Raw genomic sequence first — 114147 nt, 5'->3', positions numbered from 1 at the left:
CGAACGCCTCGTAGCAGGAGAAGAGACCGTGCCGCCCGGTCAGCAGATAGCCCTCCAGCCAGCCCTGGCAGAGGTGCTCGGAGAGGATCTCCATGACCCGGCCGCTCCGGCTGAGGTGCTCATCGGTGGGCAGGACGGACTCCTGCCACGCCTTGCCGGTGGCGCGGAAGAGGCCCTCCAGCCGGTTGGAGGCGGTCTCGTCGGGGCCGACCACCCTGAAGTCGCGGCGGGCGGCGGTGTCCTCCATGACCTTCTCCAGCAGCCCGCCGAGGACCCGGGTCGGCTCGTGCAGGGTCGCACCGGGCTTGTCCACGGGGACCGCGTACCGCTCCAGGGCGGGCAGGGGCAGCGAGCGCAGCAGCAGCCCGCCGTTGGCGTGCGGATTCGCGCCCAGGCGGCGGTCGCCGTCCGGGACCTCGGCCAGGAGCGGCGGCCGGGGCCGCCCGTCGGCGTCGAAGAGCTCCTCGGGGCGGTACGAACGCAGCCAGCGCTCCAGCTGCCGCAGATGCTCCGGGTTCTCGCGGACACCCGGCAGGGGGACCTGGTGGGCGCGCCAGGTGCCCTCCACGGGGAGCCCGTCGACCACCTCGGGCCCGGTCCAGCCCTTGGGCGTACGGAGCACGATCATCGGCCAGCGCGGCCGCTCGGCGATGCCCTCCTCGCGGGCGGTGCGCTGGAGCAGGGCGATCCGGTCCAGGGCCTCGTCCAGGGCGTGCGCCATGGCCCGGTGCACGGCGAGCGGTTCGTCCCCGGCGACGTGGATCGGCTCATGGCCGTACCCGCGCAGCAGCTCGTCGAGTTCGGGCCGGGGCAGCCGGGCGAGCACCGTGGGGTTGGCGATCTTGTACCCGTTGAGGTGGAGGATCGGCAGTACGGCGCCGTCGTGGACGGGGTCCAGGAACTTGTTCGCGTGCCAGGAGCCGGCCAGCGGACCGGTCTCGGCCTCTCCGTCGCCGATGACGCAGGCGACCAGCAGGCCGGGGCTGTCCAGCGCGGCCCCGTAGGCGTGAGCCAGGGAGTAGCCGAGCTCACCGCCCTCGTGGATCGAGCCGGGGGTCTCGGGGGCGACATGGCTGGGCACCCCGCCGGGGAAGGAGAACTGCCGGAAGAGCCGAGCCATGCCCGCCGCGTCCCGGCTGACGTCCGGATAGATCTCGGAGTAGCTGCCGTCCAGCCAGGAGCCGGCGAGCACCGCGGGGCCGCCGTGGCCGGGGCCCCAGACGCAGATGGCGTCCAGGTCGCGGTCCTTGATGACGCGGTTCAGGTGGGTGTGGACGAGGTTGAGGCCGGGTGATGTGCCCCAGTGGCCCAGCAGCCGGGGCTTGATGTGGTCCGGGCGCAGCGGCTCGGTCAGCAGGGGGTTGGCCAGCAGATAGATCTGGCCCGCCGCGAGGTAGTTGGCGGCGCGCCAGTGGGCGTCCAGGGCGCGGATCCGGTCGTCGCCGAGCCCGCTGTCCGGTGAGCCCGTCGAGCTTTCCGGTGAGCCGGTCGAGCTGTCCGGCGTGCCCGTCGTGGTCGGTGCGTCTGGCATGGCCCTCTCTCCCTCGTGGTGTCCGGTGATGTGCCCTCGTGGTGTCCGGTTGCCTTGCCTGACGGTCGCGTTACCTGCCCGCCGGGCGCGCCGCCGGTCGGCCGTTCAGACCCGCTCCGGCACGATCACCACCGGGCAAGGCGCGTGGTGCAGTGCCGCGTGGGCGATGCGGCCGAGCTCCAGTCCCACAGCGTGACCGTGGCCGCGGCGGGCGCCGAGGACCAGCAGATCGGCGGTGGCCGCCGCGTGGAGGAGCGCCTTGCGGGCCGCTCCCTCGACCGCCTCGCGGTGGACGGTGACCTCGGGGTGGTCCCGTCCGGGGGTCCGCAGGGCGTGATCCAGCGTCCGCTCCGCCCGTGCCCAGTGGGCACGTACCGGGTCCCCCTCCAGCAGCAGATCATCCGTCACCTCACCGGCCGGGGCGCGCCAGGCCCGTACGGCCTCCAGCGTGCGGCCGCTCACCTCGGCCTCGTGGAAGGCGAACCGGGTCGCGGCCGAGGGGCCGGCCGTCTCGCCCACGCCGAGCACGATCCGGCCGAAGGCGCCGCGCCGGTTGGGCTCGCCGCCGCGTACGACGGTCACCGGGCACGAGGCGCGGGCGGCGACCGCGAGGCTCACCGAGCCGAGGAGCAGCGCGGCGAGCTCGCCGCGCCCGCGGGAGCCGGTGACCAGGCCCGAGGCGTCCCGGCCGGCACGCAGCAGCGCGGCGACCGGGTCCTCCGGCAGGACCTCGGCGCAGACCTTCACCTTGGGGCCGCATCGGCGGGCGCGCTCCGCCGCGGAGGCGGCGATCTCCTCGTCCCTGATCAGCTCCCAGGGGCGCGCCGGGTCGGCGGCGGGGGCGATGCCCTCGTACCGCTCCCACAGTGAGGCATGGATCAGCCGCAGCGGCACCCCGTACCGGGCCGCCGCGTCCACCGCCCAGTCCACCGCCTGAAGGCTGTGGTGGGAGCCGTCGACGCCCACGACGAGGGGGAGGTCCACCGTTTCCACCACCTTCCGCGCGGCGGCCGCACCGCGCCGACGCCTTTTCACCCTCGCGGCCGTGCGGGTCCGGCGCGAGGGGCGCTTCGGCCCCGCCGGGGGTCGTTCGGCCCAGGGCGCCCACGCGGGCCGAACGGTCCGCATCGGACCCCGGGCAGCCCAAGAGGGCGGGCTGGTCGCCGTCCGAGGCTGGGACCGGACCGGGGAGGCACGGATGAAGCACCGCAAGATCGGCAACGTGATGACCGACGACGTCGTCCGGGTGAGCTCCATGGCCTCGTTCGACGAGGTCGGTGCGCTGCTCTCGCGGCACCGCTTCAACGGGCTGCCCGTGGTGGACGACGACGACAAGGTGGTCGGCATGATCACTGGGACCGATCTCAGCGAACCCGCCCCGACGGCCGGGCAACTGATGTCGCGCCCCGCGGTCACCGTGCGCCCCCAGGACAGCATCGTGGACGCGGCCCGCGCGATGGAACACCATCGCGTCGAGCGGCTTCCCGTCGTCGACGAGGAGGACCGGCTGATCGGCATCGTCACCCGCCGGGATCTGCTGCGGGTCTTCCTCCGCCCGGACGACGAGATCCGCGCCGAGGTGATCGACGAGGTGCTGGTCCGCTCGCTGTGGCTCGGCCCGCAGTCCGTCGCGGTCACCGTGACCGACGGGATCGTACGGCTGGAGGGCCGGCTGGACCGGCACAGCGAGATCCCCATCGCCGTCCGGATGGCCGGACAGGTGGACGGCGTGGTGGCCGTGGTCGACCGGCTCACCTACCTGATCGACGACTCCGCCAGCCGGGGAGGTGCGCGGCGATGACCCACCCGGCCAAGCCGGTGCGGGACGGCCGGGTGGTGGTGGGCCTGGACGGCTCGGACAGCGCCTGGGCCGCGCTGGACGGGGCGGTCGCCGAGGCGCGGCGCCGTCACGCCACGCTGGAGATCGTGCACGCCTGGCCGTGGGCGCGGACCGACCCGCTCGCCTTCGACCCGAACAGCGAACCCCGGCGGCCCGCGGTGGAGATCGCCAGAACCGTGCTGCGGCTGGCCGTATCGCGGGCCCAGGAGCAGGATCCCGAGCTGCGGATCGTGCCCACCCTGACGGCGCAGGACGCGGTGCCCGAACTGCTGCGGATCGGCGGGGACGCCGCGCTGATCGTCATCGGCACCCGGGGGCTGGGCGGTTTCACCGGACTGCTGCTCGGCTCGGTCGGGCTCCGGCTGGCCGCCCACACCCGGCGCCCGCTGCTGGTGGTACGCGGCGGGCCGACGACGACCTATGGGGCCGAGAGCCACGGCAAGGTGCTGGTCGGGGTGGAGAGCGGCGCGGACGCTGCGGCGGCCCGGTTCGCCTTCGAGGAGGCGAAGCGACGCCGCGCCCGACTACGGGTGCTCTACGCCTGGCCGCGGCCCCGGGTCTTCGCGGGCGATCACGCCCTGCCCGCACGCGAGGTGGTGGCGCTGCGCGCCGAGCGGGAACAGACGGTGGCCCACGGCATGGTGGCCGGTCTGCGCGAGGAGTTCGGGCAGATCCGGGTCCGCGAACACACCACCCACACCGCCCCCGCCCAGGCACTGGTGGAGGCGTCACGAGCGGCCGACGTCCTGATACTCGCCGTCCACCGGCGCACCCCCCGCCTCGGCATGCAACTCGGCCCGGTCACCCACGCGGCACTCCACCATGCGCACTGCCCGGTGGTGCTGGTGCCGGTGGAGTAGCTCTGGGGCGGGAACGGAGAGGGGGCTCTCCCCTGGGGGCTCCCCAGCCGGGGGCTTCCCAGCCGGGGACTTCCCAGCCGAGTACGAGGCCGAGCGGGTGCGCGGGGTGGTGCGCCGGGCGACGGCCCCGGGGGCGGGGCCGGGTGATCGAATCGTGCGACCAGGGCGGCGGGCGTGCCGGGTGACCGAGCCGGACGACCGGGTCGGTGGACGGGCCGGGCTGCCGCGCCAGGCAGGCGCATCAGGCGACCGGCGCGGTGGACCGTGCGGGGCAACCGAGCCGAGCGGGCGCGCCAAGCGACGAGCCGACCAACGGAGCCAGGAGAGGGCGTCGAGCAGCCGGTCCAGGCAGGCAGGCCAGGCGACGAGACCGGGCAATCGCACCGGGCCACCAGGGCGGCGGACGCACCGGGCAACCGCGCCAAGCAGTGGCGCCGAGCAACCGGACCAGGCGACGAGACCGGCCGACCCCACCCGGCCACCACGTCAGCAGACGCACCGGGTAACCGCGCCAGGCAACGATGGCCAGTCGACCGCCCCGGGCGACCGTGGCGCGCGGACGCGCTGGGCCACCGTGCCGGTGGGCAGGCTGGCCGGGCCGGGTTCCGGGGCTTGTTCCGGGCGGTGGAAAGGGCCGGATGACCTGGTCCCTGGGACCTAGCCGGGACCGGTCGGCCCTGTCGGTGGGGGCCCGGTCATGGTCCGCTGGAGATGGCACCGGGGGCATTCGGCAGACGCGGAGAAGCGGACGCACGAATACCGCGCACCGCGCAATCAGGGCCCGCGAGAAGTGGGCGCCCCCGGCGCCGCGCCTCGGGCTGGGCGCCTCCCAGCGGTGGCCGCGGCTATGGACAAGGGGTGCGTCGCTGCCGATAAGGCACGCGCGCGGGCCACCGTGGCACGCGGCGCCGCGCACGAGTAGCTGGGCGCGGTCGGCTGGCGGCTGGCGGCTGGCGGCTGGCGGCTCGTACGTCCCGGAGGCGGCTGAGGTGCCGAGTGGGTCTGCCGGGAAGGAGGCAGTGATGGCGCGCCCCGTCACCGTCGGGCTGGACGGTTCCCCCGAGAGTCTGGCCGCCGCCGGCTGGGCGGCACACGAGGCCCGTTCGCGCGAAGCGCCGCTGCGGCTGGTGAACGCGTGGCCGGGGCCCGATCAGAAGGATCTGACACCGGGCCGGGAGGCCGCCTGGCACTACTGGGCCGAGCGCGCCCTGGGCTCGGCGCGCGCCGAGCTGGACGCCGACCACCCGGACATGGCGATCCTCACCGACCAGATCCCGGGCTGGCCCGCGCCCGTTCTGCTGGCCGAGGCGGAGCGGGCCCAGTTGCTGGTGGTGGGGTCCCGCTCGATCGGCGCGGTCGCCGGGTTCTTCCTCGGCTCCGTCGGCCTGGAGCTCGCCGCACGCGCCGTGACCCCCGTGGTCCTGGTGCGGGCGGACGCGCACGAGGACCGGCAAGGCGATGTGGTGGTCGGGGTGGAGCCGGGCGAGCCGGGCGAGGACATCCTGGAGTTCGCCTTCGACGCCGCGGCCCGCCGCGACGGTGTGCTGCGCGCCGTGTACGCCAGCCGGGTCCCCGCTATCCGGGGCGACGCCCCCTGGGTGGTGGACGTGGGGCTGAGCGACGCGCGCAAGGAGTCCGAGCACGCGCTGGGCGAGGTGCTGGCGCCGTGGCGGGACAAGTTCTCCGAGGTGCGGGTCTTCGAGGAGATCGCGTCGGACAGCCCGGCCCGGCAGCTCGTGGGCATGGCGGCGGGGACGGCGCTGATGGTCGTGGGCCGTGGTCCGCGCCAGGTGGGGTTCGGCCCCCGGCTGGGGCCGGTCACCCAGGCGGTGGCGCACCACGCCGCCTGCCCGGTCGCGATCGTGCCCCAGCGATGAGACCTCGGGACGCTCGGCCACCTCACCACACGACGCGCCCGACCGGATGACACACCGCGCGACGAGGCGGCCGAGAACCGTGGCGGAAGCCGAAGGCGAACACTCGGAGGAGAAGGCGAACAACCGGAGGAGAGGGAAACGGCCATGAAAGCACTCGTCTTCCACGGGCCGGAGCAGTCCTCCTGGCAGGAGGTGCCCGACCCCGAACTCGAGGCCACCACCGACGCGATCGTCCGGATCGACACCACGACCATCTGCGGCACCGATCTGCACATCCTCCGCGGCGAGCTGCCGGACATCAGCCCCGGCAGGGTGCTCGGCCACGAGGGGGTCGGCGAGATCGTCGAGACCGGTGCCGACGTCCGCGGGGTCCGTCCCGGCGACCGGGTGCTGCTCTCCTGCATCTCGGCCTGCGGCCACTGCCGCTTCTGCCGGGAGCGCAACTACGGACAGTGCCGTGACGGCGGGGGCTGGATCCTCGGGCGCATGATCGACGGCACCCAGGCCGAGTACGTCCGGGTGCCCTTCGCCGACATGTCCACGCATCCGCTGACGGGGTCGGTCGAGGGCCATGACGCCGTGCTGCTGGCGGATGTCTTCCCCACCGCCTATGAGGTGGGCGTCCTCAACGGCCGGGTGGGGCCGGGCGATACGGTCGTGGTGATGGGCGCCGGGCCCGTCGGGCTGGCCTCGATCGCGACGGCGCAGTTCTTCTCCCCCGGCCGGATCATCTCCATCGATCCGGACCCGGCCCGGCTGGACGCCGCCAAGCGGGTCGGCGCCGACGCGGTGGCGGACCCCGCCGAGGACCCGGAGCGGCTGGTCGACGATCTCACCGAGGGGCTCGGCGCCGATGTGGTGATCGAGGCCGTCGGGAGCCCGCGGAGCTTCGAGACCTGCACCCGGATGGTGCGGCCGGGCGGCCGGATCGCCAATGTCGGGGTGCATGCCCGGCCCGCGACGCTGCATCTCGAAGAGCTGTGGATCAAGAACGTGACGATCACCACCGGGCTGGTCGACACCTTCTCCACCCCCACCCTGCTCTCCCTGCTGGCCGCCGGGCGGCTGCCCGCGTCCACGTTGATCACCCATCTGTTCGAGCTGGACCAGATGGAGGAGGCGTACGACGTCTTCGCCCGCGCGGCCGACACCGGCGCGATCAAAATCGCGCTCGGCGAGGCCGCCCGTCCGCTGGTGGCCCGGGGGACGTGAGCGGGGAGGTGACACGTATGGGAGGAGCGCCGATCGTCGTCGGCGTCGACGGTTTCGCCGAGAGCCCGCCGGCCGCACACTGGGCGGCCCGCGAGGCGCTGCTGCGGGATCTGCGGCTGCGTCTGATCCACGCTTGGAACCCGCCGTCGCCCGAGGCTCCGACCCTCCCCCACGAGGACGACCTGCACTACTGGGCGCAGCGTCTGCTGACCGACCTGGTGGGCGAGTTGCGCGACGCCCATCCGGGGCTGCAGGTCTCGGCCGAGCTGGTGCCGCGCGAGACCGTGCCCGCCCTGCTGGACGCGGCCCGGGACGCCGAGATGCTGGTGCTCGGCTCGCGCGGCCGCGGCACCCCCGGCGGCTTCCTCCTCGGATCGACCGGTCGCCATGTGCTGGCGCACGGGGAACGGCCGGTGATCATGGTGCACGCCGACGACCGGCCGCTGACCGCCGATGTGACCGTCGGGGTGTGCCTGCGGGGGACGAACGAGGAGACGCTGCGGTTCGCCTTCGACGCCGCCGCCCGGCGTGGCGGTGCGCTGCGCGCCGTGCACGCGGGCGCGGGCGGGCCGGGAACCGAAGAAGTCGGGGCAGCGGGAGCGTCGGCGGCGGCGGACGCGCTGGACGCGGCGCTGCGCCCCTGGCGGGAGAAGTACCCCGGGGTGCCGGTGGCGGAGGCCCTCACCTCCGAGCGCCCGGCCCTCGGTGTGATGCACACCGCGCCGGGCTCCGGGCTGCTCGTGCTGGGCCGCGAGGAGACGGAGCCGGGCCCCGTCCCCTGCCTGGGCTCGGTGATCCACGCGGCGGTGCACCACGCGCCGTGCCCGGTGGCGGTCGTTCCGTGCGGCTGATGTCCGAAGGGAGGCGAGAGTGACATGTCGGAGGCGATGACCACCGACCTCTACGAGGCGACGATGGCCCTGTCGTATCTGCGCGAGGGCATGACCGGCCCGGCCACCTTCGACCTCTACGCCCGCGCGCTGCCGCCCGAGCGGGGCTTCCTGGTCGCCGCGGGCCTGGAGCCGGCGCTGGACTTTCTCTCCGGCTTCCGCGTGGAGCCCGAGGACGTGGCGGCGTTCGCCGCGGCGATGCACCGTCCGTACGAGGACCTCGAACCCCTGCTGGGGCTCGGCTTCGACGGCGAGGTGCGGGCGGTGCCCGAGGGGCGGATCGTCCTGGCCGGGGAGCCACTGCTGGAGCTGACCGCGCCGCTGCCGCAGGCCCAGCTGGTCGAGACGTATCTGATGGGGCAACTGAGCCATCAGACCACCATCGCCTCCAAGGCGGCCCGGTGCGTGCTGGCCGCGGAGGGGCGCCCGGTGGTGGACTTCTCGCTGCGCCGCACCCACGGCCCCTGGGCCGGGATGCAGTCGGCGCGGCTGAGCGCGATGACCGGGTTCACGGCGACCAGCAATGTCGCGGCGGCCGCCGCGTACGGGATCGAGGCGAGCGGGACGATGGCGCATGCGTACATCGAGGCGTTCCCGGACGAGGAGGCCGCGTTCCGCGCGTTCGCCCGTACCCATCCCGGACCGGTCACCTTCCTGGTGGACACCTATGACACGGCGAGCGGAGTGGCCACCGCGGCGCGGGTGCTGAGCGAGCTGGAATCCGGGCCCAGCGGCGCGATCCGGCTGGACAGCGGCGACCTGGGCGAGCAGGCGGTGCGGGCGCGGAAGATCCTCGACGCGGCGGGGCTGCCCGAGGTGCGGATCGTGGTGAGCGGCGGGCTCGACGAGTACGCCATGGAGGAGCTGATCCACTCGGGCGCGCCGATCGATGTCTTCGCCGTGGGCACCCGGATGGGGGTGTCGGCCGACGCCGCCGCCCTCGACACCGCGTACAAGCTGGTCGCCTACGACGGGACCCCGGTGATGAAACTGTCCTCGGCCAAGGCCACCGCCCCCGGGACCAAGCAGGTCTGGCGCCGCCCCGGCTACGCCGATGTGATCGGCGAATGCGACGAGCTTCCGCCCCACGGCGGCGCACCACTGCTGGAGACCGTGATGCGGGAGGGCAGGCGCACCGGAGCCCCCGACACCCTCGACCGCGCGCGGCGGCGGTTCGACACCGATCTCGCGGGGCTGCCACCGCACGCCCGGCGGATCCGCCGGCCGATCCCGCCCCGGCCGGCCACCTCCGCCGGACTGGCCCGGCTCGCGGGGCGGGTGCGCCACCGGATCGAGCACCGGCTCGCGGCCGGCGGCGAGGCGGGCGGAAGACAGGCAGCGTGACCAAGGAGGATGCCGTGCCCCGGAGTGCGCACATTGTGAGCGATGTGATGACCCATACCGTCGTCGCCGTCGGCCGCGAAGCGCCGTTCAAGGAGATCGTCAGAACGCTGGAGCAGTGGCGGGTGAGCGCCCTGCCGGTGCTGGAGGGGGAGGGCCGGGTCATCGGCGTGGTCTCCGAGGCGGATCTGCTGCCCAAGGAGGAGTTCCGCGACAGCGATCCGGCGCGGGTGGCGCAGTTGCCCGACCTCCCCGGTATCGCCAAGGCGGGCGCGGTGACGGCCGACGAGCTGATGACGTCCCCCGCCATCACCGTCCACGCGAGCGCGACGCTCGCCGATGCCGCGCGGATCATGACCCATAAGCGGGTCAAACGGCTCCCGGTGGTGGACGAGGAGGGCCGACTGGAGGGCATTGTCAGCCGCGCCGACCTGCTGAAGGTCTTTCTGCGGCCGGACGACGACATCGAGGAGGAGGTGCGCCGCGAGGTGGTGGCCCATCTCTTCCCGGCCGTGGGGGAAACCGTCCGGGTGAGCGTGAACGAGGGCGTGGTCACCCTGACCGGCCGGGTCAGGGAAGCCGTGCTCATCCCGGCGGCGGCCCGTCTCATCCGGGCAATCGAGGGCGTGGTCGACTTCGACAACCAGCTCACCGCCGCGCCTCATACGGCCCAGCGGCGGTAGGTGCGCGGTGCGCTCCGGCGGGCCCGGCCGGGCCGGGCGCGCGGGACGGCGCGCCCGGCCGCACCGGGAGGCCCCGGCGGCGTGGCTGGGACCGTCCGAGGGCGCCACGGCACGAAGACGACAACGAGGCCCCTACGCCACTACCGCGCCGCCGCGCGCCCGGGGGCCTCGGGCCTCGGGCCTCGATGCCACACACACCAGGACCCACCGGGCACGGCGGTACGTGATCGGGCGTCACCGGACGTGGCGGCCCAGCGCCACTGGGCGCTACGGCCAGGTGCCACGCGCCCAGCGGCGTCATCCGCCGATGTCACAGGCGCGCAGACCGGCCGGGCACAACGGTAAGCGGCCGGGCGTCACCGTATGCGGGCGGCTCCAGCGCCGCTGGGAAGCGCCCCGGGACCGAACGCCATCCGCCCGGCGGCCTCAGCCCGCGATGCCACACACACCAAGCCCCCCAGGGCGCCGCGATGTGTGGCCGAGCCTCACCGGATGCGGCGACTCCAGCGCCGCCGCGCGCACCGCGGCGGCGATTCGCGGGTAGGCGGTGCAGCGCCGCGCGATGCTCCCCAGCCACCGCTGGGAGGCGCACCCCGGCCCCGGACGCCGCCGGCCCGGGCAACGTCAGCCGCCGATGCCACACACGCCAAGACCGGCCGGGCACGGCGGTACGTGATCGGGCCTCACCGGATGCGGCGGCCCAGCGCCACGCGGGAAGCGCCCCGGCCCCGGACGCCACAGGCCCGGGCAACGTCAGCCGCCGATGCCACACGCGAAAAACCCGCCGGACACGACGCTACGTGATCGCACGTCACCGGATGTGGCGGCTCCAGCGGGGGCCGACCTCGGCCCAGGCGCGTCCCCATTCCTGGGTGCGGGCGCGGTCCAGGCGCCAGCGCGCCACACCGCGTCCGGCCAGCGAGATCGCGCCCACGCCCGCCGCGGCCGACGTCCCGGCGAGCACCGCGCGGGTGGCGATCTGCTCGGGGGTGGGCGGTCGCTGGACCAGTTGGCCCCGGCCGTCGGTCCACACCTCGGTGGCGGTGCCCGCCTTGCTGCCGTCGTGGACCCGGGCCGTGCCGGTGTGGACGGTGCCGTCCGGGCCGGTCCACCGGACGATCGCGCGCACCTGGCCGGTGGTGGACCCGTCGCCCGCGGGCTGTGCGACGGGCGCGTCCTCCTTCAGGACCGCGGGCACCCGGTGCCGGTCCGCCCGCTCCTGCCGCAGCGACGCGTCCACGGCGGTGCCCGCGGCCACTCCCGCCACCGGGCCGCCGACCGCCATCACCAGGCCGGTGACCAGCACGACCCACGCCTCGATCACATCCGAGCGGCGTCTGAGCGGGTTGCGCCGCCACCGCCATGTCCGCCGCCCCCGCACTTCCGTGCCCATGTCGCGACCGTCGCACGCGCGGGGAGGGCGGGACGAGGGCCGGGCAGCCCCCTTGAGGGCCCGTTCGGCCCTGGTACCACCCTGACCTGCTGCGCCACGATTCCCACCGGGGGGGCAGGGCGGACGGCGGACGAACAGTGCGAGAGCCCATGACCGAGACACGAGCGACACCGGCGACACCGGCGACACCGGCGACACCGATCAGGGTGTTCGTACTCGACGACCACGAGGTCGTCCGGCGCGGACTGCACGATCTCCTGGACGCCGAACCGGACATCGAGGTGGTCGGCGACGCGGGGACCGTCGACCACGCGCTGGCCCGGGGCCCGGCGCTGCGGCCCGACGTGGCCATCCTGGACGTCCGGCTGCCGGACGGGGACGGCATCACGGTCTGCCGCGAGCTGCGCTCCCGGATGCCGGATCTGGCCTGTCTGATGCTGACCTCGTTCGACGACGACGATGCGCTGCTGGACGCGATCATGGCCGGGGCGGCGGGCTATGTGCTCAAGCAGATCAAGGGGTCGGACCTGGTTTCGGCGGTGCGCACCGTCGCCTCCGGCCAGTCGATGCTGGACCCGGCCACCACCGCCCGGCTGATGAGCACCCTGCGGGGGGACACCGCCCCGCAGGAGCCCAGGGACGAGGTGCTGGCCGGACTGTCCCCGCGCGAGCGGGAAATCCTGGTGCTGATCGGCGACGGGCTCACCAACCGGCAGATCGGCAAGCGGCTCTTCCTGTCCGAGAAGACGGTCAAGAACCACATCTCCCGGCTGCTGGCCAAGCTGGGCGTGGAGCGCCGTATCCAGGCGGCGGTGCTGGCGACCCACTCGGCCCCGCCCCCCGCCGACGACCATCCGGGATGACCCGGGGCCGGGGCCGCACGGCTCCGTCCCTACGCCCGACGGCCCCAATCCTGACGGCCCGACCACTGACGGCCCACCACCACTGACGGCCCACCGGCGAGGAGACCCCATGCAGCCCGCAGCGCTCGACGCGGCGATCCTGGAGAAGCTCATCTCCGCGGCCGTGGCCGCCCCGTCGATGCACAACACCCAGCCGTGGCGCTATCGGCTGAACCCCGACACCGTCACGCTGGAGGTCCGGGCCGCCCCCGAGCGGGCGCTGCGGTACGCCGATCCGATGGGCCGGGCGCTGAGCGTCTCCGCCGGGGCCGCCGTGTTCAACCTGCGGGTCGCCGTGGCCCACTTCGGCTGGGACCCGGTGGTCCGGCTGCTGCCGTACCGGTCGCAGCCCGATCTGCTGGCCACGGTGCGCCTGGCCGCGACGCCCCACGACGGCGACGGACATCATGACGACGGGCACGATGCCCCGCACAGCGATCCGCATCACGATCTGTACGACGTCATCTGGCGGCGGCACAGCAGCCGCTCCCCCTTCTCCGGGCGCCGACTGCCGCCGCGGGTGCTGTACGAACTGGCGGAGGCGGCGCGCGCACACGGGGCCACGCTGTGGCTGGCGGGCCCCGAGGAGACCTCGCGGCTGCTGCGGCTGACCGCCGAGGCGGAGCGGCGCACCTCAGGGGATCCGCGCCGGCTCGCCGAGAGCCGCGACTGGGTCCGCGATACCGGGCCGTACGGCATCCCGGCGGCCGCCCTCGGGCCACGGGACGTCACCGGGCGGCTGCCGATGCGCGACTACCTCGGTCCGGGGCCGGACGGCCGCCGGGGCGGTGATTCGCCCGCGGCGGCGTTCGAGAGCCACCCGGCCATCGCCGTACTGGCCACGGACCAGGACCGGCGCACCGACTGGCTGCGGGCCGGGCAGGCGCTGGAACACGTCCTGCTGCTGGCGACTTCGTACGCGGTCCGGGCGTCCCTGCTGCATCAGGCGCTGGAGTGGTCGGATCTGCGGTGGTCGCTGAGCGACGCCCACCGGACGCCCGGCCATGTGCAGATGCTGATCCGGCTGGGTTACGGACCGGTCGGGCCGGCCACTCCGCGCAGCGAGGCGGCCGAGTCCCTGGACGGGGGCCGCTGACGCGGCATGGGCACCCGCTGACGCGGCACGGCCAACGCCGACCGCTCCGGCAGCGGCAAGCCCACCGCCCACCGCAGCCGCAGCCGCAGCCGCACCACCCCGCCCAGGCACCCTCAGCGACACGGCCACCGCCTACCGCCGCCGCAGCGGCACACACACCGCCCATCACCTCCGCAGCGGCGCCTCCTCGCCTACCGCCCCGCCGCAACAAGCCCGCCGCCACACCTACCGCTCCGGCAGCGGTACGCCCCACACCAAGCGGGTGCCACCACCCGACGGCTCGCCGAGCTCCAGCTCGCCGCCGAGCTTCTCGGCGCGCTCGGCCATGTTCCGCAGTCCGCTGCGGCGGCCGCCCTCGGGGACGCCCACTCCGTTGTCCGTGACCATGAGGGTCAGCCGCCCGGCCGCCACGACCAGCGAGATCTCGGCGGCGTCGGCCCGTGCGTGCCGGGCGATGTTCGACATCGCCTCGGCCAGGACGGCCACCATGTCGTCCGCGACGGTGCGCGGCACATCGGTGTCGACCAGGCCCTCGGTGCGCAGTGAGGGGGTGAAGCCGAGCGCGGGGACGGCCTCCTCGATGGTCTTGGCGGTACGGACCCGCAGCCCCTGAACCGCCGGGCCCGCCTCGTGCGAGCGCAGTCCGAAGATCGTCGAGCGGATGATCTTGATGGTGTCGTCCAGGTCGTCCACCACCCGCAGCAGCCGTTCGGAGCCCTCCGGGTGCTGGACGAAGCGCAGGGTGGACTGCAGCGTCATCCCGGCGGCGAAGAGCCGCTGGATGGCCAGGTCGTGCAGATCACGGGCGATCCGGTCGCGGTCCTCCAGCAGCGCGAGCTGCTCCGCGTCGCGCCGCCGCTCGGCCAGTTTCATCGCGATGGCCGCCTGGCCCGCGAAGCCCAGCAGGGTGTCGGTCTCGATCTGGGTGAAGGCGGGGCTGTCCGCCATGCGGGCCAGCGAGAGCACTCCGCCCACTCCGTCGCTCGTGCGCATCGGCACCGCGACGGCCGGGCCGAGCCCCTCCCAGCGCTGCGGGCCGACCGTGATCCGTGGGTCGTTCTGGACGTCGGTGCTGGTGACCGGCTCGGAGGCGGTGAAGGCCGCCCCGCCGAAGGTGCCCCGGCGGGGCAGCACCAGACCGCGGTGGGCCTCGGCGTCGGTTCCCGCCGCGAGCGCGACCTGCAGTTCGTCGGTGCCGGGCACCGACAGCATCAGCACGCCCAGATCGGCGGAGAGGATCCGGCGGGCGTGCTCGACGATCAGCTCCAGGACCCGGGTCTCGTCCACTCCGGACAGCAGGCTGTTGGTGACCTCGGCGTTCGCCTCCAGCCAGCGCTGGCGGTGCTGGGCCTCCTCGTACAGCCGGGCGTTCTCGATGGCCACTCCGGCGGCCACGGCGAGGGTGGACAGCATCGTCTCGTCCTCGCCGTCGAACTCCTTACCGCCGCGCTTCTCGGTGAGATAGAGGTTGCCGAAGACCTCGTCGCGCACCCGGATGGGCACCCCGAGGAAGGAGCCCATCGGCGGATGGTTCGGCGGAAAGCCGTAGGAGGCCGGATGCTCCGAGAGTTCGGCGAGCCGCAGCGGCTGGGGGTGGCGGATCAGCTCCCCCAGGAGGCCGTGGCCCGCCGGCAGATGCCCGATCGCCTCGATCCGCTCCTTGTCGATGCCCACCGGCAGGAATTCGGCCAGCCACTGGTCCTCGCCGATCACCCCCAGCGCGCCGTATTCGGCGTCCACGAGCACCACAGCGGCCTCGACGATCCTCTGCAGCACATGCGAAAGATCCAGCTCCCGGCCCACCGACAGGACGGCTTCCAGTAGGCTGCGCACCCGGTCCTGGGTGCCGCGCACCCCGTCGATGCGCTGCTGCAGCTCCTCCAGCAGCTCGTCCAGTCGCAGCTGGGGCAGGGACTCGGTACTCCTCGCGCTCTCCATACCCACGGTGCCTCCGTCGGCCTCACCACGCTCGGCGCGGCATTCCGCACGGCCCTCACTCTCTTCACCGTAGCCGCGCCCGGCCGACGGTGAGTCGGTCGGAACATCTTGGCGTGAGAGAGCACGTTGGCTAATGTGCGGGCCTGTTCGCTCTGGAGCGTTTCGACACCCACAGAAGGGTGGACCACCAGATGCCCCTACGCCTCCGCCGTCGCCTCCTCCTCCCCCGCTTCTCCCGGCCACCCCGGCCACCCCGGATCTCCCGGACCCCCCAGCCGCCCCGGACCCCCCGGCCACCCCGGATATCCCGGATCGCCGCCCTCGCCCTGGCCCTCGCGCTCGCCGCCCCCGCCTCCCCGGCGGCAGCGGCGAATCCCCCCGATCCGCCCGCGGATGTCTACAAGCTGCTGGAGGACCCCGAGGTCACCTCGGTCGGACAGGAGCCCGCCCATGCGCGGCTGACCCCGTACGCCGACACCGCCGGCGCCCTCGACGGCGGCTCCAGGAGCCGCTGGACCGCCTCGCTCGACGGCAACTGGAAGCTCCATATGTCCGACCGCCCCGAGGAGGTGCCGAAGGACTTCTTCACCGAGGGCTACGACACCTCCCGGAGCGGCTGGCGCAGTGTGAGCGTGCCGCACACCTGGCAGACGGACGGTCTCGACCATCCGGTGTTCCGGAACATCCCCACCGAGATGTATCCGGACGCTCCCCCGAAGGTCCCGCATGACGTCAACCCCACCGGCGCCTACGTCAAGACCTTCGAGCTGCCGAAGAGCTGGGAGAAGCGGCGGACGTTTCTCCGCTTCGAGGGCGTCACCAGCGGCTATCTGCTGTGGGTGAACGGCTCCTACGCCGGCTATGACCAGGGCGGCTACACCCCCGCCGAGTTCGACATCAGCGACCGGCTGCACCCGGGCCGCAACACCGTCGCGGTGCAGGTCCACCGCTGGGGTTCGGGGGCGCATCTGGAGGACTACGACCAGTGGCGGTTCTCCGGCATCTTCCGCTCGGTCGGGCTGTACTCCACCCCGGCCACCTATCTGCGGGACATCACGGTCAAGACCGATCTGGACGCCCGGTACCGCGACGCCCGGCTGACCGCCGAGGTCGAGGTGGCCGCCAAGGGCCCGCGGCGCGCCACGGATGAGCGCAAGGTCCTCGGCACGCTCTACGACCGCCGCGGACGCAAGGTGACAACGATGTCGGGAACGGTGGGCGGCGGCAGCGGATCCACCACCCTCACCGCGGACGTGGCCCATCCGGCCAAGTGGACCGATGAGACGCCCGACCTCTACACCCTCGTCGTCCGGCTCACCGACGCCGACGGCACGGTCACCCACACCACGGCCCAGCCGGTGGGCTTCCGCGAGATCGAGATCAAGGACAGACAACTCCTCGTCAACGGCAAGCGCATCCTCGTCAAGGGCGTCAACCGCTCCGAGACCGACCCCGGCACCGGCCGCCACGCCACCCGTGAGCGCACCGCCTCGGACGTCTCCCTGATGAAGCAGCTCAACCTCAACTCCGTGCGCACCTCCCACTACCCCTCGGATCCCTACCTCTACGAACTGGCCGACGCACGCGGCCTGTGGATCGACGACGAGGTGGACATCGAGACCCATCACCACGATGCCTGCCCGGACGACTGCCTGGCCGAGCGGCCCGAGTGGCAGGCCGCGTTCATGGACCGCCTCACGGCGATGTACGAACGGGACAAGAACCATCCCAGCGTGCTGATGTGGGACACCGGCAACGAGGCCGGACTGGGCAAGGCCCACTACGCGATGGCCGACTTCCTGGACCGCGAGGACCCGGCCCGGCCGGTCTACCACCAGCCCAACAGCCCGGACGGCGACGCCCCGTTCGCCGATGTGTGGGGCCCGCGCTACCCCTCCCCCTCGGGTCTGGAGGAGAAGGCGAAGGCCACCACCAAGCCCATCATCATGGGTGAGTACGCCCACGCCATGGGCAACTCGCTCGGCAACTTCCGCGAGTTCTGGGATGTCGTACGCAAGTATCCCCAGGTCCAGGGCGGCTACATCTGGGACTGGGCGGAGCAGAACATCACCCAGCCGTTGCTGACCACCCCCGACACCTCCGGCAACGACATCCTCTCCTACGTCTCCGGGAAACCCGGTCTGGTGGCGGGCCACCGGGGCAAGGCGCTGGAGCTGTCCGGGCTGGACGACTTCGTGGAGGTCTACCGCGACCCGAAACTGGACACGGTCTCGGACGCGCTCACCCTGGACGCCTGGGTGAAACCCGCCGACTGGACCGGCTCCTTCACGGTGATCGCCAAGGGCGACCACAGCTACGCGCTGAAGATGCGCGACAAGGACACCCTGGAGTTCTTCGTCTACGGGGACGGGGACTGGCACACGGTCGCGGCCGATGTCCCCGACGGCTGGTACGGCTCATGGCATCGCGTCTCGGGCACCTTCGACGGCCGGACGCTCCGGCTGCTCATCGACGGGAAGCAGACCGCGTCGGCCGACTGGACCGGCACCGTCGGCTCCTCCGCGCAGCCGGTGAACATCGGCCGCAACCCGGAGACCGACCAGGAGAACATCCGCACCCGGATGGCACACGGCACCGTCGACCAGGTCCGCGTCTACCACAAGGCGCTGAGCGCCGATCAGCTCGCCGCCGACCCCAGCACGGACGCGGTGCTCGCGCTCGACTTCGACCGGCTCGACCGGAAGGGGGAGTTCCTGTCCTATGGCGCCGGGACCGGTGGGGTCGACGGGGTGGTCTCCTCCGACCGCACCGTCCAGCCCGAGGCCCGTGCCATGGCCGCGGTCCACGCCCCGGTCCGCATCTCGGGCGACGAGGCCCGCGCGGGGCGGATCGAGGTGCGCAACGAGCGGTCCTTCACCGGCACCGACGACCTCCGGCTGCGCTGGCGCATCACCGAGGGCGCCCACACCCTGGGCCAGGGCAGCCGCACACTCGGCCTGGCCCCCGGTGAGCGGACCACCCTCCAGCTACCGAAACCGCCCGCCAACCCCCAGGACGCCGACCGGCAGTTGACCGTGGAGGCGGTGCGGGCCGCGGACACGGCCTGGGCGAAGGCGGGAGACCGGGTGGCGGTCGAGCAGTTCGACATCGGCGGCCGGCAGCTCGCGGGCACGGTACCGGCGCGGGCACCGGGGAAGGCCAAGGCCACCACGTCCGGCGACCGCCTCACCATCACCGGCGAGGGCTTCTCGTACGCCTTCGACCGGGCCAGTGGCGAGCTGGTCTCCATGAAGTCCGGCGGCCGGGAGCTGCTCGGCTCCGGCCCCGAGCTGGACGCCTGGCGCGCCCCGCTCAGCAATGAGATCGGCTCCGAGGAGGGGCCCTGGCGCGAGGCGGGCCTGGACCGGCTGCGCACCGCGCCGGGCAAGGTCACGGTGGACGAGCGGGACGGCGAGGTCGTCGTCACCGTGCCCTCCTCCGCCGCCGCGCCCGGCGTGAAGGACTCCTCGTTCGCCCAGACCCTGCGGTACACCGTCAGCGGCACCGGGGAGCTGCGCCTCGACCACCGCGTCGAGGCCCGGGGCGCGGCGCGCACGGTGCCCTATCTGCCCCGTATCGGGCTCTCGCTCCGGCTGCCCGACCGCTACGACCGGTTCACCTGGTACGGGCGCGGGCCGCAGGAGAACTACAACGACCGCGAGGACGGCGCACCGGTGGGGGTGTACTCCACGGACGTGGACGAGCAGTTCGCCGGATACACCAAGCCCCAGGACTACGGGAACCACGAGGACGTCCGCTGGGCCTCGCTGTCCGACGGCAGCGGCGGGCTTCTGGTGTCGGGGGACTTCTCGGCCGGGGTGACCCCGTACACCGGGATCGACCGCGCCGCCTATCCGTTCGCCCTCCGCAAGGACCCGGTAGGCAACACCCTGCACTTGGACCACGCGGTCAGCGGTGTGAGCGAGACGTTCCACACCGTGCTGCCCCAGTACCAGGTGCGGCCCGCCAAGGAGTACGCCTACACCCTGCGGCTGCGCCCGCTGACCGGCGCCGAGGCCCGCACCGGCACCCCGCGCGGCCCGGTGGTCTGCGCCCCCGAGGCCAAACTCACCGCCGCCGACACCACGGTGGCGGCGGGTGAGTCCACCTCGGCCGAGCTGACCGTCACCAACCCCTGCGGCGCTCCGCTGCGCGACGTCACGGCGGCCTTCGGCCTGGCCGAGGGGTGGACCGCCGAGCCCGGCACCCTCGACCTCGGCGACCTCGCGGCGGGCCGGACCGCGACCGTACGGACCGAGATCACCCGCGGTGAGGGCACCCCGGACGGCCTGCGGCCCGCCGTCGCCGACGTCCGCGCGACCTCGGCGGGTGGCGCGCGGGTGAGCGGCTCGGCGTCGGCCGACATCGACGGCACGCCTCCCCCGCCCCGCGGCGACGTGGCGGTGTCCACGCTCGACTTCCTCACCGCGGACAACGGCTGGGGCCCGGTCGAACGCGACCACAGCAACGGCGAATCCGCCCCCGGCGACGGCAAGTCCCTGACCGTCGGCGGCACGGCCTACGAGCGCGGCCTCGGCACACACGCCGATTCGACGGTCGAGGTCTTCCTGGGCGGCAACTGCTCGTCCTTCACGGCCGAGACGGGCGTGGACGACGAGGTGGGGGCCGACGGCAGCGTCGTCTTCGAGGTGTACGCCGACGGCGAGCGGGTGTACCGCGGTGAAACGGTGCGCGGCTCGGACGCGGCCGTACCGGTGAAGACCGACGTCGAGGGCGCGCAGCGGCTCCGGTTGCGGGTCACCGACGGCGGCGACGGCAACGCGCATGACCACGCCGACTGGGGAGCGGCCACGGTGCGCTGCGGAACGGGAGGAACAGGAGGAACGGGATGACCTGACGGCGGATGGCCGCGGGCCCCGGTCACGCGCTCCGGGGCCCGCGCCGTCCGTCCGGTCCTCGGGGCCCACGCCTTCCGTTCAGTCCCCGGCCCCCGCGCCTTCCGGCCCCTGGAGCAGCTCCTCGAGCCGGTCCAGGAAGACCCGCTGCTTGGTCACCATCTTCCGGCGGGCCTCGTCCGGGCCGAACCAGGCGACCCGGTCGATCTCGGGGAACTCCCGCATCCGGCCGGACCCCTTCGGCCATTCCATGGTGAACGTGCCGGGTGTGATCCGCTCCGGGTCCAGATCGCCCGCGAGCGCCCAGACGGTGACCTCCTTGCCCCCGGTCTGCGTCACGGAGCCGAGCGGAAGCGGCTCGCCGCCGGGCGGGGGCATGCCGAGCTCCTCCTCGAACTCCCGGCGCGCGGCGGCCTCCGGGGTCTCGTCCTCGTCGTACTCCCCCTTGGGCACCGTCCAGGCGCCCGCGTCCTTGGCGGCCCAGAACGGGCCTCCCATATGGGCGAGGAGCACCTCGATGGCCGGACCCGCCGGGCCCGCACCGCGGTACAGCAGGAGTCCGGCGCTGCGCTTAGGAGTCACAGCGAACAGTGTGCGCCCACTCCGCCAGGGCGGTGTGCCGGGCTCGCCGGGTCAGCCCTCGCGGGCGCCGGGTCAGCCCTTGCGTGCGTAGCCGAGGTAGGTGACCAGCGGCCGGGCGTCCGGGGCGAGGACGAAGTCGACGATCGGCGGGATCTGCTCATCGCCGATCTGCCCCTTGCGGCGCGCCATGGTGGCCTTGACCAGGCTGCGCGGGTCCTTGGGTTTGAAGTCGCAGATGTCCTCGTTGCGCAGCCCCTGCCGGTCCAGGGCGGCGGTCAGTTCGGCGGGGGTGCGCAGCCGCGCCGCCGTGTAGCGGCCGGCCGGCATGATGCGGGTCATCGGGACGCGCTGGAAGGCACCCAGGTAGATCAGCCGGGAGAGCAGGGTGCGGTTGACGGTGTCGTAGATCAGCACACCGCCGGGCCGCAGCACCCTGGCGGCCTCCGCGAGCACCCGGTCCAGCTCCGAGGTGATCTCGAAGGTGTCCGCGTAGTAGGCGAGGTCGAACGCGCCGTCGGCGAGGCCGAGTTGCTCGGCGGGCGCGGTGCGGTACTCGATCCCGGGGTGCTCGCCCCCGCCCGCCTCACGCGCCATCTCGGTCGCGGTGGCGGAGGGGTCGACGGCGACGACATCGAAGCCGAGACCGGCCAGCCCGCGGGCCAGCAGCCCGCGGCCGCTGCCCACGACCACGGCGCGGCTTCCGGACGCGGAGAGGTCCGCGCTCTTGAGGGTGGTGCGGACGTACTCCAGGCGGCTGTCCTGAAAGGTGACGGCCCGGATCTGACGGCCGTCGACGGCCTCCGGCGACCGTGAGTCCAGTTCGATGTGCGGGGCGGCGGCCATCGTCTTCTCCCTCACGGGTGCGCGGATTCGCGGATTCACCGGTGCCTGGGGTGGCCCGGACGGGCTCGCCCGGTTCCCCGAGGAAACCTAACATCCTTAAGTTCCCTCAGGGAACTCGACTAGGGTTGTGTCATGACCCGTACTCCGCTCGCCGATGTGGCCTGCTCGATCGCCCGCGCCACCGATCTGTTCGGCGACGCCTGGACGGCGCTAATCATGCGGGATGTGCTCACCGGAGTCACCCGCTTCGACGATCTCGCCCACGACCTGGGCATATCGCGGAAGGTCCTGGCCGCCCGGCTGTCCCGGCTGGTCGAGGAGGGGGTGCTGGTCCGGGAGCGATACCAGGAGCGTCCGCCGCGTGAGCACTATCGCGCCACCCCGAAGGGCGAGGAGCTCTATCCGGTGCTGCTCGCCCTGATGGAGTGGGGCGACCGCTGGTACGCGGGCCCCGCCGGACCGCCGGCCCGGATCCGCCATCTCGGCTGCGGACGGGACACCACACCGGTGTCCGCGTGCGCCCACTGCGGGAAGCCCCTGACGGTCGGCAACACCACCCAGCTCCCGGGCCCCGGCGGGCACACCGGACCCGGCACCCGGGTACTCGGCCCGCTGCTCGCCGCGCGGGAGGACACCCCGGAGACCGGGCGCCCGGCGACGGTTTGAGCGAACGGCACGGGGCACTCGGCACCACAGCCGGGCATCCGACCACGAGGAGCGCCGACCATGCGCTACGAAGAACTGACGGGCCTGGTCCAGGCCCGGGCCCAGCTCCCCGACCGGCAGTCGGCCGAGCGGGCGATAGGGGCGACGCTCGAAACCCTCGCCGAGCGCATCCCGGGCGGGCTGGCGGACCACATGGCGGCACAGCTCCCGCAGGAGGCGGGCAAGCCTCTGCGCCGGGTCGCCGCCGCACACGAGGGCACGCCCGAGGAGCGGGCACACCGGCGGGACCACGGCGAGCGGTTCGACCTCACCGGCTTCGCGGGCCGGGTCGCCTGGCGCACCGAGCACACGGAGGATGAGGCGCTGCGCGAGGCGGCCGCCTTCTTCGAGGTGCTGGACTCGGCCGTGGACCCGGAGCTGATGGAGAAGCTCTACGGCGTGCTGCCGAGCGACATCCGGGAGCTGCTGCCGGAGGCACGCGCCGAGCAGGGCTGGAGAGAGCGCCCCTAGGCCCTGTCCGGTGGATCTTCGCGGGCCCGCGACGCCTGGCACGGCGCCCCCAGCTACCGCTGGGAGGTGCCCCCTGCACCAGACGCCGCGGGCCCCGCGGCGGCAGCCGCTGATGTCACAGGCGCGAAGATTCACCGGACAGGGCCTAGGGCCCGAGGGCCGGTGCGAGCGGTTCACTCCGTCTGCCCCGGGTGGCCGGGATGTCCGTGGCGCGGCGGCGGGCTCGGCTCGGCCGCCGTCTGCGGCGTCACCGGCGATCCGCCGCGCGGCGGATAGGGCCGCTCGGGAAGCGGCTCGGCGCGCGGCTCGCCGGGCGAGGGGGTGGCGCCGCCCTCCAGTTGGCGCAGGCGCGCCGTGACCACTTCGACGACCGGAAGGCGGTCGGCGTGGGAGCACTCGTACTCCAGCAGCTTCCGCAGCCGCTCCTCGGTGAGGGCGCGGATGCGGTGCCGCAGGGCGCCGAGCGGCAGATGGTCGTAGTCGGCGAGCGGCAGGTCGTCGTGGCTGGTCATCCATCCTCCCTCCGCCCCTTCCCCGGGGCCCGTGCGGCGAGCGGGTACCCGCGCACGTACGGCGAAAACGGCATAACGGGCGGGCGCGGCGGGAGGGGCTGCCGCCCCGCCGTGCATAACGGGGGAGCACCGCGGGGCGGCAGCGGCCGAGCCGGGAGGACTCGGCCGAGCCGCGGGGGCGTGGGATGTTCCCGGCGGCTCACCGGCGTCTACGGACCCCATCGGTGCCCTGTTCATCTTTTGTCCGATGGTGAGCACCCGCCGCTTGAGCACCTGCCACGGCCCCCGGCGCGCGGGGCGGTCCGGACCCCGGCCCGGGCCCGGGTCCGCGGATCGCCGTGGCGTGATCGTCTGTCAGGCTGTCCCCATGCCGACCACCACCGTGTCCGAGCTCGTCGACGAACTGCTCTCCGGGCCCCGCCCGCTGCCGATCATCTCCGCGGGTGTCCCCGTCCTCCGGCAACCGGCCTTGCCGTACGAGGGCCAGCTGGCCGCGGACGTGCTGGACCGGCTGCTGGCGGCGATGCGGGAGACGATGCACTCCGCGCCCGGAGTGGGGCTCGCGGCCCCGCAGATCGGTGTGCCGCTGCGGCTGGCGGTGATCGAGGACCCGGCGGAGGTGGCGGCCGAGGTGCGCGAGGTGCGCGGCCGGGTGCCGCAGCCGTACCGGGTACTGGTCAATCCCGTCTACGAACCGGTCGGCGACGGCCGGGCGGTGTTCTTCGAGGGGTGCCTGAGCATCCCCGGCTGGCAGGCCGTGGTCAGCCGCCCGGACCGGATCCGGCTGCGCGGGCAGGACGAGACGGGGCGGGAGCTGGACGAGGAGTTCACCGGCTGGCCCGCGCGGATCGTCCAGCACGAGACCGACCATCTCGACGGCGTCCTCTATCTGGATCTGGCCGAAACTCGCTCCCTGTCCTCGGCCCAGGCCGTCAGCGACTACTGGTCCCAGCCCACCCCCGCCACCGCCGCCCATTCACTGGGCTTCCCGCTCCGGACCGCCACCGGCACCGGCACCGGCACCGGCACCGGCGATGACAGCGGCGGCACCCCCGCTACCGCTCCGTAACCACGGGCCGACCAGCGGCATGTGTTCGTCATCGACTGGCAGTCGCCGAATCACCACACGGACACTGTGACGTACGTCGCCACGGCAAGACTGGTGAACGCCTGCAGTGCGCGCCGCCTCAGCGCACCGCACGGCGAGTGAGGCGTTTCTTCCGCTCTTCCCCAGTCCCCACCGCTCCTGACTTCCCTTGAACGGAGAACAGGAATGTCCGTGCTCACGACGTCCTCGACGACGGCGCCCACCAGCTCGTACGTCACCTCGATCGCCCACACCCAGGAGCAGATCCACGCCGCGCAGCGGCTGCGCTACCAGGTGTTCGGCGAGGAGAGGGGCGGCCGGCTGGACGCCGCGGTCGACGGCCGCGACGTGGACGAGTTCGACGAGATCATGGACCACCTGATCGTCACGGACACGGCGACGGGCACCGTGGTCGGCACCTACCGGCTGCTTCCCCCCGGGCGCAGCGAGCGGCTCTACTCGGACACCGAGTTCGATCTGCGCGGCCTTCCGACCGAGGTCCGCTCGTCCATGGTCGAAACCGGCCGGGCCTGTGTCCACGCCGATCACCGCACGGGCGCGGTCATCAACCTCATGTGGGCCGGTCTGGCCCGCTATGTGCTGCTGTCCGGCCATCGCTATCTCGCGGGCTGTGCCTCGGTTCCGCTGGCCGAGGGCGAGGGGGCGGCCGCCAACGCCTGGCTGCTCGGCACCAGCAAGCACGCCGCCCCGCCCGAGATGCGGGTTCACCCGCTCGACCCGTGGATACCCTCGCGGCCGCTGGACGGCGAGCCCAGCTACGCCGACCTGCCGCCGCTGCTCCGCGGCTATCTGCGGGTCGGCGCCTGGATGTGCGGCTCCCCGCAGCACGACCGGGCCTTCAACGACGCCGACTTCTTCGTGCTGCTGGACACCGAGCGGATGAACGACCGCTACCGCCGCTACTTCCTGGGTGAATCCCAGTGACCGACGCGGCCGCGATGAGTCTGCCCGAGCACGCCTGGGCGGGCTGGTCCCCGTGCACTCCCGGCTGTGTCTCCCACGCCGCCGACCGCGTCCCGGCCACCCGGGGCGCCCGGCGGGCCGCGGTCTTCGGCCGGGCCGTGATGGGCGCGCTGCTGTCCGGGCGGCGGATCGCCGAGCCCGAGACGCTGCGGGCGCGTGCGGCGACGCTGCTGGACTCCCTCGGCATCCGGCTGGAGGTGACGGGCGACAGCACGCTCAGCGCGCCCGGCGGCACCGGCACGCTCGTCGTGGCGAACCACATCTCCTGGCTGGACATCCTCGCGCTGCTCGCGGTGGAGCCCGTGGTGATGCTGGCCAAGCGGGAGATCGCGGGCTGGCCGCTGATCGGCTCACTGGCCACCCGCGCGGGGACGCAGTACATCGACCGCGGCTCGTTGCGCCAACTCCCCGAAACCGTACGGGAGATGGCGGCCCGGATGCGTGACGGCCAGTCGGTGATGGCCTTTCCGCAGGGCATCACCTGGTGTTCGGGCACGGGTGGCAGCTTCCGGCGGGCCACCTTCCAGGCCGCGCTGGACGCGGGCGCGCCGGTGCGCCCGGTGACCCTGGAGTACGTCCAGCACGGCGTCCCGACCACGGTGGGCGCCTTCGTCGGCGAGGACGACTTCGGCGGCTCGCTGCGCCGGGTGCTCCGCGCCGACGGGCTCACGGTGCGGGTGGCCGTGCACCGTGCGCTGCGGCCGGTGCGGGACGTCGACGACCGGCGCACGGTCGCGGCACAGGCCCAGGCGACCGTCTGCGGGGCGCGGTTGCCCCTGCATCAGGAGTTCCCCGCCCTCGAACTGGCACGCTGAGGCCGTCCACTCCGGGCCCTCCGCTCCGGGCCCTCCGTCCCGGGCGCCGCGTCCCGTCCAAGGACGGCGCCCGGGGCGGTGCTCAGCTCTCGGTCCGCCGGTCCTTGACCCGGCGGATCTTGCCCACGGAGCGCTCCAGCGTCTCCGGGTCCACGACCGCCACCTCGACCGTGAGCCCCACCCCGTCCTTCACTCCCCGGGCGATCGCCGCCGCGGCGGCCGCTCGCTGCTCGGGGCCGATGCCGGGTCGGGCCTCGATCCGCACCACCATATGGTCCATCCGGCCGCGCCGGGTCAGCTCGAGCTGGAAGTGCGGGGCCACCGCCGGGACCCGCAGCACGATCTCCTCGATCTGGCTGGGGAAGACATTGACCCCGCGCACGATGAGCATGTCGTCACAGCGGCCGGTGATCTTCTGGATGCGCCGGAAGGCGGGGCGGGCGGTGCCGGGCAGCAGCCGGGTGAGATCGCGGGTGCGGTAGCGGATGACGGGGAGCGCCTCCTTGGTGAGGGTGGTGAAGGCCAGCTCCCCCTCCTCGCCGCCGGGCAGCACCGCGTCGGTGAACGGGTCGACGATCTCCGGGTAGAAGTGGTCCTCCCAGACGTGCAGCCCGTCCTTGGTCTCCACGCACTCCTGGGCCACCCCGGGGCCGATCACCTCCGAGAGCCCGTATATGTCCACCGCGTGGATGTCCATGCGCTCCTCGATCTCGCGGCGCATCTCCTCCGTCCAGGGTTCGGCACCGAAGATGCCGACCTGGAGGGAGGTGGAACGGGGATCGACGCCCTGCCGCTCGAACTCGTCGAGGAGCGTCAGCAGATAGGAGGGCGTGATCATGATGATCTCGGGCCTGAGGTCCTGGATGAGCCGCACCTGCCGGGCGGTCATTCCCCCGGAGGCGGGGATGACGGTGCAGCCCAGCCGCTCGGCGCCGTAGTGGGCGCCGAGGCCGCCGGTGAACAGGCCGTAGCCGTAGGAGATGTGCACCTTGTGGCCGGGCCGGCCACCGGCCGCGCGGATCGAGCGGGCGATCACCTCCGCCCATACCGCCAGGTCGTGCTCGGTGTAGCCGACGAGGGTGGGGCGGCCGGTGGTGCCGCTCGAGGCGTGGAGCCGCCGCACCTCGCTGTGCTCGACGCCGAACATCCCGAAGGGGTAGGTGTCGCGCAGATCGTCCTTGGTGGTGAAGGGGAACCGGGCCAGGTCCTCCAGGGTGCGGCAGTCCTCGGGGCCGACCCCGGCCGCGCGGAACTTCTCGCGGTACAGCTCGACATGGTCGTACGCATGGCGCAAGGTGGCGCGCAGCCGGGTGAGCTGGAGCGCCCTCAGCTCCTCGGGGCTCATCCGCTCGGCGTCGTCGAGTGGAGCCACACTCAGGGATTCCGCCATGGGCCGTCCACCACCTCCGCTTGCCGACCGAACATTCGGTTACCGTTCGGGCGCGGTCCAGTAATCCAGCATCCGACCTGGCTGTCAAGGGTCCGGACAGCCCGGCCGCGCCGGTACGCACCCGGCCGGACGCGGAACGGTTGCGAGGGCGGTGAACGATCGGCGCCACCCCTCCGTATCCGTAGATGCGGTGGACACAGCCGCGACCCGGATCCGATGCGAGAGGGCCTTTCATGTACGACGCCGCCGACGCTCCGCACCCGCTCCGGACCGCCGGCCGCCCCCCGCGCCGCCATGGCCCGCGCGCGATGGCGGTCGCGGCGGCGATGGGCGCGCTGCTGACCGTCGCCGGATGCGGCGGCGGGGACGGTAAGGCGGATGCCAAGGCGGAGACCGGGGGAAACGCCGCCCGGCCGAGCGTGAGCCCCGCGCCCAAGGCCGCGCGGGTGGAGCAGCTCGCCTCGGCCGCCGGCTGCGAGCCGCAGTTCACCACCAAGGTGGACGACTACCGCCAGGCCGTGTGCAAGACCGCCAAGGGCAAGTTCGTCTTCCTCGACTTCGTCACCGCCAAGGGCCAGCGCGACTGGCTGGAGACCGCGCAGATGTACGGCGGGGTCTATCTGGTCGGCAACCGCTGGGTGCTGTCGTCCTCGCCCAGGAAGAACATGGAGAGGCTCCGGGAGGAGTTCGGCGGCACCATCGAGGAGGAGACCTCCTACGGGGGCGCCTCCCGCGCCCCCCAGTGAGGGTCTTTCCCTTCCCCGCCCCTTCCCGCAGCATCGATATGCGGTTCCGCCGCGTGGCAGGGGCTCACCCCTGGACCCCGAGGTCCAGGGCGGAGCCCCGCCTTCCAGCCCCTCCGGCGTTTGAGGAGCGGGGTCTGGGGCGGAGCCCCAGTTGAGGGAAGGGGCGGGGAGGGGAGCAGCCCGCCGCAGGCGTCACGACCCGCCGGACACCCTTATACGTCGGCGAGCGCCCGCAGCGTGGCCGCCTCCCGCGGCAGCAGCCGCTCGTCGTCCTCCGGCACGAACTCCAGCAGGACATCCAGCGGCGGACCGCCGGACACCGCGGCGCGGTGCGTGCGCAGCCGCTCGAAGGCGCTGCGCCACAGCGGGGCGCGGGCGGTCAGCGGCAGCCGGGTGGTCCCGGGCCACCAGGAGAAGGCGTGCACCGCGGCGATCCGGTCCCCCAGCGCCTCCAGTCCCTTCAGCGCCTCGGCGTCGGGCATGTCGACGGGCGGCTGCCAGTAGGTGCCGACCTCGGCGCGGTCCACCTCGTCCAGCAGCCGGAGGGTGTGGTCCGCGCCGTCGGTCAGGGTGTTCCGGTGGAATTCGTAGGCGAGTTCCACCCCCGCGTCCGCGGCGAGCGCGGCGGCGCGCCGGGTGTCCTCGACGACCGCGCGGCGCGCCTCGGGCGAGGTCTCCCGGGTGCCGGTGGCGCCCGCCCAGATCCGGATGCGCGGGGCGCCGAGCGCCACGGCGGAGCGGAGTACCGCGTCGAACTCCTCCGGGTCGCCGCGCCCGGCACGGTAGTAGGAGCCGTACGAGGCGACGGCGAGCCCGGCGGCCACGGTGGCGTCGCGGACCCGCCGGGCGGTGTCCTCGTCGCCGGGCGGCACATGGACGTCACCGCCCCATTCGACGCACTCCAGGCCCGCTCCGGCCACGGCGGCGATCACCTGGTCCGGGTCGAGCGGGCGCAGCGTCACCGAGCAGATGCCCAGCCGCGTCATGCGCCCGCCTCCGTGACGGTGGGCGCGTCGCCCGCGCCGAAGTCCACCACGACGCCTTGGCCGTCCGGCAGCCGTACGGTGACCGCGAGCCCGTTCACCTCGGCGGTGGCGAGATCGACGAGGGGGGCCGGGTCGCGTTCGCCGGTGAGCGAGGCGAGTGCGACGAAGAGGGTGCCTGCGGGGTCCTCGCCGACGGTGCCGGTGAGTTCGGGGACCAGGGCCCATGGACCGTACGCGGTGCCCTGCGGCGCCCTGACGGCGGTGGCGCTCTGCCAGCCGTGCAGTCCGAGGAGCTGACCGGTCACCTCTTCCCCGTCCAGCCGTATCTCGGCGCCCTGTTCGGTCTCCGCCGGGGTGCCCGGGGGCAGGGCGACGGCCCAGCCGCTGTGGTGGACCCGGGTCCCGGCGGGGACGCCCACGGCGCGGTGGACGCGCACTTCGAGCCGGCCGCGGACCAGGGTCAGGCTGTCGACGCGGATCGAGGGCACCTTGGGGCCGGCGTCGGGGAAGGCGGGGGTGTGGGAGGAGGCGAGCCAGTCGGGGCCCGCGGCCAGGGGGTGGATGCGCAGCCGGGCGCTGCGCACTCCGCGCACCTCGATGGCGATGTGGTTGTCGGGGGTGTTGTCCGCGCTGGTGGGCCCGGTGCGGGTGGAGTAGGCGAGTCGGGCGTAGAGCGGGTCGGCGGGCCCGTGCTCGGCCTCCCAGGGGCGGAGCTTGTAGCTGCCGTGGTTGTGCAGCCGCACCAGCCCGTCCCGGCCCGTGGTCTGGACGAGGAACCCGGCGGCGGGCAGCGCCAGCGCCCGGTCCGGCCCCTCGGCGGGCGCGGCCTCCTCGGTGGCGGTCCACACCGGGTGGTCGGGCGGGAGCAGCAGGGCGAGGAACCCCTTGGAGGCCCAGTAGGGCGAGCCGGGCCCCGAGTAGCGCTGCAGGGTCGCCGCATGCGGCCCGTACCAGCCCAGGCTCAGCACCCCGTCCTCGGTCAGCGCCCCGCGGTCCAGGAAGTGGCGCAGCGCTCCGCTGAGAACGCGGCGGGTGGCCCCGGGGGCGAGGGGGGTGTGGCCGGTGAGGGCGCCGAGGGCCACCGAGGCGACGGCGGCGAAGCGGTAGGTGAGGGAGCGGCCGTGGTGGATGGGGGCACCGTCGGCGTCGAAGAGCAGCGAGAAGCCCTCGATGAAGGTGCGCAGCCGGGGGCCGAGCCGGTCCAGCAGCGCTTCGTCGCCGGCGAGATGGGCGTGGAGCAGCGGGTACATGTGCAGTGCCCAGCCGTTGTAGTGGTCGAACGACCGCCCGTCGCCGTCGGAGTACCAGCCCTGGCCCTCGTACCAGCCCTCCAGGAGGCCGAGCCCCCGCTCGATGGCGCGCGCCGTCTCGGCGTCACCGCGTCCGGCGGACTCCAGAAAACCGGCGACGGTAAGGGGGAAGAGATACCAGTTGTTGGGGGCGGGCTGGTGGCGCAGCGCACCGCGCAGCCACTCCTCGGTGCGGTCCTGGGCGTCGGACGGCAGGGCGTCCCAGGTCCACGGCGCGGTCAGCCGCAGGCCCAGGGCCACGGACGCGGACTCCACCATGGGCTGGCCTTGGGCGCCGTGATGGCCGATCACCGGCCAGGACTCGGCGTCGTCGCGCCCGGGGGTGAGGGTGCCGCGGGCGATGCCCGCGGTGTAGCGCTCCAGGAAGCCGTGCTGGTCCTTGCCCGAGGCCCCGGCGGTGCGGAAGGCGGCGAGGAGGAAGGTGCGGGCGAACCCTTCGAGCCCGTCGGAGCGCACCCCGGACCTCGACGGGGGGCCGGGCAGGTCGATCAGCCCCTGGCCGGGGGTGGCGTAGCGGAGGGCGGCGTGCAGCATGCCGTCCGCGGCGGCCTCCCAGTGGGCGCGGGTGTAGCCGGTGTGGGGGCTGAGGGTGCGGTCGGCGGCGGGGAGGAGGAAGGGGAGCTCGGGCATGGCGGGGTGGGCCTCCTGGGGTCGCGGGACGTGAGAGGGCGCGCCCTCTTACGCCGAACGGTCGAGGATTTCCGGTCGTACGGGGTGGGCGAAGTCGCGGCCGGTGACGTAGTTCTCGATCTCGCCGATGGCCAGGTCGGCCAGGCGGCGCAGCTCACCGCTCTTGGATCCGGCGATATGCGGGGTGATCAGCGCGTTGTCGCAGTCGTACAGCGGTGAGGCGGCGGGCAGCACCTCCGGCACGGTGACATCGAGGACGGCGCGGATCCGCCCGGCCACCAGCTCCTCGGTGAGCGCGTCCTGGTCCACCACCGCCCCGCGCGCGGTGTTGATGAGCGTGGCGCCGTCCGGCATGGCGGCCAGCAGCTCCCGGCTGACCAGCCCCTGGGTGGCGGGCAGCAGGGGGGTGTGGACGCTGATGACATCGCTGCCGGCGAAGAGTTCCCGCAGGCCGACCTGGCGCGCGCCGAGTTCCCGCGCCTCCTGAGCCGTGACGTACGGGTCGTACAGCCGCAGGTCGAGGTCGTACGGGCGGAGCAGCTCGATCACCCGGCGGCCGATGACGGAGGCGCTGAGGATGCCCACTGTCCGGCGGTAGTTGCCGGCGTCCGGATAGCGCTCGTTCCAGTCGATCGTGCGCCGCTCGGCGCGGTAGTCCCGGGCGATGTCCAGGATGCGCTTGTTGGACAGCAGGATCATGGCGACGGTGTATTCGGCGACGGGCACGGCGTTGGCCGCGGCCGCCGAGGAGACCGCGATGCCGCGCTCCCAGCAGGCGTCGGTGATGTGGTGGCGCACGGTGCCCGCGGTGTGGACGACGGCGCGCAGCCGGGGCGCGGCGTCCAGCGCGCGGCGGTCCAGGGGCGGGCAGCCCCAGCCGGTGACCAGCAGTTCGGCATCGGCGAGGGCACGGCGCGCGGCCGGGGTGGTGAAATCGTCGAGGACAAGGCCGGGATCGAGGTCGAGGAGTTCGGTGAGCCGGTCCATACTTCCGGATCCGAGCACCTGCCGGGCGGAGCGCTCGGCCATGGCCAGGGCGGCTCGGGGGCGGTGGCGGGCGGAGATGTGCGGGTCGGTCACTTGACGCTCCCTGCGGTCAGTCCGGACTTCCAGTAGCGCTGCAGCATCACGAACGCCACGATCAGCGGCACGACGGCGAGCAGTGAGCCGATGACCACGAGGGGGTAGTACTCGGGCGAGACGGTGGCGGCGCTGTTCCAGGTGTAGAGGCCGAGGCTGAGCGGATACAGGTGCTGGTCGGAGAGCATCACCATCGGAAGGAAGAAGTTGTTCCAGATGGCCGTGAGCTGAAAGAGGAAGACGGTCACGAACCCGGGCCCGAGCATCCGCAGGCTGACCCGCACATAGGTCTGCAGTTCGCCCGCGCCGTCGACCCGGGACGCCTCCAGCACCTCGTTGGGCACATAGCCGCTGCTGAGCAGGCGGGCGAGGTAGACGCCGAAGGGGTTGAAGAGCACCGGGATGAAGACCGACCAGAAGGTGTTGACCATGCCGATGTTGGAGGCCACCAGATAGAGCGGCAGGGCCAGCACGGTCGGCGGCACCATGACGCCGGTGAGCACGAGGCCGAACAGCTTCTCCTTGTGCCGGAACTCGTACTTGTCGAAGGCGTAGCCCGCGGCGACGCTGATGAGCGAGCCCACCAGGGCGCCGACGACCGCGTACAGCAGGCTGTTGACGTACCACTCGCCGTAGAGCCCGCCGTCCATGGAGAACAGGTCGGAGAGGTTGCGCCCGAAGGAGAAGTCGCCGAAGGAGAGGATGTCGCTGCCGAAGAGGGCGTCGGCGTTCTTGGTGGACGCCAGCACCAGCCACAGCGCGGGCAGCATGGTGTAGAGGGCGGCGATCAGGACCACGGCGTTGGCGATGCCACGGCTGGTCAGCTTGGAGCGCCCGAAGGGCTTGCCGAGCGGTCTGGCCGGCGGTCCCTGGGGGGTGTTCACGGGGGTGGTGGGTGTGGTCGTGGTCATCACGCTCTCCGTTCCCGGCGGCCCGACCAGCGCGTCACGGCGTACGACAGGACACAGGTGACGATCAGGAGGATGACGGAGGCCGCGGAGGCGAGTCCGTAGTTGTTGCGGCGGAAGGCCGCGTCGTAGATGTACATGTTCGGGGTGAAGCGGGAGTTGACCATCGGGGTGGCCTGGTTCATCAGCATGGGTTCGGTGAACAGCTGGAGCGCGCCGATCAGGGAGAACATGCACACCATGACGACGGAGCCCCTGATGATGGGCACCTTGACCTGGAGCGCGGTGCGGATGCCCCCGGCGCCGTCGATGGTCGCCGCCTCGATCACCTCACGCGGCAGCGCCTGGAGCGCGGCATAGAAGATGATCATGTTGTAGCCGAGCCCGCTCCACAGGGCGATATTGACGATCGACGGGAGCACGGTGTGCAGACCGAGGAAGTCGATGGTGATGTCGGCCTGGGCGAAGAGCTTGATGACCGGGCTGAGCCCCGGGGTGTAGAGGTACAGCCAGATGACGGCCGCGATGATGCCGGGAACGGCGTGCGGCAGATAGACCAGCATCTGCGCGGTCCGCCGCAGCCTGATGAGGCCCGAGTCGAGCAGCAGGCCGAGTGCGAGCGCGCTGATGACCACGAGCGGGACGAAGATCACGCAGTAGAGGGCGATGGTGCCGAACCCGGAGAGGAAGCTGGGGTCCTGCAGCACCGAGAGATAGCTGCGAAATCCGGTGAAGACGGTGCGCCCGCCGCCGAAGCCGAGTCCCTCGTGGTCCTCGGAGAAGAGGCTGAGGTAGATGGCGTAGCCGACGGGGACCAGGAACACGGCGACGAGCAGCGCCGTGAAGGGGGTCAGCAGAACGGCGGCGGCGACGCTCTGCTGGCGTCGTCCGGTTCTGCGGGGCGGGTCGGCGGCGGCCGCCGATGGCGGTGCCGCCCCTTTCGAGGACATGACGGTGCTCACGGATTACCTCGGCTCAGGCGGGATGAGGTGCGGCTCGGGGTGAGAAGGAGAGATGACGGGATTCAGCGGGTGGTGACCGACAGGCCGAGGCTCTTCAGATCGGGCATGGTCCGGCTCTGGGCGTCGCGCAGGGCTTTGAGGATGTCGCCGCTGCCGGCACCCGCCTTCGCGAGCCCGTCGTCACCGGAGCTGGTGGTCGAGGTCATCCGCGGGCCCCACTTCCAGGTGGGCGCGATCCGCTCGGCTTCCTTCTGGAAGAGACCGAAGATGTCCTGGCCGGAGTAGTAGCTGGTGTCCATCTCCTTGCGGGCGACCGGCACCAGGCTGGGCACGGACGGGAAGGCGCTGCTGACCCCGCTGGCGAGCTTGGCCTTCAGGGCGCCGGGGCTGGTCACCATCCAGGAGATGAACTCCATGGCCTCCTTGGGGTGCCGGCTGTCCTTGGTGACCAGGAAGGTCGAGCCGCCCTGGGTGCTCACCTTGGGTTTCGCCGGATCCCACTGCGGCATCGGCGCGATGGCCCACTTGCCCTTGCCGTCAGGGGTGGACGCCATCATCGAGCCCGCGGCCCAGGCGCCCGCCAGATAGCCGGCCGTCTCCCCGCTGCGCAGATGGGCCCGCCACTGCTGACTGGCCCCGGGCTCGACCCGCACCAGATCGTCGTCCATCAGCCGCTGCCAGTAGCCGGCGACCTTACGGGTGGGGGCGTCGTCCATGGAGATCTGCCAGGTGTCCCCGGCGGTGTCGTACCACTGCGCCCCGGCCTGCCAGGCGTAGCCCGCCATATAGAGGGTGCCGCCGGTGGTGAAGAGGCTGGCGATACGGGACCGGGGCTGGGCCTGCTTGAGCTTGCGGGCCGAACTCTCGAACTCCGCCCAGGTCTTGGGGACCGGGATGTGGTTCTTGGTGAAGATGTCCTTGCGGTACAGGAAGACCATCGGCTCGATGTCCACCGGTACGGCATAGGTGCGCCCGTCGAAGGTGGTGAGGTCCAGCGCCTGCGGCAGGATCTTCTTGCGTACCGAGTCGGGCATCAGCTCGGTGATATCCCGGGGCACGCCGTCGATGGTGAAACCGGGTAGCTGGGGGTATTCGATGGTGGCGACGTCGGGGGCGTTGCCCGCGCGCGCGGCGTTGCTGAGCTTGGTCCAGCCGCCCTGCTCCCCCGAGGGGACCTGCTGGAATTCGACTTTGATGCTGTCGTGGGTGCGGTTGAACTCGTCGACGACTTCCTGACTGCCGCGCAGCGCCGACCAGAAGGTCAGGCGTACGGGACCGTCGCCGACGGCGTCGGACCCGCGACTTGTCGAGAAACCCGAGCAGCCCGCCAGAACGAGGGCGAGCAGCGTGAGCAGTGCGGTGGTGCCCGCCGTCGCCCGGCGTCCGGTTGCCGAGCGACCTGGGCGTCTATGACCAGGCATGGGCCCTCCCCTGATTCAGCGGTGGAGTCAGGGGAATCTTGAGCGCTTGACTGAAAAGCCGTCAATACATCGAACAGAAGAAACTAAAGCGGTCAAACAATCAGAGAAGTGCGGCGGTGGAATCCCGGACCACCAGCTCCGGCAGCAGCTCCAGATGGCGGGCGGCACCGGCCCACCGCCCGGCCCGCGTCCGCTCCAACTGGCGGGTCAGCAGCTCCAGCGCGGCCTGTCCGACCTCACCCTTGGGCGGGGCCACGGCCGTCAGCGCGATCTGCCCCATGTCGGCCACCACATCGTTGTACGCGACCACCGAGCAGTCACGCGGCACCTCGACACCCGCCTCACGCAGCCGCTGGACCAGCACCAGCGCGTCCATGTCGCCGTGGATCAGCGCGGCGGTGGCCCCGGCGCGGCGCACCGCGTCGGCCAGGTCGGCCGCGCCCGCGTCACGCGGGCGCGGATCGGGCCCGGCGGTGCGCGAACTGAGCATCACCGGGCAGCCCTCACGGATGCCACGGGCCGCGGTCTGCGCGGCGAACTCCGCCCGGATCACCCGTGCGGTGGGGCTGTCGTCGCGCGCCGCCAGCACAATGCGCCGATGCCCCAGCGAGGTCAGATGCTCGAGCGCCAGATGCACCCCGTGGGCGTGGTCCGAACGCACACAGTCCAGGCCGTAGATGGCGCTGCCCCGGTGGGGCCGGCGCTCCACCAGCACCACGGGGAGCTCCAGGGCGCCGAGCCACGCGTGGTCCGCCCGCTCCTCCGCCTCGGTGCGCCAGCGCGGCGAGAGCAGCAGGCCCCGCGCGCCCGCGTCCAGCGCCTGGCGGACCGCGCGCTCGGTGCCGCGCTCGTCCGCGGCGATGTGCAGCGCGAGCCGCAGCCCGGCCTTCTCGGCGGCCTCGCGCGCCGCCTGGACGGCCTCGGTGAGATAGGTGTTGCGCTCGGGGACCACCATGCCGATGGTGTCGCCGGTGGCGGTGGACTCCTGGGCCATCGGCCGCAGCGAGCGCGCCACCCCGTGGCCGCGGCGCACCTCCCCGCGCTGGGCCAGGTCCTCCACGTCCCGCCGTACGGTGACGACGGACACCGCCAGCTCATCCGCGAGATCGGTGATCCGCGCGCTGCCCCGGGCCTCCACCAGTGCCGCGATCCGTGCCTGCCGCTTCCGCGCCGACTCCCGCATGTTCCCCACCCCTGACGCGATCGGCTTTCGTCTGCACTCGAAACACCGCCATAGTAGCGATCATTCGATCAGAAAGCAGTCGGCGGGTGTCCGGAGGTGGTCAGCACTCGGTGACGCCACGCGCCCGCAGGGCCGTCCGCAGGGCCCGTGTCGCGTAGTACGTCCGCGATTTGACGGTTCCGGGAGGCACCCCGAGCGCCCGGGCGGCCTGGCTGACGCTGCGGTCCAGATAGTGCAGATGCAGCAGCACCTCTCTTTGCGGAGGCGCCAGGTCCGCCATCGCGTCCCACACCAGCTGGGCGGTGAGCGCCTGATCGACCGCGTCCGGCGCGGTCAGCAGCGCCAGCTCCGCCTCACCGGCCGTCTCCACCGACCGCTCCGCCTGGTCCTGGCCGCCATCGGTCACCAGGTCGCTGACCACGGTGAACAGCCGGTTACGGACGGTGTCGTCCATGGGGCCGACGTCCATGGGGCGCTGCCAGGCGTGGATCGCCACCTCCTGCACGATGTCCTGGGCCCGGTGCCAGTCCCCGCCCAGCATCCGGGCCGCCAGGCGGTGCAGTGCCGAGCCGTGTCGTCGGTACAGCGTCCTTAAGAAGGTGTCGGCGTCGGTCGTGACGGCCGCCGTGCGGATGTTCATCGTCTCGTTCCCCCCGAGGCTCATGTGTCAATGGCGCGAGCGTAAAAGAAGGGCGACGCCGATTGAGTGACGAAAGTCTGACGTCGCATGGCGGCCGGAAGAACGCGGTGCCCGAAACGGGCTCGACTAAGATCCCTAGTTGTGCGATTTACGGTGGTAGGCCCGGTCAGGGCGTGGCGTGACGAGGTCGAGCTGGAGCTGGGTCCGCCCAAACAGCGAGCGCTGCTCGCACTGCTGCTGGTGCGGGCGGGGCAGCCCGTGGCGCTCAGCGAAATCGTCGACGTGCTCTGGGCGCAGGATCCGCCGAGCACCGCGGTGAATGTGGTGCACCGCCATGTGGGGTCGGTGCGCCGGCTGCTGGAACCCGGGCTGCCGACGCGGGCGGAGGGCAGCCGGCTGGTGCGCAGCTCGGGCGGCTACCGGCTGAACGCCGACGCGGACGCACTGGATCTGCTGCGCTTCCGGAAGCTGAGCGAATCGGCGCGGCGCACCGCCGCCGCGGGCGAGCCGGAGCGGGCGGCCGAGCTCTTCTCACAGGCGCTCGCCCTGTGGCAGGGGCCGACCGCCACCGGAGTCCCCTCCGACATCCAGACCCACCCCGTCTTCTCCGGTGTCGACCGGGAGCTTCTGGCCATCGCCAAGGAGGCCGCCACGACGGCGCTGGCCTCCGAGGTCCCGGAGCAGTTGCCCACCGTGCTCCAGCAGTTCGCGGCCCACCATGCGCTGGACGAGACCCTCCAGGCCCAGCTCATCCGGGTGCTCGCCGCCACCGGACGGCGGGCCGAGGCGCTGGAGGTCTTCTCGACCGCGCGGAACCGGCTGGCCGATCAGCTCGGCGTACCGCCCGGCCGCGAACTGCGCGCCGCCCATCGCGAGGTGGTGCCCCGGTCGACCCCGGCCCCCGCCGAGCCGGTCCAGCCGGCCCCTCCGGCGGCGCCGCCCGCCCCGGCGGTTCGCCCGGCTCAGCTCCCGCCCGACCTGCCCGCGTTCAGCGGACGCCATGCCGAACTCGCCGGTGTCCATACTCTGCTGCCCGAGGGCGCCGAGGCCGGATCACCGGGTCCGGTGGTGATCAGCGCGATCGACGGGATGGCCGGGATCGGCAAGACCACGCTGGCCGTGCACTGGGCCCATCGGATCGCCCACCGCTTTCCGGGCGGGCAGCTCTACGCCAATCTGCGCGGCTTCGATCCGACCGGTTCGATGATGTCGCCGAACGAGGCGCTGCGAGCGTTCCTCCACGCGCTGGGGATTCCACCGAACCGGGTGCCCACGGGTCTGGACGCCAAGACCGCGCTGTACCGCAGTCTGCTGGCGGGGCGGCGGATGCTGATCCTGCTGGACAATGTGGTGGACTCCCAGCACGTCCGGCCGCTGCTGCCCGGCTCCCCCGGCTGTCTGACCATCGTCACCAGCCGCAATCAGCTCCACGGTCTGATAGCGAGCGAGGGGGCCCGTCCCCTTACTCTGGGGCCGCTGTCCCCGGCCGAGTCCCATGAGGCTCTGGTCCGGCGGCTGGGCACGGACCGGGTCGCCGCGGAGCCGCAGGCGGTGGCGACCATCATCCGGCTGTGCGGGCGGCTGCCGCTCGCGCTGGCGGTGGTGGCCGCCCGGGCCGCGACCCGTCCTTCCTTTCCCCTTTCTTCTGTCGCCGCGGAGTTGCGCGAGAGCCAGGGAAACCTCGACGCGTTCGCGGGCGCCGATCCGAGCACCGACGCACGGAGTGTCTTCTCCTGGTCCTACCGGGCCCTGGACCGGGAGGCCGCCCGGCTGTTCCGGCTGCTCGCCCTGCATCCGGGGCCCGAGGTCTCCGCCGCCGCGGCCGCGAGCCTGGCCGGGCTCCCGCTCCGGGTCACCCGTGCCCTGCTGACCGCGCTCACCCGCGCCCATCTGCTGGTGGAGCAGGCCCCGGGCCGCTACACCTTCCACGATCTGCTGCGGGCCTACGCCATGGAGCTGGTCCAGGACCACGACCCGGACGAGATCCGCCACGACGCCCGGCACCGGATGTTCGACCACTATCTGCACACCGCGCGCACCGCCGCCACGCTGCTCGCCCCGCGCCGGACCGAACCGCTGCCGCTGTCCCCGGCCCGGCCCGACGCCGCGCCCGAGCACCTCGGCGGCCAGGACCGCGCCGAGGCATGGCTCTCGGCCGAGCGGGTCGTTCTGCTGTCGGTCGTCGAGCACGCCCGCGACCACGGATTCCCGTCCCACGCCTGGCGGTTGGCCGTGACGATGGAGCTCTTCCTGGACCGGCGCGGCCACTGGCAGGAGCAGACCGCCATCCAGCGCACCGCGCTGGGGGCGGCCCGGGCGCTGTCCGACCGGCTCGGCCAGGCGCACAGCCACCGCACTCTGGGGTTCGCCGAGGGACGGCTGGGCCGGCACGAGGAGGGGTGCGGCCATCTGGAGCGGGCGCTGGAGCTGTTCACGGAGCTCGGCGAGGCGGGCGGACAGGCCCGCACCCTGCGCTCTCTGGCCTTTCTGTCCAACAGCCAGGGCCGCTACCAGGAGGCGCTGGACCACTACCGGCCCGCGCTCGACCACTACCGCGCCGCGGCACACCTCAGCGGACAGGCCAGCGTGCTCAACGAGATCGGCTGGACCCATATCCTCCGCGGTGAGTACGAGCACGCGCTGGCCCACTGCCGCCAGGCCGTCGAACTGCACCGGCGGATCGGCGACTCGGCCGGCGAGGCCGCCGCGCTGGACAGCCTGGGGTACGCGTACCACCACCTCGGACGGTATGAGCCCGCCCTGACCTCGTACGGCCGGGCGCTCGCCATCTACCGCGAGATCAGCGACCGGTACCTGGAGGCCGACACACTGCACCACCAGGGGGATACCCGGCTGGCCCAGGGCGACCTGGCCACCGCGCTCACCGACTGGCGAGGGGCCCTGGAGATTCTCCAGGAGCTGAACCACCCCGATGCCCGGGTCCTCGACGGCAAACTGGGGCAGTACCGGCAGTCACCGCATCCGGCCTCGGCTCTCAGCGGATGACGGGGCCTGGTGGGCGTGGTCTTCCGCGCTGTCGTATCCACGGCGGGGCGCCTCCGGGTCGTCGGGACGGTGCGCGGCGGGCCGCTCGGGAGCGGCCGGGCACCGGGTTCTCCCTGCCGTACGTACGGGCCCGGTGAGTTGCTCAACCGGGCGGGAAAAAGTTTCTCAACGCCCCTCCGGATCGCGGCCGCGCAGGGTAGCAGCCAGAAGTGATCTCTGTCCCGGCTTTATTCACTGGTGATGAGGTCTCCACGACCGAGCCACACGAGGTACTAGCGTCCGGTGTCACTCCGAACCAAGGAGGGCGCTGTGCCACCAGCAAAGCTCATCAGACCCATCGCCTCCAGCCGAACCATCGGCACCGGGCTCATCATTGGGGCGCTCGCCGTCACACTGGCGGCGATCCTCATCCCGGTGTCGCTGTTCGGCGAGAGCAGCGCGGCCCTGCCGCGCAACGGCGTCACGGACGACGGCGGTGGGACGGTCAGCACCCAGTACGGGCCGCTCACGGCCACTGACCGGGACTTTGTCCGCAAAGTCAGGCTCGCCGGAACGTGGGAGCTCCCCGCCGGGCGGCTCGCCCAGGAGCGGGACGTTCGGGACGCGGTGAAGACCGCAGGTGAGCATCTCATCGAGGGACACACCGAACTCGACCGCCGCTCCGAGGAGGTCGGCCGGGCACTCGGGATCCCACTGCCCAACCAGCCCAACGCACAGCAACAGGGCTGGCTGAACGAGATGACCAGCGCCGGCAGCAGCGCCCAGTTCGAGCGGGTGTTCGCAAACCGGTTGCGCGCCGCCCACGGCAAGGTGTTCAACCTTGTGGCGCAGGTGCGAGCCGAGAGCCGCAACTCCATGGTCAGATCTCTGGCCACCAGGGCCAATGCCATCGTTCTCGACCACATCACGGTCCTCGAGGACACCGGGCTTGTCGACTTCGACACCCTCTAACGACTAAGTGAAGTGATCTTATGAGGCAACAGACCCACAAACGCGGGCGGTTCACCAATAAGACCGTCGCCATCGTCGCCGCCCTGGCGCTCGGCGGTGGCGGGGCCGCGATCATCGCCGCCAACGCGTCCGCCCACGGCGACAAGGGCGACTCCGGCCAGAACAACACCGTGGCCGCGAAGGCGGGGACGATCCAGTGCCCCGATGTGGGGCAGAAGCTGAGTGATGTGCCGGAGAAGGCCAGGCCCAAGGTCGACAAGAACCTGGCCGAGCTGGACAACCAGGTGGCCAAGGCCTACCAGCAGATGAACCAGCAGCAGGGTTCGAACGACGCGGTGCTCTCCAAGCTCAACGACCAGCGCTCCCGGACGATGGACAACATCGGCTCGGCCATGGGCGGCGACAACTCTCAGCTCCAGGGGATGACCGACTGCAAGTGGCAGGAGGTCGCCACCCAGGGCGGTCAGCAGCAGGGCGACCAGCAAGGCGGCGACCAGCAGGGTGGCCAGCAGCAAGGCGGCGACCAGCAAGGTGGTCAGCAGGGCGGCGACCAGCAGGGCGACGACCAGCAAGGCGGCGGCGACCAGGGCGGCGAGGGCGCCAACGACGTGCCCGGCAACGCGGGCGGCCAGGCGGGCAACGGCCCCTCGCAGGACGACTTCGTCGACATCACCAAGGTGCAGCCGAACGTCCAGCAGCCGCCGCAGGCCCAGCAGAACGGCTCCACCGGCACCTTCGCCACGGAGTGCGGCGTCGGCGACCCCGAGCTGCGCAACAGCGACAACGTCATCGTCGCGCCCGGTGTCGGCAACGGCGCCCACCACACCCACGACTACGTGGGCAACGACAGCAACGACGCCTTCGCCAACAACCAGACCTTCGAGCAGGGCGGCACCTCCTGCGAGAACCAGGACGACAAGTCGACGTACTACTGGCCCGTGGTCCGCGCCCAGGACGGCAAGGACGAGGCGGACGCCAATGAGCTCGGCGGCGGCCAGGAGGGCAACGTCGGCACGATCCTGACCCCCACCAGCTCCAAGATCGAGTTCAAGGGCAACGCGCAGAGCAAGGTCACGGCGATGCCGAAGTTCCTGCGGATCATCACCGGTGACGCCAAGGCGTTCACCAACGGCGACGCCAACGCCAACGCCTCCTGGAGCTGCACCGGCTTCGAGGACCGGCAGCTCACCGACAAGTACCCGCTCTGCCCCGAGGGCAGCTCCGTTACCCGGACCTTCGACTTCCAGAGCTGCTGGGACGGCCAGAACATCGACAGCGCCAACCACCGTGACCACGTGGCGTTCGCGGGCGAGGACGGCTCCTGCCCCAACGGCTTCCAGGCCATCCCCCAGCTGGTGAACACGATCACCTACGATGTGCCGGCCAACACCCCGTTCGCCGTGGACGGCTTCCCCGAGCAGTTGCACAAGCCCATCACCGACCACGACGACTTCATCAACGTGATGTCGGAGGACCTGATGAACGAGGCGGTGGACTGCATCAACAGCGGCAAGCAGTGCGGCTGATGGAACACAGTCACCAGGCGCGCGTCGGCCGTTCGGCCGGCGCGCGCCGCGCTGCCACCGCGCACTTACACGAGGCCGCGGACGACGACGCGGCCACCGGCCCACCGGCGGCGGGACATCCGGACACCGAGGGGCTCCAGGGCCGGGGACATACCAACCGCCCGGTCTGCCCCGTCCCGGACCAGGAGCTCACCCGGCAGCTGGCGGAGGGTTACCGGTCGGGCAGCAGCAGCCCGGCGGCGGGCGACCTGCTCTACCGCCGCCACCACGCGGCGACCCTGCGCTACGCCCTGACCTGCTGCCGTGACCCGCATGACGCTGAGGACCTGGCCTCCGAGGCGTTCTTCCGCACCTTCCAGGCCGTTCGCGCCGGGGGCGGACCCCGGGGTCCCTGGCGGCCGTATCTGCTCACGGTGGTACGGCATACGGCGACGGAGTGGAGCGCCGGGGCGCGCCGGGTGCTGCTGACCGCCGACTTCGAGTCCTGGCGGCAGTACGCGTCCACGGCCGATCCCCAGCAGCATCTGGTGGCCCGGGAGGACCGCCGATTGCTCATCCGCAGCTTCCGGGGACTTCCCGAGCGCTGGCAGACCGTGCTGTGGCTGACCCTCGTCGAGGAGGAGCCCCCGCACCGGGTGGCCGTGGTCCTGGGCATCTCCCCCAGCGGGGTGACCTCGCTGGCCTTCCGGGCCCGGGAGGGGCTGCGCGAGTCGTATCTGCGGGCCCATCTTGAGTCGGCGCGCGACGACCGGTGCCGGCACTACAGCGGCCTGATCGGCGCCTCGGTGCGCCGGGGCGGGGTGCGCGGCCGGGCGCTCACGCGCCATCTGGCCGGATGCGCCTTCTGCTCCCACGCCTACGGCGAATTGCTCGGCCTGAACGCGGCGATGCGTACGGCCCCGCGTACGGCGGCGCCCGCCGGGGCGCGAGGCTAGGGCCCTTCTGGCGGATCTCCGCGGCGTCGCGACGCCCGGCACGCCCTCTCACCGCACCGCGCGAAAACCCAAGTAGCTCCGCTACGAGGGCCTCCGCGCGGCGGGCGCCGGATCGGCCCGTGACAGCGAAAACCGCCGACCGCGTGAGCGCGGCCGGCGGTTCGCCTTCTGCGGGTCAGAGCCCGTTGACGCGCGCCTCCCTGGCGATGCCCAGCGGCCGGACACCGGGGGGCGCACCGGCACGGGTCCGGCGGCCGACCCGGGACGCCTGGCGCCGTATCCGGTCCATCTGCGCCATCAGCCTGCGGCCGCGCAGCGCCATCTCCAGCTCGAAGCGTATTCGGGGGTCCCGCAGGCCCGGCCCGAAGAGCTTCTCGATCTGGCGCAGCCGGTAGCGCACGGTCTGCGGATGCACCTTGAGGGCCTTGGCCGCCTCGGGCGCGCCACCGCCCTCCAGCCAGGCCAGCAACGTCATCTGCAGCCGCTCGCTCTGCCGGGGGGTCAGCCCGACCAGCGGCTTGAGCCACCGGGCGGCCAGCGCCCGGACCAGCGACTCGTCCTGCAGGAGCAGCAGCATCGACAGATGGTCGTCGACGAAGAGCACCCGGGCCTCGGGGCCGGGGCGGGCGGGCGCCAGGGTCAGCAGGCGCCGTGCCCACCGCACGGACGAGGACGCGTCGTTGAGCGGCACCACATGGCCCACGGCCGCGGTGCGGCCGCGCAGCGCGGTCTCCAGCGCCGCCCGGGTGCCGGGCTCGGCGGGCGCTTCGCGCTCCGGCTCCCGGTCGCCTTCCTGGGGGGCGGCGGTGGCGGTGGTGGCGGCAGTGTCCGCGGTGGGGTGGCCCGGGTCCGCGTCCGGGTCGGGGATCAGCAGGCACAGCTCGTCGCCGACCGCGCCGATGAGGGTGTCTCCCAGCACGGCGGCCAGTTGCGGCGCCTCGCCCGGGGTGGGCAGGGCGATGGCCTGCACCGTCTCGGGGAGCGGCCACCGGGCGGCCCGGGAGAGCTCCATCAGGGTGCGCTCGGAGACCGCCACTTCACCGATGAGGGCCTCGAACAGATCGCGCCGGGCCCGCTCGGGCGGCACCTCGGCCAGCGCCTCCTCACCGGATGCGGGGGCGGCGGCCTGCTCGCCCGCGCCGTCCTCGCCCGCCTTGCGGTGGCCGAGTGCCGTCAGGAGAGCCTGCTCGACTCCCCCTCGGACCTTGTCTCGCTCAGAGTCCTCCAGAAGTTCGGCGAATCCCGGAATTCTGTGCCGAAGGTTCTCAACCACCTCGTCGGCCAGGGACGGGAGTTCATTGCGCAGCACGCGGGTCCACTCGCCACGGGGGCGGGACCAGATGCGGTTCACGAGTTCGCCCATCATTACCTCGTTCTTGCCGGGGGGAGACCTGGCCGTTGGGGGGTCGGCCAGGTCCGTGGAGGTTGCCTCCGTGACCGGTTCGTCCAGTACCGGTCAGGGAGTCGAGGGTCCTCCGCTACGTCATAGAGGACCCGGCCCCCTCCCGGTCCCGACACTTTGCCGGATCTTTGCCATTGAAACGACATTGGATCAGCCGGGAACGGCGAGGGCGGGGTCCGTCCACTAGAAGTTGTCACGTTACGACAAATCTTATGGAGATCACGTGTACTTCCGAGAAGCTGCTGCCCCCAAGACGACTTTGACGTATCTCGTCACCCGCGCGAATCCGCGCGATCGGGAGGCTCCAATGTCCATGTCCCAAACGCCGCTCCCCTCCTCGCAGGGGCGTCACGGGGGACGCCGGGCTCGAGGCGGACGACGAGCCGCTCGCCGGACTCAGCAGCGTGATCCATCCGGGATGGGATGGCCACGCCACATCCGGATCTATGCCATCCTCGGCTCCATCGCGGCGTCCCTGTATGTGGCGTGGGACGCCGGCGCGTTCTCCAAAACCTTCGTGTTCCTCGACTTCGGCGCGGGTGTGCTCGCGCTGGTCTGTCTCACGTCGGCGGTGCTGTGGGGGCTCGCCGCGACCGACCAGCTCATCCTGCACACCAGGCAGCGGCTGATGGCCCAGGCCGTCCACCGGGCGGCCGCGGTCGCCGGTCTGCTCTTCCTGGCCGTTCACATCTGGGTCAAGATCGCGGAGAGCCACACCAACGCCGCGTCCATCGTGTTGCCGTTCGCTGACGCAAATCAGCCGGTGCTGATCGGGCTCGGCACCATCGCCGGCTATCTCTTCGTGATCGCCGCGGTGACGGGTGCGGTGCGCAGCTCGTTCGCCTCGGCCGGCAACTCCCGCTGGCGGTACCGCTGGTGGCGGGCGCTGCATGTGGGCGCCTACCCGGCGTGGTGCGCCGCGCTGATCCACGGCCTGAAGGCGGGACGCGCCGCCAAGACCTGGGCCACCTACGGCTACATCGCCGCCCTGGCCGGTGTGGCCATCGCGCTGTGGCTGCGGCTGGTCGCGCGGCGGCGCCAGGACATCGACCGGGCGGACGGCATCGAGGTCAGGAACCCTCCCGCCCGCAGCATGCAGGAGGGCCGGACCCGGCGGGCCGATCCCACCGTGCCGCGCCCCCGTTCGGCCGAGCCCGGCTCGCGTGACAGTCAGCCGCTCGGTGCCTCTCGCGGGTGGGACCGGTGATCACGACCAAACCCAGGCTCGCCTGTGTCGATCCGCCCCGGCTGCTGGCCGGGCTCGACGAGGTGTACCGGCTCGACCGGGTCGGCCATCTGACCGTTCATGGCACCATGCCCGCCCTCCGGGCGGATGAACTCGTGGCGCTCGCGGAGAACATCGATCTGCGCGGGCGCGGCGGCGCCGGTTTCCCCTTCGCCACCAAGGTCCAGGCCGTCGTGGAGTCGGCCGGCCGGCGCGAGGGCCGCTGCGCCGTGGTGGTCAATGGCAGCGAGGGCGAGCCCAGTTGCCTCAAGGACACCGCGCTGCTGCTGCACACCCCGCATCTGGTGATCGACGGCGCCGTGCTGGCCGCCGAGGCGCTCGGTGCCGAGGAGGTCGCCATCGCGGTGCACCGCACCGATGTCGAGGAGTCCGTGGCCGCCGCCATCGCCGAACGCGGCCCCAGCGGGGTCCCGGTGTCGGTGAACCGCACCCCGGACCGGTTCGTCGCCGGTGAGGGCGGCGCGGTCATCAACGGCATCAGCGGCGCCCCGGCCATCCCCAATGGCCGGAAGATCCGGACCAGCGACAGCGGGCTCAGCGGTCTGCCCACCCTGCTGTCCAACACCGAGACCTTCGCCCAGCTCGCGGTGGCGGCGCGGATGGGCGCCCTGCCGTACCGCTCGGTGGGGCTGCCCACCGAACCGGGCACGACGCTGCTGACGGTCGGTGGCAAGTACGTGATGGAGACGCCCACCGGGGTGCCGCTGACCTACGTCCTGGAGCTGTGCGGTCTCACCGCCGGCCAGGCGGTGCTGGTGGGCGGCTACCACGGCAAGTGGCTGGACCCCCGGAGCATCAACGCCGCCACGATCTCCCGGGAGTCCATGAAGAAGTACGGTGCCCGGCTGGGCGCCGGGGCGGTGCTGCCCATCCCCGAGAACACCTGCCCGCTCGGCGAGACCGCGCGGGTGGCGCGCTGGCTGGCCGCCGAGACGGCCGGTCAGTGCGGGCCCTGCTTCATGGGGCTGCCGGCGCTCGCGGACGCCATCGGCCAGGTGGAGCGCGGCGGCGGCCAGTCCTCGATCGACAATGTGCGCGCCTACGTCAACTCGGTGCGGGGGCGCGGGGCCTGCAGCCATCCCGACGGCACCGCCGGTTTCGTCACCACCGCGCTGGACGCGTTCCCCGAGGAGTTCGAGGCGCATGCGCTCGGCGCCGGCTGCGGACGGCCCACGATGGGCATCCTCCCGCTGCCGGAGGACGCGCTGCCGCTGGCCCTGCCGCCCGCCCCGCTGAACCCCGCGGCGCGCGACGAGCGCCCCCAGCGGGGGCCGATGGAAAAGCTGCTGGTGGACTGGTCGCTGTGCCAGGGCCACGGGCTGTGCGCGGACATCCTGCCGCCCGAGGTGCTCACGCTCGGCATCGACGGCTATCCGGCCTCGGCCAAGATGGAGGTGCCCCGGCAGCTGCGGGCCCAGGCGGTCCGCGCGGTCCGCCGCTGCCCCGCCCTGGCGCTGCGGATCGAGGAGTAGGCAGCAGGGTGATCCACCGCACCACCCCACACCACGACGGCCGTGCGAAACGGCCGTCGACTGCTGTGCGCTCAAGGATCCGGCGTTTTTTGCGTCAGGTGACAAATTCGGAAGCCGCTGAGCGCCGGTCCGCATGGGCTCCGTATGGACATGACGTCGGCGCAATCATCGCCGGACCGATCGAGATTGCAGAGGGATGGTCATGGAGAAGCGTCACATCGCGTTCGCCGGGGTGTCGGTAGCGATGGTTCTGCTGACGGCGGCTTGCGGCAGCAGCAAGGACAACTCCGCGGGCAGCGCCAACGTGCAGCCGGCGGGTGGCAGTCAGACCGTGGGTGCGGGGGCCTCCGCGTCGGCGGGCGCGGGCGCGGTGGCCGGCGCGACCGGCGGGTACGAGGCGGGCGGCGACACCGGTGCCGCCGCGGGCGGCGAGGCCGGGCGCACCGGTCCGGCGAAGCAGCTCGCGGTCAAGGAGGACGCCAAGCTGGGCAAGTTCGTCACCGACAGCAAGGGCTGGACCCTCTACCGGTTCGACGAGGACACCCCCAAGCCCGCCAAGTCCAACTGCAACGACGACTGCGCCACCAAGTGGCCCGCGGTGCCCGCGGACGACGCCGCGGCCACCACCGGCATCGAAGCCGACAAGCTGGGCTCGGTCACCCGCTCCGACGGCACCAAACAACTGACGCTGGCGGGCTGGCCGGTCTACCGCTTCGCGGGCGACGCCAAGCCGGGTGACACCAAGGGCCAGGGCGTGGGCGGCACCTGGAACGCGCTGGCGCCCGACGGAAAGCCGGCCGGCAAGACCGCGGCCGCGGACGACAGCCTCCAGCTCATGGTCAACAACAACGCCGAGCTGGGCAAGATCATCGTGGACGGCAAGGGCATGACCGTCTACCGGTTCGACAAGGACAGCGCCTGGCCGATGAAGACCGGCTGCCTCGGTGCCTGCCTGGACACCTGGAAGCCCGTCAAGGCCGTGGACACCACGAAGGTCGCCGGGCTCGACGCCGCGAAGGTCACCTCCTTCAAGCGCCCCGACGGGACCAAGCAGGCGGCGTTCGACTGCTGGCTGCTGTACACCTTCACCGGCGACAAGAAGCCCGGTGACATCAACGGCCAGGGCGTGAAGGGCACCTGGTTCGCGGTCACCGACAAGGGCAAGAAGGCGGGCCAGTAAGACAGACTCCATCACTTACGGTCCACCGCGGCGGGTGGCCCGAGGCCGTCCGGCCCGGGCCGCCCCGCCGGATTTTCTACGGGAGGTTGATGTGTCACTCGCACTCCGTGCCACCGCGGTCGGCGCGGCCCTGCTGTTCCTGGCCGGCTGCGGTGGAGGCGATCAGGAACACGGGGCCAAGCACGAGCAGAAGAAGGTGTCCCCCGCCACCAAGGAGTTCGCCAAGCCCGGCAAGCCCGCGCCGCTGACGCAGATCGCCGACGCCATCGGCTGCAAGGCCACGGTCATCACCGAGGCGGACGAGCTGCGCCAGGGCGCCTGCGGGTCCGGTGGGAAGCGGTTCACGATGGTCACCTTCGCCACCGACAAGGGCCAGCACGACTGGCTGACGACGTCGAAGGACTACGGGGGGATGTACCTGGTCGGCAAGCGCTGGTCGGTCACCGGCCTGTCCATGAGCTCACTGGAGCCCCTGCGCGAGAAGCTCGGCGGATCCCTCGAGAAGGGGATGTCCCACGGCGCGTCCCATGGCGGGATGAAGCAGGGGGACGGCATGGAGGGCATGGACGGCTCGGCGAGCCATACGGGCCACGACGGGAAGAAGTGACGCGCGGAACCCGCCGACCAGGCGGTGAGCGTGGGTCAGCCCCTCAGGCCGCCCGGGAGTCCGCCCACTTGACCAGCTCCGGGTCGGCCAGCGTGGAGACCCACACATCGACCGGCGGGGGCTCGTCCACCGGCTTCCGCGGCCCGACGCCGAGCACTCTCAGTCCGGCGCGCGAGGCGGACAGAAACCCACAGTGGGAGTCCTCCACCGCGAGGGCGTCCTCGGGGGCCGCGCCGCACAGCCGGGCGGCCTCCAGATAGACGTCGGGATACGGCTTGGGCCGCACCTGCCCCTCGGGGACCAGCACATGGCCGAAGTACCGCAGCAGCCCGGCCTTGGCGAGCCCGTCCTCGACGACGTCGCGCGGGCAGTTGCTGGCCACGGCCAGTGGGGCGAACGTCGCCGCCTTCGCGACCAGTTGGGGCGCTCCCGGCATGGTGACCGGGTCGTCGGCCACCAGTCGGCGGAAGGCGTCCAGGAGTTGTTCGGTCATCTCATCGGCGAGCTCGGGGCGGCCGGCGAATTCGGCCAGCATACGGCCGCATTCGGTGTAGTGGAGCCCCTTCGTGCTTTGCGCGAACTCCTCGTCGGGGGCGGTTCCGTGGTTTCTGAGGACCACTTCGCGCGCCTCCACCCAGTGTCGTTCGGAATCCATCAGGGTGCCGTCGCAGTCGAAGACGATGGCGGCTGGGGTCCATCCGAGAAACTTTTCGGCTGTCATCTGTCTGCCGTTCCATGGGAGGTGGAGGAATCGGCGCAGGGAGTGCCTGTACTTGCGGGGGAGCCGCTCAGTGGAAATGTCCTGGCGGCTCGGAAGTGGCGCCGTGCGCCGACCGCTGCTGTCGTACAGGCCGTGAGGTTCGCCTGCCCGAAACATAACGATCACTACGTTAGTTTGATGACCCGCAGTAAGCAAGGGGTCACTCAGTGTCGGCGATTTGTTCGTCGTTCAGGCCGTTCGTCGCCCATGAGTTCGTCGCACAGTGTGTTCGTCGCTCAGAGGTACTGGAGCACGCCGACCGCCGTGCAGATATCGGCCTGGCGCAGCCGGAAGACGCACGTCCGGCCGTGGGAGGTGCACTCGACCACGGCCGGCGGAAACGACTCGGTGAAGCGGATCGCCTTCATGCGGCAGGCGACGGGCCGGGTCAGCGTCCCGCCGGTGGCCAGCGCCGCCGCCTGACGGGCGCCCTCCAGCAGTACCAGGCCCGGCACATGGTCGCTCCAGTGGTCGAAGAAGAACGGATGGCGGGGGTCGGCGGGGTCGAGGTAGACCACTCCCCCGTCCTGTACCACCAGCACGTCCCGAGCCGCGGAAACGGCCAGTTGCGCAGGTGAGGGCCGCACCGCGGCGCGCAGCCTGCGGCGCGCGGTGTGCCCGTGGAAGGCGGACCGGGTCTCCGCGTAGGCCGTGCCGTCGAGGAAGCGCGCGGTGCCCCCGGCCCAGGCGAAGAGCTTGCCGCCCGCGGACAGCACGACATCCAGCCGCATCCCGGAGACGAAGCGTCCGCAGGGGGTGGTGCGGATGTCGGTGACGGCGGCCCGGCAGGTGATGTCGGAGGCGCCGTACGGCGCCCGGGGCTCGGTCTCGGGGTCCAGCCGGTAGGAGATGTCCCGGATCAGGAAGTGCGCCCCCGCGGGCACCGCGTAGTACCGCGTGGGGATATAGATCCCCAGCTCGCGCAGGGTTTCCGCGATCATCAGCGGATGGTGGCGGCCGTCTCCGCCGTGCGGGAAGGTGGGATGGGACCGCGGCCACTGGGCGGCGGCCTCGAACCGGTTGTCACCGTGCGTACGCACGTCGGTGAGCAGCACCTCGGCCACCGAGACCCGGTGCACCGCCTCCCGCGCCACGGTGCGGGACCAGCTGAGCGGCCGCCCGGTGGGACCGGACGGCTCCGAAAGGCCATGAGCCTCACGAACGATCACCTTAAAATACTAATAATGTTTGACCTGTCTCGCCTCATCACCATCACAGGCCGAAAGTCCGCTAAGTTCTCTCCGTCACATCCGACGGGCTGCTGAAGGACGGCGAACACGTGCAAGAACGGGCCGAGCAAACACGCCGATCCCTTCTGGAGGCCGCCGCGTTTCTTTTCAACGAACGGGGATACGCCGGCACGAGCATCAGCGACATCACCTCCCGGTCCGGTCACACCAGCGGCGCCATCTATTTCCATTACACGAGCAAGGAAAGACTCGCCCTCGCCGTGGTGGAGGAGCACTTCGCCACCTGGCCCCCGCTGATCGAGCGCTACACCGCCCTCGACGCGCCGCCCCTGGAGCAACTCGTGCGGCTGAGCTTCGCGGTGGCCCGCGCCTTCCGCGATGACCTCCTGGTCCGGGCCGGGGCCCGGCTGTGGACCGAGCGCACCCTGATCGAGGCGCCCATGCCACCGCCCTTCGTGGGCTGGATGGACGCCGTGGGACAGATGATGGAGAAGGCCCGCGCCGAGGGCGATCTGGCCCCGCATGTCGATCCGCTGCCCGCCGCCCGGACCGTCGTCTTCGCCTTCTTCGGGCTGCACACCATCTCCGAGGCCCTCGACGGGCGGCGGCTGGTCGAGGACCATCTGGCCGATCTGTGGACCCTGCTGCTGCCCTCGCTCCAGGCCCGGCCCGGGGACACCGCGAGGCTGCTGGCGCTCGCCCGCCCGGACACCCCACCCCCGTCAGAGTGAGGCGCCCGCACACATCACCAGCGTCTGCCCGGTGACCGCGCCGCCCTCCGGGCCCAGCAGGAACGACGTCAGACCCGCCACCTCCTCGGGACGGACGAGCCGGCCCAGCGGTGGCATCACCGGCGGGGTGCCGCTGCGGCCGGGGTCGCGCAGCATGGGGGTGTCCGTGGGCCCCGGCGCCACCACGTTCACCGTGACCGCCCGGGGCGCCAGCTCGGCCGCCCAGGACCGGGCCAGGGCGGGCAGCGCCGCCTTGGTGGCGGCGTACTGGCTCTTGCCCGGGACGCCCGTCATCGTCCGGCTGCCCACCAGCACCACCCGGCCGCCGTCCGCCAACCGGTCCACCAGCGTGTCGACCAGGACGCCCGCCGCCTGCACATGGATCCGCCACATGAGGGAACCGTCCTCGGGCGCCAGCTCCCCCAGCCGCGCCGAGCGCTGAACGCCCGCCGCGTGCACGATCGCGTCCACCCCGGACACCGGGGCGAGCACCTCGGGGAGGTCCTCCGGCCGGGACAGATCGGCCGGGATCCAGTGCAGCCCCGCGACCGGGTGCGCGGGGGCCGTACGGCTGATCCCGGTGATCCGCCACCCCTCGGCCAGCAGCCGGGCGGCGATCGCGGCGCCGATACCGGAGCTGACACCGGTGACCACGGCGTGGCGGGGCTCAGGCATCGGCCGCCCAATCCGGCGTGACCCGGACGTACTTGATGGCCCGGCGGTGGTAGGTGTACGCGATGTGCAGCGTGCCGTCGGAGCCCTGCCGGATGGTGGGGTAGGACAGCTCGCGGTTGAGCCGGTCGCGTGAGTTGTTGGTCAGGCAGTGGCCGTCGCCGGTGTCCAGATCGCGCCGTACGGGCCAGGTCAGGCCGTTGTCGGAGGACAGCGCGAGGGTCATCGGGGCGCGCGGCGCGCCCCAGAAGGCACCGGGTGCCGCGTCGTCCCGCGTGGCGGCCGGGGCGGGGGGCTCGCCGGTCCTCCCCTCGTCGTCGATCTCGTCGTAGAGGGAGACGCGGCGGGCCGTGGCGTCCGCCCGGCTGCTGTGGTTGTAGACCAGCGCGAGCCGCCCGTCGGCGAGCGGGACGTACTGCACGGAGGAGTTGTTGTTGGGCAGTTCGGTGCGGACCGGCTCGCTCCAGGTCTCCCCGCCGTCGGTGCTGTGCGAGCGGTACACCGCGTCCGCCCAGCGGCTGCGGAAGAGGGCCAGCACGGTGGTGTCCGGCAGTTGGTGGACGTTCATGTGCACACAGCCCGTCGAGCCGGGCACGGGCCGCTCGCGCCAGGTCCGCCCCTGGTCGTCGCTGATCATCACCGCGCTGGTGTCGTGGTCGCCGACCCACTTGACCCCGGGTGTGGCCACGCAGTGGAACACCGGCAGCAGCCACCGCCCGGAGTCCAGGACGGCCACCGGCTGACGGATGAACACCCCGCCCGCCTCGGTGGCCGGGAAGAGCGTGCGCGGCGCGCCCCAGGTGGCGCCCGCGTCGGCGGACACCCGCAGCCGGACCTCCGCCGTGTCCTGGTCGCCCGCCCGCTGGGCGGTGTAGAGCAGCCACAGCTCCCCGGCCGGGGTGGGGAACAGCAGCGGGTTCTGCTCCGAGCGGGTGTCGTCGCCGGAGAGCCGGACCGGCTCGGTCCAGGTGCCGGAGCCCGGGGCGAGCCGGGAGAACCACACGGAGATGTCCGGTACGCCCTCCTGCGTGCCGCCGAACCACACACAGCCGAGGTCCCCTCCCGGCAGCACGGTGAGGTTCGCGGCGTGGTTCTGGACGGCGGGCGCAGGCAGGAACGCCTCCTGGCGCGCCGGGTCGCCCGGGCGCGGCCGGAGCCGTCCGTCCGTCGGCGGCATCGCGGTGTCATGGTCGGCGGTCATGGGCGCCGGGCTCCTCATGGTTGCGGTGGTACGGGTATGTCTGCGGCCGGGGCCGCAAGGCACCGACCGACCGGGCCGCGCGGCCCGATGCCCATCCGGAACCCCGGTCCGGAAGGACCGCCCTGAAGGGCGTTCGGGGTCCAGGGGCGGAGCCCCTTGGTCCGGGAAGAGGCGGGGTGGGGGAAACCACGGGCCTACCGGTTGTATGCGGGCATCGGCCCACGCAGCCGTGCCCCCACCTCGTCGCACGCCGCCACCACATCCTCCGGAAGCGGCCCCGCCGTGGCCGCTTCCAGGTTGGACCGGAGGTGCTCGATCCGGGAGCCGCCCAGCAGGAGAGCGTCCACTCCGTCGCGGAACAGCAGCCAGCGCAGCGAGAGGTCCGTCAGCGGGATGGACGCCTCGTCCGCGATCCGGCCCAGGTCGCGTACGGCCTCGAAGAGCCCGGCGTCCCAGTAGCGCTGCCGGTACATGGCGGCCACCCGGGAGTCACCGAAGCGGCCCGACTCCGGCTGCTCCTCGAAGGTATGACGGCCCGTCAGCAGCCCGCCGCCGAGCGGGTTGTAGACCATGGTGCGCAGTCCGCTGGTGGCCGCGTACTCCAAATATTCCTCCTCGATGCGCCGCGCCAGCAGGTTGTAGAGCTGCTGGGCGACCACCGGGCGCGGCGCGCCGACCCGTTCGGCGGTGTGGGTGATCTCGGCGATCTGCCAGGCGGCGTAGTTGGAGACGCCGAGCGCCCGGATCTTGCCCTCGGCGACGAACTCGGCGACCGTGCCCAGCGTCTCCTCCAGCGGCGTGGAGCGGTCGGGCTGGTGCAGATAGAACAGGTCGACATGGTCGGTGCCCAGGCGGCGCAGGCTGCCTTCGAGGGCCGCGCGCATCCCGCGCGCGGACAGCGGTGAGTGGTCGCCTGCGTCGGGGTGCGGCATACCGGCCTTGGTGGCCAGCACGATCCGGTCGCGGCGGCCGGGGAGCAGCTCGGCCAGGATCGTCTCGGTGGTCCCGCCCGCGTAGGCGTTGGCGGTGTCCACCCCGGTCACCCCGGCGTCCAGCGCGGTGTCCAGCATCGCGGCGGCGCCCGCGCGGTCCACCGTGTCGCCGAAGGTCATGGTGCCCAGCACCAGCCGCGAGAGCGGCACCGGGATCCCCGGCAGGGCGACCCCGCCGGGCGACGCCTGGGTGGTGGTGTGGGGCTGCGGATGCGCGTTCACTGCGTTGCTCCGGGTTCCTGGTCGGTCGCGATCGCGGACACGAGGGCGCGCGGTTTGCGTCCCCGCATGGTCGTCGGGTCGAGCGCCGCCCGCCGAAGCGCCCTGGTGTACGGGTCGGCGGGCGCGGAGAGCACGGTGCCGGTCGGTCCGGACTCGATGATCCTCCCGGCGCGCATCACCACCACCTCGGAGCTGATCTCGCGGACCACTCCGAGGTTGTGGGAGATGACGATGTAGGCGAGCCCCTGTTCGGCCTGGAGTTCCCGCAGCAACTGGAGGACCTGGGCCTGTACGGAGACGTCCAGCGCGGAAGTGGCCTCGTCGCACACCAGCAGCTCGGGGCCGCTGGCCAGGGCGCGGGCGATGCCGATCCGCTGGCGCTGCCCGCCGGAGAACTCGGCCGGGCGCCGCTGGAGCGCACCGGAGTCCAGCCCCACCTGGTCGATGAGGACGGCGGCGCGGCGGGCGCGTTCGGCGCGCGAGCGCATGCCGTTCAGCCGCAGCGGCTCGGCCACGATCTCCTCGGCCGTCAGATGCGGGTCCAGGGAGCCGTACGGATCCTGGAAGACCATCTGCACCCGCTTGCGCAGCGGGCGCAGCCGCCGCTCGGGCAGGCCCGCGATATCGGTTCCGTCGAGGAGGATCCGGCCCTCGGTGGGGCGCAGCAGGCGGACGAGGGAGCGGGCGATGGTGGACTTTCCGCAGCCGGATTCGCCGACGACGCCGAGCGCCCCGCCGGGCGGGACGGAGAAGCTGACGCCGTCCACCGCGCGGAAGACACCGCCGGCGACCGGGTATTCGACCACCAGGTCCTCGACGGCCAGCAGGGGTGTGGTCACAGCGCCTCCTCGGTGACGGCGGCGGGGGTCTCGTGCCAGGGGCCCAGGGTGGGCACGGCGGCGAGCAGATCGCGGGTGTACCGCTCGCGGGGGTGGTCCACGATCTGTTCGACCGGCCCCGACTCCACGAACCGGCCGCCGCGCATGACGTGGATGCGGTCGGAGACCAGCCGGGCCACGCCCAGATCGTGGGTGATCATCAGGATGCCGATGCCGGTGCGCTCCTGGAGCTCCATCAGCAGGTCGAGGACGCCCGCCTGGACGGTGACGTCGAGCGCGGAGGTCGGCTCGTCGGCCACCAGCAGCCGGGGCTCGGCGGCCAGCGCGATGGCGATGAGGACGCGCTGCAGCATGCCGCCGGAGAACTGGTGGGGGTAGGCGCCCCAGCGGGTCTCGGGGTGCGGGATCCGTACCCGGCCGAGCAGTTCGACGCCCTTGGCGCGGGCGTCGGCACGGGACATCCCCGGGTGGCGCAGCCGGAGCGCCTCGCCGAGCTGGCGGCCGATGGTGTGCACCGGGCTGAGCGCGGTCATCGGGTCCTGGGGGATCAGGGACACCCCGCGGCCGCGGATCCGCCCGGCCGCCTTGGCGTCGGCGATGACGTCGGCACCGAAGATCCGGGCCGTCCCGGAGAGGACGGCGAGCCCTTCGGGCAGCAGCCGCAGCAGGCCCATCGCGGTGGTGGACTTGCCGGAGCCGGACTCGCCGATGATCGTCACCGTCTCGCCGGAGCCGATGGTGAAGCCGACCCCGTCGACCGCGCGCACCACACCGCGGTCGGTGATCAGCTCGATCTGCAGGTCCTCGACCTCCACCAGGAGGCCCGGGGCACCGGTGTCGCGGGTGTCGCTGGTGCCTCGGGTGTCGCGGGTGTCGTTCATCGGGAGCCCTCCGTGGCACGTCGGCGGGTACGGTCGCGCAGCCCGTCGCCCAGCAGGTTGACCCCGACCACCAGCAGCACGATGACGAGACCCGGCAGGGTCACCAGCCACCAGGAGGTGGTGATGTAGTCCTGGCCGTCGGAGATGATCCGGCCCCAGGTGGCGAACGGCCGCTGGGGGCCCGCACCGAGGTAGCTCAGCGCGCTCTCCAGCAGCACCGCCTGGGCGAGCAGCAGCAGGACCACGAGCGATGCCTGGCGGACGATGTTGGGGATGATGTGGCGGGCCAGGATGGCGATCCGGGGCAGCCCCAGCACCTGGGCGGCGGCCACATACGGCTTCTCCCGCTCGACCAGCACCAAGGACCGGGTCAGCCGGGCCACCTCGGGCCACTGGGCGATGGCGATGACACAGGTGATGACGGTGACGGAGGGGCCGAAGAGGGCCACGACGAGCAGCAGCATCATCAGCAGCGGCAGCGACATCTGGGCCTCCAGCAGCCGGGAGACGACGGCGTCCACCCAGCGGCCGTAGTACCCGGCGGCGGCGCCCGCGACGATGCCGATGAGGCCGGAGACGACGACGGCGAGCACACCGATCGACAGCGAGACCTGGCCGCCGTGCAGGACACGCGAGAGCACATCGCGGCCGAGCTGGTCGGTGCCGAAGAGATGGCCGTCGGTCAGCGGGGCGAGCCGGCGCCGGGAGAGGTCCTGGTCGCCCGCGCCGGGCAGGGGCAGCACCTGGGCGAGGGCGACGGGGACCACCACCAGCAGGGTGCACACCGCGCCCGCCCACAGTTTGAGGCTCGCGCTGCGGCGGCGCCGGGTGGCGGTGGCGCGGGCCAGGTCCCGGGCGGTGACCGCGCTGGGGCGGGGCGCGGGGGCGGCCTTCGCGGGGGCTGGGGGTTCGGCGGGGGTTTCGAGGGCGCCTTTCATCTCAGGCCGCCTTTCCCAGGCGTACCCGCGGGTCGAGCAGCGGGTAGGCCAGGTCGATGAGGAGTTGGACGAGGACCGCCAGGGCGGCGGTGACCAGGACGGTCGCCTGGATCAGCGGATAGTCGCGGGTCTCCAGGGCGCGGACGACCAGCGAGCCGACACCGGGCCAGCCGAAGACCACCTCGACCACCACGACGCCGTTGAGCATGGCGGCGAAGCGGGTGCCGAGCGCGGTGAGCACCGGGATGGCGGAGTTGCCCATGGCGTAGCGCCAGGTCAGTACGCGGTTCGAGACCCCGCGGGAGCGGGCGACGGTGACATACGGCGCGGCGAGGGCCGCCACCATCTCACGGCGGACCAGCCGGGAGATCAGCGCCATCTGGAGGATCGCCACGGTCACGGTGGGCAGCACCAGTCCGCCCCAGGTGGTGAAGCCGGAGGCGGGCAGCACCGGAACGGCCACGGCGAAGAGGGTCAGCAGCATCACGCCGATCCAGAAGTCCGGCATGGACTGCCCGGCGATGGTCAGCACATTGGCGCCCAGCTCGCGCTTGGTGTCGGCGCGGCGGGCCATCCATACGCCCAGCGGCACGGCCACCAGCGCGGTGAGGGCGATCGCGGAGAGGGAGAGGGTGATCGTGTAGGGCACCCGGTCGAGCACCACGTCCAGGGCGGGCGCGTGGAAGGAGTAGCTGGTGCCGAGGTCGCCGGTGAACAGATCGCGCAGAAAGAGCCCGTACTGGCTGAGCAGTCCGCGGTCGAGGCCGAACTGCTCCCGGATCCGGGCGAGGTCGGCGCTGGAGGGGTTGGGCCCGGCCAGGGCCGCGGCGGGGTCGCCGGGGGCCATGCGGACCAGGACGAAGACGGTGGAGAGGGTCAGGAAGACCGTCAGGACGCTCTGGCCCAGGCGGCGTATCAGATAACGCGTCACGGCTCAGCCCTCCAGACGCACGGCGGCGAGATCGTAGGAGTTGAGCTGCAGAAGGCGCACATCGCGCACTCGGGTGCGGCGGGCCAGCACCACATCGGGGACGAAGGCCCACAGGCAGGGGCGGGTGTCCCAGATCTGCTGCTGGACGGCGGCGAGCTTCGTGTTCCGCGCCTTCCCATCCGTTTCGGCGGAGGCGTCGGCCAGCCGGGCGGCGATCCGCGGAAAGACATAGCCCTGGTAGGTGTCCCGGGTCCGCTCCTTCTCCGCGGTGCCGCCGTACATGCCCTGGAGGCTGGTGGAGGCGTGGCCGGTGGGGACGGAGAAGCCGTTGCCGAGGACGTCCCAGTCGCCCCGGCGGCCCTGCCGCCACTGCTGGATGTCGCCGCCCGGTTCGAACTGCTGGAGAGTGGCGCGGACGCCGACCGCGCGCAGCATCTCCAGCACGGCCTCCATCACCGAGGTGTCCGCGGGGAACTCGCCGGACTCCCAGATGATCTTCACCTTGAGATCGCTCGCGCCCAGCGCGGCGAGGCGCTTACGGGCCTTGCCGGGGTCATGGACATAACGGCCGGTGCGCACCGAGCCCTTGAGGGCGAGCGGGATGACGCCCTCGGCCTGCTGGGCGGAACCGGTGAGCACATCGCGCACCAGGGCCTCGCCGTCGATGGCGTAGCTGAGCGCCTCGCGCACCCGGGCGTCGGCCAGCGGATGTCCGCGCGGTTTGCGGAAGTTGAAGAAGAGCTGGTTGACGCGGGTGCCCGAGGTGCGGTCCAGACGCACCCCCGGCAACCCCTTGAGCTGCTCGGCGGAGTCGGGGGTGATGGTGTCGATGACATCCAGCTCACCGCTGCGCACGGCGACGACACGGCTGGACTCCTCGGGGACGAAGCGCACCCGCACCCGGTCCACGGTGGGGCGCCGCCCCCAGTACCGGGGGTTGGCGTCCAGGGTGTACTCACCGGTGCCGGAGTTGGCCGAGCTGACCACGTACGGGCCGGAGCCCACACCGCCGGACAGCTCCTCGGGCCGGTTCCGCGCGGCGGGGCTGATCAGGATGTTGGCCATCAGCTGGTCGAGGATGGGCACCGGGCGCTTGGTGTGCAGGCGGAAGGTGCGCTCGTCGACCGGCTCGACGGTGGGCATCTCGGGGAACAGGCCGACGATGAACGAGCCGTTGACGCCCGCGTACATCCTCAGGGCGGTCGAGACGTCCTTGACGGTGACCGGCGTTCCGTCGGAGTAGCGGGCGCCTTGGCGCAACCGCACCGTCCAGGCGGTGGGCCCGGTCATCTCGAAGCGGTCGGCGAGCACCAGCTCGGGCCGGAGCCCCTTGCCGATCCGGGTCAGCGCCTGGCGCACCGCGCGCTGGACCGTGACCGCCGCGTCGAACTGGTTCAGCTTGTTGTCCAGGCTGACCAGCGAGCGGTTCAGCCCGAGGGTGATGGCGCCGGGCCCGGGGGCACCGGTGGGGCCCGCGCACCCGGTCAGCGGGGCGAGGGCGATACCTGCTGAGGCGCCTGCTCCGAGGCGCAGCACGGACCGGCGGCTGAGGGCCGGACCGAAGGGGATACGGGTCATCGTTGACCTCTCGGCGTTCCTGAGGCGAGCGACCGGATCGCTCGACCCGCTCGGCGCCCGGATGACGGCCGTACGGGTCAAAGTGTCGCGGCGGTCACCGTGGCATGACTGCGCGCTTTACGCAATACTCCTCGCGCACTTCGCGCAACGTATGCCATCATCGGCACCACGGGGACGATGTCCACGGCATCGGATCGCTCCGTCCGTCACGGTCATTCGAGGAGGTGCCGGTGGACATGACACCCAGCCGGAGGCTATTGGCCATCGCGGATGACCTGTCAGGCGCCGCGGAGGTGGCAGCCGCGCTTTGCTCGCGCACAACACGCAGCCGGGTTCTGCTTGTGGGGAGGCCCGACGTGGTGAACGGGGGTGTGGTGAGGGCCTTGCACCCCCGCCATCCCGGCGAGGCGACCGTCCTGGACCTCGACTCCCGCTACCGGCCCGCCACCGAGGCGGCCGAGGCGGTCCGCGACGCGCTGCGGCTGTCCTCGCCGGACGGGGAGGCCGACGGGGACACCGACGGGGACACCCTCGTACTGAAGAAGATCGACTCGCTGCTGCGGGGCAATGTCGCCGCCGAGATCGCCGCCCTCGCCGAGGGCGGGGCGGGTGTGGTGCTGGCCCCCGCACTGCCGATCGCCGGGCGCGTGGTGCGCTCGGGGGTGGTCCACATCGGCGGGGTGGCGCTCCACGAGGGCGACGCATGGCGCGCCGAAACTCTGCCCCCACCCGCTTCGGTGGCCCAGGCTCTCCGCGGCCTGCCGACCGCGCTGATCCCGCTGACGACCGTAAGGGCGTCCCCGCCTACCCTGCTGGCCGCGCTGCGTGCGGCCGTGGCGGCCGGACGGGTGGCGATCTGCGACGCGGAGACGGACGCCGATCTCGACGCGGTCGTCGAGGCGTCGCTCGCCGAGGGCCCCCGGATGCGGCTGGTCGGCTCAGGGGGCCTGGCCGCAGCCCTCGGCCGCCACCTGACGACCGCCCCGGCTGCCACGACGACTCCGGCCGCCGCCCAGACCACCGCGGTGTTGGCGGCTCCGACCGCCACGGGCCCGGCCGCCCCCGACCCCACCGGGGCTCCGGCGGCCACCACCACCGCGGCTTCGGCTGCCGACACCGCTGCTCCGGCGGCCGCCACCGCCACTGCGACCCTGGCTAGCCCCGTCGCCACGGGCCCGGCCGTCACCGGCCCCATCACGGCTCCGGCCGCCATCGGCGCCACTACGGCTCCGACCGCCGTCCCCGCCACATCGGCCTCGGCGGCTCCCACCGCCACGGGCAAAGCCACCGCCAACCCCACCACGCCTCCGGCTGTCACCGACCCCACCGGGGCTCCGGCCGCCGACACCGCCAACCCGGCCCCGGCCGGCCCCGCCGCCACGGGCCCCGCCACGGCTCCGGCCGCCGCCACCGCCCCGGCCATCACCACACCGGCGGTGACAGCCGCATCGACGGCCGGAACCACAGTGCCCTCGGCGAACGCCGGAGTCGCCCCCGCCACTGCGACCCCGGCCAGCTTCGCCACCGCTGGCCCGGCCGTCACCGACTCCACCGGGGCTCCGGCGATCATCGACCCCACCGGGGCTCCGGCCGCCGACATCGCCAACCCGATCCTGGCTGCCCCCGCCACCACGAGCCCGGCGGACAACGACCCCATCACGGCTCCGGCCGCCGCCAACGCCCAGGCCATCACCACACCGGCGGGTGCAGCCGCGTCGACGGCCAGCACCACGGTGCCATCGGCGAACGCCGGAGCCGCTCCGGCCGCCCCGGCTGCCGCCACCGCCACTGCGACCCCGGCTGGCCCCGCCACCACACCGGCGAGGGCAGCCGCGTCGGCGGCCGGAACCGCAGCGCCCTCGGCGGACACCGGCCGACCGGTGCTGGTCGTCGTCGGCACGGCCGAACCCTCAGCCGCCGAACAGATCCGGCGGCTGGTCGAGGACGGCGCCACCCATCACCGACTCCCGCCCGCGGGGCTGCTGTCGGACGGTCCCCCGCTGCGGCTGCCCCCGCTGACCGCCCCGGTCACGGTCGTCTCCCTCGCCGCCTCGCCCAGCCCCTCGCCGGTAGCCCCCGGCCTGGCACCGACGCACGGCGCGGCGCCCATCCCGTCCCCCCGTCCGGAACGCGAGGCCGTCGCGCCCGCCGACGTGCCCGGCCCGCCGCCCAGCCCAGCACCCGGCCCCCAGCCCGCCACGGCGCCACCGTCCGGCGGCGGGACCGCCCGCACAGACCCGGACGCAAGCCCGAACGAAGACCCAGACGCAGGCCCGAGCACAGGCCCGGACGCACGCCCGGCCGAAGGCCCTGCCGACGAGGCAGGCGCGCGGTCCCGGCCCGTGTCCGGTCGGCGGCTGGTGCTCGGCCTCGCCCGGGCCATCGGCGAGGCCGTCGCCGCGCATCACGGCGCCGTCGACCTCGTGCTGACCGGCGGCGAGACGGCACGTCGGGTGCTGGACGCCCTGGCGGTGACCGAGCTCGATCCGGTCGGCGAGGTGCACCACGGCGCCGTTCATCTCTCCACTCCCGACGGGCGGTCCGTCGTGACCCGACCGGGCAGCTTCGGCGATCCCGACTCCCTGCGCCACATCGTCCAGGCGCTGCGCCCCCACCCGATGGAACGGAAGGTCACCTCATGAACTCCTCCACCAACCTCGCCCCCACCGGGGCCGCTGGTGCGGACGCCGATCCCGCCCCGCTTCCGCTCATCGCGGTCACCATGGGCGACGGCGCCGGCATCGGACCCGAGGTGATCGTCCCCGCGCTGCTCGACCCGGACACCCTGCGGCGTTGCCGTCCGGTGGTCATCGGGGACGCGGAGCGGCTGCGCCAGGCCGCCCGGCTGCGCGATATCGCGTGCGAGATCGTCACGGTGGCCGCGCCCGCCGACGCGGCGTTCACCCCGGGCCGGATCAACGTCGTCGACCTCGGGCTGCTCCCCGCCGATCTGCCCTGGGGCACGCTCTCCCCGGTGGCCGGGGACGCGGCCTACCAGTACGTACGGACCGCCGCCGAACTCGCCATGAACGGTGCGGTGCAGGGCATCTGCACCGCGCCGCTCAACAAGGAGGCGCTGCACGCGGGCGGCCATGTCTTCCCCGGCCACACCGAACTGCTGGCCCAGCTCACCGGGGTCGAGGAGGTGTCGATGATGCTGGCGACCCCGACGGTGAAGGTCATTCACGTCACCACCCACATCGGACTCATCGACGCGGTGCGGAAGATCGAGCCGGGTCTGGTCGAGCGCACCGTGCGCCGCGGCCATGAGGCGATGGTCCGGGCCGGGACCCCCGAACCGGTGATCGGGGTGTGCGGGATCAATCCGCACGCCGGGGAGAACGGCCTGTTCGGCTACGGCGAGGAGGAGGAGAAGATCGTTCCCGCGCTGGAGGTGCTGCGCGCCGACGGCATCGACGCCCGCGGCCCGCTCCCCGCCGACACCGCCTTCTTCCTGGCCGGGCGCGGTGACTACGACCTGATCGTGGCGATGTACCACGACCAGGGGCACGGCCCGGTCAAGGTGCTGGGCCTGGAGGCCGGGGTCAATCTCACCGTCGGCCTGCCCGTCATCCGCACCTCCGTCGACCACGGCACCGCCTTCGACATCGCCGGTACGGGCACGGCCGACGCCGGTAGCATGATCGAGGCGCTGCGGCAGGCCGCCGAGATGGCTCCGTCCCCCGCCCACTGACGCCAGCCCCGGTAGCTGACGCCCAGCCCCAGTTGAGGAACGCGAGGCCGAGCCCACATTGAGGAACGCGAGAGACGCGAGAGAGATGCCGGTGAACGGAGCGCGGGCCCGGCGCGACCAGATCGTCCACCTCGCCACGACCACGGGCCTGACCAGCGTGGAGGAGCTGTCCAGCGCCTTCGGCGTCACCGCCTCCACCATCCGCCGCGACCTCGCCCAGCTCACCGCGGACGGGCGGCTGGCGCGGACGTACGGCGGGGCGATGGCCCTGGTCGCCCACCCGGAGGCGTCGCTGCGCCAGCGCACCGGCGAGGCGTTCGAGGCCAAGCGGGCCATCGCGCGCTGGGCGGCGTCGACGATCCGCACCGGGGAGACGGTGCTGCTCGACGCCGGTTCGACGGTCGGCGCCCTCGCCCATGAGCTGCGCACCGCCGAAGGGCTCACGGTGGCCACGACCGGGCTCACCGCGCTGCAGGAGCTCGCCGATGTGGAGACCGTACGGGTGGAATGCCTCGGCGGTACGCTCCGGCCGCTGAGCCAGAGCTTCCTCGGCCCACTCGCCGAGGCGGCCCTGGAGCGCATGACCTTCGACCGGGTGTTCCTGGGCGCCGACGGGGTGACGGCCGAACACGGCATCTGCGAGGCGGATCTGAGCCAGACCCGGCTGAAGGAGCTGATGGCCCGCCGGGCGGACGCGGTGTACGTACTGGCGCACTCCGCGAAGATCGGCCGCCGCCCCTTCCACACCTGGGTGCGGCTGCCGCCCGGCTGGACGCTGGTGACCGACGACGGCGCCGACCCCCACGAGATCCGGGCGCTACGGGCCCAGGGGGTCGAGGTCACGGTCGCCGGGGGCGAGTAACCGCCGCCCCGCGACGCCCGCGGCCATTGGTCCGCCACATATGAGGGCCGCGCCCCCATCACGTGCGGCCGTGCCACGACTCCCACAGCGCGGCATACGCACCCCCGCGCGCCACGAGCTCGTGGTGCGGGCCGAGTTCGCTGATCCGTCCGTCCTCCATCACCGCCACCCGGTCGGCGTCATGCGCGGTGTGCAGCCGGTGCGCGATCGCGATGACGGTACGCCCCTTGAGCAGGGCGGCGAGGGAGCGCTCCAGACGGCGGGCCGCACGCGGATCGAGCAGCGAGGTGGCCTCGTCCAGCACCAGGGTGTGCGGATCGGCCAGCACCAGCCGGGCGAGGGAGAGCTGTTGCACCCGGTCCGGCGCCAGGGCCGCGCCACCCGCCCCCACCCGCGCGTCCAGCCCCAGCTCCAGGGCCCACTCCCGGGCCCCGACCGCGTCCAGCACCCGCTCCAGCTCGGCGTCGGCGGCCCCGGGCCCGGCGATGAGCAGATTCTCCCGGAGCGTTCCGGAGAAGACATACGTCTCCTGGGTCACCAGGGCCACCTGGCCACGCAGCCGGTCCGGGGAGAGCGCGGTGAGCGGCACCCCGCCGACGGTCACCGAGCCGGTGCGCGGTGCGTGGATCCCGGCGAGCAGGCGGCCGAGGGTGGACTTGCCCGCGCCCGACGGCCCGACGACCGCCAGCCGCTCCCCCGGCTCGATCTCCAGGTCGATCCCGCGCAGCACATCCCGGCCGTCCCGGTAGGCGTAGCGCACTCCGCGCAGCGCCAGGCCCCGGTGCCGGGGCGCGGCCGTTGTGGGGGCGTCGGCTCCGGGCCCGGGGGTGCGGTGGACGCCCCGCAGCCGGGCCAGTGAGGCGGCGCCCGCCTGGAGGTCGCCCAGGCAGTACAGCACCGTGTCGACCGGGCTCAGCAACTGCTGGACGTAGAGGGTGGCCGCGGTGACCGCGGCGAGCGAGACCATGCCGTGGAGCGCGAAGAGGCCGCCGAGCACCAAGGTCGCGGCCACCGGCAGCAGATAGGCGGTGTCGATGACCGGCAGAAAGACCGTGAGCAGCCCGATCGTATGGCGCTCGGCCGCGTAGGACCCGGCGATGTCCCGGTCCGTACGCTCCGCGCGCCGCCCGGCCAGGCCCAGCGCCTCGACGGTACGGGCCCCCTCGACGGTCTCGGTGAGGCCCTCGGTGATCCGCGCGTAGGAGGCGCTCTGGCGCAGGAACGCCTCGCGCGACCGGCCGAAGAACCACCGGGCCGCGACCCACAGGACCGGGACCCCGATCAGGCAGGGGAAGGCCAGCAGCGGGCCCACCACGGCCAGGGCGCCGAGGGTGACGGCGATGGTGACCAGGGCGGTCATGGTGGCGGGGACCGCGCGGCGCACACAGCCCGCGAGCACCTCCACGTCCCGGATGGTGCGGGTGACCAGATCGCCCGCGCCCGCCCGTTCGACGGTGGCGAGCGGCAGGGCTAGCACATCGCCGACGAACCGCTCGCGCAACGCGGCCAGGACCTTCTCGCCCAGCCGCGCCGCGGCGTACGTCGCGGCATGGGTCAGCAGCGCCTGGACGATGACGAACGCGCAGATCAGCAGCGCCGTACGGGTGATGGCGCCGCCGCCGTCGCGGGTGTCCTCCACCAGGTCGCCCAGCAGCCGGGGGCCCACCAGTCCGCAGCCCGCGGCGAGCGCGTACAGGACGAGCACGGCGGTGAGTTCGCGCGGGTGGCGCAGCGCCAGCCGCCGGGCGTAGGCGCGGGTGTCACCGGCCGGGGCGACCGGCAGCGGGGTGTGGGTGCTCATGCCGACTCCTCCCGCGCGACGACGGACCGGTAGCGGACATCGGTGAGCAGATCGCCGTGCGAGCCCTGGGCGACGGCCTTCGCGCTCTGTACGTAGACGACGTGGTCCGCCCGGTTGAGCACCACGGGGCTGGTGGTGAACACCAGCGTGGTCCGTCCAGCGCGCAGGTCGCTCACCCCGCGCGCGATACGGGCCTCGGTGTGGGCGTCGACGGCGCTGGTGGGCTCGACGAGGATCAGCACCTCCGGGTCGGCCATGAGCGCGCGCACCAGGCGCAGCCGCTGCTGCTGGCCGCCGGAGAAGTTGCGCCCGGACTCGGCGACGAGGTCGTCGAGCCCGTCCGGGAGCGCCTCGGCGATGTCCCGCGCACAGGCGGCGTCGACGGCCCGCTCCAGCTCCGCGTCACTCCCCCGGCCGCGGAGCTCCTCGCGCAGCGGACCGGCGAAGAGGCGGTCGTCGTTGTCGGCGACGAGGATGCGGCGGCGTATCTCGTCCGGGGGCAGATCGCCGAGCGGGGTGTCCCCGAGGGTGACGGCGGAGTCGGTGTAGCGGCCCAGCCGCGCGGCGAGGGTCGCGGTGTCGGCGGGGGAGGCGCAGGCCACGGCGGTGAACCGGCCCGGTGCCACGATCAGCCCGGAGGCGGGGTCGGCGAGCGGGGCGGGCCCCTCGTACGGAACGGGACCGTCGTCCGAAGCGGGCCCCTCGTACGGGACGGGTCCCCCGTAGGGTCCGTCGTACGGAGCGGGTGCGGCGGCCCCCAGGGCGAACTCGGGCCGCAGCGCGAGAAACGCCGTGATCCGGCGCGCGGCCACATGCCCCTGGGTCAGCCGGCCGGCCGCGGTGGTGAGCCGGCGCAGCGGATCGACCAGGAAGACGGCGTAACCGTAGAAGGCGACGAGCTGTCCCGGGCCCATCCGCCCGCTCGCCACGTAGTGCGCGCCCAGCCAGACGACGACGGTGGTCAGCAGCCCCGGCAGCAGCACCTTGGCACCCTCCAGCAGGGCCTCCACCCGGGCGACCTCGACTCCCGCGGCGCGCACCCGCTGGGAGTCGGCGCGATAGCGGTCGGCGAAAACCTCCTCGCCGCCGATGCCGCGCAGCACCCGCAGCCCGCTGACGATGTCCACGGCGCGGCCGGTCAGCTCGGCCTGCTGTTCGCGCAGCCGCTGCTGGCGCCGGTGCAGCGGACGGATCAGCAGGGACACCGTCCCCACCATGAGCGGCACCCCGAGCAGCACCACCAGGCCCAGCTCCCAGGAGGTGTGCAGCAGGATGGCCGCCACGACGGCGATGGCGACGATGGCACCGCTGCCCCGGGCGGTTTCGGCGAGCGCCTCCCCGAGCCGGCCGATATCGGCCACTCCCGCATTCACGATCTCGCCTTTGGCCACCCGTTTCGGCAAGGTCGCCCCCAGCCGGGCGGCCTGGCGGGCGATGAGTTGTGCGGTGCGATAGGCGGCGCCCAGCCGGGTGGTGAGGGCGGCGCGGTCGCGCAGAATTCCGGCGGCGGCCTGAATCGTCCCGAGGGCCACCACCGCACCGCCCCACCACAGGAGTGCCTGCTGGTCACGGGCGATGATTCCGGCATCGATGGCCTTGCCGACGGCGGCGGGCACCAGGGCCTGGGCCAGCACATGGACAATTCCATAGAGAGCGCCAAGGAATATGGCATTGCGCTGATAAGCGGCAAGCCATAACAGATAGGATATGGGTGAGCGATGGTCTGGATTTCCGGGATCCGGATCAGGAAAACGTCGCATGACGACGGCGATGCTAGCGACGCCGCTTCCGCCGGGCGGAGGAATTATCGCCCGCCTTCCCCGCCGCTCGCGCGTTCGGCGCCGAGTCCATGCGTACATCCCAGGGGACCGGGGCACCCGCCCCGGAAACGACGTGGCCACCCGCCGACGAGCTTTGGAGGACACCGTGGCACGGCAGACCGACCCGACCCTCATCCACCCGACGCAGCGAGATCCCGGGCCGCCGTCTCCGACCCCGTCGCCCGGTCCGGGCGGCCCCGAACCGGGTCCCGCACCGGGCCCCGTGCCCGGACCGCCTCCGGGGCCGCCGCCCGACCCGATTCCCACCCCTCCGCCCGAGCCGCCGCCGAACCCCACCCCCGGCCCCGCACCGGGCCCGTCCCCCGATCCGGTGCCCAGGCCGCCGGGCCCCGACCCGGTCCCCGATCCTTCACCGGCCCCGGGCCCGATCAGGTGATGCCGTCGATGGACCGCCCGGAGGCGACGGAGGCCCGGGTGGCGTAACAGCGGTGGGTGCCGCGGCGGCCGGGGTGAGACCGTCGGACGGAATCGGACCGGAAAAGGAGAAGCAGATGTCCATCACCGCTCCGGCCCGCCCCGTCCTCGAACCCGCCGCCGCGGCATTCGCCGAGGCCACCGCCAAACCGCCGTATCCGTACCAGATGACGCCCGCGGAGGGCCGTCGCACGCTGGACGAGGTGCAGTCCGGCGAGGTGCCCAAACCGGAGGTGGACGAGGAGTGGATCAGCGTCGGCGGTATCCCGGCGGGCGGCGTCAAGGCGCGCATCGTCCGCCCTCCGAAGGCCGTCGGCACCCTTCCGGTGATTCTCTACATCCACGGCGCGGGCTGGGTGTTCGGCAACGCCCACACCCATGACCGGCTGGTCCGGGAGCTGGCGGTCCGAGTGGGCGCCGCGGTCGTCTTCCCCGAGTACGACCTCTCCCCCGAGGCCCACTACCCGGTGGCGCTGGAGCAGAGCTACGCCGTGGGCCAGTGGATCGTGGCCCACGGCCAGGGAGCGGGGCTCGACGCCTCCCGGATCGCGGTGGCCGGAGACTCGGTGGGCGGCAACCTGGCCATCGCCCTCACCCTGCTCGCCAAGGAGCGCGGCGATCTGTCACTGGTGCGGCAGGTGCTCTTCTATCCGGTGACCGACGCGGCCTTCGACACCGGCTCCTACGAGGAGTTCGCCGAGGGCTACTCCCTCACCCGTGAGGCGATGAAGTGGTTCTGGGACCAGTACACGACCGACCCGGCGCACCGCTCCGAGATCACCGCCTCCCCGCTGCGCGCCACCCCCGACCAGCTCGCGGGGCTGCCGCCCGCCCTTGTCATCACGGGCGAGGCGGATGTGCTGCGCGACGAGGGCGAGGCGTACGCGGCGAAGCTGCGGGAGGCCGGGGTGCCGGTCACCGCCATGCGGATGCAGGGAATCATCCATGACTTCCTGATGCTCGACGCGCTCCGCGACACGCAGGCCGCACGGGCCGCGCTCACCCTGGCCGTGAACACCCTGCGGGGCTCGCTGGGCACCGCCTCGCCGAGGACTGCCTGAAGCCCGGCACCGCCTGAAGCCTGGCGAACGCAGGCCCCCGCTCAGCCTCCCGCGCCGCCCTTGGCCTGCTTGGCCTGCCGCTTGAGCTCCTGCTTATGCGCGCGGACCTTGTCCAGCGTCTCGGGCCCGGTGATGTCGGCCACCGAGCGATACGCGCCCTCCTCGCCGTAGGACCCGGCGGCCTCGCGCCAGCCCTTGGGCCGCACCCCCAGGCGCTTGCCCAGCAGCGCGAGGAAGATCTGCGCCTTCTGCTTGCCGAAACCGGGCAGTTCGTTCAGCCGCCGGAGCAGTTCCTCGCCGGAGGACGCATCGCGCCACATGGCGGTCGGGTCGCCGTCGTAGTGCTCGGCCAGATACCCGCACAGCTGCTGGATGCGCCCGGCCATCGCACCCGGGTAGCGATGCACGGCGGGCTTCTCCGACAGCAGCGCGGCGAACCGCTCGGGGTCGTGCGCGGCGATCTCCTGGGCGTCCAGCCGGTCCCTGCCCAGGCGCCCCGCGATGGTGTACGGACCGGAGAACGCCCACTCCATGGGCACCTGCTGATCGAGCAGCATCCCGATCATCAGGGCCAGTGGGTCGCGCTCGAGCAGGGCGTCCGCCTCGGGCTGCTGGGCGAGACGAAGGCGTGTGTTCATCCTCTGGCCATACCCCGCCACCATCGGTACGAACCAGATGAAACGCTCATACCACCCAAAGGCATGCACACCATCACCAATTCGGCCGAATTGCGAGGTGTTAGGGCGCATGCGAATCTGGTGGCGAACCGCCGTGACATCGGAACACGGAGGCGAGTGACCATGTCAGCAACCGCGACTCGCCAACGACGCCATGACGACACTCCCGACACCGGCGGTGCCTTCCTGCGTCTGTCCCGGCTCCCATCCGGGTCTGAGCGCGACGCACTGCGCGAGGCGATCATCTGCGCCTGGCTGCCCGTCGCCAAGCGCCTGGCGCTGCGCTTCCGCAACAAGGGCGAGAACATCGAGGACCTCACCCAGGTCGCCTCGCTGGCCCTGGTGAAGGCCGTCGACCGCTACAACCCCGACCTCGGGCATGCCTTCCCCTCCTATGCGATCCCCGTCATCACCGGTGAGCTCAAGCGCCACTTCCGTGACTATCTGTGGACGCTGCACATCCCCCGCAACATCCAGGAGGTCCGCTCCCGCACCCGCTCCGCACGCGACGCGCTGGAGCAGGAACTCGGCGGGCGCACCCCCACCATCCATGAGATCTGCCTCCGCACCGGTATGCCCCAGGAGGATGTGAAGGCGGGTCTGGAGGCCAGCGCCTCCTGCACCCCGCTCTCCCTCAACGCCACGGTCCAGGGCGCCGAGGAGCGGCTGCTCGCCGAGACGGTGGGCGCGGACGACGCCGCGATCGAACGCGTCGTCAACCGCGAGGCGCTGCGGGTGCTGATCGCCGAACTGTCGGAGCAGGACCGCTACGTCCTCTATCTGCGGTTCTTCGCCGGGCTTTCGCAGAGCCAGATCGGCGAGATCCTGGGCTTCTCGCAGATGCACATATCCCGCAGGCTCTCCCGGCTCTACAGCGAGCTACGGCAAGGGCTCATGGCCTACGCCTAGCCGCAGCACCAGCCCCGCAACCCCCGGCAGGAGGTGGCCGATGCGCTCCGAGACCGCCCGTATCGCCGTGGACGACGCCATGCTCGTGGGCGATCTGGCCCTTCCCGACCAGCCCATCGGCGTCGTCGCGTTCGCCCACGGCAGCGGCAGCTCCCGGCACAGCCCGCGCAATCGCGCGGTGGCCCGGGTGTTGCAGGACGCGGATCTGGCCACCCTGCTGTTCGATCTGCTCACCGACGCCGAGGAGCGGGTGGACGCGATCACCGCCGAACTGCGCTTCGACATCCCGCTGCTGGGCCGGCGGCTGGGGGCCGCGGTGAACTGGCTCGGCGGGCATCCGGCCACCTCTGCGCTGCCGGTGGGGCTGTTCGGCGCCAGTACCGGCGCGGCGGCGGCGCTGACGGCCGCCGCGGAGCGGCCGGAGCGGGCGGCGGCCGTGGTCTCCCGGGGCGGCCGGCCCGATCTCGCGGGCGGTGCGCTGAACCGGGTGCGGGCGCCGGTGCTGCTGATCGTGGGCGGTGACGACCACGAGGTGCTGCGGCTCAACCAGCAGGCGGCCGCCATGCTCGTCGCCCCGCACGAGATCCATGTGGTGCCCGGCGCGAGCCATCTGTTCGAGGAGCCCGGAACCCTGGAGGAGGCCGCCGAGGCGGCGCGTGACTGGTTCGTACGGATGGCCAGGCACCCGGCCCGGGGCGGCAAGCGGTGACGGACCGGGCGGTGACGGACGGCGGCAAGGACGGCAGCAACGGCTACGCGTCCGCGGCGGACGACCCCAGCACCTGGCGCAGGTCGTAGGAGACCGGCTCCTCCAGTTGTTCGTAGGTGCACTGCCCGGGCTCCCGGTCCGGCCGCCAGCGCCGGAAGCGGGCGGTGTGCCGGAAGCGGCCGCTCTGCATGTGGTCGTAGGCCACCTCGCACACCCGCTCCGGGCGCAGCGGCAGCCAGGACAGATCCTTGACCCCGGTCCAGCGGCTGGGCGCGCCCGGCATCCGGCCCTTGGCATGGGCCTCCTCGCGCGCCCAGTCGGCCCAGGGATGGCCGTCGACGGTCTCCATGCCCAGTGGCTCCAGCTCGGCCATCAGCTCCTGGCGGCGGCGTGCGGTGAAGGCGGCGCTGACGCCCACGTGCTGGAGGCGACCGGTGGCGTCGTACAGGCCGAGCAGCAGCGAGCCGACGCCCTGGCCGGACTTGTGGACGCGGTACCCGGCCACCACACAGTCGGCGGTGCGCTCGTGCTTGATCTTGACCATCACGCGCTCGCCGGGGCGGTAGCGCAGGTCGGGGCTTTTGGCCACGATGCCGTCGAGCCCCGCCCCCTCGTAACTCTCGAACCACTGCCGGGCCACGTGGAGATCGTCGGTGCAGGGGGCGAGGTGCACCGGGTCCGCGGCGTCGCGCAGCGCCTCGGTCAGCGCCTCGCGGCGCTCGCTCAGCGGAGTGTCCATCAGCGAGGTGTCGCCGAGGGCGAGAATGTCGAAGGCGACGAAGCCGGCCGGGGTGTTCTTCGCCAGCAGCCGCACCCGGGAGTCGGCGGGGTGGATCCGCTCCAGCAGGGCGTCGAAGTCCAGCCGTCCGCCGCGCACGATGACGATCTCGCCGTCCAGGACGCAGCGCGGCGGCAGGTTGGCGAGCAGCGCCTCGGCCAGCTCAGGGAAGTAGCGGGTGAGCGGCTTGGTGGTGCGGCTGCTGATCTCGATCTCGTCCCCGTCGCGGAAGACGATGGCCCGGAAGCCGTCCCATTTGCCCTCGTAACGCATCCCGGGCGGGATCGTGGCCACGGCCTTGGCCAGCATCGGCTCGACGGGAGGCATCACCGGAAGGTCCATGATGTCCGATTGTGCTCCTGTGACGGGCCGCTCGCCCGCCGGGAGGCGGCCTCGGGCGGGCGGGCCTAGCGTGGCCGTATGGCAGAGTCGGTGGAGCTCACGGTCGGCGGTCGCACGGTGCGGGTGACCAACCCCGGGAAGGTGTACTTCCCGGAGCGCGGGTTCACCAAGCTGGACCTCGCCCGCTACTACCTGGCGGTCGGCGAGGGCGCGCTGCGGGCGCTGCGGGACCGGCCGACGACGCTGGAGCGCTATCCGGACGGGGTCGACGGGGAGTCGTTCTTCCAGAAGCGGGCGCCGAAGAACCTGCCGGAGTGGATTCCGACCGGCCGTATCTCCTTTCCCAGCGGGCGGCACGCGGACGAGATCTGCCCCACCGAGACGGCGGCCGTGGTGTGGGCGGCGAATCTGGGGAGCGTGACCTTCCATCCGTGGCCGGTGCGGCGCGGGGACACCGAACACCCCGATGAGCTGCGGATCGACCTCGACCCCCAGCCGGGCACCGACTACGAGGACGCGGTACGGGCCGCCGAGGAACTGCGCGAGGTGCTGGACGGGCTGGGGCTGCGGGGGTGGCCCAAGACCTCGGGCGGCCGGGGGCTGCATGTGTTCGTCCCGATCGCGCCGGAGTGGACCTTCACCCAGGTGCGGCGGTCCGCGATCGCGATCGCGCGGGAGCTGGAGCGGCGGGCTCCGGAGCGGGTGACCACCAAGTGGTGGAAGGAGGAGCGCGGCCGGAGGATCTTCGTGGACTACAACCAGACCGCCCGGGACCGCACCATCGCCAGCGCCTACTCGGTGCGCCCCCGCCCCCATGCCCCGGTCTCCGCGCCGCTGCGCTGGGACGAGGTCCCCGACGCCCGGCCGCGCGACTTCGACCTGGCCACCATGCCGGTGCGCTTCCGCGAGCTGGGCGATGTGCACGCGGACATGGACGAGCACGCCTTCCGCCTGGAGTCCGCGCTGGAGCTGGCCACGCGGGACGAGCGGGAGCACGGGCTCGGCGACCTTCCCTATCCGCCGGAGCATCCGAAGATGGCGGGCGAGCCGAAGCGGGTGCAGCCCAGCCGGGCCAAGAAGTGATGGCCGGATCCGCCCGTCTGCGAGAATCGCGCCATGTCCGTCTTCGCTCACCCCGGCCGCCATCGGGTGGCGGTGCTGGTGCGCCACGGGCTGCTGCCGTTCGAGCTGGGCATGGCGCACCGGCTGTTCGGCCGGGCCGTATCGGCCGCCGGTGAGCCGCTGTACGAGGTGGTGACCTGCGCGCTCGTCCCCGGTGAGGTGCGCACCGACTCCGACGTCACGATGCGTGTCGCCCATGGCCCGGACGCGCTGGCCGAGGCCGACACCGTGCTCGTCCCGGCCGCCAACGAACCGGACGAGCCACAGACCGAGGGCCGCCTGGGCGCCCCGCTCACCGGCGCCTTCGCCCGGATCCGCCCCGGCGCCCGGATCGCCTCGATCTGCACGGGGGCGTTCGTGCTGGCCGCCGCGGGGCTGCTGGACGGCCGCCGGGCGACGACCCACTGGCAGGAGGCCGACCGGTTCCGGGAGCTGTTCCCGGCCGTCGCGCTCGACCCGGACGTCCTCTACGCGGACGAGGGCGAGGTGCTGACCTCGGCCGGGGACGCCGCCGGTATCGATCTGATCCTGCATATGATCCGCCGCGACCACGGGGCGGCGGTGGCGGGCGAGGTCGCCCGCGGCTCGGTCGTGGCCCCGCATCGCGACGGCGGCCAGGCGCAGTTCATCCGGCGGCCGGTGCCGGAGCAGCGCGGCGGCTCCACCGGCGCGGCCCGTGCCTGGGCGCTGACCCGGCTCGACCGTCCGCCGACCCTGCGGGAGCTGGCCGAGCGGGAGTCGATGAGCGTACGGACCTTCTCCCGGCGGTTCCGCGAGGAGGTGGGGATGACCCCGGTGCAGTGGCTGACCCAGCGGCGCCTCGAGCGTGCCCGGCAGCTGCTGGAGGAGACCGATCTGCCGGTGGACCGGATCGCGGCGGACGCGGGCTTCGGCACCGCCGCCTCGCTGCGGCAGCGTCTGCACACCGCCCTCGGGGTGTCACCGAGCGCCTACCGCGCCACCTTCCGGGGCGGCGCCGCCGCGCTCTAACGACGGGCCGTGAACTGGCCGGTGCCCAGGGTGTGGAACCACGTCTGGATCCGATGCTCGTTATGGGTGGTGGCGAGCGAGAGAAGCAGCAGCAGCCGGGCCTTCTGCGGGGTCAGGTCCTGGGCGCCGATGACGCCGTGGACATCGGGGTCGTAGACCGCGCCGGAGCCGGTGCGGGAGGCGGAGACCATGACCACCCCGTTCTTGACGGCGTCGTCCCGGGCCTCGGTCATGGCCGGGGAGAGGCCGCCCGCCCCGGTGCCCGCGGTGACGATCCCGGCCGCCCCGGCGTCGGCGAACGCCTTGATGGCCTGGGGTCCGGCGCCCTGGTAGCTGTAGGCGATGTCGACCTTGGGCAGTGGCCGCCGGGCGATCCGGTCGAGGTCGAACGGGGTCTTCCAGGCGGGCTTGCCGCACTGCTCGACGCGGGCGGGCGCACGGTTGACGCGGATGTGGTTCTGGTCGATGACGCCGAGCTCTCCGCTGCTGCCGCTGCTGAACGCGTTCAGCCGCAGGGTGTCGGACTTGCGCACCTCGCGGGCGGCGTGAATCTGGTCGTTGAGCATCACCACGGCGCCGAAGCAGGTGGTGCGCCCGCTGGCGGCGAGGTGGATCGCGTTGTAGAGGTTGGCCGGGGCGTCGGAGCCGATCACCGTCCAGGGCCGCATGGAGCCGGTGAGCACCACGGGCTTGTCGCTGCGGACGGTCAGGTCCAGCCAGTACGCGAACTCCTCCATGGTGTCGGTGCCGGTGGTGACCACCACCCCGTCGTTGAACTTCAGGGCGTGGTCGACGGCGGCGGTGAGCCGGCGGTACTCGGGGATCGTGTAGTTGTTGGAGTCCTTGTTGCCGAACTGCTGGGTGGTCACGTCGGCGATCCGGTTCACCTGGGGCCTGAGGTCGTTGACCAGCCGGGACACCCGGAGCTTGCCCGCCTCGTAGTCGTCGAAGGACACCTTGGACTTGCTGACGCCCGCGATGGTGCCTCCGGTGCCGATGACCGCGACCTTGGGGGTGGGCCTGGGGTGCGGCTCCGCGGTACCGGCGAGGGAGGCCGTGGTTCCCAGGGCGACGGCCACCAGAGCGGTCACCACGGTGAAGCGGCGGGCGAACTGAGCCATCGGGACGTCGTTTCATCGATGGGGTGGGTGATGTGTCGGCCCTTCTTCAGCTACCTTCCACGGTAACCACGGACGTCTCCGGCAGGCGAGGGCGGCGCAGCCGGGCCAGCAGCAGGGCCACATCGTCGTCCGGCGCCCCGTGCAACGCGGCCAGCACCTGGTCGCAGATCCGCTCCAGCGGGCCCTGGTGGCGGCGCAGCAGCTGGACCAGGGTGTGCAGTCCGACGTCGAGGGACTGATGGCGCTTTTCCACCAGGCCGTCGGTGAACAGGGCCAGCAGCGCCCCCTCGGCCAGCTCCCGCTCCACCGAGGCGAAGGGGACGCCGCCGACGCCCAGCGGCGCGCCGGTGGGGATGTCGATCAGCTCGGCCTCGCCGCCGGGCTGCACCAGCACCGGTGGCAGATGGCCGGCGGTGGACATCTCGCACCGCCCGGTGCGCGGATCGCAGACCGCGTAGAGGCAGGTGGCGATGGACTCCCCCAGGCTGGGCGTGATCTCGTCGAGATGGCACAGCACCTGGGCCGGGGGCAGGTCGAGGCGGGAGAAGGCCCGGGTGGCGGTGCGCAGCTGGCCCATGATGGCCGCGGCGTGGATGCCCTTGCCCATGACGTCGCCGACCACCAGTCCGACCCGGCCGTCCGGGAGGGGCAGCACATCGAACCAGTCGCCCCCGGCGGCGCTGACCGCGGGCAGATACCGGGAGGCGATCTCCAAGCCGTCCAGGTCGCGCGGCTGCTGGGAGAGCAGGCTGCGCTGGAGGGTGAGCGCGGCGTCGCGTTCGCGGGCGTAGAGCCGGGCGTTGTCGATGCACAGGGCGGCGCGGATGGCCAGTTCGCAGGCGAGGGTGAGGTCCTCCTCGTCGAACGGCCTGGGGTTGATGGTGCGGTGCAGGCTGAGGGTGCCGAGCACACTGCCGCGGGCGATCAGCGGGGCGGCGATGTACGAGTGCACGCCCTCGCGCAGCAGCACCCGGGCGGCGTCGTCGTCCCGGGCGATCCGCCGTACGTCCTGCTCGGTCACGTGCGGCACCAGGATCGGCCGGGCCTCGCGGACACACTGGGTGATCAGCCGGGTGGGTTCGTAGCGGGCGATCTCGCCGACCGGGTCCGCCGCGTGGACGGCGTCGGTGGGGTAGCCGGCGGCGACGGCGAGCGCCCGGAAGCGGGCGGAGCCGTCGGCCCACACCCGGGGGGTGGCCTCGCGGTGCACCACGGAGTCCAGGACGTCGACGGCCGCGAGGTCGGCGAGCCGGGGCACGGTCACATCGGCGAGTTCCTGGGCGGTCTGCCGCAGATCCAGCGTGGTGCCGACGCGGACGCTCGCGTCGGCGATCACGGCCAGCCGCTCGCGCGCCTCGGCGATCTCGCTGGTCTCCCGGTGGCGCCGGGAGATGTCCATGATGGAGACGGCGACGCCCAGGATCCGGCCGCTGGGGTCCTCCAGCCGGTAGTACGACTCCGACCAGGCGTGGTCATGGTCGGGGTCGGCCGGGGTCCGGCCGATGCTCTGCTGGTCCAGCAGCGGTTCACCGGACTCCAGCACATGCCGCATCGCGGCCTCGATGGTCTCGACGTCGAGCCCGGGCAGCACCTCCCCGAGGCGGTGGCCGCGCACCTGGGGCTCGGTGATGGAGTTCATCTGCTGCAGGGCCGGGTTGGCGCGCAGCCAGCGCAGCTCGGTGTCGAAGACCGCGAGCCCCACGGGCGACTGTTTGACCAGGAAGCCGGATACCGCCAGATCGGTCTCCAGCCGGCGTACGGTCCCCTCGTCGGCGGCCAGCCCGAGCGCGTAGCCCTCGCCATGGGCGTCGCGCAGGCCCATGGTGCGGAACTCCACCTTCAGGGTGGAGCCGTCCGGCCGGCGGACCGGGAAGACGCCGGCCCAGGTGTCGCCCGCCCGTACGCGCGCGAAGAGCTCCACGGCCGCCCGCCGGTCCTTCGGGTGGACCAGCAGCTTGTCCGCGCGGCGCCCCAGCGCCTCGGCCGCGCGGTAACCGAACAGTTGTTCAGCCTCCGGGCTCCACAGGGCGATCCGCCCCTCGACATCCAGCGCCACGGCAGCGACCCGCAGCAGATCGAGCACTCCTCCCGGGGCGGTCGCCATGCTGCCGATACCCGCCTCGTCCTCCTGGTCAACACGGTCATGCGTGGTCATACCGGCACCTCACCGGCTCGCCGTGCCCTCCTACTGTCATACCTCGCTCGGCGGGCCGCCGCACACGGGTATGACGCGGGCACGCTACAGATCCCGGTTCAGATGGTGAAGGGCCGCTGCCGGGCGAATGCGGAGTTCGCCGCACCCACCTGGAAGAGGTGGGGCGTCTGGTCGGGCGGCATCCGCTTGACGATCTCCCGGTGCAGTCCGCGGTAGCTGCCCGCGAAGGCACCGCCCCGCCAGACCTCCAGCAGGGTGGCGGTGAACAGGCCGTTGACGATCCCGTCGGCGGAGGTCTGGTTGTCCTGGCAGCCGGAGATCTGCAGCACGCTGGCGTCGATTTTGGCGAGGTCCTTGGCGGTGCGGGTGTTCTGGATGCGGTCGTAGGCGTCACGGTCGCGCCGGTAGACGGCGGACTGCACCGACTGGGGCATGACCCGGATCCTGCGGCCGACCTCCGCCGGGTCGGCGGTGCTGAAGCGCCGGTCGAGCTCCTGGGCGCTGAGCAGCTCGGGCAGCCGCCGGGCCACGGTGCCGCTGTGGCAGCTGTCGGAGAGCAGCCAGATCCGCACCCCCTTGGCGAACTTCCCGAACAGCTCGAAGAGCTCGTCGTCGACCAGCTGCCGGTCGTGGAGCACCCAGGTCTCGTCGAGGCGGTCCCCGGTCTCGTCGTGGTTGAGATCGGGCACCTGACCGCCGTGGCCCGAGTAGGTGAGGAAGAGGATGTCCCCCTCGGCCAGCCGCCCGGCCGCGGCCTCCAGGGTGGCGGTGACCGTCTCCGCGGTGGCCGCCGGGCTCAGCAGCGGGTCGGTCACATCGAACCCCGCGGCGTCGGCGATCCCCGCCATGTCCACGGCGTCCTGCTCGCAGGCGCCCAGCTCACCGCTCCAGCCCTCGTACGCGGCGGGGTCGACCTGATTGAGTCCGATATGGACGGAGAGGCCGGTTGACATGGGGGCTCCTAGGGTCGAGGACGCGCGGCGGCTCACCACCGCTCGTCACTAAGCGATGATGCGGGGCCGCGCACCTCCATGCCCGTTCTCCGGCCCATCCGGAGGAGGAGCCCCGCCGGAGGAGACGCCCGGACAACGAGCGACTTCGCGGCGGAGGCCCCCACTGGGACGCCCTACGGCCCCGCCCCGGCCGTCACTCCCCGCGCGGCCGGGCGCCCAGGGCCCGCAGCGCCATATCGGCGGCGCGCTCGAAGTAGCCGGGCTCCAGGGCCGCCCCACGGGCCGAGACGCGCCAGTAGACCAGCCCGCCGAGCAGATCGAGCGCCAGCTCGCGGTCGAGGTCGTCCGGCAACTCACCGCGCTCGGTCGCCCGGTCCAGCATGCCGATGGCGCGGGCGCGCCGCGGCTCGCCGACGCAGCGGGCCAGGGCCTGGGACAGCTCCTCGTCCCGCTGCGCCTCGGCGATCAGGTCCGGCAGGATCCGCGAGAACCGCGGATGGGTGAGCCAGTCGGCGACCGCATGAAGCGCGGCCAGCACATCGCCGCGCAGGGATCCGGTGTCGGGCTCCTCGACCAGGGCGACGCTCAGCTCCGACACGACCGCGATGACCATCCGCTGTCTGGAAGGCCACCGCCGGTACAGGGCGCTCTTGCCCACTCCGGCCCGCTTGGCCACGGCCTCCATCGACAGCCGGCCGTATCCGTGCTCCGCGAGCTCGTCCAGAACGGCCTCGGCGATGGCGGCGGTCTTGTCCGCGCGCAGGGTGGCGGCGCCGCTCGGGGGGCGCCGGTTGGTGTCCGACATGGCTTCAAGGTTAACAGATGGACAGGACGGTACCGTCTCGTTCTATGATGTGCGGACGGGACGGTACCGTTCCGTCCATTGGTTGTGACATTCCCCTGTGAGAAGGAAGTACGTCATGGACGACCGCATCAAGGTGTTCGAGCGGGCGAAGGAACTGCTGCTCGACCACGACATGATGGGATTCGCGAACCTGTGGGCCGTCGACGGCACCATTGAGTTCCCCTTCGCCCCGGCCGGCCGGCCGCGTCTGCTGGAAGGGCGTGAGGCCGTGCGCGAATACGTGCGGGACTACGCCGACCACATCGATCTGCGCGCCGTCGCGCATCAGGTCATCCACCGCACCGAGGACCCCGAGGTGCTGATCGTGGAGTTCTCGATGGACGCCGTGGCCGTCTCGTCCGGCCGCCCGCTCCGCCCCTCGTACATCGCCGTCATCACCGTCCGGGACGGCGAGATCGCCTCGTACCGCGACTACTGGAACCCGCTGATGCTCAGCGAGGTCGGCTTCGGCGCCGAGGAGGACCGGACCAATGGCTGAACCGACCGTTCTGGTCCTCGGCGCCACCGGGAACACCGGTTCCAAGGTGCTGCGGATGGCGCGCGCACAGGGCGCGCGGGCGCTGGCCGCCACCCGGCGGCCCGAGTCCGCGGCAGCGGCCGAGGCGGGCGAGGCCGTCCGGTTCGACTGGCACGACCCGGCCGGCCATGCGGCGGCGCTGGACGGCGTGGAGCGGATCTATCTCGTCTCGCCCCTCGGGGTGGCCGAGCCGCGGCCCGTGGTCGAGCCGTTCCTGAACACCGCTGTCGCCCAGGGCGTACGACGGGTGGTGCTGCTGAGCTCCTCCGCGGTCCCCGAAGCGCCCACGGGCCTCGGCGCGGTGCACACGCTGGTGAAGGAGACCGTTCCGGAGTGGGCGGTGCTGCGGCCCTCATGGTTCATGCAGAACTTCACCGGCGACCATGCGGTGGCCCACGCCATCCGCGGCGACGGCGAGATCGTCACCGCCACCGGGGACGGCAAGGTGGCCTTCGTCGACGCGACAGATATCGCCGCAGTTGCCACCCGGGCCCTGCTGGACGACCGCCCGCACAACACGGACCACATCATCACCGGTCCCGAGGCGCTCGGCTACGCGGAGGCGGCGCGCATCGTGACAGAGGTCTCCGGGCGGCCGGCCCGCCATGTCGCGGTGGAGACCGGGGAGTTGCGGGAGAGACTGAAGGCGATAGGGATCCCGCCGGAGTTCGCCGCGGTGCTCGCCGGGCTCGACGAGGACATCCGGCACGGCGCGGAGGACCGGACGACCGACACCGTCCAGCGGGTCACGGGGCGTGCTCCCCGTTCCTTCCGCGCCTTCGCCGAGGCGCACCGCGCCGCCTTCGCCCCGGCGCCCGGCGCCTGAGCGCTCCGCTGGAAGTGCGCTGAGCTGCCGTCGATCGTCCGCGGCACCGTCGTGGCTGGTCGCGCCCCGCGGCGGAGCCGCACATCGGTACAGCCCCGCGCCCCTCCAGGGCGCCTTTCGAACCGCGGCAGACTTCCGCCGATCTGCTGACGCCCGGCCCGGGCGGATCTTCACGGGCCCGCGACGCCTGGCAGGGCGCTCCCGGCCACCGCTGGGAGCGGCTCCGGCATCGGACCTCGCGCGCCCCGCCGCGGCGTCCGATGCTGATGCGACAGGAGCCGGGGCCTGCCGACAAGGGTCAGCGGAACAGCACATCCGGGAGGCCGGGCCGGTCGATGGCCTCCTCCAGGGCGGCGCGCAGGGTACGGCTGTCGGTGAGCGGGCCGCCGGGCCGGATCAGCCAGACATGGCCCTGCCGGACACAGCCGGGCCTGGGGCAGCGCAGCACCCGGCCGGGCCCCGCCGCGGCCACCGCGCGGCGGCGGGCGTACGCCGTCCCGGCCAGCCAGCCCTTCCACTCGGCCGCCGATCCGGGCGGCACGAGGAAGGACAGCACATGGCTGGCGGTGGCGAGCATCACCGGCCCCGCCGCGTCGCGCCGCCGCAGCGCCTGGATCACCGCGGTGCCGATGTCGTCGCACATCCGCACCAGGTCGAAGACGGGGCCCACCGGCAGATCGGCGAGGCCGGTGCCGCTGGCCCATTGCAGCCGCACCCGCCCGGGGTCATCGCTCGCGGCGAGCAGCCATTCGGCCGCGTCGGCCTCCACGGTGACCCGCATCCGGCGGTCACCACGCGCCCCCGCGTTCATGAGGTGGCCACCAGCGGCAGGGTGAACCACACCTTCTTCCCCCGGGCTCCGGGGTCGGGCGGCTCGGTGCCCCAGTCGAGGGCCAGGTCCTCGACGATGGCCAGCCCTCGTCCGGACTCCTCCGTCGGCTCCGGTTTGCGGGCGACCGGGATCACGGGCGAGCCGTCGGCCACCTCCACGCGCAGCTCACGGCCGAAGCGTTCCAGCGAGACGGTGATGGTGACGGTGTCGGCGGGGCCGGAGCTGCCGTGCTCCACGGCGTTGGCGAACAGTTCGTTGGTGGCGAGGACGACATGGTCCACGATCGCGCCGAGCCGCCAGTCGCGCAGATGCCCGGCGACCATCCGGCGTACGGCGGCGGCGCGGTCGGGAAGGGCGGGGAACTCCGCCCGGAAGAGCCGGCGGGTGACCAGCGGGATCACCGTCCGCTCCCCTCCAGCGCAGGGGACGGGGATCGCCGCGGCGGCCGGCCCGGTAACCGGATCGGCTCCCGGCGAGGTAACCGGATCGGTTCGAGGCCCGGTAAGCGGATCAGTTCGCGACCCGGCAACCGGATCGGTTCGCGGGCGGTCCGCGGAAACCGCGATGCCATGGCTCGCGCCCATCGTCTCGCTCTCCTCATCGGCCGACGCCGGCCTGTGTGACAGTCCTGGAAAGGATCGGCTCACGGTGTCGGTCCTCACGCTCCTCATCGGTCTGTGGGCTGTGGTGGCATACGGGCTCATGGGGTGATTGATGCTCCGGTGAGCGGGTAAGCGCAGTCTGGCGACCGACCGCCTGGCATCTGAGCTGGTGACAGGTGGTGCGCACACCCCACCCGACCCGCCTGGACCAGCTGCCACGGACGGAGACGGCCCGGTCGCGGTGAGTGCCGGTTACCGGCATGGTTCCTCCTTCGAAGGCAGCGCAAAGCGCCGTCGGTCGCCGTTCATGTAGACAAACGGTTGGACCGGCCGGTGGGCGAGAGGGCATGGGGGTTGTCCGGTTGTACGGGCGTAGTGGTTCGGGCTGTACGGTCCGGACGTGGCAAGCGTGAGCGACGGCCGCGAGGGGCGGCTCGGCCCGGGGCAACGGTCCGGTGTGGACGCCAAACGGGTCCTGGTGACCGGGGGCTCCCGGGGGCTGGGTGAACAGATCGTACGGCTACTGGCCGCCGGCGGGGCGCGATTGGCCACGTGTGCACGGACACCGGAGGATCTGCGGTCCCTCACGGCGTCCCTGAGCGCCGAGGGCAACGGGGAGTTGTTCACCCGTGCGCTGGACGTCACCGAGCCGGGGTTGCTGGAGGAATTCGTCGAGGCGGCGGGGATACGTTTCAGCGGTCTTGACGGCGTGGTGGCCTGCGCCGGTGGCGCCCGCGGCCGCGGCATCGAGGACGCCGGCCCCCAGGACTGGTCGCTGACCTGGGAGATGAACGTGGGTCATACGGCACGGCTGGTGAAGGCCGCGGTGCCGCATCTGCGCCGCGCGGGCGGCGGCTCCGTGGTGGTGATCGCCTCCATCTCCGGCTGGAAGCCGGGGCCCCAGGCGCAGTACGGGGCGGCCAAGGCCGCCCAGATCCATCTCGCGGCCTCGCTCGCCCGTGAGCTGGGCCCGGACGGGATCCGGGTGAACGCCGTCTCCCCGGGGTCCATGCTGATCCCCGGGAAGCGGTGGGACCGGATGCGCACCGAAGAGCCCGAGGCATACGCCCGGTTCACGGCCGAGCTGCCACGCGGTGAACTGGTCACCCCGCGGGAGGTCGCCCAGGTCGTGGCGTTCCTGCTCTCGGACGCCGCGAGCGGGGTCTCCGGTGCGCATCTGCCCGTCGACCGAGCCCAGAACGCCCCCACGCCGGGAGGGTATTGACCCCCCGGCGCTCCCCCGAGCGGAGGCGCTCCGGACACGTCACCGGCCGCTCACACGGAGCGGCCGGAGACTTCGCCGAGGCACCGGGCGGGGCGAAGCCCCGGGGCCCGGAGCCTCAGGCGGCCACGCCGAGCACCGTCCGGGAGCGCTGCTCGAACTCCCGGACCATGGACTCCCCGCGGTGCGGCCGCAGCCGGGTGCGGAAGTCGCGCAGCGCCTGGATCGAGCGCTCGCTGTGCACCCCGCTGAGCGTGTCCAGCGCCTCGCCCGCGGTGCCGACGGCCTCGTCCAGCCGGTTCTGCTGGAGGTAGGACGTCGCCAGCACGGATCTGCTGATGGCCTGGCGCCGGCGCCGGTCGGCGTTGGCGCGCACGGATTCGGCGGCGGCGTGCTCGGCCTCGGTGGCGTTGCCCAGGTCGCGGAAGCACAGGGCCGCCTCGGCCGCCAGATAGTGGTGGTCGAGGAAGCGCACCCAGGGCGATTCCTGCTCGGGGCCCTGGCTGGCCTCCAGTTGGGCGTCGGCCGCGCGCAGCGACTTGGACGCCTCCCGGGGCTGGTCCAGGGCGGCGTAGCCCCGGGCGGCCATGGCGTGCAACCGCATCAGCCCGAGCGGGCTTCCGGCGTGCTTGGCCGTGGCGACACCGACCCGGGCCAACTCGACCCCCGCCTCGGGCTGGCCCAGGTTGGTCGCCAGATGGGACAGGCCGGCCAGGATCTGACCGCCCAGGACCCGGTCGCCGCCCTCGGCGCACAGCCGCAGCGCCTGGGTCATATACCGCTGGGCCAGGCCGTATTCGGCGTTGTCATAGCTGCTCCAGCCGGCCATCGCGGCCAGCTTGGCGGCGGCGGTGAAGAGCTGGCGCCGCTCCTGAGGGGGCGCGCCGCGCTGCTGGAGCATGGGGACGACCTCGGTCGACAGATAGAGCACGATGCTGGCGCGGACCTGGCCGCCGCCGAAGCGATTGTCCATCTCATCGAACATGTTGATCGCCGCATGGACCTGTTCGACGCGGCCGCCTTCGGCCGCGGGTGCGAGCCGGGCGGTGTCCTGGTTCTCGACCAGCCACAGCAGCCATTCGCGCTGCGGGGTCACCAGTGCGCCGGCGACGAAGGGCACCGCACCCAGCAGGCTGCGGCGGGATATGTCGGTGGAGCCGAGTTCGGCGAGCGTGTGCAAGGTTTCTGCTACGTCCTCCCGGTAGGCCAGCGCGCGGGCCACGACCGGGCGCTGTCGGTCGGAGATGAACCCCAGCTCGGCGGGGGCCACGGGCCTGCCGAGCCGGTGGGAGAGCACGGCGGCGATCAGCTCCGGCGTGGTGCCACGCGGCTGTCCGCCTTGCAGCCAGCGGGTGACGGACGCCTTGTCGTAATTCGACTCGCGCCCCTGCCTACGGCCCAGTTCATTGACCCGCAGGGCCAATGAGGCGTAGGAGCACCCGGATTCCTTCAGAGCCGCGGCCAACCCGACGTTGACCACGGCGCCTTGGCGCCCGCTTACCGGCTGTGCGTGATGCGTCACCGTGACCGTCCCTGTTTCGAGCCACGGCGGTCTGCGGGTTCCCCATCGCGCGGCGCCGACCGGTTGGCCAAGCACCTCAACGACGTTGTGGACATGGGTGGTTGGGAGCCCTCGCCATAGAGGGTGAGATGGGTCACGTGCTCACTATGCGTGGCGAAGCCATCACCCCGCAACCTTCGTTCTGATAATTTCAAACCGATCGACTCGCTCTGTCAGTGTCATCCATCGCGTGGCACACTGTGCAGGCATATGACAGCCATTCCTCCGGGAGGCGGGACGTGAGCGAGGCACGGCCGGCCGGCGCCGCCCCCACCGTCTTGCGCAGAGTCCTCGGCAAGCGTCTGCGGCATCTGCGCGAGCGGGCGAAGGTGTCGTTCGAGGAGGCCGCGAAAGCCATCGAGGTCACCCCGTTGACCGTGCGCAGGATGGAAAAGGCGGAAGTCGGTCTCAAGATTCCGTATCTCAAGGAGCTGCTGCGGAACTACGGCGTCCGCGGCCCGGAGATGGAGGACTTCCTCGCCCTGGCACGGGAGGCCAACCAGCCCGGCTGGTGGCATCAGTTCCGCGATGTGCTTCCGGACTGGTTCAGTGCTTACGTCAGCCTGGAGAGTGAGGCCACCGTCATTCGCGCGTACGAGCCCCACTACGTCCCCGGGCTGCTCCAGACTGAGGACTACGCCCGAGCGGTACTGCGCATGGGCTTCCCCCGGGACACCGAGGAGGAGCTGGAGCGCCGGATCGCCCTGCGCGTCCAGCGCCAGGACCTGCTCACCAAGCCGGACGCGCCGACCATCTGGGCCATCCTCGACGAAACGGTGCTGCGCCGCCCCGTGGGCGGCTCACAGGTGATGCGCGACCAGATCGACCACTTGATCGACACCTTGGACATTCCCAAGGTCAGGCTGCAGATCATGCGGTTCGCGGCGGGGCCGCACCCGGGGGCCTTCGGCCCCTTCCACTACTTCCGCTTCGGATTCTCCGAACTGCCGGACGTCGTCTACACCGAGAGCCTCACCGGGGCGGTCTATGTGGACAAGCCGGCCGAAGTCGTCGCCTATCTCGAGGTCCTGGACCGGATGGCGGTCCAGGCCGAGCGGATCGGCGACTCCAGCACCATCCTGGCCGAACTGCGTAAGGAGCACTGAGATGCACGACCCCGTCTACAGCGGAATGCCGGCCACGGACCTGGGCACGGAGGGCTGGGAGAAGCCCTGGAGCGGGTCCAACGGCGGCACCTGCATCGAGGCCAAGCGGCTGCCGGACGGGCGGGTCGCGCTGCGCCAGTCCACCGACCCGGCCGGGCCCGCGCTGATCTACACCCGCTCGGAGGTGGCGTCCTTCCTGGAGGCGGCGAAGTCCGGCGAAGCGGACTTCCTCATCGCGTAGAGGGGCCACGCACGGGCGACCTCTCGAAAACCACTACGCCCGCACAACCGCACAACCCCGCACCGCACTCCCGCCCCCGCCGTCCCGCCACGCACACTGAAGACGCCGTGGCGGGCGGCGGCGTCGTCCCCCTCGCAGAGCTGAGAGCTATGGGACCGACAGGATGCCGGAAATGAACCTCGACCATGCGGTGGCACAGCACCGCACACTGATCGTCGAGGGCTGCGACGGAGTCGGCAGGGACGCGCTGCTGGCCGGGCTCGCCCGCCGGCACGGCTATACCGTCACCCGCGCCTCCCCCGACCTCCCGCATGTCGACCCGGTCCGGCCGTACCGCGAACTCCTTCTGCACGGCGGGGCGCTCGCGGTCGACGCCGGGCTGGTAGGCGAGCTCGTCTACGGGCCGCTGCGCCGTGGCCACTCCCGGGTGACGTGGATTCAGGCGTTCGACTTCGCCGACGCGGTGGCCGAGCGCCACGGCGCCTTCGTCCATGTGACGGCCCCGGTGCCGGTGCTGGAGGACCGGCTGGCCGCGCGCGGCGCCTCGGCGGCGGCCCTCGCGGAGATCGGCGCCGCGGTGACCGGCTATGACCACGCCTTCTCCACTCTCGCCGAGCACGCCCCGGTGCTCACCATCGAGGAGCAGCCGGCCTCCGGCGGCGGCCCGGATCCGGATCTGGGCCGCGGCGAGGCGGCGCCCGAGCCGGTGTCCTCGTTCGCCCGGCCCCTCCCGCGCATCCGCTCCCCCGTGCCGTTCCACGCCCAGCGTCGCTGAACTCCCCGGCACCGGGCTTACGTTGGTGCCCCGCGAACCGCACACGCACGGCAGGAGATGGCTCTATGACCGACCGCTCGTCCACCCCGGACCAGCAGGCCCTGAACAAGATCGACACCACGGTGCCGCATTCGGCCCGGATCTGGAACTACTGGATGGGCGGCAAGGACAACTACGAGGTCGACCGGATCGCCGGTGACGAGTACCGGGAGGTCGCCCCGAACATCGAGACCATGGCCCGGGCCTCGCGCGCGTACCTCATCCGCACCGTCACCCATGTGGCGGGCGACTGCGGGATCCGGCAGTTCCTGGACATCGGCACCGGGCTGCCCACCTACGACAACACCCACCAGGTCGCCCAGCGGGTGGCCCCCGAGGCCCGCATCGTCTACGTGGACAACGACCCCCTGGTGCTCCGGCACGCCCAGGCGCTGCTCACCAGCACCCGGGAGGGGGTGACCGACTACATCGACGCCGATCTGCACGAGCCCGAGCGGATCCTGGAGGCCGCGGCGAAGACACTCGACTTCGACCGGCCCATCGCCCTGATGCTGATGGGCATCCTCGGCCACATCCAGAACTACGACGAGGCGGTATCGGTCGTGCGGCGGCTGCAGGACGCCTTACCGTCCGGCAGCTACTTCGTGCACTACGACAGCACCGACACCGACCAGGCGCTCAAGGAGGCACAGCAGGGCTACGACGACACCGGCGCCGTTCCGTACGTGCTGCGCAGCGTGGCGCAGATCAGCCGCTTCTACGAGGGTCTGGAGCTGATCGAGCCCGGTATCGTGTCGTGTCCGCTGTGGCGGCCGGGCCCCTCCGAGACCGACGTCGAGACCACCGATGTCCACGGGGGCGTGGCCCGCAAGCCGTGACGGCCGTGACGACCAAACGAATGGTTCGGTCACCGGGGAGGTAACCCCCGCCCCCGTCGCGTCGTCAGACACGGCGCCGGGAAGCTAGGCGGAGGGACGCGTGGGTGTTCGAGGTCGGAGCCTGGAGAGTGCCCTCCGTCAAGCGGCTGCTGCGGGCGTCGATCGCCGGTGCGCCCGGCGTCGTACGACAACGCCGCGGCCCCCAGGACGAGTCACCCGGGCGGCCACGGCATCTGGCCATCATCATGGACGGCAACGGCCGCTGGGCCGCCCTGCGCGGCCTCTCCCGCACCCGGGGCCATCAGGCGGGGGTGCTGGCGCTGCCGCGGGTGGTGGACACGGCCCTGGAAGAGGGCATCGAACATCTGTCGCTGTTCTTCTTCTCCACCGAGAACTGGAACCGTCCGCGCGGTGAGGTGGCCGCCCTGATGCGGCTCACCGCCCAGCTCGCGGACGTCTTCCGGGGCTACGGCGAGCGGGGGGTGCGGCTGCGCTGGCTGGGCTCGGAGGCCCGGCTCCCCCGGGCCACGCTGGCCGCGCTGCGCCGCGCCGAGGCCGATACGTGCGACAACCGCACGATGACGCTGGCCTTCTGCTTCAACCACGGCGGCCGGGAGGAGATCGCCCACGTCGCCACCTGTCTGGCCCGCGCCTCGGCGGACGGCGCGCTGGACCCCGGGCTCATCGACGAGGCCCTGTTCACCCGCCATCTGCCGCATGCCGATCTGCCGGACATCGACATGCTGGTGCGCACTTCCGGGGAGCAGCGCATCTCCAACTTCATGCTCTGGCGGGCGGCCTACGCGGAGCTCTTCTTCGTGGACACCCTGTGGCCCGACTTCACCGGTGAGGAGCTCCGCGCACTGCTGGCCGCATTTGCCTCCCGGAAGCGGCGTTTTGGCGCGGGCGTGGGCCCGCCCTAGCGGATCGGGTCGGCGGATCGGCTCACCGGATCTGGACGCCGGAGAGGGTGCGGGCGATGACCAGGCGCTGGATCTCGCTGGTGCCCTCGAAGATCGTATAAATCGCGGCGTCGCGGTGCATCCGCTCGACCGGGTACTCGCGGGTGAAGCCATTGCCGCCGAGGATCTGCACCGCCTGGGCGGTCACCTGCTTGGCGGTCTCGCTGGCGAACAGCTTGGACATGGAGCCCTCGGCCGACTCGAAGGGCTTGCCGGTCACGGCCATCCACGAGGCGCGCCACACCATCAGCCGCGCGGCGTCGATCCGCGTGCGCATGTCGGCGAGCTGGAAGGCGACGCCCTGGTTGTCGATGATGGGGCGGCCGAACTGCTGCCGGGTCTTGGCGTAGTCGAGCGCGACCTCGTACGCGGCGCGGGCGGTGCCGACCGCCATGGCGCCGACGGCCGGGCGGGACGCCTCGAAGGTGGCCATGGCGGCGTTCTTCAGACGCTCCCCGCCCGCCTTGGCCTTCTCCCGGGCGCGCGCGAGGCGTTCGTCCAGCTTCTCCTTGCCCCCGAGCAGGCAGCTGCCGGGCACCCGCACCTGGTCGAGGACCACCTCGGCGGTGTGCGAGGCGCGGATGCCGTGCTTCTTGAACTTCTGGCCCTGGGACAGACCGGGGGTGCCCGGCGGGATGATGAACGACGCGTGGCCCTTGGAGCCGACTTCGGGGTCGACGACCGCGACCACCACATGGACATTGGCGATACCGCCGTTGGTGGCCCATGTCTTGGTGCCGTTGAGGACCCATTCGTCCTTGGCCTCGTCGTAGACGGCGCGGGTGCGCATCGAGCCGACGTCGGAGCCCGCGTCGGGCTCGGAGGAGCAGAAGGCGGCCACCTTCACGTCGTCCGCGTCGCCGTACATCTGCGGGATCCAGGTGCCGATCTGCTCCTCGGTGCCGTTGGCGAGGACGCCGACGGCGGCGAGGCCGGTGCCGACGATGGACAGCGCGATGCCCGCGTCGCCCCAGAACAGCTCCTCCATGGTCATGGGGATGCCGAGGCCGGTGGGGTCGAAGTACTGCTGGGCGTAGAAGTCCAGGGAGTACAGGCCGATCTTGGCGGCCTCCTGGATAATCGGCCAGGGGGTCTCCTCGCGCTCGTCCCATTCGGCGGCTGCCGGGCGCATGACGTCCGCGGCGAAGCCATGGATCCAGTCGCGCACCGCCTTCTGATCGTCGTCGAGCTCGAACGAGAACTCCGCCATGACCCCTCCACGTGCTTATTACCTGCGGTAACCGCAGTCTGTTACCGACCAGTAGACGATGTCAACTCCCCCGGGCACGCGGGCCCCGCGGCCCCCGCGGGTGTTACGTTGCGCAGAGCGCGGAGCGCGATCGCGCCGGGAAACGCGAGGCGCGAAGGGCGCGAGTACGACATCGGGGGCGGGGAGGCAACGCATGCGGACCGGGACCAGCCAGCGGGACGACCAGCGGACGACGGCCCAGCAACGGCGCAAGGAGCTGCTGGAGGCCGCGGACCGGGTGGTGCTGCGCGACGGACCAGAAGCCTCGATGAACGCCATCGCCGCCGAAGCGGGCATCACCAAGCCCATTCTCTACCGCCACTTCGGCGACAAGGGCGGCCTGTACCGCGCGCTCGCCAAGCGCCACACCGACGCCCTGCTCGCCTCGCTGCGCGCGGCCCTGGACGCGCCCGCCGAGGACCGCCGGCACCGCGTGGAGGCCACGCTGGACACCTATCTGGCGGCGATCGAGGCGCGGCCCCAGGTGTACCGCTTCCTGATGCACCCGGCCGACCACGGCCAGCAGGAGCCGGAGCAGGGCTTCGACGTCGGCCACCACTCCGCCCCGCTGCTGCGCAGGCTCGGCGAGGAGCTCGCCACCGTGATCGCCGAGCGGCTGGATCTGGGACCCGGCGGCGACGAGGTGGCTCGGGTCTGGGGCCACGGGATCGTCGGCATGATGCACGCGGCCGGTGACTGGTGGCTGCGCGACCGCCCGTGCGCACGCGGCCAGTTGGTGCACCATCTCACCGATCTGCTGTGGGGACGGCTGTCGCTGGCGGACGACCGGGTCGGCGCACCGGGCTTCTGAGCCCCCGGCCTCCGCTCGCACCCCGCCGGAGCCCGGCCGGAGCGGCCCTACGCCCCGGCGCCGGCCGACGCCGCCCAGGGCGCCCGGCGGACCGCCCGCAGCACCCTGCGCCGCCGCAGCCCGGAGAGCCGGTCGAGGAACAGTCCGCCGTCCAGGTGGTCGCACTCGTGCTGCAGACAGCGCGCGAAGAAGCCCGTGCCCTCGATCCGCACCGGCTCCCCGGTCATCGTCACGCCCTCGATCACCGCACGGTCGTAGCGCGGGGTGCCCGCCTCGATGCCCGGCAGCGACAGACAGCCCTCCGCCCCACGCACCGTCACCCCGTCGGCCGCGGCCGGCCGGGGGTTGACGACATGCCCCAGATGGCGGTGGTCCTCGTCGTCCGGGCAGTCGAAGACGAAGACCCGCAGCCCCACACCGATCTGATTGGCGGCGAGCCCCACCCCGTGCGCCGCGTACATCGTGGCGTACATGTCCTCGATCAGCAGGGCGAGCTCGGCGTCGAACGCCGTGACCTCCGCGCACGGCGCGCGCAGCCCCGGATCGCCGAGGAACCGCATGGGCCGCACCGCTCCGCGGCTGCCCGGTATCACGCCATGTCGCATGGCAGCCAAGCCTACGGGGCCGGGCAAGTGTCCTGCGCGGGTGACGGAATTCGGGACAGCCGCCGGATCTCGATAGGCTGCTACCCGACCGTGGCCTCCCGGCTGGCGATGCGGCGCGGAGGGGGCGTACCACCGGCGCCTCGGGGGGCAGGTGCGGCGCCGGTATGCGAGGAGGATCGAGAGACGATGGCAGGCAACTCAGAGCCGCTGTCGCCACGTGCCAAGCTGGCCGTGACGGCGGGCAGGGCCGCGGCGGCGGTGTCGAAGGCCGCGGGCCGCGGCAGCGGATCGGTGATCGGCGGCAAGGTGGCCCTGCGCCTCGACCCCGATCTGCTCGGCAGGCTGGCACAGCACCTGGACGTGATCCTGGTGTCGGCGACCAACGGCAAGACCACGACCACCCGGCTGATCGCCGAGGCGCTGCGGGCGGCCGGTCCGGTCGTCTCCAACGCGCTGGGCGCGAATATGCCGGCCGGTATCACCTCGGCCCTGGCCGGCGGCTCCGACGCCCGCTACGGCGTCATCGAGGTCGACGAGAAGTACCTCGCCGGTGTGGCGCGCGACACCGAGCCCAAGGCCATCGCGCTGCTCAATCTCTCCCGTGACCAGCTCGACCGCGCCGCCGAGACCCGGATGCTCGCCGAGAAGTGGCGCGAGGGCCTGACCGGCACCAAGGCGATCGTGATCGCCAACGCCGACGACCCGCTGATCGTCTGGGCCGCCTCCTCCAGCCCCAATGTGGTGTGGGTCGCCGCCGGGCAGGAGTGGAAGGACGACGCCTGGTCCTGCCCGTCCTGCGGCGGTGTGCTGCAGCGCCCGGGCGACGACTGGGTCTGCGCGGAGTGCGGCTTCCGCCGTCCGGTCCCCAGCTGGGCGCTGAACGGCGACTACGTCCTGGACCCGCACGGCGCGGCCTGGCCGATCCACCTCCAGCTCCCCGGCCGTGCCAACAAGGCCAACGCGGCCACCTCGGCCGCCGTCGCCGCCGCCTTCGGGGTGCCCCCGCAGGTCGCGCTGGAGCGGATGTACCAGGTCCAGGCCGTGGCCGGCCGGTATGACGTGGTCACCTTCCAGGAGCGCCAGATGCGGCTGCTGCTGGCGAAGAACCCGGCCGGCTGGCTGGAGACCTTCTCGCTGATCGACCCGCCGCCCACCCCGGTGATCCTCTCGGTGAACGCCCGCGGCGCCGACGGCACCGACACCTCCTGGCTGTGGGATGTGGACTACACCCGGCTCGCCGGGCACCCGATCTGCGTGATCGGCGACCGTAAGCTGGACCTCGCGGTGCGCCTGGAGGTCGCCGGGCTGGACTTCCGGGTCTGCGCGGACGTGGACGAGGCGGTGCGGATCTCCCCGCCCGGCCGCATCGAGACCATCGCCAACTACACCGCGTTCCAGGACCTGCGCCGCCGGGTCGGCAACTGACCCCCCGTACGAGAGGCACGAAGATGCGTAGCATGAGCCAGAACGGCCTGCGTCTGGTGTGGGTCTACCCCGACCTGCTGAGCACGTACGGCGACCAGGGCAACGCCCTGGTGGTGGAGCGCCGGGCGCGGCAGCGCGGGCTGGAGGTCTCCCGGCTGGATGTCCGCTCCGACCAGCAGATCCCCACCTCCGGGGACGTCTACCTGATCGGCGGCGGCGAGGACCGCCCGCAGCGGCTCGCCGCCGAGCGGCTGATCCGGGACGGCGGGCTGAGCCGCGCGGTCGCCAACGGGGCGATCGTCTTCTCGGTGTGCGCCGGGTACCAGATCCTCGGCCATGAGTTCATCAACGACCTCGGGCAGCGCCAGCAGGGCCTGGGGCTGCTGGACGTGGTCAGCACCCGCGGCGAGGGCGCCCGGTGCGTCGGGGACGTGCTGGCCGACATCGACGAGCGGCTCGGGCTGCCCCCGCTGACCGGCTTCGAGAACCACCAGGGCGTCACCCACCTCGGCCCGACGGCCCGCCCCTTCGCCCGGGTCCGGTTCGGCAACGGCAACGGCACGGGCGACGGCTTCGAGGGCGCCTACAACGACACCGTTTTCGGGACGTACATGCACGGTCCGGTGATGGCCCGCAACCCGCATATCGCGGACCATCTGCTGAAGCTGGCCCTCGATGTGAACGCGCTGCCGCCGGTCAACGACCAGTGGTACGAGGCGCTGCGCAACGAGCGGATCGCGGCGGCGTCCCAGCCCGCCTGAGCCGCGGCCCGCTCGCCCGAGCGCCACTCGGACGCCGCTCGGGCGCCACTTTGCCGCCACTCGGGCGAAGGGTGCCCGCATGGCGGACATCCGACGGACGACCCCGCCCCCGCCGCCCGGCCGCTTGTAAGGTGGCGGGGTCCAGCCGGACGACGCGGTCCGGCCGTCGGCCCCCATCTCAGACAGAGGTATGCGTGCCATGCGCATTGGTGTGCTCACGTCCGGCGGCGACTGCCCCGGCCTGAACGCGGTCATCAGGTCAATCGTCCACCGCGCCACCGTCGACCACGGCGATGAGGTGATCGGCTTCCACGACGGCTGGAAGGGCCTGCTGGAGGCCGACTACCGCAAGCTCGACCTGGACGCCGTGGGCGGCATCCTGGCCCTCGGCGGCACCATCCTCGGCTCCACCCGCGTGCGCCCCGAGCATCTGCGGGACGGCGTGGAGCGGGCCAAGGGGCATGTCGCGGAGCTCGGCCTGGACGCGGTCATCCCCATCGGCGGGGAGGGCACGCTGAAGGCCGCCCGGCTGCTCTCGGACGCCGGGCTGCCGATCGTCGGCGTGCCGAAGACCATCGACAACGACATCGCCTCCACCGATGTGACCTTCGGCTTCGACACCGCGGTCGGCGTCGCCACCGAGGCCCTGGACCGGCTCAAGACCACCGCAGAGTCCCATCAGCGGGTGCTGATCGTCGAGGTCATGGGGCGGCACACCGGCTGGATCGCGCTGCACTCGGGCATGGCCGCGGGCGCCCACGCCATCGTCGTCCCGGAGCGCCCGTTCGACATCGAGGAGCTCACCAAGACCGTCGGGGCGCGGTTCGAGGCGGGCAAGAAGTTCGCGATCGTGGTGGTGGCGGAGGGCGCCAAGCCGCGCGAGGGCACGATGGACTACGAGGCCGGCGGCAAGGACGTCTACGGCCACGAGCGCTTCGCGGGCATCGCCCGCCACCTCTCCGTCGAGCTGGAGCGGCGGCTCGGCAAGGAGGCGCGGGCGGTCATCCTGGGCCATGTGCAGCGCGGTGGCACCCCGACGGCGTACGACAGGGTGCTGGCCACCCGCTTCGGCTGGCACGCCGTCGAGGCGGCCCACCGCGGCGCCTTCGGCACGATCACGGCGCTGCGCGGCACGGACATCGACCTGGTGCCGCTCGCGGCGGCCGTGGAGCGGCTGAAGACGGTCCCCGCCGAGCGGTACGCCGAGGCCGAGTGCGTACTGTAGGGACGACACAAACCGGTTCATGCCGACTCCAACCGCGGCCATCAATTGCGCAACCCTTACGGCGAGCAACCAGGTCCGCGAGAGCGGCGCCGGTTTAGGCGCAAAAAGGGGAGCACCGGATGGATCACGGCGGGCACGGCATGACCATGGATCTGCCGCCGTTCACCCTCGCTCGCGGGTTGGAGTTCGGCGGCGATCCGTTCTTCCTGGTCGGCTGTGTGCTGGCGCTCGGACTGTACGGCTGGGGCGTCGCGCGGCTGTGGCGGCGCGGTGACGCCTGGCCGGTGGGGCGCCTGGTCTCCTTCGTGCTCGGGGTACTGACCATCGCGGTCGCGATGTGCACCAAGCTGAACGACTACGGCATGGTCATGTTCAGCGTCCATATGGTGCAGCACATGATCATCAGCATGGTGTCGCCGATCCTGCTGCTGCTGGGCGCGCCGGTCACGCTGACCCTGCGGGCCCTCCCGGCGGCCGGGCGCGGCCGCAAGGGGCCCCGGGAGCTGCTGGTCGCGCTGTTGCACAGCCGCTATATGCGGATCATCAGCCACCCGGCGTTCACGATCCCGCTGTTCATCGCGAGCCTGTACGCGCTGTACTTCACCTCGCTCTTCGACTTCCTGATGGGGAGCAAGGCCGGGCATATCGCGATGATGATCCACTTCCTCGCGGTGGGCCTGGTCTTCTTCTGGCCGATCATGGGCGTGGACCCGGGGCCGCACCGGCCCGGCTATGTGATGCGGATGCTGGAGCTGTTCGCGGGCATGCCGTTCCACGCGTTCTTCGGCATCGCGCTGATGATGGCGTCCGAGCCCATGGTCGGCGTGTACGAACATCCGCCCGCCTCGCTGGGCATCGACGCGCTGTCGGACCAGACCTGGGCGGGCGGGATCGCCTGGGCCTTCAGCGAGATCCCGTCGGTGATCGTCCTGGTGGCGCTGGTCTACCAGTGGTACAAGTCCGAGCAGCGCCAGGCGCGGCGCATCGACCGCACCGCGGACCGGGACGGCGACCAGGAGCTCGCGGCGTACAACGCCTATCTGGCCTCGCTCCAGTCCCGGAGCCGCTGAGGGCGGGGCCCTGCAGCCTGCTAGCGGCAGGGCCCCGGACCGCGAGACCATGGACCCGGGCCCTGAGCGGCCCGGGTCCTGGCGAAGGGGCGTCAGGACCGCCGTGAGGAGGTCGGGGATGCCCGGATCCGCGAAGACGATGACGGTGGCCACGGTGGGGGGCCTGGTGCTGGTGACGGCCTACACCGTGGCCCTGGGGAGCAACGGCTGGCTGTGGTTCAGCTGGGTGGTGCTCGGCCTGCTGACCGTGGGGGTCGTGGTGGCCCGGGGCTGATCGGCGGGGCCGCCGCCATCCCTAAGGAGCGGATCCCGAGGGCCTGCCGAGCAGCCACCGCCATAACGCCACCCACCACGGGACGCGCCCGGGAGCCGTCGCCTCGGGCCCCCCGGTGGCCGCTTCCGGGGCCTCCTCCGCGGGCAGCCGGCGCGGCCGCGGGGCGAAGATGGTCGCGGAGGGGTCCTCCGTGCTCTCCGACTCGGGGCGCCGGGGCATGAACTCCACCGGCAGCGCCACGAGATGGCGGGAGATCCAGGACGAGAGCCAGGTCAGCTCGGACTCGTCGACGGCCAGCCGCAGATCGGGCAGCCGCAGCAACAGGGTGTCGATGGCGGTGTCCGTGATGGCGCGGCCGATGTCCTGCCCCGGGCATTCATGGGGGCCGCCGCTGAAGGCGAGATGGGACCGGTTGCCATACATCGGCGCCGCGATGTCGGGGCGGATGGCCGGGTCGACGTTTCCGGCGGCCAGCCCCAGCAGCAGCATGTCCCCGGCCTTGATCCGCTGACCGCCCAGTTCGGTGTCGCCGGTGGCCCAGCGGCCGGGGACGACCGTGAGCGGGGGCTCGTTCCACAGCACATGCTCGATGGCGTCCGGCAGGGTCATATGGCCACCGGCCAGGGAGGCGCGGAAGCGCGGGTCGGTGAGGACCATGCGCAGCGTGTTGGCCATCAGATTGGTGGTGGTCTCATTGCCGGTGAGCAGTACCAGCCGCAGATGCTGGACCACCTCCTCCTCGGTGAGGCCGGAGGGGTGGGCCAGCAGCCAGGACGCCAGATCCTCGCCGGGCTCCGCGCGTCTGCGTTCCACCAGGCCCTGGAGGGCGCCGGTGACATACGCGTCGCTGCGCAGGGCCGTCTCGGTGCCCTTCATCAGGTCCCGGGTGGCCTCGACCAGCCGCGGGCCGTACTCGTCGGGCATGCCCAGCAGTTGGGTGAGGACGAGCATGGGCAGTTGCTGGGCGAAGGCGGTGACCAGTTCGGCGCCCCCGTCGGCGCAGAAGTCGTTGACCAGCTGATGGGTGAAGCGGGTGACGTGGCGGCGGATCCCCCGGCGGTCCAGGCGCCCCATGGACTCGGTGAGCGCGGCCCGCAGCCGCTCGTGCTCGTCGCCGTCGGCGAAGGTGCACATGGGCTGCCATCCGACCACCGGCAGCAGGGGCGAGTCGGCGGTGATCCTCCCGTCCTTCCAGGCGTGCCAGTGGCGGGAGTCGCGGGAGAAGCGGGAGGGGGTGCGGGACACCTCCAGGTTCTCGCGGTAGCCCAGCAGCAGCCAGGCCGGTATGCCACCGTCGAGCACGATCGGGGCCACCGGGCCGTGCTCGGCGCGCAGCCGCTCGTACAGGCCCATCGGGTCCTTCTCGTTCTCGGGCCCGAGGAGGTCCACCAGGCCGGCGTCGGACAGCGCGGGGTGGACGGGGCACCGGGTGGGCGGCAGGTCGGCCGTCCCGGTGCCGGGGTCGTCGGGATGAGAGGTCACGGTGTCTCCGGGGTCACGGTGTGAAGGGATTGCAGATGGCGCACGAGGGTGAGGAGAGTGTCACGGCTGGAGGCCCGGTCGCGGGCATCGCAGTCGATCATCGGTACGGAGTCGGGCAGATCCATGGCGGCGCGCAGCTCCGCGATGGGGTGGACGGGGGCTTCGGGGAACACGTTGACCGCGACCACGAAGGGCACACCGCGCTCCTCGAGCCGCCCGACCGCGTCGAAGCTGACCTCCAGACGGCGGGTGTCGATCAGGACCACGGCACCGAGGGCGCCCTCGAAGAGGCCGTTCCACAGGAACCAGAACCGCTCCTGGCCGGGGGTGCCGAACAGATAGAGCACCAGCCGTTCGTTGAGGCTGATCCGGCCGAAGTCCATCGCGACGGTGGTCTCGGTCTTGCGCTCGATCCCGGCGATGTCGTCGACGCCGACCCCGGCCTGGGTCATGGTCTCCTCGGTGGTCAGCGGGCGGATCTCGCTCACCGAGCCGACCATGGTCGTCTTGCCGACCCCGAAGCCTCCGACGATCACCACCTTGACGGCGGCGGCCGCGGAGGCCGGGAGGGTGTCCTCGCTGCGCGGTCCGACGATTTCCTCGGCTTCCTCGGCTTCCTCAGAGTTTCTGTAGTCCATGCATCACCGCCTGCAGCAGTTCGGGGTCGGGCAGCACGGCTGCCGGGACCGGCGCCCTGGCCTCCACCCGGCCGTCCCCCAGCAGCTCCGCGAGGATCACGGTGACGGTGGAGACGGGCAGGACCAGGTACGCGGAGATCTCCGCCACCGAAAGGGGGAACGGGCACATCCGCAGCACGGTGGCGGCCTCGGGGGCCATCCCCGGCTCCGGTTCGGCGCGCGCCACGATCAGGCTGACGAGTTCGACGGGCCGCTGCCGGGGTTCGTGCGGGGCGCGGCCCCGGCTGACGGTGTAGAGCCGCTCGGGCCCGCCCTCGTCCCACGCCTTGGCGGGCTCGCTCATGTCATCCGGCCGTCGACGCGCGGCGGACTGCTGAGGTGTTCGCCGAGCCGTGCGACCAGGTCTCTCATGCACTGGCCCATCAGCCCGGCGTCCACGCTGTCCTCGGCGAGCACCGCCAGATACGAGCTGACGCCGGCCGCCATCAGATAGAAGAAGCCGCCGTCGACCTCGATGACGACCAGCCGCATCCGCCCGTCCCCCTCGGGGAATTCGGTGGCGATCGCACCGGAGAGGCTCTGCAGCCCGGCGCAGGCGGCGGCCAGCCGGTCGGCGGTGTCCTTGTCCGTACCGACCTGGGCCATGCACAGGCCGTCCGAGGACAGCAGGACCACGTGGCGGGTCTGCGGAACGCTGGAGGCCAGGTCCCGGAGCATCCAGTCCATGTTGAACCGCGGTTGCGTCACTTGCCTACTCATCCTTGTCCGACGGGAGCGGGGTGTTCGAGGTATCCGGGGTGCCGGGGGATTTCCGGGTGTCCGGGGCGGCGGCACCGGCGTCCGCCGCCGGGATCGGCTCGCCGTTGAGCCCCTTGGTGAAGGCGTCCAGCCAGATCCCCGGCTGCACGGGCGGCCCGGCCGGTTCGCGGGACACGGGGGGCGCCGCCGAGGGCCCGGAATCGACCCTGATGGGCGGGTTGACCATGGGCATCCGGCGGCGGCGCTGCGGGAGTCCGGCGCCGTTCTGCCGGAAGCCGGGGCCGGGGCGGCCCTGCACGATCGGGCTGGTGCGGGTGGGCGACGGCAGGGGCGTGGCCCGCTTGATGGGCTTGGGCGGGGGCAGTTTGGCCGCGCGGGCGATCGCGCCGCCGGGGGCGGGGGTGGGGCAGATGATGTCCTGCGGTACGACCAGCACCGCGCGCACCCCGCCGTACGCCGAGGGCCGCAGCGAGACCTGGAACCGGTACTTCACGGCGAGCCGGCCGACCACGGCCAGACCGAGCCGCGGTGTCTCGCCCAGGTCGTTGAGGTCGAATCCGGTCGCCGCCTGGACCAGCACCGCGTCGGTGCGTCTGCGCGCTTCCTCCGACAGGCCGACCCCGGCGTCCTCGATCTCGATCGCGACCCCGGACTGGACCTCGATCGCGGTCAGATGTACCCGGGTCTTGGGCGGCGAGTAGCGGGTGGCGTTGTCCAGCAGTTCGGCGAGGGCGTGGATCAGCGGCTCCACCGAGGGCCCGACGATGGCGACGTCCGCCACCGAGTGCAGATCCACCCGCTCGTACTCGAGGATGCGGGACATGGCGCCGCGGCAGACGTTGAACAGCGGCACCTCCTTCTGCCACTGGCGGCCCGGGCGCTGACCGCCGAGGACCGCGATGGAGTCCGCCAGCCGGCCGATGAGGGCGTTGCCGTGGTCCAGGTGGAGCAGGTCCTCGAAGACGTCCGGGTCGGCGCCGTGCTTGTCCTCCATCTCCCGCATGTCCTGGGCCTGTTGGTGGACGATGGCCTGCACCCGGCGGGCGATGTTGACGAAGGCCCGCTGGCCCGCGTCCCTGAGGTCCTCCTCGGCCCGCACGGCTTCCAGCACCGACCGCAGCAGAAGCTCGTGGGCGGCGTCGAAGTCCGGGTCGAGGCGGGGCGCGTGGTCGATGGCCCGCATCGCCTCGTCCACCATGGCGCCGCGCTGCAGCCGGGTCACCGCCACGGGCAGCAGCTCCCGGGCCAGCCGCCGGATCGCCGTCTCCTGGTCCACCAGGCGCTGCCGCAGCCCGGTCTCCTGGGCCGTGAGCCGGGTGCGCAGTGTGGTGATCAGCCGGCCGCGGCGCATCGCCTCGGCCGCCGCCAGGGCCACCGCGAACGTCGCCGCCACCCCGCACCAGGCGACCGTGGCCCGCGCCCCGGACGGGACCACGACGACGGCCAGCGCCGCGCAGAACGCCATCGCGGCGGGAGGGATGACCCATACGAGCGTGGAGGCGGGCCGTCGGCCTCCGGATGAGGTGCCGGCGAAAACCATGGACATCCTTAAAAACAGCGAAGAGAAAGTGCGTGCGAAATACGGGCGATGAGCCAGCCCGTCATGGGCCCTGGAGCTTAGCGGTTTCACCGACGCGCGAATCGAATATGCCTTTTTCTTCGAAATGCATCACGGTGAATTCAGAGAGCGCGAAAAAGCGATCATCTTGTACTCACCGTTTGACCGTGAATGATCGCTCCACGGGCGAATCTGCTCGTGGCGAAGGAGTCTGGGCAGTGTGGCGGCCGGGCCCGTAGCGTCCCGGCATGACCACTGGCAGCGCATGTGTGATCGGGGCGACGGGGCAGATCGGCCGGGCGGCGGTACGCGCGCTCGCCGCCGAGGGATGGCGGGTGCGGGCCGCCTCGCGAGGCGGGGGCCGCGACGAGAGCTGGCCCGCGTCCGTGGTGAGCGTGGCGGTGGACCGGGACGACGACGCCGCGGTGGCCGCGCTGATCGGGGACGGCTGCGATGTGGTGCTGGACTGCGTCGCCTACGGGCAGGCGCACGCACGCCAGTTGCTGGGGCTCGCGGACCGCATCGGATCGGCGGTGGTGATGTCCACCGGGGCGGTGTACGAGGACGACCAGGGCCGGGGCTTCGGGACCCAGGACCGGCTGGACGGCGCCCCGCGCTATCCGGTGCCGCTCCCCGAGTCCCAGCGGACCGTCCCGCCGGGCGAGGGCTACGGCAGCCGGAAGGTCGCGCTGGAGCGGGAGCTGCTGGCCGCCGGGGACCGGCTGCCGACGACCGTGCTGCGCGCGGGGGCGATCCACGGCCCGTACTGCCGTACGCCCCGTGAGCTGTACTTCGTCAAACGGGCGCTGGACGGGCGGCCGGTGCGGATCCTGGCGTACGGCGGCCGCAGCCGGTTCCATCCGGTGCATGTCGACAACATCGCGGAGCTGGTGCGGCTGGCCGCCCATCGGCCCGGTTCACGGGTGCTCAACGCGGGCGATCCGCAGGCTCCGACGGTCGCCGACATCGCCACCGCCGTGGACGCGGTGCTGGGGACGCGCGGCGAGCTGGTGCTGATCGACGGGGAGCCGCCGCATCCGCATATCGGCAGCACCCCCTGGAGCCTGGCCCACCCGCTCGTCTACGACATGTCCGCGGCCGAACGGGAGTTGGGCTACCGCCCGGTGACCGGCTATACGGAATCGCTGCCGACGACCGTCGCCTGGCTGGCGGACCGGCTGGCGGCCACCCCGGACTGGCGCACGGCCTTCCCCGACATGGCGGCCGCCTACGACCCGATGGCCGATCTGTTCGACTACGCGGCCGAGGACGCGTGGCTGCGGAGCGGCGGATACGCGCCCTGATCACTTCGGGGGAAAACGGCGCCGGGCCCGTGCGAGGAACGCACGGGCCCGGCCCTTCACCACATACCGCTTTCGTCGACTACTTGACGAGGGCGGCTGCCTCCTTGGCGGCCTTCGCGTCCTTCGCGGACGCACCCGACTTCGCGGGCACCGGCGTGGCGTGCGGAGCGCAGGTCACGTCCTTGGCGTCCACCGTGCCCTTGAGCAGGTAGGCGTCCACCCGGTCGTTGACACACGGGTTGACCAGACCGGTGACCCCATGCGAACCGGCGTCCTTCTCGGTGACCAGACGCGAACCCTTCAGCCGCTTGTGCAGCTCCACCGCGCCCTCGTACGGGGTCGCGGCGTCCCGGGTGCTCTGCACGATCAGCGTCTTGGGCAGCCCCTTGGCGGCCCCCACCTCGAGCGGGGTGTGCTGCTTGGCACCCCAGGTGGCGCACGGCAGGTTCATCCAGGCGTTGGACCAGGTCAGGAAGGGGTAGTCGCGGTGGAGCCGGGTGTTGTCCCGGTCCCACTTCGCCCAACTGGTCGGCCACTTGGTGTCGGCGCACTCGACGGCGGTGTAGACGGCGTTGCCGTTCTCCGAGGCGATGTTGCCCGCGGTGTCGGACATGTCCGGGCCCGCGGCCTCGACCAGCGCCTTCTCATCGCCGGCGAGGTAGTCGCTCCACACCTGGGCGACGGTGGCCCACGACGAGTCGTAGTACGGAGCGCTCTGGAAGAGCCCGAGCAGCTCGGCCGGGCCCACGACCCCGCCGATGGGGCTCTTCTTGGCGGCCGCGCGCAGCGTCTCCCACTGCTTCTGGACCTTCGCGGGGGTGTCGCCGATGTGGTAGGCGGCGTCGTTCTTGGCGACCCACGCCTTCCAGTCGTTCCAGCGCATCTCGAAGGCGACGTCCTGGTCCAGGTTGGCCTGGTACCAGATCTTCTCCCGCGAGGGGTTGACCACGCTGTCCACGATCAGCCGGCGCACATGGGTCGGGAAGAGCGTCGCGTAGACGCCCCCGATGTACGTTCCGTAGGACACGCCCAGGTAGTTGAGCTTCTTGTCGCCGAGCGCGGCCCGGATGACGTCGATGTCACGGGCGGTGTTGGGCGTCGTCATCTGCGGCAGCATCCAGCCGCTGCGCTCCTTGCAGCCCTCGGCGTACTCCCGGGCCAGCTTGCGCTGGACGCGCTTGTCCGCCTCGCTGCCCGGCACCGGGTCCAGCTTCGGGGCCTTGACGTACTCCTGCGGGTCCACGCAGGAGATGGCCGTGGAGTGGCCCACCCCGCGCGGGTCGAAGCCGACGAAGTCGTACGCCTTCGAAGTCTTCGTCCACAGCGGGTTCTTGGTGGTGACCCGGGTCGGGAAGCGAAGCCCGGAGCCGCCGGGCCCGCCCGGGTTGTAGATCAGCGAACCCTGCCGCTCGGAGGCGGACCCGGTGTTGCCGATCCGGTCCACCGCGAGCTTGATGGTGCGGCCGTTCGGCTTGGCGTAGTCGAGCGGGACGGTGACATAGCCGCACTGGATGGGCTTCGCCAGCCCCCAGTCGGCCGGGCAGTCCGTCCAGTCGATGCCCTTCTTCGCGGCCTTGGCCGCGGCCACCGCCACGCCACGCGCCTCGGCGGCCCCACCGGGCGTCCGCTCCGAGGCCCCAGCCGTGGGGGCGGCCAGCGCACCGGTTATCAGCGCCCCGGTGATCACACCACCGGCCACGCCGAAGAGTGCTGTGCGTCTCACGTAGTAATCCCCCTGCTTAGTTGCGCCGCCTGGAGCGGCGATGATCACAGAGTGTCAGGCAGGATTCTTCTGTCTTGCTTACCGCCGAGTACAGGGCAAACCGCCGTTTCTTTATCAAGACGTGAACATCAGCCCACGGCCGCGACCGCCTCATCGAGGGCGCGACGGAGGTGGAGCGCGTCCGGGGCCACGACGGTGGCCAGGGCGGCCGGGCCGGCCAGGGGCGTGAGAACGGCGGTCCCGGTGAGCGCGCGGGGCACGACGGGGCCGGTGGCGTAGGACGGGTCGACGACGAGGAGCTGGCCCACCGCGCGGTGGCCGCCGAGTACCGCGCCGCCGTCCCAGCCGGGGGCGCCGGGGCCGTACGAGAGCTCCTGGTCGAGGAGGGGGCCCCCGGCGCGATGGACGGTGAGGCGGGCGGTCAGATGGCCCGGGGATTCGCCGGTGCGGCCCAGGATCTGCTCCTCGCGGAGCACCAGGCGGGCGGTGGGGGCGAGTTCGACACGGGTGGTCATGCGCAGATCGCTGCCCTGGGCGGAGATCAGGGGCTCGGGCAGCCAGTGCAGGGTCGCACCGTCGGCGACGGTCAGCCGGATCTCGTAGTGGGCGGGCCGGCCCGTCCGCCCGGGCAGGGCGATGGTGGCCGCGGCGGAACCGATGTACAGCCGGGCGCCCGGTCCGGCCGTCACCTCCAGGGCGATCCGGTCCCCGCCGAGGGGCGCGCTCATGGCCCCGACCACGGTGACACGCGCCTCCCCGCCCACCGCCCGGGTGCGCCGCAGGGCAAGCGGCCCGTCCCCGGCGAGGACGGGCAGCACGGTACCGCCACGCCCATCCGCCTCGGCGACGATGCGGGCGGTGGCCTGTAGGGCGGTGCTCGGGGTGGCGGGGATACCGGGGGCGGCCGGGGTGCCGGGCGCGCCCGGGGTAGCGGGGGTGCCTGGGGCGCCTGGGGCGGCCGGTGTAGCGAGGGTGCCCTTCGTGCCGAGGGTGCCCGGCATAGCGGAGACGCCCGATGTACCGGGGGTGGCCTTCGTACCTGAGGTGCCCGACGTACCAGAGGTGCCCGACGTACCAGAGGTGCCCGACGTACCAGAGGCGCCCGACGTACCGGGGGCGGCCTTCGTACCTGAGGTGCCCGGGGCGCGCCCGTTGTCCGGGGTTTCCCGCGCCGAGCCGCACCCGGACGTCCGCGGCGTGGGATGCGGCCGTGCCCCGCCCGATGCGGCCGGACCGCCCGCCCACGGCGGCTCCGCGCGGGCCGCCGCGTCCTGGGCGGGCGTCATGCCGCCGCCGTCCAGGCGGCCAGGCGTGCGCGGACCCAGTCGGCGATGGGGCGGACGCCGTCCTCGGCGACCAGGGAGGTGAAGGCGACGGGGAGTTCACCGCGCTGGGCCTTGGCGTCGCGGGCCATGCGCTCCAGGTCGGAGCCGACGTACGGGGCGAGGTCGGTCTTGTTGACCACGAGCAGATCGGCGGTGGTCACGCCGGGGCCGCCCTTACGGGGGATGTCGTCGCCGCCCGCGACATCGATGACGAACACCTGCGCGTCGACCAGGCCCTTGGAGAAGGTCGCGGTGAGGTTGTCGCCGCCGGACTCGACGAGGATCAGATCGAGCGGGCCCACGGTCTCCTCGAGCTCCTCGACCGCCTCCAGGTTGGCGGAGATGTCGTCGCGGATGGCGGTGTGCGGGCAGGCGCCGGTCTCCACGGCGGTGATGCGCTCGGCCGGCAGTACGGCGTTGCGCAGCAGGAACTCGGCGTCCTCGCGGGTGTAGATGTCATTGGTGACGACGGCGATGGAGAGCTGGTCGCGCAGCGCCCGGCACAGCGCCGCGACGGTCGCGGTCTTGCCCGAGCCCACCGGTCCGCCGAGGCCGATGCGCAGCGCCCGGCGGGTGCCGTCGGGGCGGTGGGGGTCGGCGGCGCCGTAGGTGTGGCGCGGGGGGTAGGTGTCCGCGTGGTCGAGATGCATGACGGCTCCGGTGTTCCAACGGGGTGCGGGGGGATACGGGTCGCTGCCTCGGTTATGAGGCGAAGAGACGTACGGACCAGGTGGCGTGCTGTTCGGCGGCGATGTCGAGCAGGGGCGCGGAGGCGGCGGGCAGCGCGCCCGGGCCCTCGTCGAGGGCGCACCGAGCCGCCTCGGCGGCCCGGGCCGCGACCTGGTCGAGCTCGGGGGCGAGGCGGGCGAGGACGGCCGTGGCGTCGAAGGGGTCCAGGCTCAGCAGCCGTACGGCGGCGGTCGCGGGCCCGCTCACCGCCTCGTACCCGGCGGCGTACGCGGCGTCCTGCGGCCCGAGTCCGGCGGCGCGCGCGACGAGTCCCAACACCACGGGCTGATGCGCCCCACGCGGCCGGGCGGCGGCCAGGGCGTCCAGCTCGGGCGACGGCCAGGTGGCACGGGCGGCGCGCATCAACTGGCGGCCGAGCCGCCGGGCGGTGGTGCGCAGCGCGGGGACGGGGGTACGGGCGTCCGCCGCCTCGTCCAGCGCGAGCGGGTCGAGCCCGGCGGCGGCCGCGGCGGCGAGTCCGGCCGCGGTGAGCCCGGCGGTGTGCAACCGGCCCCGGCAGAACGCCTCCAGGGAGGCCGCATCGCGGATCCGACCCGCCGCGACGGCGGCCTCGGCCCCACCGGAGTGGGCATGGCCTCCGGCCGGGAACCGACCATCGGCGAGGACAAGCAGCGCGGCGACCCCACCCCGGGCTCCGCCCCGGACCTCGCCGGGCGCCTCACCCCGAACCCCGCCGGGGATGCCGCCCCGAACCCCACCATGAGCTTCGCCCTGAGCCCCACCACCGACTTCACCCCGGACCCCACCGGGGGCCACATCCCCGGCCCCGGGACCCCCTTGCGTGCCCCGTCGCCCCGCCCCCGCCGCTCGCCCGGCAGGTATGCCTTCCGCCGCCTGGCGGGCCTGATGCGGCCTGTCCGGCGGCGGGTTGCCGGGGGTCCAGGGGGCGGCGCCCCCTGGTTGCGGGAAGGGGCGGGGTTGGGGAAAGCCCGCCGGCGGCCCACCCGTGGCCGGACCGCGGCCGTCCCGGGGCGTGGGCGGCGGGATCTCGTTCGTGGTCATGACGGGCCCGTCAGAAGAGGAAGTACCGCTGGGCCATGGGGAGTTCCGCCGCCGGGGCGGGTTCCACGGGCTCGCCGTCGATCGTCACCGTGAACGTGTCGGGGTCGACCTCGACCCGCGGCAGAGCGTCGTTCTCCCGCATGTCCGCCTTGGTGACCCCTCGGGTGGAGCGGATCGGGGCGAACCGCTTGCGGAGGTCCAGCCGGTCCACCAGCCCGTCGTCCAGCGCCGCCTGGGTCACGAAGTTGACCGAGCCCGTGGCCGCCGCGCGGCCGAGCGCGCCGAACATGGGGCGCGGCAGGACCGGCTGCGGGGTCGGGATGGAGGCGTTGGCGTCGCCCATCTGCGCGTAGGCGATCTGTCCGCCCTTGATCACCAGTTGCGGTTTGACGCCGAAGAACGCGGGGTCCCACAGCACGAGATCGGCCAGCTTCCCGGTCTCGATGGAGCCGATCTCCCCGTCGAGGCCCTGGGCCACCGCCGGATTGATGGTGTATTTGGCGACATAGCGACGTGCCCGGTGGTTGTCGGCGCGGCCGTCGCCGGGGAGGGCTCCGCGCCGCCGCTTCATCACATGCGCGGTCTGCCAGGTGCGCAGCACCACCTCGCCGATCCGTCCCATGGCCTGGGAGTCGGAGGAGATGATCGAGATGGCGCCGAGGTCGTGCAGTATGTCCTCGGCGGCTATGGTGCTGGGCCGGATGCGGGACTCGGCGAAGGCGAGGTCCTCGGGGACGGCCGGGTTGAGGTGGTGGCAGACCATCAGCATGTCGAGGTGTTCCTCGACGGTGTTGACGGTGTGCGGGCGGGTCGGATTGGTGGAGCTGGGCAGCACGTTCGGCTGGGAGACCACGGTGATGATGTCGGGTGCGTGCCCGCCGCCCGCACCCTCGGTGTGATATGCGTGGACGGAGCGCCCGGCGATGGCGGCGAGGGTGTCGCCGACGAAGCCCGCCTCGTTGAGGGTGTCGGTGTGGATGGCGAGCTGGGCGCCGCTCTCCTCGCAGACACCGAGGCAGGCGTCGATGGCGGCGGGGGTCGCCCCCCAGTCCTCATGGATCTTGAATCCGAGGGCTCCGCCGCGCAGTTGGGACCACATCGCCTCGCGCGAGACGGTGTTGCCCTTGCCGAGCAGTCCGATGTTGACCGGATATCCCTCCAACGCCTCGAACATCCGGGCGAGATGCCAGGGACCGGGGGTGATGGTGGTCGCCTTGGTGCCCTCGGCGGGGCCGGTGCCGCCGCCGACGAGGGTGGTGATCCCGGAGCAGAGCGCCTGGTCGACGAGGGTCGGGGAGATGAAGTGGACATGGGCGTCGATGGCGCCCGCGGTGAGGATCCTGCCGTTGCCCGCGATGACCTCGGTCTCGGGCCCGATGACGAGGTCGGGGTGGACGCCGTCCATGGTGTCGGGGTTCCCGGCCTTGCCGATGCCGGTGATACGGCCGTCACGCAGGCCGATATCCGCCTTGACGACGCCCCAGTGGTCGAGCACGACGGCGCCGGTGATCACGGTGTCGGGGGTGCCCTCGGCGCGGCTGGCGCGGGACTGGCCCATGGATTCGCGGATCACCTTGCCGCCGCCGAAGACCGCCTCGTCCCCGGCCCGGCCGGGCCCGCCGCTGCGGTCCTCCTCGATCTCGATGAACAGGTCGGTGTCGGCGAGCCGGATACGGTCCCCGGTGGTGGGGCCGAAGAGATCGGCGTACGCCGCGCGGTGGAGCTCAGTCATCGAGCCGTCCTCCCGTCTCCCCGCGCAGCCCCGGCACGATCCGCTCCCCCGCGATCGGGATCAGGGCGACCTCGACGGGGATGCCCGGTTCGAAGCGCACGGCGGTGCCCGCGGCGATATTCAGCCGCTTGCCGCGGGCGGCGGCGCGGTCGAAGTCGAGGCCGGGGTTGGCCTCGGCGAAGTGGTAGTGGGAGCCGATCTGGACGGGCCGGTCGGCGGCGTTGAGCACGGTGAGACGGGTGACGGGCCGCCCCTCGTTGAGGGTCACCGGCTCATCGGCGTGGAGGATCTCTCCGGGGATCACGGATACGCCCTCCCGTCAGGCGATCGGCTGATGGACGGTGACCAGCTTGGTGCCGTCGGGGAAGGTGGCCTCGACCTGGACGTCGTGGAGCATCTCGGGGACGCCCTCCATGACCTCGTCGCGGGTGAGCACCTGGCGGCCGGAGGCCATCAGCTCGGCGACGCCGCGGCCGTCGCGGGCCCCCTCCAGGATGTGGGCGGTGATCAGCGCCGTCGCCTCGGGGTGGTTGAGGAGCACGCCCCGGGCCCGTCGCTTCTCGGCCACGTCGGCGGCCACATGGATGAGCAGACGTTCCTGCTCATGTGGGGTCAATTGCATGCTTCCCACCTCATCCTCGTCCTGCCCGGCGGAAACCACCCGCCCAGCACGTCCGGGGCGGCTCGCACCCGGCCTGGGCAGGCTAGTTCCGTGGCGTTTCGTCAGCGTTAACTGATCAGTCCCCATCACCGCTGGTCAAGCGGGTCGGGCGGGTCTCGGACACGCTCCGGCCCCGCACCCGATTTCCGCTCGGCGGACCCCTGTGTCCGCCTATCGCACTTGACGGCCCCGCCGCGTACCCCCGATTCTCATGACCGCACCACCATGATTCACCTGCTCCGCTCCAACCCCCCACATCACAACGGAGCCCAACTGTGAAGCGAATAGTGTCATTTCGCCGCGGAACCCTCGCGGCGGCAACCGGTGCCGCGCTCACCGCGGCCCTGCTGACCGGCGCCTCCGGCGCCGAGGCCACCATCAACAACCAGGCCGCGGCCCCCGACGTGGACGTCGCGGCGGTCAAGGCCGACCTGGGCGAACTGCAGTCCATCGCGGACGCCAACGGCGGCAACCGCGCCCATGGCCAGCCCGGCTACCAGAAGTCCGTGGACTTCATCAAGGGCAAGCTGGACGCGGCCGGATTCACCACCTCCGTCCAGGAGTTCACCTCCGGCGGCACAAAGGGCTACAACCTCATTGCCGACTGGAAGGGCGGCTCCGAGGACAAGGTCGTGATGGCCGGATCGCATCTCGACTCGGTCGAGGCCGGCCCCGGCATCAACGACAACGGTTCCGGCTCGGCCGCGATCCTCGAGGTCGCGCTCGCCGTGGCCAAGGCCGACCTCCAGCCCACCAAGCACCTGCGGTTCGCCTGGTGGGGCGACGAGGAGGACGGCATGGTCGGCTCGACGCACTACGTCGACAGCCTGGCCGACGACGACAAGTCGAAGATCGACTCCTACCTCAACTTCGACATGCTCGGCTCCCCCAACCCGGGCTACTTCGTCTATGACGACGACCCCGAGCTGGAGAAGGTCTTCACCGACTGGTACGCCGCGAAGGACATCTCCACCGACCCGGAGACCGAGGGCGACGGCCGCTCGGACCACGCCCCGTTCAAGGACGCGGGAGTGCGGGTCGGCGGTCTGTTCACCGGCGCCGAGGCCACCATGAGCCAGGAGCAGGCCGACAAGTGGGGCGGCAAGGCGGGCGAGGCGTTCGACCCGTGCTACCACTCCGCCTGCGACAAGACGTCGAACATCGACGACAAGGCGCTGGACCTGAACACCGACGCCATCGCCAACGCGATCTGGACGCTCAGCTCCTGACGAGCGTCCCAGCACCCGACCGGCGCTGAGCCGGTCCTGTCCCGTCCGTCACTCCTCGCGGCCCGGACGCCGATCCCCGGCGTCCGGGCCGTTGTGTTCCGCCGCGATGCCGAAGCGCCGCCGTTCGCCCGGAGCGGACGAGGTGGGGCGCGTCGATGACACGGTACTGATCACCTGCTCCTCCGCGCGCTCCGCCGCGTCCGCCTCGATCTCCTCCAGCCGCTGCAGGTCAGCGGCGGAAACCAGGGCGACAAGCGGCTTCCCGTGGCGCGTGACGACCACCCTCTCGCCGCCGTACACCACGCGGTTGATCAGCTCCGCGAGCTCTGCACGGGCTTGCGTCACCGGAATCTCGTAAGCCATGCTCCCATCATATCGGGATGTACATCCTGTACATTTTTTACGGAGCCAAGCCAACGACGCCCGACGACGCCGAGAGGTGACGCGATGGAACGATCGACCGCGCGCTATGTCCTGCCCGAGTTGACCGAGCGCACCAGCTCGGGGACGCACACCATGGACCCGTACTCCAAGCTGCTCTCCGAGCGCATCGTCTTCCTCGGCACCCCCATCGACGACACCGCCGCCAACGATGTGATCGCGCAGCTGATCCATCTCGAGCACGCCGCGCCCGACCAGGACATCTCGCTCTACATCAACTCGCCCGGCGGCTCGTTCGGGGCCATGACGGCGGTCTACGACACCCTGCACTTCATCTCCTGCGACATCGAGACGATCTGCCTGGGCCAGGCCGCCTCGGCGGCCGCCGTGCTGCTGGCCGCCGGTACCCCGGGCAAGCGGCTGGCCCTGCCGGGGGCGCGGATCCTCATCCACCAGGCCGCGTTCGCCGAGCCGGTCGAGGGCACCACCTCCGATCTCGAGATCCAGGCCAATGAGCTGCGGCGCACCCAGGAGACGCTCGAGCAGATGCTGGTGCGGCACACCGGCCAGAGCGCCGAGCGGATCCGGGTCGATATCGACCGCGACAAGATCTTCGACGCCGAGGGCGCGGTGGCGTACGGGCTGGTGGACAAGGTCACTCAGAGCCGTAAGCGGCCGGGCGCGCCGCTGCGGGCGAGGTGAGCGCGGTGCTGCCACCGGAGCTGCCCCCGCTGCCCGCGCTCACCCGCGCCGAGGGGAGCGTCGTGGACGGCTATCTGGACGTGGTCGATCTGCTGGGCCGGATCAACCCGGCGCGCGGCCGCGACACCTACGGCGGTCTGCGGGCCGCCCAGGCCCTGGTGGGGAAGGCCACCGCGCTGCGGGACGCGCTGGCGCTGATGCATGAACGCGGGGAGAGCGAGCTGCACACCGCGACCCTGGCCCGGGCGCTGCGGGTGCTGGACGGGGAGCGGCGCGCGGAGCGGGTCACGCTGCCCCCGGCACTGCGCGCCTGAGACTCGCCGGGAGCGCGGGAGCGTCGTCCGTCGGGGGCACGGAGCCGTCGTCCGTCGGGGGCGTAGAGCCGTCGCCCGAACGGCGGAGCGGGATTCCGGCGGCCCGGGCGGGGCCGGCTTGCGGCCCGGGGCCCTGCCCCCGTCCGCCCCACCGCGCCTCGGCACGGCCGTTCGCGCAGGTCACGGACGTGGGGCGGGGCGGCCGGCACCACCCGAACGGCCCTGCCGTGACCACCGTCACACCGCGCCCTCTCGACTCGGAACCGGCGGCGCGGCTGCGTGACCATCCCAGGGAGGACAGGACTCCGCCACCACACCGGGGCGGGGTCGGCCCACGAAGGGTGGCGCGTGATGTCTGCGCACATACGTATCCCCAGGATGTTCTCGCGAGCGAGTGCCGTCTCCGCCCTCACCGTC

Annotated in this window: 105 protein-coding genes (2 of these 105 running past the window's edge); 52 read left to right on the top strand and 53 right to left on the bottom strand. The window is 72.4% G+C overall.

Annotated features, from left to right (window positions below; all coding sequences use genetic code 11):
- Window positions 1-1531 carry the 5' portion of a phosphoketolase gene (locus tag J5X86_RS23500; protein ID WP_208518715.1) on the bottom strand. The gene continues 905 nt to the left of window position 1, outside the view, so 1531 of the gene's 2436 nt are visible here — the first part of the coding sequence; it begins with the start codon at window positions 1529-1531; the stop codon falls past the left edge of the window.
- A 105-nt stretch (window positions 1532-1636) separates the two neighbouring features.
- A complete protein-coding gene (locus tag J5X86_RS23495) occupies window positions 1637-2515 on the bottom strand; it encodes a universal stress protein (RefSeq protein ID WP_208518714.1) in 879 nt (292 codons plus the stop codon).
- Window positions 2516-2729: 214 nt separating this feature from the next.
- On the opposite strand from J5X86_RS23495, the gene J5X86_RS23490 reads away from it, so the two are divergent.
- The 7 genes from J5X86_RS23490 (at window position 2730) to J5X86_RS23460 (ending at window position 10234) form a co-directional block, all read left to right on the top strand.
- Window positions 2730-3332 carry a CBS domain-containing protein gene (locus J5X86_RS23490; protein WP_208518713.1) on the top strand — a complete coding sequence of 201 codons (603 nt, stop codon included), beginning with the start codon at window positions 2730-2732 and terminating at the stop codon, window positions 3330-3332.
- Window positions 3329-4231, top strand: coding sequence for a universal stress protein (locus J5X86_RS23485; protein WP_208518712.1), 903 nt, complete (start codon window positions 3329-3331; stop codon window positions 4229-4231). The genes J5X86_RS23490 and J5X86_RS23485 overlap by 4 nt, the downstream gene beginning before the upstream one ends.
- A 1022-nt stretch (window positions 4232-5253) precedes the next feature.
- Complete coding sequence (locus J5X86_RS23480) at window positions 5254-6108, top strand: universal stress protein (protein ID WP_208518711.1); 855 nt, start codon at window positions 5254-5256, stop codon at window positions 6106-6108.
- 144 nt (window positions 6109-6252) lie between these two features.
- A complete protein-coding gene (locus J5X86_RS23475) occupies window positions 6253-7320 on the top strand; it encodes an alcohol dehydrogenase catalytic domain-containing protein (RefSeq protein WP_208518710.1) in 1068 nt (355 codons plus the stop codon).
- A 17-nt stretch (window positions 7321-7337) separates the two neighbouring features.
- Window positions 7338-8171: a universal stress protein gene (locus tag J5X86_RS23470; protein WP_208518709.1), complete on the top strand. Its 834-nt coding sequence runs from the start codon at window positions 7338-7340 to the stop codon at window positions 8169-8171.
- Window positions 8172-8195: 24 nt separating this feature from the next.
- Window positions 8196-9554, top strand: coding sequence for a nicotinate phosphoribosyltransferase (locus J5X86_RS23465; RefSeq protein WP_208518708.1), 1359 nt, complete (start codon window positions 8196-8198; stop codon window positions 9552-9554).
- A 14-nt stretch (window positions 9555-9568) separates the two neighbouring features.
- On the top strand, window positions 9569-10234 hold the full coding sequence (locus J5X86_RS23460; protein ID WP_208518707.1) for a CBS domain-containing protein: 666 nt from the start codon (window positions 9569-9571) through the stop codon (window positions 10232-10234).
- Window positions 10235-11045: 811 nt separating this feature from the next.
- Here J5X86_RS23460 and J5X86_RS23455 read toward each other — a convergent pair.
- Entirely contained in the window at window positions 11046-11627 is a 582-nt protein-coding gene (locus J5X86_RS23455; protein WP_243981144.1) for a hypothetical protein, read from the bottom strand.
- A gap of 149 nt (window positions 11628-11776) precedes the next feature.
- On the opposite strand from J5X86_RS23455, the gene J5X86_RS23450 reads away from it, so the two are divergent.
- Window positions 11777-12490, top strand: coding sequence for a response regulator transcription factor (locus J5X86_RS23450; protein ID WP_208518706.1), 714 nt, complete (start codon window positions 11777-11779; stop codon window positions 12488-12490).
- A 109-nt stretch (window positions 12491-12599) separates the two neighbouring features.
- Window positions 12600-13625, top strand: coding sequence for a hypothetical protein (locus tag J5X86_RS23445; RefSeq protein WP_208518705.1), 1026 nt, complete (start codon window positions 12600-12602; stop codon window positions 13623-13625).
- Between the two features lie 225 nt (window positions 13626-13850).
- On the opposite strand, the gene J5X86_RS23440 is transcribed toward J5X86_RS23445, so the two are convergent.
- Entirely contained in the window at window positions 13851-15563 is a 1713-nt protein-coding gene (locus J5X86_RS23440) for a GAF domain-containing protein (RefSeq protein WP_208518704.1), read from the bottom strand.
- A 191-nt stretch (window positions 15564-15754) separates the two neighbouring features.
- Between J5X86_RS23440 and J5X86_RS23435 the strand changes: the two genes are divergently transcribed.
- Entirely contained in the window at window positions 15755-20416 is a 4662-nt protein-coding gene (locus J5X86_RS23435; RefSeq protein WP_243981142.1) for a glycoside hydrolase family 2 TIM barrel-domain containing protein, read from the top strand.
- Window positions 20417-20500: 84 nt separating this feature from the next.
- Here J5X86_RS23435 and J5X86_RS23430 read toward each other — a convergent pair whose 3' ends face one another.
- Together J5X86_RS23430 and J5X86_RS23425 are read right to left on the bottom strand one after the other, a co-directional pair.
- Window positions 20501-21001: an NUDIX domain-containing protein gene (locus tag J5X86_RS23430; protein ID WP_208518703.1), complete on the bottom strand. Its 501-nt coding sequence runs from the start codon at window positions 20999-21001 to the stop codon at window positions 20501-20503.
- A 72-nt stretch (window positions 21002-21073) separates the two neighbouring features.
- Complete coding sequence (locus tag J5X86_RS23425) at window positions 21074-21844, bottom strand: bifunctional 2-polyprenyl-6-hydroxyphenol methylase/3-demethylubiquinol 3-O-methyltransferase UbiG (RefSeq protein WP_208518702.1); 771 nt, start codon at window positions 21842-21844, stop codon at window positions 21074-21076.
- A gap of 132 nt (window positions 21845-21976) precedes the next feature.
- Here J5X86_RS23425 and J5X86_RS23420 point away from each other — a divergent pair, with 132 nt between their 5' ends.
- Together J5X86_RS23420 and J5X86_RS23415 are read left to right on the top strand one after the other, a co-directional pair.
- On the top strand, window positions 21977-22510 hold the full coding sequence (locus J5X86_RS23420; RefSeq protein ID WP_208518701.1) for a helix-turn-helix domain-containing protein: 534 nt from the start codon (window positions 21977-21979) through the stop codon (window positions 22508-22510).
- Window positions 22511-22570: 60 nt separating this feature from the next.
- Window positions 22571-23020: a DUF2267 domain-containing protein gene (locus J5X86_RS23415; protein WP_208518700.1), complete on the top strand. Its 450-nt coding sequence runs from the start codon at window positions 22571-22573 to the stop codon at window positions 23018-23020.
- Between the two features lie 173 nt (window positions 23021-23193).
- Here the strand turns inward: J5X86_RS23415 and J5X86_RS23410 are convergent, their stop codons facing one another.
- The gene (locus J5X86_RS23410) at window positions 23194-23532 is read right to left on the bottom strand and encodes a hypothetical protein (RefSeq protein ID WP_208518699.1); all 339 of its coding nucleotides are present in this window, start codon (window positions 23530-23532) and stop codon (window positions 23194-23196) included.
- A 367-nt stretch (window positions 23533-23899) separates the two neighbouring features.
- Between J5X86_RS23410 and J5X86_RS23405 the strand changes: the two genes are divergently transcribed.
- The 3 genes from J5X86_RS23405 (at window position 23900) to J5X86_RS23395 (ending at window position 26418) form a co-directional block, all read left to right on the top strand.
- A complete protein-coding gene (locus J5X86_RS23405; protein WP_208518698.1) occupies window positions 23900-24601 on the top strand; it encodes a peptide deformylase in 702 nt (233 codons plus the stop codon).
- Between the two features lie 204 nt (window positions 24602-24805).
- A complete protein-coding gene (locus J5X86_RS23400; protein ID WP_208518697.1) occupies window positions 24806-25564 on the top strand; it encodes a GNAT family N-acetyltransferase in 759 nt (252 codons plus the stop codon).
- Complete coding sequence (locus J5X86_RS23395; RefSeq protein ID WP_208518696.1) at window positions 25561-26418, top strand: 1-acyl-sn-glycerol-3-phosphate acyltransferase; 858 nt, start codon at window positions 25561-25563, stop codon at window positions 26416-26418. Before J5X86_RS23400 ends, J5X86_RS23395 begins: the two co-directional genes overlap by 4 nt.
- Before the next feature lie 82 nt (window positions 26419-26500).
- On the opposite strand, the gene paaK is transcribed toward J5X86_RS23395, so the two are convergent.
- Window positions 26501-27808, bottom strand: a complete 1308-nt coding sequence (gene paaK / locus J5X86_RS23390; RefSeq protein WP_208518695.1) for a phenylacetate--CoA ligase PaaK — start codon at window positions 27806-27808, stop codon at window positions 26501-26503.
- 233 nt (window positions 27809-28041) lie between these two features.
- On the opposite strand from paaK, the gene J5X86_RS23385 reads away from it, so the two are divergent.
- Window positions 28042-28554, top strand: a complete 513-nt coding sequence (locus tag J5X86_RS23385) for a hypothetical protein (protein ID WP_208518694.1) — start codon at window positions 28042-28044, stop codon at window positions 28552-28554.
- A gap of 212 nt (window positions 28555-28766) precedes the next feature.
- Here J5X86_RS23385 and J5X86_RS23380 read toward each other — a convergent pair whose 3' ends face one another.
- The 8 genes from J5X86_RS23380 to J5X86_RS23345 form a co-directional block, all read right to left on the bottom strand.
- Window positions 28767-29540: a sugar phosphate isomerase/epimerase gene (locus J5X86_RS23380; protein ID WP_208518693.1), complete on the bottom strand. Its 774-nt coding sequence runs from the start codon at window positions 29538-29540 to the stop codon at window positions 28767-28769.
- Entirely contained in the window at window positions 29537-31480 is a 1944-nt protein-coding gene (locus tag J5X86_RS23375) for a DUF2264 domain-containing protein (protein ID WP_208518692.1), read from the bottom strand. The genes J5X86_RS23380 and J5X86_RS23375 overlap by 4 nt, the downstream gene beginning before the upstream one ends.
- 48 nt (window positions 31481-31528) lie before the next feature.
- Window positions 31529-32509 carry a hydroxyacid dehydrogenase gene (locus J5X86_RS23370; protein ID WP_243981213.1) on the bottom strand — a complete coding sequence of 327 codons (981 nt, stop codon included), beginning with the start codon at window positions 32507-32509 and terminating at the stop codon, window positions 31529-31531.
- A 47-nt stretch (window positions 32510-32556) separates the two neighbouring features.
- Complete coding sequence (locus tag J5X86_RS23365; protein ID WP_078639216.1) at window positions 32557-33471, bottom strand: carbohydrate ABC transporter permease; 915 nt, start codon at window positions 33469-33471, stop codon at window positions 32557-32559.
- A complete protein-coding gene (locus J5X86_RS23360) occupies window positions 33471-34418 on the bottom strand; it encodes a carbohydrate ABC transporter permease (protein ID WP_208518778.1) in 948 nt (315 codons plus the stop codon). Before J5X86_RS23360 ends, J5X86_RS23365 begins: the two co-directional genes overlap by 1 nt.
- 74 nt (window positions 34419-34492) lie before the next feature.
- Window positions 34493-35851 carry an ABC transporter substrate-binding protein gene (locus tag J5X86_RS23355; RefSeq protein WP_208518690.1) on the bottom strand — a complete coding sequence of 453 codons (1359 nt, stop codon included), beginning with the start codon at window positions 35849-35851 and terminating at the stop codon, window positions 34493-34495.
- Between the two features lie 100 nt (window positions 35852-35951).
- A complete protein-coding gene (locus J5X86_RS23350; RefSeq protein WP_208518689.1) occupies window positions 35952-37034 on the bottom strand; it encodes a LacI family DNA-binding transcriptional regulator in 1083 nt (360 codons plus the stop codon).
- 100 nt (window positions 37035-37134) lie between these two features.
- On the bottom strand, window positions 37135-37698 hold the full coding sequence (locus tag J5X86_RS23345; protein WP_243981140.1) for a sigma-70 family RNA polymerase sigma factor: 564 nt from the start codon (window positions 37696-37698) through the stop codon (window positions 37135-37137).
- Between the two features lie 63 nt (window positions 37699-37761).
- On the opposite strand from J5X86_RS23345, the gene J5X86_RS23340 reads away from it, so the two are divergent.
- The 4 genes from J5X86_RS23340 (at window position 37762) to J5X86_RS23325 (ending at window position 44092) form a co-directional block, all read left to right on the top strand.
- Window positions 37762-40680, top strand: coding sequence for a BTAD domain-containing putative transcriptional regulator (locus tag J5X86_RS23340; protein WP_243981138.1), 2919 nt, complete (start codon window positions 37762-37764; stop codon window positions 40678-40680).
- Window positions 40681-40989: 309 nt separating this feature from the next.
- Complete coding sequence (locus J5X86_RS23335) at window positions 40990-41631, top strand: DUF4142 domain-containing protein (RefSeq protein WP_208518688.1); 642 nt, start codon at window positions 40990-40992, stop codon at window positions 41629-41631.
- Window positions 41632-41651: 20 nt separating this feature from the next.
- A complete protein-coding gene (locus J5X86_RS23330) occupies window positions 41652-43157 on the top strand; it encodes a DUF1996 domain-containing protein (RefSeq protein ID WP_208518687.1) in 1506 nt (501 codons plus the stop codon).
- On the top strand, window positions 43157-44092 hold the full coding sequence (locus J5X86_RS23325) for an RNA polymerase sigma factor (protein ID WP_208518686.1): 936 nt from the start codon (window positions 43157-43159) through the stop codon (window positions 44090-44092). The genes J5X86_RS23330 and J5X86_RS23325 overlap by 1 nt, the downstream gene beginning before the upstream one ends.
- Window positions 44093-44267: 175 nt before the next feature.
- Here J5X86_RS23325 and J5X86_RS23320 read toward each other — a convergent pair whose 3' ends face one another.
- Window positions 44268-45458: a PucR family transcriptional regulator gene (locus J5X86_RS23320; protein ID WP_208518685.1), complete on the bottom strand. Its 1191-nt coding sequence runs from the start codon at window positions 45456-45458 to the stop codon at window positions 44268-44270.
- Window positions 45459-45912: 454 nt separating this feature from the next.
- Between J5X86_RS23320 and J5X86_RS23315 the strand changes: the two genes are divergently transcribed.
- From J5X86_RS23315 to J5X86_RS23300, 4 genes are all read left to right on the top strand, one after another.
- Window positions 45913-46701 (top strand): hypothetical protein, encoded by a 789-nt coding sequence (locus tag J5X86_RS23315; protein WP_243981132.1) that lies wholly within the window; start codon window positions 45913-45915, stop codon window positions 46699-46701.
- Window positions 46698-48212 (top strand): NADH-quinone oxidoreductase subunit NuoF family protein, encoded by a 1515-nt coding sequence (locus J5X86_RS23310; protein WP_208518683.1) that lies wholly within the window; start codon window positions 46698-46700, stop codon window positions 48210-48212. The genes J5X86_RS23315 and J5X86_RS23310 overlap by 4 nt, the downstream gene beginning before the upstream one ends.
- Window positions 48213-48414: 202 nt before the next feature.
- Window positions 48415-49392: an SCO0930 family lipoprotein gene (locus J5X86_RS23305; protein ID WP_208518682.1), complete on the top strand. Its 978-nt coding sequence runs from the start codon at window positions 48415-48417 to the stop codon at window positions 49390-49392.
- A gap of 91 nt (window positions 49393-49483) precedes the next feature.
- Window positions 49484-49999: a hypothetical protein gene (locus J5X86_RS23300; RefSeq protein ID WP_208518681.1), complete on the top strand. Its 516-nt coding sequence runs from the start codon at window positions 49484-49486 to the stop codon at window positions 49997-49999.
- A gap of 43 nt (window positions 50000-50042) precedes the next feature.
- Here J5X86_RS23300 and J5X86_RS23295 read toward each other — a convergent pair whose 3' ends face one another.
- Entirely contained in the window at window positions 50043-50720 is a 678-nt protein-coding gene (locus tag J5X86_RS23295) for an HAD family phosphatase (protein WP_208518680.1), read from the bottom strand.
- A 275-nt stretch (window positions 50721-50995) separates the two neighbouring features.
- Window positions 50996-51928 carry a ScbA/BarX family gamma-butyrolactone biosynthesis protein gene (locus J5X86_RS23290; protein WP_208518679.1) on the bottom strand — a complete coding sequence of 311 codons (933 nt, stop codon included), beginning with the start codon at window positions 51926-51928 and terminating at the stop codon, window positions 50996-50998.
- 110 nt (window positions 51929-52038) lie between these two features.
- Between J5X86_RS23290 and J5X86_RS23285 the strand changes: the two genes are divergently transcribed.
- Window positions 52039-52680 (top strand): ScbR family autoregulator-binding transcription factor, encoded by a 642-nt coding sequence (locus tag J5X86_RS23285; protein WP_208518678.1) that lies wholly within the window; start codon window positions 52039-52041, stop codon window positions 52678-52680.
- Here J5X86_RS23285 and J5X86_RS23280 read toward each other — a convergent pair.
- The 8 genes from J5X86_RS23280 to J5X86_RS23245 form a co-directional block, all read right to left on the bottom strand.
- On the bottom strand, window positions 52672-53355 hold the full coding sequence (locus J5X86_RS23280; RefSeq protein ID WP_208518677.1) for an SDR family NAD(P)-dependent oxidoreductase: 684 nt from the start codon (window positions 53353-53355) through the stop codon (window positions 52672-52674). The genes J5X86_RS23285 and J5X86_RS23280 overlap by 9 nt on opposite strands.
- Window positions 53348-54553, bottom strand: a complete 1206-nt coding sequence (locus J5X86_RS23275) for an exo-alpha-sialidase (RefSeq protein WP_208518676.1) — start codon at window positions 54551-54553, stop codon at window positions 53348-53350. The genes J5X86_RS23280 and J5X86_RS23275 overlap by 8 nt, the downstream gene beginning before the upstream one ends.
- 194 nt (window positions 54554-54747) lie before the next feature.
- The gene (locus tag J5X86_RS23270) at window positions 54748-55767 is read right to left on the bottom strand and encodes an aldo/keto reductase (RefSeq protein ID WP_208518675.1); all 1020 of its coding nucleotides are present in this window, start codon (window positions 55765-55767) and stop codon (window positions 54748-54750) included.
- Entirely contained in the window at window positions 55764-56606 is an 843-nt protein-coding gene (locus tag J5X86_RS23265; protein WP_059146152.1) for a dipeptide/oligopeptide/nickel ABC transporter ATP-binding protein, read from the bottom strand. Before J5X86_RS23265 ends, J5X86_RS23270 begins: the two co-directional genes overlap by 4 nt.
- Complete coding sequence (locus tag J5X86_RS23260) at window positions 56603-57487, bottom strand: ABC transporter ATP-binding protein (RefSeq protein ID WP_208518674.1); 885 nt, start codon at window positions 57485-57487, stop codon at window positions 56603-56605. Before J5X86_RS23260 ends, J5X86_RS23265 begins: the two co-directional genes overlap by 4 nt.
- On the bottom strand, window positions 57484-58425 hold the full coding sequence (locus J5X86_RS23255) for an ABC transporter permease (RefSeq protein ID WP_078639233.1): 942 nt from the start codon (window positions 58423-58425) through the stop codon (window positions 57484-57486). The genes J5X86_RS23260 and J5X86_RS23255 overlap by 4 nt, the downstream gene beginning before the upstream one ends.
- 1 nt (window position 58426) lies before the next feature.
- Window positions 58427-59356, bottom strand: coding sequence for an ABC transporter permease (locus J5X86_RS23250; protein WP_014056758.1), 930 nt, complete (start codon window positions 59354-59356; stop codon window positions 58427-58429).
- Window positions 59357-59359: 3 nt separating this feature from the next.
- On the bottom strand, window positions 59360-60934 hold the full coding sequence (locus J5X86_RS23245) for an ABC transporter substrate-binding protein (protein ID WP_208518673.1): 1575 nt from the start codon (window positions 60932-60934) through the stop codon (window positions 59360-59362).
- Between the two features lie 104 nt (window positions 60935-61038).
- Here J5X86_RS23245 and J5X86_RS50880 point away from each other — a divergent pair, with 104 nt between their 5' ends.
- From J5X86_RS50880 to J5X86_RS23225, 3 genes are all read left to right on the top strand, one after another.
- Complete coding sequence (locus J5X86_RS50880) at window positions 61039-63576, top strand: four-carbon acid sugar kinase family protein (RefSeq protein WP_308124694.1); 2538 nt, start codon at window positions 61039-61041, stop codon at window positions 63574-63576.
- Window positions 63573-64628, top strand: a complete 1056-nt coding sequence (gene pdxA / locus J5X86_RS23230; RefSeq protein ID WP_208518672.1) for a 4-hydroxythreonine-4-phosphate dehydrogenase PdxA — start codon at window positions 63573-63575, stop codon at window positions 64626-64628. The genes J5X86_RS50880 and pdxA overlap by 4 nt, the downstream gene beginning before the upstream one ends.
- Window positions 64629-64713: 85 nt before the next feature.
- Window positions 64714-65490 (top strand): DeoR/GlpR family DNA-binding transcription regulator, encoded by a 777-nt coding sequence (locus J5X86_RS23225; protein WP_208518671.1) that lies wholly within the window; start codon window positions 64714-64716, stop codon window positions 65488-65490.
- Between the two features lie 58 nt (window positions 65491-65548).
- Here the strand turns inward: J5X86_RS23225 and J5X86_RS23220 are convergent, their stop codons facing one another.
- Both J5X86_RS23220 and J5X86_RS23215 read right to left on the bottom strand, forming a co-directional pair.
- Window positions 65549-67291: an ABC transporter ATP-binding protein gene (locus J5X86_RS23220; protein ID WP_208518670.1), complete on the bottom strand. Its 1743-nt coding sequence runs from the start codon at window positions 67289-67291 to the stop codon at window positions 65549-65551.
- Complete coding sequence (locus J5X86_RS23215) at window positions 67288-68925, bottom strand: ABC transporter ATP-binding protein (RefSeq protein ID WP_374229284.1); 1638 nt, start codon at window positions 68923-68925, stop codon at window positions 67288-67290. The genes J5X86_RS23220 and J5X86_RS23215 overlap by 4 nt, the downstream gene beginning before the upstream one ends.
- Window positions 68926-69623: 698 nt before the next feature.
- Between J5X86_RS23215 and J5X86_RS23210 the strand changes: the two genes are divergently transcribed.
- Window positions 69624-70607 carry an alpha/beta hydrolase gene (locus tag J5X86_RS23210; protein ID WP_208518668.1) on the top strand — a complete coding sequence of 328 codons (984 nt, stop codon included), beginning with the start codon at window positions 69624-69626 and terminating at the stop codon, window positions 70605-70607.
- 41 nt (window positions 70608-70648) lie between these two features.
- On the opposite strand, the gene J5X86_RS23205 is transcribed toward J5X86_RS23210, so the two are convergent.
- Window positions 70649-71245, bottom strand: a complete 597-nt coding sequence (locus J5X86_RS23205; RefSeq protein WP_208518667.1) for an HhH-GPD-type base excision DNA repair protein — start codon at window positions 71243-71245, stop codon at window positions 70649-70651.
- 162 nt (window positions 71246-71407) lie between these two features.
- On the opposite strand from J5X86_RS23205, the gene J5X86_RS23200 reads away from it, so the two are divergent.
- Both J5X86_RS23200 and J5X86_RS23195 read left to right on the top strand, forming a co-directional pair.
- Window positions 71408-72193 (top strand): sigma-70 family RNA polymerase sigma factor, encoded by a 786-nt coding sequence (locus tag J5X86_RS23200; RefSeq protein WP_078639243.1) that lies wholly within the window; start codon window positions 71408-71410, stop codon window positions 72191-72193.
- Window positions 72194-72233: 40 nt separating this feature from the next.
- On the top strand, window positions 72234-72902 hold the full coding sequence (locus tag J5X86_RS23195) for a dienelactone hydrolase family protein (protein ID WP_208518666.1): 669 nt from the start codon (window positions 72234-72236) through the stop codon (window positions 72900-72902).
- 43 nt (window positions 72903-72945) lie between these two features.
- On the opposite strand, the gene J5X86_RS23190 is transcribed toward J5X86_RS23195, so the two are convergent.
- A complete protein-coding gene (locus J5X86_RS23190; RefSeq protein ID WP_208518665.1) occupies window positions 72946-74022 on the bottom strand; it encodes an ATP-dependent DNA ligase in 1077 nt (358 codons plus the stop codon).
- Between the two features lie 78 nt (window positions 74023-74100).
- Here J5X86_RS23190 and ligD point away from each other — a divergent pair, with 78 nt between their 5' ends.
- Window positions 74101-75105, top strand: coding sequence for a non-homologous end-joining DNA ligase (ligD, locus tag J5X86_RS23185; protein ID WP_208518664.1), 1005 nt, complete (start codon window positions 74101-74103; stop codon window positions 75103-75105).
- Between the two features lie 33 nt (window positions 75106-75138).
- Complete coding sequence (locus J5X86_RS23180) at window positions 75139-76134, top strand: GlxA family transcriptional regulator (RefSeq protein WP_208518663.1); 996 nt, start codon at window positions 75139-75141, stop codon at window positions 76132-76134.
- Here the strand turns inward: J5X86_RS23180 and J5X86_RS23175 are convergent.
- From J5X86_RS23175 to J5X86_RS23160, 4 genes are all read right to left on the bottom strand, one after another.
- Window positions 76131-77255, bottom strand: coding sequence for an asparaginase (locus J5X86_RS23175; RefSeq protein ID WP_208518662.1), 1125 nt, complete (start codon window positions 77253-77255; stop codon window positions 76131-76133). The two genes, J5X86_RS23180 and J5X86_RS23175, sit on opposite strands and share 4 nt — an antisense overlap.
- Window positions 77256-77301: 46 nt before the next feature.
- On the bottom strand, window positions 77302-79410 hold the full coding sequence (locus J5X86_RS23170) for a SpoIIE family protein phosphatase (protein ID WP_208518661.1): 2109 nt from the start codon (window positions 79408-79410) through the stop codon (window positions 77302-77304).
- A 98-nt stretch (window positions 79411-79508) separates the two neighbouring features.
- Window positions 79509-80363 carry a caspase family protein gene (locus tag J5X86_RS23165; protein WP_208518660.1) on the bottom strand — a complete coding sequence of 285 codons (855 nt, stop codon included), beginning with the start codon at window positions 80361-80363 and terminating at the stop codon, window positions 79509-79511.
- Between the two features lie 193 nt (window positions 80364-80556).
- On the bottom strand, window positions 80557-81168 hold the full coding sequence (locus tag J5X86_RS23160; protein ID WP_208518659.1) for a TetR/AcrR family transcriptional regulator: 612 nt from the start codon (window positions 81166-81168) through the stop codon (window positions 80557-80559).
- 115 nt (window positions 81169-81283) lie between these two features.
- On the opposite strand from J5X86_RS23160, the gene J5X86_RS23155 reads away from it, so the two are divergent.
- Window positions 81284-81706: a nuclear transport factor 2 family protein gene (locus J5X86_RS23155; RefSeq protein ID WP_208518658.1), complete on the top strand. Its 423-nt coding sequence runs from the start codon at window positions 81284-81286 to the stop codon at window positions 81704-81706.
- Window positions 81699-82571 carry an NAD(P)H-binding protein gene (locus J5X86_RS23150; protein ID WP_208518657.1) on the top strand — a complete coding sequence of 291 codons (873 nt, stop codon included), beginning with the start codon at window positions 81699-81701 and terminating at the stop codon, window positions 82569-82571. The genes J5X86_RS23155 and J5X86_RS23150 overlap by 8 nt, the downstream gene beginning before the upstream one ends.
- A 298-nt stretch (window positions 82572-82869) precedes the next feature.
- Here the strand turns inward: J5X86_RS23150 and J5X86_RS23145 are convergent, their stop codons facing one another.
- Window positions 82870-83352: a hypothetical protein gene (locus J5X86_RS23145; RefSeq protein WP_243981128.1), complete on the bottom strand. Its 483-nt coding sequence runs from the start codon at window positions 83350-83352 to the stop codon at window positions 82870-82872.
- A 26-nt stretch (window positions 83353-83378) separates the two neighbouring features.
- Window positions 83379-83804 carry an ATP-binding protein gene (locus J5X86_RS23140; protein ID WP_308124693.1) on the bottom strand — a complete coding sequence of 142 codons (426 nt, stop codon included), beginning with the start codon at window positions 83802-83804 and terminating at the stop codon, window positions 83379-83381.
- Between the two features lie 610 nt (window positions 83805-84414).
- Between J5X86_RS23140 and J5X86_RS23135 the strand changes: the two genes are divergently transcribed.
- Window positions 84415-85230 (top strand): SDR family oxidoreductase, encoded by an 816-nt coding sequence (locus J5X86_RS23135; RefSeq protein WP_208518774.1) that lies wholly within the window; start codon window positions 84415-84417, stop codon window positions 85228-85230.
- Window positions 85231-85345: 115 nt separating this feature from the next.
- Here J5X86_RS23135 and J5X86_RS23130 read toward each other — a convergent pair whose 3' ends face one another.
- The gene (locus tag J5X86_RS23130; RefSeq protein ID WP_208518654.1) at window positions 85346-86749 is read right to left on the bottom strand and encodes a hypothetical protein; all 1404 of its coding nucleotides are present in this window, start codon (window positions 86747-86749) and stop codon (window positions 85346-85348) included.
- Window positions 86750-87027: 278 nt separating this feature from the next.
- Between J5X86_RS23130 and J5X86_RS23125 the strand changes: the two genes are divergently transcribed.
- From J5X86_RS23125 to uppS, 5 genes are all read left to right on the top strand, one after another.
- Window positions 87028-87894 (top strand): helix-turn-helix transcriptional regulator, encoded by an 867-nt coding sequence (locus J5X86_RS23125; RefSeq protein ID WP_208518653.1) that lies wholly within the window; start codon window positions 87028-87030, stop codon window positions 87892-87894.
- Between the two features lies 1 nt (window position 87895).
- Window positions 87896-88135: a DUF397 domain-containing protein gene (locus J5X86_RS23120; RefSeq protein ID WP_014056733.1), complete on the top strand. Its 240-nt coding sequence runs from the start codon at window positions 87896-87898 to the stop codon at window positions 88133-88135.
- 172 nt (window positions 88136-88307) lie between these two features.
- On the top strand, window positions 88308-88910 hold the full coding sequence (locus J5X86_RS23115) for a hypothetical protein (RefSeq protein ID WP_208518652.1): 603 nt from the start codon (window positions 88308-88310) through the stop codon (window positions 88908-88910).
- Window positions 88911-88975: 65 nt separating this feature from the next.
- Window positions 88976-89788 (top strand): SAM-dependent methyltransferase, encoded by an 813-nt coding sequence (locus J5X86_RS23110; RefSeq protein WP_208518651.1) that lies wholly within the window; start codon window positions 88976-88978, stop codon window positions 89786-89788.
- Between the two features lie 104 nt (window positions 89789-89892).
- On the top strand, window positions 89893-90711 hold the full coding sequence (gene uppS / locus J5X86_RS23105) for a polyprenyl diphosphate synthase (protein WP_208518650.1): 819 nt from the start codon (window positions 89893-89895) through the stop codon (window positions 90709-90711).
- A 22-nt stretch (window positions 90712-90733) separates the two neighbouring features.
- Here the strand turns inward: uppS and J5X86_RS23100 are convergent, their stop codons facing one another.
- Window positions 90734-91960: an acyl-CoA dehydrogenase family protein gene (locus J5X86_RS23100; RefSeq protein ID WP_208518649.1), complete on the bottom strand. Its 1227-nt coding sequence runs from the start codon at window positions 91958-91960 to the stop codon at window positions 90734-90736.
- Window positions 91961-92153: 193 nt separating this feature from the next.
- Between J5X86_RS23100 and J5X86_RS23095 the strand changes: the two genes are divergently transcribed.
- A complete protein-coding gene (locus J5X86_RS23095; RefSeq protein ID WP_078639262.1) occupies window positions 92154-92810 on the top strand; it encodes a TetR family transcriptional regulator in 657 nt (218 codons plus the stop codon).
- A gap of 47 nt (window positions 92811-92857) precedes the next feature.
- Here J5X86_RS23095 and def read toward each other — a convergent pair whose 3' ends face one another.
- On the bottom strand, window positions 92858-93415 hold the full coding sequence (gene def / locus J5X86_RS23090; RefSeq protein ID WP_208518648.1) for a peptide deformylase: 558 nt from the start codon (window positions 93413-93415) through the stop codon (window positions 92858-92860).
- 186 nt (window positions 93416-93601) lie between these two features.
- Here def and J5X86_RS23085 point away from each other — a divergent pair, with 186 nt between their 5' ends.
- The 5 genes from J5X86_RS23085 to J5X86_RS23065 all read left to right on the top strand — a co-directional run bounded on the left by J5X86_RS23085 (window position 93602) and on the right by J5X86_RS23065 (window position 98170).
- The gene (locus tag J5X86_RS23085) at window positions 93602-94840 is read left to right on the top strand and encodes a MurT ligase domain-containing protein (RefSeq protein ID WP_208518647.1); all 1239 of its coding nucleotides are present in this window, start codon (window positions 93602-93604) and stop codon (window positions 94838-94840) included.
- Between the two features lie 32 nt (window positions 94841-94872).
- Window positions 94873-95601, top strand: coding sequence for a type 1 glutamine amidotransferase (locus tag J5X86_RS23080; protein WP_043235989.1), 729 nt, complete (start codon window positions 94873-94875; stop codon window positions 95599-95601).
- Window positions 95602-95800: 199 nt separating this feature from the next.
- Window positions 95801-96826, top strand: coding sequence for a 6-phosphofructokinase (locus J5X86_RS23075; protein ID WP_078639266.1), 1026 nt, complete (start codon window positions 95801-95803; stop codon window positions 96824-96826).
- 119 nt (window positions 96827-96945) lie between these two features.
- Window positions 96946-97896: a cytochrome c oxidase assembly protein gene (locus J5X86_RS23070; RefSeq protein WP_208518646.1), complete on the top strand. Its 951-nt coding sequence runs from the start codon at window positions 96946-96948 to the stop codon at window positions 97894-97896.
- A 118-nt stretch (window positions 97897-98014) separates the two neighbouring features.
- Window positions 98015-98170 (top strand): hypothetical protein, encoded by a 156-nt coding sequence (locus J5X86_RS23065; RefSeq protein ID WP_165449210.1) that lies wholly within the window; start codon window positions 98015-98017, stop codon window positions 98168-98170.
- 21 nt (window positions 98171-98191) lie between these two features.
- Here the strand turns inward: J5X86_RS23065 and J5X86_RS23060 are convergent, their stop codons facing one another.
- Genes J5X86_RS23060 through J5X86_RS23040 form a run of 5 tightly spaced genes read right to left on the bottom strand, consistent with a single transcriptional unit; the run spans window position 98192 to window position 102589 of the window.
- The gene (locus J5X86_RS23060; RefSeq protein ID WP_208518645.1) at window positions 98192-99652 is read right to left on the bottom strand and encodes a cytochrome P450; all 1461 of its coding nucleotides are present in this window, start codon (window positions 99650-99652) and stop codon (window positions 98192-98194) included.
- Window positions 99649-100290, bottom strand: coding sequence for an ATP/GTP-binding protein (locus tag J5X86_RS23055; RefSeq protein ID WP_208518644.1), 642 nt, complete (start codon window positions 100288-100290; stop codon window positions 99649-99651). Before J5X86_RS23055 ends, J5X86_RS23060 begins: the two co-directional genes overlap by 4 nt.
- Window positions 100271-100633 carry a DUF742 domain-containing protein gene (locus J5X86_RS23050; protein ID WP_208518643.1) on the bottom strand — a complete coding sequence of 121 codons (363 nt, stop codon included), beginning with the start codon at window positions 100631-100633 and terminating at the stop codon, window positions 100271-100273. Before J5X86_RS23050 ends, J5X86_RS23055 begins: the two co-directional genes overlap by 20 nt.
- On the bottom strand, window positions 100630-101049 hold the full coding sequence (locus J5X86_RS23045; RefSeq protein ID WP_078639271.1) for a roadblock/LC7 domain-containing protein: 420 nt from the start codon (window positions 101047-101049) through the stop codon (window positions 100630-100632). Before J5X86_RS23045 ends, J5X86_RS23050 begins: the two co-directional genes overlap by 4 nt.
- The gene (locus J5X86_RS23040) at window positions 101042-102589 is read right to left on the bottom strand and encodes a sensor histidine kinase KdpD (RefSeq protein WP_208518642.1); all 1548 of its coding nucleotides are present in this window, start codon (window positions 102587-102589) and stop codon (window positions 101042-101044) included. The genes J5X86_RS23045 and J5X86_RS23040 overlap by 8 nt, the downstream gene beginning before the upstream one ends.
- Before the next feature lie 266 nt (window positions 102590-102855).
- On the opposite strand from J5X86_RS23040, the gene J5X86_RS23035 reads away from it, so the two are divergent.
- On the top strand, window positions 102856-103911 hold the full coding sequence (locus tag J5X86_RS23035; protein WP_208518641.1) for an NAD(P)-dependent oxidoreductase: 1056 nt from the start codon (window positions 102856-102858) through the stop codon (window positions 103909-103911).
- 79 nt (window positions 103912-103990) lie between these two features.
- Here J5X86_RS23035 and J5X86_RS23030 read toward each other — a convergent pair whose 3' ends face one another.
- The 7 genes from J5X86_RS23030 to J5X86_RS23000 all read right to left on the bottom strand — a co-directional run bounded on the left by J5X86_RS23030 (window position 103991) and on the right by J5X86_RS23000 (window position 111065).
- The gene (locus tag J5X86_RS23030) at window positions 103991-105634 is read right to left on the bottom strand and encodes an alpha/beta hydrolase (protein WP_208518640.1); all 1644 of its coding nucleotides are present in this window, start codon (window positions 105632-105634) and stop codon (window positions 103991-103993) included.
- Between the two features lie 128 nt (window positions 105635-105762).
- Window positions 105763-106635 carry an urease accessory protein UreD gene (locus tag J5X86_RS23025; protein ID WP_243981126.1) on the bottom strand — a complete coding sequence of 291 codons (873 nt, stop codon included), beginning with the start codon at window positions 106633-106635 and terminating at the stop codon, window positions 105763-105765.
- Window positions 106636-106916: 281 nt separating this feature from the next.
- Window positions 106917-107609: an urease accessory protein UreG gene (ureG, locus tag J5X86_RS23020; protein WP_208518639.1), complete on the bottom strand. Its 693-nt coding sequence runs from the start codon at window positions 107607-107609 to the stop codon at window positions 106917-106919.
- A gap of 52 nt (window positions 107610-107661) precedes the next feature.
- Complete coding sequence (locus tag J5X86_RS23015) at window positions 107662-108321, bottom strand: urease accessory protein UreF (RefSeq protein WP_208518772.1); 660 nt, start codon at window positions 108319-108321, stop codon at window positions 107662-107664.
- A gap of 400 nt (window positions 108322-108721) precedes the next feature.
- Window positions 108722-110443 (bottom strand): urease subunit alpha, encoded by a 1722-nt coding sequence (locus tag J5X86_RS23010; protein ID WP_208518638.1) that lies wholly within the window; start codon window positions 110441-110443, stop codon window positions 108722-108724.
- On the bottom strand, window positions 110436-110747 hold the full coding sequence (locus J5X86_RS23005; RefSeq protein ID WP_208518637.1) for an urease subunit beta: 312 nt from the start codon (window positions 110745-110747) through the stop codon (window positions 110436-110438). The genes J5X86_RS23010 and J5X86_RS23005 overlap by 8 nt, the downstream gene beginning before the upstream one ends.
- Before the next feature lie 15 nt (window positions 110748-110762).
- Window positions 110763-111065 (bottom strand): urease subunit gamma, encoded by a 303-nt coding sequence (locus J5X86_RS23000; protein ID WP_014056709.1) that lies wholly within the window; start codon window positions 111063-111065, stop codon window positions 110763-110765.
- Between the two features lie 314 nt (window positions 111066-111379).
- On the opposite strand from J5X86_RS23000, the gene J5X86_RS22995 reads away from it, so the two are divergent.
- Entirely contained in the window at window positions 111380-112333 is a 954-nt protein-coding gene (locus J5X86_RS22995; RefSeq protein WP_208518636.1) for a M28 family metallopeptidase, read from the top strand.
- 48 nt (window positions 112334-112381) lie between these two features.
- Here the strand turns inward: J5X86_RS22995 and J5X86_RS22990 are convergent, their stop codons facing one another.
- Window positions 112382-112696, bottom strand: a complete 315-nt coding sequence (locus J5X86_RS22990) for a type II toxin-antitoxin system Phd/YefM family antitoxin (RefSeq protein WP_208518635.1) — start codon at window positions 112694-112696, stop codon at window positions 112382-112384.
- A gap of 84 nt (window positions 112697-112780) precedes the next feature.
- Here J5X86_RS22990 and J5X86_RS22985 point away from each other — a divergent pair, with 84 nt between their 5' ends.
- From J5X86_RS22985 to J5X86_RS22975, 3 genes are all read left to right on the top strand, one after another.
- Window positions 112781-113416 carry an ATP-dependent Clp protease proteolytic subunit gene (locus J5X86_RS22985; RefSeq protein WP_208518634.1) on the top strand — a complete coding sequence of 212 codons (636 nt, stop codon included), beginning with the start codon at window positions 112781-112783 and terminating at the stop codon, window positions 113414-113416.
- A 5-nt stretch (window positions 113417-113421) separates the two neighbouring features.
- Window positions 113422-113730: a hypothetical protein gene (locus J5X86_RS22980; RefSeq protein ID WP_014056705.1), complete on the top strand. Its 309-nt coding sequence runs from the start codon at window positions 113422-113424 to the stop codon at window positions 113728-113730.
- 351 nt (window positions 113731-114081) lie between these two features.
- Window positions 114082-114147, top strand: partial view of a C40 family peptidase gene (locus J5X86_RS22975; protein WP_208518633.1) — the beginning only. It continues 408 nt past the right edge of the window; 66 of the gene's 474 nt are visible here — the first part of the coding sequence; it begins with the start codon at window positions 114082-114084; the stop codon falls past the right edge of the window.

This window comes from Streptomyces sp. NEAU-YJ-81 (assembly GCF_017592595.1).
GTDB classification, from domain to species: Bacteria; Actinomycetota; Actinomycetes; order Streptomycetales; family Streptomycetaceae; genus Streptomyces; species Streptomyces hygroscopicus_B.
Note: the sequence above shows the minus strand (reverse complement) of the source record. Positions and strands in the feature narration are given on the sequence as shown.

Coding starts and splice junctions, on each gene's coding strand:
- J5X86_RS23490 (WP_208518713.1), top strand. CDS start 2,730: ATGAAGCACCGCAAGATCGGCAACGTGATGACCGACGACGTCGTCCGG.
- J5X86_RS23485 (WP_208518712.1), top strand. CDS start 3,329: ATGACCCACCCGGCCAAGCCGGTGCGGGACGGCCGGGTGGTGGTGGGC.
- J5X86_RS23480 (WP_208518711.1), top strand. CDS start 5,254: ATGGCGCGCCCCGTCACCGTCGGGCTGGACGGTTCCCCCGAGAGTCTG.
- J5X86_RS23475 (WP_208518710.1), top strand. CDS start 6,253: ATGAAAGCACTCGTCTTCCACGGGCCGGAGCAGTCCTCCTGGCAGGAG.
- J5X86_RS23470 (WP_208518709.1), top strand. CDS start 7,338: ATGGGAGGAGCGCCGATCGTCGTCGGCGTCGACGGTTTCGCCGAGAGC.
- J5X86_RS23465 (WP_208518708.1), top strand. CDS start 8,196: ATGTCGGAGGCGATGACCACCGACCTCTACGAGGCGACGATGGCCCTG.
- J5X86_RS23455 (WP_243981144.1), bottom strand. CDS start 11,627: ATGGGCACGGAAGTGCGGGGGCGGCGGACATGGCGGTGGCGGCGCAAC.
- J5X86_RS23450 (WP_208518706.1), top strand. CDS start 11,777: ATGACCGAGACACGAGCGACACCGGCGACACCGGCGACACCGGCGACA.
- J5X86_RS23445 (WP_208518705.1), top strand. CDS start 12,600: ATGCAGCCCGCAGCGCTCGACGCGGCGATCCTGGAGAAGCTCATCTCC.
- J5X86_RS23440 (WP_208518704.1), bottom strand. CDS start 15,563: ATGGAGAGCGCGAGGAGTACCGAGTCCCTGCCCCAGCTGCGACTGGAC.
- J5X86_RS23435 (WP_243981142.1), top strand. CDS start 15,755: ATGCCCCTACGCCTCCGCCGTCGCCTCCTCCTCCCCCGCTTCTCCCGG.
- J5X86_RS23425 (WP_208518702.1), bottom strand. CDS start 21,844: ATGGCCGCCGCCCCGCACATCGAACTGGACTCACGGTCGCCGGAGGCC.
- J5X86_RS23420 (WP_208518701.1), top strand. CDS start 21,977: ATGACCCGTACTCCGCTCGCCGATGTGGCCTGCTCGATCGCCCGCGCC.
- J5X86_RS23415 (WP_208518700.1), top strand. CDS start 22,571: ATGCGCTACGAAGAACTGACGGGCCTGGTCCAGGCCCGGGCCCAGCTC.
- J5X86_RS23410 (WP_208518699.1), bottom strand. CDS start 23,532: ATGACCAGCCACGACGACCTGCCGCTCGCCGACTACGACCATCTGCCG.
- J5X86_RS23405 (WP_208518698.1), top strand. CDS start 23,900: ATGCCGACCACCACCGTGTCCGAGCTCGTCGACGAACTGCTCTCCGGG.
- J5X86_RS23400 (WP_208518697.1), top strand. CDS start 24,806: ATGTCCGTGCTCACGACGTCCTCGACGACGGCGCCCACCAGCTCGTAC.
- paaK (WP_208518695.1), bottom strand. CDS start 27,808: ATGGCGGAATCCCTGAGTGTGGCTCCACTCGACGACGCCGAGCGGATG.
- J5X86_RS23385 (WP_208518694.1), top strand. CDS start 28,042: ATGTACGACGCCGCCGACGCTCCGCACCCGCTCCGGACCGCCGGCCGC.
- J5X86_RS23380 (WP_208518693.1), bottom strand. CDS start 29,540: ATGACGCGGCTGGGCATCTGCTCGGTGACGCTGCGCCCGCTCGACCCG.
- J5X86_RS23375 (WP_208518692.1), bottom strand. CDS start 31,480: ATGCCCGAGCTCCCCTTCCTCCTCCCCGCCGCCGACCGCACCCTCAGC.
- J5X86_RS23370 (WP_243981213.1), bottom strand. CDS start 32,509: ATGGCCGAGCGCTCCGCCCGGCAGGTGCTCGGATCCGGAAGTATGGAC.
- J5X86_RS23365 (WP_078639216.1), bottom strand. CDS start 33,471: ATGACCACGACCACACCCACCACCCCCGTGAACACCCCCCAGGGACCG.
- J5X86_RS23360 (WP_208518778.1), bottom strand. CDS start 34,418: ATGTCCTCGAAAGGGGCGGCACCGCCATCGGCGGCCGCCGCCGACCCG.
- J5X86_RS23355 (WP_208518690.1), bottom strand. CDS start 35,851: ATGCCTGGTCATAGACGCCCAGGTCGCTCGGCAACCGGACGCCGGGCG.
- J5X86_RS23350 (WP_208518689.1), bottom strand. CDS start 37,034: ATGCGGGAGTCGGCGCGGAAGCGGCAGGCACGGATCGCGGCACTGGTG.
- J5X86_RS23345 (WP_243981140.1), bottom strand. CDS start 37,698: ATGAGCCTCGGGGGGAACGAGACGATGAACATCCGCACGGCGGCCGTC.
- J5X86_RS23340 (WP_243981138.1), top strand. CDS start 37,762: ATGGCGGCCGGAAGAACGCGGTGCCCGAAACGGGCTCGACTAAGATCC.
- J5X86_RS23330 (WP_208518687.1), top strand. CDS start 41,652: ATGAGGCAACAGACCCACAAACGCGGGCGGTTCACCAATAAGACCGTC.
- J5X86_RS23325 (WP_208518686.1), top strand. CDS start 43,157: ATGGAACACAGTCACCAGGCGCGCGTCGGCCGTTCGGCCGGCGCGCGC.
- J5X86_RS23320 (WP_208518685.1), bottom strand. CDS start 45,458: ATGATGGGCGAACTCGTGAACCGCATCTGGTCCCGCCCCCGTGGCGAG.
- J5X86_RS23315 (WP_243981132.1), top strand. CDS start 45,913: ATGGGATGGCCACGCCACATCCGGATCTATGCCATCCTCGGCTCCATC.
- J5X86_RS23305 (WP_208518682.1), top strand. CDS start 48,415: ATGGAGAAGCGTCACATCGCGTTCGCCGGGGTGTCGGTAGCGATGGTT.
- J5X86_RS23295 (WP_208518680.1), bottom strand. CDS start 50,720: ATGACAGCCGAAAAGTTTCTCGGATGGACCCCAGCCGCCATCGTCTTC.
- J5X86_RS23280 (WP_208518677.1), bottom strand. CDS start 53,355: ATGCCTGAGCCCCGCCACGCCGTGGTCACCGGTGTCAGCTCCGGTATC.
- J5X86_RS23275 (WP_208518676.1), bottom strand. CDS start 54,553: ATGACCGCCGACCATGACACCGCGATGCCGCCGACGGACGGACGGCTC.
- J5X86_RS23260 (WP_208518674.1), bottom strand. CDS start 57,487: ATGAACGACACCCGCGACACCCGAGGCACCAGCGACACCCGCGACACC.
- J5X86_RS23255 (WP_078639233.1), bottom strand. CDS start 58,425: ATGAAAGGCGCCCTCGAAACCCCCGCCGAACCCCCAGCCCCCGCGAAG.
- J5X86_RS23245 (WP_208518673.1), bottom strand. CDS start 60,934: ATGACCCGTATCCCCTTCGGTCCGGCCCTCAGCCGCCGGTCCGTGCTG.
- J5X86_RS50880 (WP_308124694.1), top strand. CDS start 61,039: ATGACTGCGCGCTTTACGCAATACTCCTCGCGCACTTCGCGCAACGTA.
- pdxA (WP_208518672.1), top strand. CDS start 63,573: ATGAACTCCTCCACCAACCTCGCCCCCACCGGGGCCGCTGGTGCGGAC.
- J5X86_RS23225 (WP_208518671.1), top strand. CDS start 64,714: ATGCCGGTGAACGGAGCGCGGGCCCGGCGCGACCAGATCGTCCACCTC.
- J5X86_RS23220 (WP_208518670.1), bottom strand. CDS start 67,291: ATGAGCACCCACACCCCGCTGCCGGTCGCCCCGGCCGGTGACACCCGC.
- J5X86_RS23210 (WP_208518668.1), top strand. CDS start 69,624: ATGTCCATCACCGCTCCGGCCCGCCCCGTCCTCGAACCCGCCGCCGCG.
- J5X86_RS23205 (WP_208518667.1), bottom strand. CDS start 71,245: ATGAACACACGCCTTCGTCTCGCCCAGCAGCCCGAGGCGGACGCCCTG.
- J5X86_RS23200 (WP_078639243.1), top strand. CDS start 71,408: ATGTCAGCAACCGCGACTCGCCAACGACGCCATGACGACACTCCCGAC.
- J5X86_RS23195 (WP_208518666.1), top strand. CDS start 72,234: ATGCGCTCCGAGACCGCCCGTATCGCCGTGGACGACGCCATGCTCGTG.
- J5X86_RS23190 (WP_208518665.1), bottom strand. CDS start 74,022: ATGGACCTTCCGGTGATGCCTCCCGTCGAGCCGATGCTGGCCAAGGCC.
- ligD (WP_208518664.1), top strand. CDS start 74,101: ATGGCAGAGTCGGTGGAGCTCACGGTCGGCGGTCGCACGGTGCGGGTG.
- J5X86_RS23180 (WP_208518663.1), top strand. CDS start 75,139: ATGTCCGTCTTCGCTCACCCCGGCCGCCATCGGGTGGCGGTGCTGGTG.
- J5X86_RS23175 (WP_208518662.1), bottom strand. CDS start 77,255: ATGGCTCAGTTCGCCCGCCGCTTCACCGTGGTGACCGCTCTGGTGGCC.
- J5X86_RS23170 (WP_208518661.1), bottom strand. CDS start 79,410: ATGACCACGCATGACCGTGTTGACCAGGAGGACGAGGCGGGTATCGGC.
- J5X86_RS23165 (WP_208518660.1), bottom strand. CDS start 80,363: ATGTCAACCGGCCTCTCCGTCCATATCGGACTCAATCAGGTCGACCCC.
- J5X86_RS23160 (WP_208518659.1), bottom strand. CDS start 81,168: ATGTCGGACACCAACCGGCGCCCCCCGAGCGGCGCCGCCACCCTGCGC.
- J5X86_RS23155 (WP_208518658.1), top strand. CDS start 81,284: ATGGACGACCGCATCAAGGTGTTCGAGCGGGCGAAGGAACTGCTGCTC.
- J5X86_RS23150 (WP_208518657.1), top strand. CDS start 81,699: ATGGCTGAACCGACCGTTCTGGTCCTCGGCGCCACCGGGAACACCGGT.
- J5X86_RS23145 (WP_243981128.1), bottom strand. CDS start 83,352: ATGCGGGTCACCGTGGAGGCCGACGCGGCCGAATGGCTGCTCGCCGCG.
- J5X86_RS23120 (WP_014056733.1), top strand. CDS start 87,896: ATGCACGACCCCGTCTACAGCGGAATGCCGGCCACGGACCTGGGCACG.
- J5X86_RS23115 (WP_208518652.1), top strand. CDS start 88,308: ATGAACCTCGACCATGCGGTGGCACAGCACCGCACACTGATCGTCGAG.
- J5X86_RS23110 (WP_208518651.1), top strand. CDS start 88,976: ATGACCGACCGCTCGTCCACCCCGGACCAGCAGGCCCTGAACAAGATC.
- J5X86_RS23100 (WP_208518649.1), bottom strand. CDS start 91,960: ATGGCGGAGTTCTCGTTCGAGCTCGACGACGATCAGAAGGCGGTGCGC.
- J5X86_RS23095 (WP_078639262.1), top strand. CDS start 92,154: ATGCGGACCGGGACCAGCCAGCGGGACGACCAGCGGACGACGGCCCAG.
- def (WP_208518648.1), bottom strand. CDS start 93,415: ATGCGACATGGCGTGATACCGGGCAGCCGCGGAGCGGTGCGGCCCATG.
- J5X86_RS23085 (WP_208518647.1), top strand. CDS start 93,602: ATGGCAGGCAACTCAGAGCCGCTGTCGCCACGTGCCAAGCTGGCCGTG.
- J5X86_RS23080 (WP_043235989.1), top strand. CDS start 94,873: ATGAGCCAGAACGGCCTGCGTCTGGTGTGGGTCTACCCCGACCTGCTG.
- J5X86_RS23075 (WP_078639266.1), top strand. CDS start 95,801: ATGCGCATTGGTGTGCTCACGTCCGGCGGCGACTGCCCCGGCCTGAAC.
- J5X86_RS23070 (WP_208518646.1), top strand. CDS start 96,946: ATGGATCACGGCGGGCACGGCATGACCATGGATCTGCCGCCGTTCACC.
- J5X86_RS23065 (WP_165449210.1), top strand. CDS start 98,015: ATGCCCGGATCCGCGAAGACGATGACGGTGGCCACGGTGGGGGGCCTG.
- J5X86_RS23055 (WP_208518644.1), bottom strand. CDS start 100,290: ATGGACTACAGAAACTCTGAGGAAGCCGAGGAAGCCGAGGAAATCGTC.
- J5X86_RS23050 (WP_208518643.1), bottom strand. CDS start 100,633: ATGAGCGAGCCCGCCAAGGCGTGGGACGAGGGCGGGCCCGAGCGGCTC.
- J5X86_RS23045 (WP_078639271.1), bottom strand. CDS start 101,049: ATGAGTAGGCAAGTGACGCAACCGCGGTTCAACATGGACTGGATGCTC.
- J5X86_RS23040 (WP_208518642.1), bottom strand. CDS start 102,589: ATGGTTTTCGCCGGCACCTCATCCGGAGGCCGACGGCCCGCCTCCACG.
- J5X86_RS23035 (WP_208518641.1), top strand. CDS start 102,856: ATGACCACTGGCAGCGCATGTGTGATCGGGGCGACGGGGCAGATCGGC.
- J5X86_RS23025 (WP_243981126.1), bottom strand. CDS start 106,635: ATGCCGGGCACCCTCGGCACGAAGGGCACCCTCGCTACACCGGCCGCC.
- ureG (WP_208518639.1), bottom strand. CDS start 107,609: ATGCATCTCGACCACGCGGACACCTACCCCCCGCGCCACACCTACGGC.
- J5X86_RS23010 (WP_208518638.1), bottom strand. CDS start 110,443: ATGACTGAGCTCCACCGCGCGGCGTACGCCGATCTCTTCGGCCCCACC.
- J5X86_RS23000 (WP_014056709.1), bottom strand. CDS start 111,065: ATGCAATTGACCCCACATGAGCAGGAACGTCTGCTCATCCATGTGGCC.
- J5X86_RS22990 (WP_208518635.1), bottom strand. CDS start 112,696: ATGGCTTACGAGATTCCGGTGACGCAAGCCCGTGCAGAGCTCGCGGAG.
- J5X86_RS22985 (WP_208518634.1), top strand. CDS start 112,781: ATGGAACGATCGACCGCGCGCTATGTCCTGCCCGAGTTGACCGAGCGC.